The sequence below is a fragment of the Leisingera methylohalidivorans DSM 14336 genome, from assembly GCF_000511355.1.
Classification (GTDB): Bacteria; Pseudomonadota; Alphaproteobacteria; order Rhodobacterales; family Rhodobacteraceae; genus Leisingera; species Leisingera methylohalidivorans.
Genome location: NC_023135.1, coordinates 612164 through 726785, shown reverse-complemented (window position 1 = coordinate 726785; position 114622 = coordinate 612164). Strand labels below are relative to the sequence as shown.

Below are 114622 nucleotides of genomic sequence, written 5' to 3'. Positions count from 1 at the left end.
CCGAAATCGTCGGGGTCGAATACGAACCCTGGAGCGCGGCCTTCCCGCTGGGCACCGACAATCTGGGTCGGGACATGCTGTCGCGGATGATCTACGGCGCCCGCAACACCGTCGGGCTGGCGCTGCTGACCACGGGCATTGCCTTCACCACTGGCGCTGCCCTGGGCATGCTGGCCGCACTGAAGGGCGGCTGGATGGACCAGCTTCTGTCGCGCGTGATCGATGTGCTGATGGCAGTGCCGCCGCTGATCCTTGCGCTGATGCTGCTGGCGATCGTCGGTGCATCGATCCCTAACATGGTGGCGGTGATCGCGGTGATCTATATCGCGCCGGTGTTCCGCCTGTCGCGCGCCGCGGCAATGAATGTGGTTAGCCAGGACTTCATCCAGGCCGCCCAGCTGCGCGGCGAGGGCACGCTGTGGCTGCTCCGCCGTGAGGTGCTGCCGAACATCTCCTCGACCCTGATTGCAGAGTTTGGCTTGCGCTTCTGCTTCGTGTTCCTCTTCATTGCCGCGCTCAGCTTTCTCGGCATCGGCATTCAGCCGCCCACCGCTGACTGGGGCTCGATGGTGAAGGAAAACGCGACGCTGATCACCTTTGGCGACATTACCCCGCTAATCCCGGCGGCGGCCATTGCGCTGCTGACCATTGCCATCAATTTCATTGTCGACTGGATGCTGCACCGCGCCAGCGGCCTGAAGAGCTGAGGACTAGCCAATGAGCAAGCTACTGGATATTCGCGGCCTGCGGCTTGAGGCCGGGCCGAAGAGCAACCGCACCACCATCCTGCATGGGCTGGACCTGACGCTGAACAAGGGTGAGGTCTTGGGGCTGGTGGGCGAAAGCGGAGCGGGCAAGAGCTCAGCCGGGCTGGCGGCGATGGGGTATACCCGCGACGGAGTAGAAATCGTCGGCGGCGAGATCTTATTCGACGGCATCGACTTGGCCCAGGCCGGGACCGCGACGCTGCAGGACCTGCACGGCCGCCGCATCGCCTATGTGGCGCAGTCGGCGGCGGCCAGCTTCAACCCGGCGCATCAGCTGATCGACCAGTTCTGCGAAGCGCCGCTGCTGCATGGTACCGCCGCGCGGGCGGAGGCCGAGGCCGACGCCATCGCACTCTACCGGCAGATGCAGCTGCCGAACCCGGAACAGATCGGTTTTCGCTATCCGCATCAGGTGTCCGGCGGCCAGCTGCAGCGGGCGATGACGGCAATGGCGATGGCCTGTCGGCCCGATCTGATCATCTTTGACGAGCCGACGACGGCGCTGGATGTGACCACCCAGATCGAGGTTCTGGGCGCGATCCGCGATATCGTGGACCGGTATGACACCGCGGCGATCTACATCACCCACGACCTGGCGGTGGTCAGCCAGATGGCCGACCGCATTACGGTGATGAAACACGGCCGCGAGGTGGAGACCGCTGACACCCGGCAGATGCTGGCGGCGCCTCGGGAGGACTATACCAAGTCGCTTTGGGCGGTGCGCGCACTGAAACGGCCGGTGCGGGGCGCCGCTGAAGCCAGGCCGCTGCTGTCACTGCGTGGTATCGAGGCAAGCTATGCCTCTGCCAAGGTGCTGCAGGGCGTCAGCCTCGACCTGCCCAAGGGCCAGACCACAGCGGTTGTCGGCGAAAGCGGCTCGGGCAAATCGACTCTGGCCAAGGTGATTGCCGGCGTGCTGCCGCCCAGCGAGGGCGAGGTCCTGTGGCAGGGCCGCCCGCTGCCGGGCCGCTATCAGAAGCGGGACCGCGCCACCCTCCGCCATATCCAGATGGTCTATCAGATGGCGGATACCGCACTGAACCCGCGCCACACCGTGCGGGAGACGCTGGAGCGGCCGGTGCGCCATTTCATGGGGCTGCGCGGCGCGGCGCTGCGGGAGCGGGTGAATGAGCTAATGGAGCTAATCGAGCTGGAACCGGCGATCTTCCTGGACCGCCGCATTCCCGAGCTGTCGGGCGGCCAGAAACAGCGCATCGGCATTGCCCGCGCGCTGGGGGCAGAGCCGGAGTTCATCATCTGCGACGAAGTCACTAGCGCGTTGGACCAGCTGGTGGCCGAAGGTATCCTGCGGCTCCTGCTGCGGCTGCAGGCGGAGCTGGGGCTGACCTACATGGTCATCACCCATGACCTGGCCACGGTTGAGGCGATCGCCGATCAGGTTGTCATCATGCAGCAGGGCGAGATCGTGGAGATCGGCGAACAGGCGCGGATATTCTCGGCGCCGCAGTCAGATTACACGAAGCGGTTGCTGGCCTCGGTGCCGCAGATGGATACAGGCTGGCTGAGCGGCGTGCGGCAGAAGCTGGCAAGCTGAGCCGGGCGGGCGGTTCCCGTCGCGCGAAAACGACACGGCCCGGTGGTGCTTTCGCCACCGGGCCGTGCTTTTGTCAGAGAGGATGGTCAAACGGCTCAGGCAATTCGGGCGGCGACGCTTTTGGTTTTGCAGTAGGCCTTTAGCCCCTCCAGCCTAACAACGGCGGTACGATTTCCGGCCATAAGGCGGCATAATAACCGGCCATTTCAGGTTTGACTGGCGCCTTAGTTCGACGTGCCGTCGTTTGCACCGCATGAACAGACTTTTGCGCCGCAAGCGGCGCAACCTGGCTGCGTGCCCAAACTGTGAATTCGATTTTCTCGCTGCGCGCGCTCTCAGCACAAATCTTGCTGCCAAGTCGAAAAATGTTGCGCTGCCCAGCAGAGTGAACATTGGTCATTCATGCAACACGCCGAAGTTCCGACACCTTGAATCACAATTGATAAGAGAACCCCCGACTAATCGCCTCTAAGTTTGGCTGACTCGGGTAGCCAGCAAGCCCATTCTTTTCAACAGTTGAGCTCTTTGGCTTGCAGCATGGCCCGCATTCCTTTGTTTGACATGGCCAAAGCCTTTGATCGTTTCAGGAAGCCGTGCCAGCGTGATCGCGTCTGCGATCGTCTCGACCGACAGGGCGCGCATGACCTGTTCGATATCTTGCTCGAATTCACGGATCTGGCCGCGTTCGTGGCGGCGCTCAGCGGTGTAACCAAAGATGTCAAACAGGGTGCCGCGCAGCCGCTTCATTGGCGTGAGCATCCTGAAGACGTGACGGACCCAAGGACCGAATTCCGACTTGACCGGATACTCGCCCAGCCCCTGAAACTCTATTTCGGATTAACTGGTCAAGCCTTGCTGAATCGCTCGACCGGATTGCTGGAGCAAGTCCGACTTGGGGCGCATTATCTGGACCGGCTTCCCAGCCAACTCTCAGGCGGTGAAAAGCAGCGCGTCGCCGTCGCCCGTGCCTTCGCGGCGCAACCTGAGCTGGTTCTGTGCGACGAAATCACTTCAGCGCTTGACGTGTCGGTTCAGGCTGCGGTGCTGGAACTGTTGGACGATCTTCGGCGCGATAATGATACTAGCTACATTTTCGTCAGCCACGACCTTGCCGTGGTCAAGGCATTGTCGGACCGCGTGGCAGTGCTTTATCAAGGGCGCCTGTGCGAACTTGGCCCGACCAAAGATGTCTACGGGCCAATCTTGCACCCTTATACAGAGGTTCTCTTGGGCGCGGTTCTGGAACCAGACCCGGATTTTACGCCGACACTGGAAGCAAGCGATGTTGTCGAGCTCAGCCCTCCGGAACGCGGCTGCCCGTTTCAACGCCGATGTCCCAAACGCATGGGTTCGGTCTGTGAAGAGATTGCACCGCCATGCAGGGAATTTTCAGACGGACATGTCATCTGGTGCCATCGAGAAGATCTCGGTGGCTAGTGTGTGGTGCCTGCACTTAGCGTGCAATTGAAATGATTTTCCGATAATCGCTGTGCAGAACCATGCTTTGTGCCGAATTTTGTGGCTGCAAGGTATTGCTTCTTTACGATTCCGCCGGTGCGCCAAGATTGATGACGTTTGCGAATGGCTGCTTAGACGACCCAGGCTAGGTCACATCAAAGGACGTGCTTCAGGTGCGAAGGGCTTCTGCGTCAGCAAACACTGCATGAGCAAAAGGCGGCTTTGTCCGCACAGCAAACCTTGGTTTGTCACTTAGCGAAAGTCAGCAACCCGTCCTTTTCGGACCGTTTTCTATCCCACCAAGCGAGATCCGCTTCAGCCGCGCATCGTCTTCCGGCTCCCATTCCTGACGCAGGCCGCGAACATAATCCGCGTCATTTTTCAGCTTTTGCCGCTCTTTGGCGAGGACACGCTTAACGGTCCGCGCCACCATTTGCGCAATGCGAGTGACCATCCGCAGTGCAGGGCGGATTTCCCTCAGCTTTTCATCCTGTGCGTCTTTGGTCTTCGGAGCAGCCGCCCCCCAGATCAGCCGCGGCGGCAGATCTGCTGATGCCTCCTGCCAAGCAAGCGCACCATCAGCTACAAGCTCCAGACTGGTTTCTATAGCATCCGAGATTACTTCTGCCTCAGCCACCTTCACCCTGACCTTTTCTTCCGCCTCCTTCAGCCTCGCTTCCTCGGCCTCCCGGGCGGCCTTCTGCTCCCGGTACTTTTCCGCAGCCGCTTCCGCCCTCTCCTCATACCCCTTCACCATCGGCTCCATGGCTACGACCGCGGCTTCAATGGCTTCTTTCCTAGAATTTGCGGCGGCAGCCGCCTCTTCAAACTGCCGCGCCTTGGCCTCTGCCGCGTCGCGGCTGCGTTCGGCCGCAGCAGTTTCCCGCCCGGCCCGCCGCTTGCGGGCCTGCGCCTCCTTGATCGCGCGTTTGCGCGATTTCCTGACCGTGGCCTTGCCCAGGTCCTGGGCGCCCTCGGCGACCGCCCTCGCCTCCATCCGGGCATCGCCCAGGATGCGATTCTTCTCTGCTTGCGCCGCTCGGCGCTCTTCGGCACGCCACTGTGAAGGCGGTACATGATGTCGCGTTTCAGGCTGGAGCGCGCCATCCGCCCGTGCCTTCCGCCGGGCTTCGGCACGGCGCTTCCCCCTAGTAATTCCGATTTTTGCGAACGTCTCTCCAGCAAGGTCCTGGGCATGCTCGTAGTTCTTCAGCAGCGGGTTCGCTGACGGCTGCAGCACGACCTGCCGCCCGCTGTTGGCAGAAATTTTCTCGGACCAGACCGCAACGACAAAGTGAATGTGATAAGCCTCTTCATCGACATGGGCGGAGGCATAGCGCAGCTGGTCATCTGGAAAGTGCTGTCTCAGGAAATTCTTCGCGACCTCCCGAAATTCCGCGACGCGCTCGGGATCCCACTCCAGGATGCCGGGCCCGCCAAACCATTTCTTGTTCACGGTCAGAATACCTTCACGCAAAGGTCCGTTGGCGCTTTCCTTCCAGGGATCTGAAGGCCCCTTGGCGGTTTCTCTCTCGGCTTGGCTGATGCGTGATTTCGCCCGCAATGCGCGAAGGCGCTCTTCAAAATTGTGCTCACGCATCTCTGCAACTTCAGTGCAAATCCGCTCCTTCCACCCCGTTTCTCCGGCAAGCACTTCGTTCAACCCGGACACATCTAGGTCGACATGCGCCAAGTCGCCGCCAGCGCGCTTGTCATGCAGCCGGAATTTCCAGAGCTGATACGGGAACAGGCCGGTGAACCGGAGGACGACAGGAGCCTTGTCAAGTTTGTTGGACTGGTCTTGGCGGAACTTGGCATGTATGGTCATCTGCAACCTCAGATCTGCTTGACTGATCCGAGTGTCTGCGAAGACGACGAAAATCCCGAGAGACTTGTTTGATTTTGTGAGGCTTGTACTCACTAGGCAAGTTGCAATCCCGGGCTGGACCCCGAGATTGCAACTTGCCGTTCGCGAGGGGGATACCCCCTTCGATCCCCTCCTCGTCAGCACATCTGGGCTCCGCCCAGACAAGCTTCCTGCGGCCAGCAGCCTGCTGGACCCGCCCGCCGGGGGCCGTGGTTGCCTTATTGTTTTTCGATGATCTGGTTGAATGTAGCGTTTGTTTCTACCGAAGCAGACTATTCTTCGACGTCTATTCCGCGATCATGACACCACTGTTTGAGCATCCTTCGGATCATGGCTGGCCGTGTCGGAAGGTCTTCTTCACTCCGCCGTTGAGCATCAACAACTTCGATCATCTCGCGCGGCAATCGCAGATTCACAGCTTCCGTATCGACTGCCGGTCGTCCTCTGGTTTTTTTTGCCATGCCAGCGAATCTCGTATTGATTTTTGGTTTTTTGGTACCATATAATGGCGGACGTAGGCAAGGGCTCCACCCCTTGCTTACGCCCTAACCACACTGATCTCGGTTGAGGAGACCAACATGACTGCTGCATCTGTTATCACGCGCTTAAGCGCGGCAAAAGACCTGCGCCCTGCATTGCCCTGCCCGATTTCCGATGAGGGACCAACGCCTATTTACCGGACCTTCACCGGGCTAATCGAAGCTGTAGATGCGGCTATCGGGATGGAGCGCGACCTGTCGCATTCCATGAGCTGGGATCCTGCCACCAGCGGCTTTTTCGAGGCCGCCGAGAACCAGTGGCAGGACTGCCTGCGTCTGGCGTCTGATATTTTCTCCGCCCCAACCGCTTCCGCCGAAGATCAACCGTTGCAGCGTATGGCCATGCTGCTGCACTTCCTCATCGAGGCCACCAGCGCGGATGAGACCCTGCGTTTCCAGCAGCTGATGCATGAACATCGTGATCTCTTCAGCACGGAAGTTCCCGATGTCCGCCAGGCGCTGAACCGCGCGGCGCGGCAAGTCCATACCGTTGTTGAGATGGCCACGGCAGCCCAGGACTTCGCACCGGTCTGATCCCGCCCCTATTCCCTGACAATACCTGACCTGGCCATGCAGCGGGGTTCTCCGCCTGCGCCCGGCCGCGTCCTATCCGTTTCCAGAATTTCTCCGGCAGGCGCACCCCGCGCCCGTCGTCCGTTCCCCTATGCCCGAATGGAGTTTTCAATGACCCAGTCCGCAACTCAGACGTTTCCGCTCACAATCCACGCGCATTGGCGCGACACCGCTGCAAACAAAGGCTTCGACATTTTGAAGCGCATCCGCGACCGCTACCACCTGCTGCTGCGCTGCCGGACCTGCGGGGCAACGCATATGGGTAAAATTTTCGTGGTGATGAACAACCAGCCGCTCTGCCCGCATTGCATCGAGCACCGCTGGCAAGCTGACGCCAAAGCTGCTGGACTGAAGTGGGCAGGCCGCGACCCGCAAAGCCGTCATCATGGCTTCTACATCGCAGACTGCGGCCATCGCCTGCGGCGGCAGCTTGAGCTGGTCAAACGCGCGGCCGCGCGGATCTGCGACGTGCGATGCGAGGCCTGTCACAGCCGGAAAGAGCAAACCGAGGCCGAGGCCCAGGGCTGGACGCTGACCGGGCCCGACCCCGAAAGCGATCCGAACTATCGTCTGTACCGGCATCCATCCTGCGGCCATGTCCAGCGCATTGCCCGGGTCAACATGCAAACCGGAAGGTTTGGCTGCGGCAACTGCGGTGACGACTGGCCCGCCGCGCCAAGCCACCTCTACGCCATGCAATTCAAGCTCCCAAATGGCGCGCTGCTGGTGAAGCTGGGCTTTTCCCGGAACCCGGACTCCCGCCTTCGCCACCAGCTGCTGAAGCACCACGGCCTCGATGCCCAGATCCTGAAGACCGTTCCCATGCCGACCGGGCAGCTGGCCTTGCAGACCGAGAAGCGATTGCATGCCAGGGTGAAGTCCACCTTCCCGGACAGCATCGCGCCGCCCGATCTTTATGCCGGATCCATCAATGTCCGCAGCGAGATCTATTTCGCGGAGGTGACCCGGGAGATCCTTCGGCTGCTCGATGAGATCGATACCGACAGCGCCGCCTGACGCCCCTTCATCCGCCCCTACAGCACCGCCCCATCCAACCCGGAGTCCGGGAGGGCGGCGCCCTTTTGTCTGCATCTTATCCGGAGACGAACTATGCCACAGTTCCCACTTCACTCCCCCAACCCCGCCTGGATCTCCTTTGCCAAACATGTCCTGCGGCGGATGATCTCAGATCAAATCAACGCAGCTGACAAACGCACCGGTGCCACCCCGGACCACCCCAAATCCAAACTCCTAAACGCGCTCAAAGACCTGCCCGGATCGCAGCACCGGGCCAGTGAGGAGCTAGACCAACTCCGGGAAAGCGGCATCGACGGCTGGGCGCTGGACGACCAGGGGCGCAGCCGCCCAGCATCCGTTCTGCCCGCGAGCCGGAGCCTGATCGCGCTTCGGCTCGCGGTCACCTTCATCTCATCCCGGAATGTTCTGGAAACTCTTCTGGCTCCGGGCGCCGTCACCGTACTTTCCGGGTTCCGCACCGCAGACGCAGATCAAATCCTGGCGGCCTGCCGCTACGGTTTTTTGCCCGAAGCCTGGAAGGTCACGACTCTGGGCGACGAACGGCACCACGAGCAGACACTCCGAGTACTTCAAGTTACAACGTCAACCGGCACGTCTCGGACCGGCGATCTCTACCGCCTCGAGCGCAACCTGTGCGAAGCGCTGCAGCTGCCCTGCCCGCTGCTTGTTTTGCTTCCGGACGGTGAAAGCCTCCCGGACAATCTCAGTACGGTCCTGCCCGACCCCGTGAAGTTGGAGCCGCTGAGCCGCGATATCCTCATCACGCAGCTGGAACACAGTCACAGCGCAACCGGCAAAATCGACAGAGAGACCGTGGGACCGGTCCTCCCTGACGACAGTGCGCTGGCCGGTTTGGGCGATCCGGATGTGCTGCTGGCGCTCCGGGCCCCGGATGCCCGCAGCGCAGCAGAGCGCCTCGCTGCGGCGGTTTCCCGGCCCCGGCGGCACGCTGGCGGGGTCCACGGGCTGTCCCTGGAGGACATTAACGGCACCTCTCCCGCGCACAGTGCGGCGGCAGATCTGGTCGCGGACCTCCACAGCTGGCAGCGCGGTGAGATCGAGTGGAGCGCCATGTCGCGCTCGCTGCTGGTCTACGGCGAACCCGGAACCGGCAAAACCGTGCTTGCCAAGGCTATCGCTGCCTCTGCCGGGGTTCCCCTGATCCAGGGCTCTTTCGGCGCCTGGCAGGCCCGGGGTCACTTGGGGGATATGTTGGCGGCAATGCTGGCGTGTTTCCAGAACGCCAAGTCCCGCAAACCTTGCGTGCTGTTCATCGATGAGATCGACAGCTCCGGATGCCGCACTGACACCGGCGACCGCAACCAGGCTTATCGCCAACAGGTGATCAACGAGTTCCTGCGCCAGATCGACCTGTTGCACCAAGAAGAAGGCGTTCTGCTGATCGGCGCCACGAACTTTCCCGGAAAGATCGACCCGGCTATCCTGCGTCCGGGCCGTTTCGACTTGCATCACGAGATGCCGCTTCCAACCCGGCAGCAAATCCAGACCATGCTTGAACTGGCCTTCCCGGACTCCGGGTCAGATCTGCGCCCGCTGTCCCGGAAACTGGCCGGACAAACACCGGCCGTCATCGACGCCCGCATCCGCGAGGCCCGGGCGCGAGCGCGGCGCCAGGGGCGCTGCTTTGAGCCCGGATTTCTTGCGCAGGTCCTCGGCCAGGAACAAGGATACCGGAGGCAGCTGGACCTGCGCATCGCCGTGCATGAATGCGGGCACGTCATCTCCGCCTGGCTGTACGGGGAGGAGATCAAACGTGTCTGCCTCTCTCCCACCGGAGGGTTGACCGAACGCACCGCGCCCCCTTGTGCCGGGCTGGAGGCGGATTTCGACAGGCAGATGTATATCCATCTCGCTGGCCGCGCAGCGGAGCGACTCGTATTCGGCAGCGTGTCCGCCGGAGCAGGCGGCAGCGCGGCATCCGATCTGGCGCAAGCTGCACAACTTGCTTTGTCGATGGACTATGAATTGGGACTGGGCATTCACGGCAATGCCTGGTTCGGACCGCCGGACTTTGCCCGTTTGACGTCAGAAGAACGCAAGCGCCTGCAGGAGCGGCTCGACCATGCCGAAGACTGCGCTCGCGCTCTGCTGTACCCGCACCGGCACCTGCTCCGGGAAATGGCTTCGGTTCTGACGCGTGAACGAGAATTCGACAGCGAGGCCATCAAGTCCTGGCTGCAGGCCTTGCCCCGCAGGAATGGAACGAATGATGGTCCGGATCGCATCGGGGAGGACACTGCAAACTCAGCAACTGCATTCGGCGCAACTTCCGGATAACTCCCTCCCGGAAATAGTTTGCTCCCGGTGACCTTGGGGGAAGCAAACCTCCCGACGCCGCCGCGCGGCGCTAGACAAGACCCTCGCCAGCGGGGTTATCCACATAAACCCGGCCCGGGGCGGCATCGTTCCCGCTTTCACCAGGCCCGTCGCCCTCCCGCTCCCGTTATGATGAAGTCAACAGCCGCCGGGGCAATTCCCGGCCAGATCAGCAGCATCAAGAAAAACGCCCCGGGCACCGGCCTGGGAGCGGCGGGAGACCTCGGCCTATGGCACGGGACCAAAAGAGCTATGTCAATTGTCGGCGGGCACCCGATGCGCTCGCTGACAAAACCACCGTCCGCCCGGCCGATGCACCCGGCACTCAGGCGCAGTTGCACGCGTTGATGCGCGCCCTGGCCCGGGAAGCCGCTCGCGCCGACCACCGGGTTGAGAACAAGCCAGATTAGAAGCAATCCTCGGAGGCACCGATGTCCCAGCCCAGGCTCAGAGCAGCCATCTACGCCCGCTACTCGACAGACCTGCAACGCGACGCCTCTGTCGAGGACCAGATCCGCGACTGCACCGATTACGCCAAGGCCCAGGGGCTGGAGGTCGCGGCCACCTATTCCGACCGCGCCATCTCCGGCGCCAGCCTGATGCGCAGCGGCATGCAGGCCCTGCTGCGCGATGCGCGCGGCGGCACCTTCGATGTGGTTATCTCGGAAGCCCTCGACCGGCTGAGCCGCAACCAGGCCGACATCGCCCATATCTACCAGGAATTCTGTTTCAACCGCATCGCGGTCGAGACCCTCTCGGAAGGGCTGATTTCAGAGATCCATATCGGGCTGAAAGGGACGATGAATGCGCTGCAGCTCAAGGACATCGCGATGAAGACCCATCGCGGTCTCAAAGGACGCGCACTGTTGGGAAAATCCGCTGGCGGCAAAGCTTACGGCTACCGCATGAAGCCGCAACTCACGAGCAATGGCGGCGTGATCCGCGGCGAGCGTGAGATCCACCCGGAAGAGGCAGATGTCGTGCGCCGGATCTGCGCGGACTACGCCAGTGGCCTGTCGCCGAAGAAGATCGCCGAAGCGCTCAACCAAGAAGGTATTCCCGCCCCGTCCGGCCGCTATTGGGGCGCTTCTACCATTCACGGCAACCGCCAACGCGGCACTGGCATCTTGAATAATGAACTCTATATCGGCCGGCAGGTCTGGAACCGGCTGTGCTACGTGAAGGATCCGCAGACCGGCAAGCGCATCTCGCGCCTTAACCCAGAAAGCGAGTGGACAATCACAGAAGTCCCCCATCTGCGGATCGTCGATCAGGAGCTCTGGGACACGGTCCGCGTACGCCAGGGCGCACTGAAGACCGCGGGCACAAATGTTCCGGTCTGGGACCGCCGACGCCCGAAGACCCTGTTTTCCGGGCTGATGGTCTGCGGCTGCTGCGGCGGCGGCTTTGCCAAGATCTCCAAGGACAGCTTCGGCTGCTCCCCGGCGAGGAACAAGGGCGCCGCGGTCTGCAGCAACAAGCGCACCATCAAACAGGCAGACCTGGAGGCCCGGGTGCTGGATGCGCTGGCCAACCACCTGATGGATCCGGACGCGGTGCAGATCTTCTGCGAGGAATATACCGCCGAGCGCAACCGGCTGAAGGCGGCAGCCGCCGGGAACCGCAAGGAAAAGGAACAGGCGCTCGCCCGTGCCAAGCGGGATCATCAGAAGCTGGTGGATGCGATCATCGCGGGCGTGCCCGCGGAGCAGGTCAAGGACCGGATGATCGAGCTCGACACCCGGCGACAGCAGCTGGAACGGGAGCTGGAGCAGACCCCTGCCCCGGACACGGTGGTGTTTCACCCGTCGATGGCGGAGGCCTACCGGGAGCGGGTGTCGCGGCTGATCCGGACCCTTGGCTCCGCCGAAGGCATGGAAGAGGCCAAGGAGGCGCTGCGGTCTCTGGTGGAGCGGATCGTGTTGACGCCCGCGGCGGAAGGCAGCGGCCTGGATCTGACCCTGGAGGGCGATCTGGCGGGGCTGCTGCGTCTTGCGGCGGGTGCGCGGGCCCCGAACACGAAGAAGGCCCCGGACGGTCTATCCGAAGCCTTTGATATGTCAGAGGAAATTGTGTTGGTTGCGGGAGCAGGATTTGAACCTGCGACCTTCAGGTTATGAGCCTGACGAGCTACCTGGCTGCTCCATCCCGCGTCAGGTGTTTTTTTTTGATATCGTTATGAGAGGTTTGGATTTTACTAGGTTTGGCGGTGACCTACTCTCCCAGGGCTTGAGCCCAAGTACCATCGGCGCGACAGTGCTTAACTTCCGGGTTCGGGAAGGGACCGGGTGTTTCACTTGTGCTGTAGCCACCAAACCGAGGAAAATCCAAAAGCCTCCGGCTTTTGGATTTGGCGGCAGGCAGCGTGTTTGCAAAGCAAACATGCGTTGCCGCTGGTCTGTTACGTCACGGGGACGTTTCCAAAAGCGGAAGGCGTTACAATCAAGGTTGTCCAAGTCAGTTTGGGATGTGTTTGCTTTGGTTCGAGTAACACTGTCTGTTACTGGATCAAATCAAGCCTATCGGGCGATTAGTACCGGTCAACTGAATGCATTGCTGCACTTACATCTCCGGCCTATCGGCGTGGTGGTCTTCCACGGCCCTCAGGGATACCTTGTTTTGAGGGGGGCTTCCCGCTTAGATGCCTTCAGCGGTTATCCTGTCCGAACATAGCTACCCTGCACTGCTGCTGGCGCAACAACAGGTCCACCAGTGGTTCGTTCACCCCGGTCCTCTCGTACTAGGGGCAACTCCTCTCAAGTATCCTACACCCACGGCAGATAGGGACCGAACTGTCTCACGACGTTCTAAACCCAGCTCACGTACCTCTTTAAACGGCGAACAGCCGTACCCTTGGGACCTGCTCCAGCCCCAGGATGAGATGAGCCGACATCGAGGTGCCAAACACTGCCGTCGATATGGACTCTTGGGCAGTATCAGCCTGTTATCCCCGGCGTACCTTTTATCCGTTGAGCGATGGCCCTTCCACTCGGGACCACCGGATCACTATGGCCGACTTTCGTCTCTGCTCGACTTGTCAGTCTCGCAGTCAGGCTGGCTTCTGCCATTGCACTCAACGAGCGATTTCCGACCGCTCTGAGCCAACCTTCGCGCGCCTCCGTTACTCTTTAGGAGGCGACCGCCCCAGTCAAACTACCCGCCACGCAGGGTCCCGGATCCGGATAACGGACCGCGGTTAGATATCAAGAGTGCGAAGGGTGGTATCTCAAGGGAGGCTCCACCGCGACTAGCGTCACGGTTTCGATGCCTACCACCTATCCTGCACATCACAATCCTGATACCAGTGCGAAGCTGTAGTAAAGGTGCACGGGGTCTTTCCGTCTAACCGCGGGAAGCCTGCATCTTGACAGGCAATTCAATTTCGCTGAGTCGATGTTGGAGACAGCGGGGAAGTCGTTACGCCATTCGTGCAGGTCGGAACTTACCCGACAAGGAATTTCGCTACCTTAGGACCGTTATAGTTACGGCCGCCGTTTACCTGGGCTTCAATTCGGAGCTCTCACCCCTCCTTTTAACCTTCAGGCACCGGGCAGGCGTCAGACCCTATACGTCGCCTTACGGCTTCGCAGAGCCCTGTGTTTTTAATAAACAGTCGCCACCCCCTGGTTTGTGCCCCCGGATTCCACTTGCGTAGGACCCGGGCCTCCTTCTCGCGAACTTACGGAGGTATTTTGCCGAGTTCCTTCAACATCGTTCTCTCAAGCGCCTTGGTATTCTCTACCAGTCCACCTGTGTCGGTTTAGGGTACGGTCTGACGGAGGGCTATTTCCAGGGACTGATCAGCAGCCCATTCAATCCGATAAGGATGAACTACCTTCACAATCCGTCACATCCTCCTGGCCCACGAATATTAACGTGGTTCCCATCGCCTACGCCTTTCGGCCTCGGCTTAGGGGCCGGCTTACCCTGCTCAGATTAGCTTTAAGCAGGAACCCTTGGACTTTCGGCGAGAGTGTCTCTCACACTCTTTGTCGCTACTCATGTCATCATTCTCACTAGTGATCTCTCCACGGGATCGCTCACGCGCCCGCTTCATCGAAAGCTCCTTGCGTCCAATCTTTCCCGGAGGAAAGTAAGGACGCATGGAACTATGTCACACTACGCTCTGCTACCATGCACTATGTGCATCCTCGGCTTCGGCTCATGGCTTGAGCCCCGTTACATCTTCGCCGCAAGACATCTTGATTAGACCAGTGAGCTGTTACGCTATCTTTAAAGGATGGCTGCTTCTAAGCCAACCTCCTGGTTGTTTTGGACGTCTCACCTGCTTTCCCACTTAGCCATGAATTGGGGGCCTTAGCCGGAGGTCAGGGTTGTTTCCCTCTCCACGACGGACGTTAGCATCCGCCGTGTGTCTGCCATCCAGTACTCCCGGGTATTCGGAGTTTGGTTAGGATCAGTAAGCCTGTGGGGCCCCATTACCCATCCAGTGCTCTACCCCCCGGGGTATTCGGATGACGCTCTACCTAAATAGATTTCGCAGAGAACCAGCTATCTCCGAGTTTGATTGGCCTTTCACCCCTAGGCACAGCTCATCCCGATCCTTTTCAACGGATGTGGGTTCGGTCCTCCAGTGCGTGTTACCGCACCTTCAACCTGGCCATGCCTAGATCACTCGGTTTCGGGTCTGATCCCACGAACTCATGCGCCCTATTAAGACTCGCTTTCGCTGCGCCTACACCTAACGGTTTAAGCTTGCTCGTGAGACCAAGTCGATGACCCATTATACAAAAGGTACGCTGTCAGCCCTCAAGGGGCCTCCAACTGATTGTAGGCGTTCGGTTTCAGGTACTGTTTCACTCCCCTCGCCGGGGTGCTTTTCACCTTTCCCTCACGGTACTGGTTCGCTATCGGTCAGTAAGGAGTACTTAGCCTTCGGAGGTGGTCCTCCGATCTTCGAACAGGATTTCACGTGTCCCGCCCTACTTAATACGTCCCTCAGAGCTTAGAATACGGGGCTGTCACCCGCTATGGCCATGCTTCCCAGCATGTTCTTCTCACTCATCAGGCTCGGCTGGTCCGCGTTCGCTCGCCGCTACTAACGGAGTCTCTATTGATGTCCTTTCCTCCGGGTACTTAGATGTTTCAGTTCCCCGGGTTTGCTCTTATAAACCTATGTATTCAGTCTATAAGTACCTGGTTAAGCCCATTATAAGCAGCCATCCGGAATAAACCGGCGGCTATTATAACAAACTTTCAGGTGGGTTCCCCCATTCAGAGATCTTGGGATCAAAGCCTATTCCCGGCTCCCCCAAGCTTATCGCAGGGTATCACGTCTTTCATCGCCTCTTACTGCCAAGGCATCCACCAAACGCCCTTCTCGCGCTTGATTTGATCCAGAAAAAGAAAGTGTTACCTTCCGCGGCTCCGGAAGCTGGTAAGAAACCGGCGCCTTTATTCTGAACCAAAAAGCAAACTATCCCGCTCCCGGCCACATCTGCGACCAGGAACTTGTTGCATGATCCTCAGATCATGCGGGTTAGTGTACTTGACTTGGACAACACTGTCTTTTCAATCAGGCAGACTTCAGGACGTCTGAGGAAACATGACGTATTCTGAAGCTCGCATCCCGTCCCGAAGGACAGTCAGCACCTGACTGAGACCGGTCCCACACTCGGGCGGCCAACAGTCTTGTTGATTGTATCTCTCTTAACGATGTCAATTTTCGTCTGAAGAACAGACGTTCAAACAGTCAGAAACTGCTTGAAGATATGTTCTTCCTTACGGCGTCCCCGCGGGGGATGGTGGAGCCTAGGAGGATCGAACTCCTGACCTCCTGAATGCAAATCAGGCGCTCTCCCAGCTGAGCTAAGGCCCCAAATATATCCCGAGGGATTATGGTGGGTCGAGGAGGACTTGAACCTCCGACCTCACGCTTATCAGGCGTGCGCTCTAACCACCTGAGCTACCGACCCAGGTTTTCGTTCTGCTCTGCAAAACAAAACCGGTGTGCGACAGGGTATTGCAAGGCAATGCCCGAGAGCAGCACTCAGTGGTTATGTCACCGACAGCTGCCAGTAACGGCTGCTGCCGCGTGTTTTCCTGAAGAGATATGAGGACGGTCCGGTCCAGAGGGCATCTTGCGATGCCCCGATGCGGACAGCTTTGTTTGCTGTCCATGCTAAGTGATGCACGATCAGGAGCAGGCTCCATGATGCTAGCATCATCCTTAGAAAGGAGGTGATCCAGCCGCAGGTTCCCCTACGGCTACCTTGTTACGACTTCACCCCAGTCGCTGAGCTCACCGTGGTCCGCTGCCCCCACCGAAGTGGTTGGCGCACGGCCTTCGGGTAAACCCAACTCCCATGGTGTGACGGGCGGTGTGTACAAGGCCCGGGAACGTATTCACCGCGTCATGCTGTTACGCGATTACTAGCGATTCCGACTTCATGCCGCCGAGTTGCAGACGACAATCCGAACTGAGACAGTTTTTTGGGATTAACCCATTGTCACTGCCATTGTAGCACGTGTGTAGCCCAACCCGTAAGGGCCATGAGGACTTGACGTCATCCACACCTTCCTCCCGCTTATCACGGGCAGTTTCCCTAGAGTGCCCAGCCGAACTGCTGGCAACTAAGGATGTGGGTTGCGCTCGTTGCCGGACTTAACCGAACATCTCACGACACGAGCTGACGACAGCCATGCAGCACCTGTCACTCGGTCACCGAAGTGAAAACCAGATCTCTCTGGCGGTCCGAGGATGTCAAGGGTTGGTAAGGTTCTGCGCGTTGCTTCGAATTAAACCACATGCTCCACCGCTTGTGCGGGCCCCCGTCAATTCCTTTGAGTTTTAATCTTGCGACCGTACTCCCCAGGCGGAATGCTTAATCCGTTAGGTGTGTCACCGAATAGCATGCTACCCGACGACTGGCATTCATCGTTTACGGTGTGGACTACCAGGGTATCTAATCCTGTTTGCTCCCCACACTTTCGCACCTCAGCGTCAGTATCGAGCCAGTGAGCCGCCTTCGCCACTGGTGTTCCTCCGAATATCTACGAATTTCACCTCTACACTCGGAATTCCACTCACCTCTCTCGAACTCAAGACCAGGAGTTTAAGAGGCAGTTCCAGGGTTGAGCCCTGGGATTTCACCCCTTACTTTCTGGTCCGCCTACGCGCGCTTTACGCCCAGTAATTCCGAACAACGCTAACCCCCTCCGTATTACCGCGGCTGCTGGCACGGAGTTAGCCGGGGTTTCTTTACCAGATACTGTCATTATCATCTCTGGCGAAAGAGCTTTACGACCCTAAGGCCTTCATCACTCACGCGGCATGGCTGGATCAGGCTTGCGCCCATTGTCCAAGATTCCCCACTGCTGCCTCCCGTAGGAGTCTGGGCCGTGTCTCAGTCCCAGTGTTGCTGATCATCCTCTAAAACCAGCTATAGATCGTAGACTTGGTAGGCCGTTACCCCACCAACTATCTAATCTAACGCGGGCCGATCCTTCTCCGATAAATCTTTCCCCCGAAGGGCGTATAAGGTATTACTCACCGTTTCCAGTGGCTATTCCTTAGAGAAGGGCACGTTCCCACGCGTTACTAACCCGTCCGCCGCTCCCTCCCGAAGGAGAGCGCTCGACTTGCATGTGTTAGGCCTGCCGCCAGCGTTCGTTCTGAGCCAGGATCAAACTCTCAAGTTGAAACGCCGTTGCCAGCGTATCCTTGACGTTCGAACCTCTGCACATCACTGGTTGCTTTAACAAAACACTCAAACACGGGGGTCTGAAATGCCTTGCGATCCGACCCGGCTAGGAACCGGAACTGCAACCAATTATTCTCTGTCTGTTGTGCTTGGTTTCAAAAGAAACCGAAGCCGAACAAGACAGTGAAGCTGACACTCAATCATCGGAAGCGAACTTCCTAAGAGCGTTGATATACAGACGTTGATCCATCGAAACGAACCAAACCGCCCACATATCTCTTCAGTTATCCATCAATGTCAAAGAGCAAACATCCCGAGGTCAAAAACAGGACCGATGCGCCAGTTCTCCCAGCGCGCCCGCCTGCCAAATCCATCAAAATGCCCCGGTCTCTCCCGGGCGTCCTGCCGTCTCTCCGGCCCGTCCCGGCGTCTCTCCGCCGTGTCTCCCGTCCGTTCCTGCGTCGCCGCCGCCCCGTCCGGTGTGCCCCGCTGCGCCTCAGCGCCGCCGGTGAGGGGGCTTTTACGGTTACCCCCCAGAACCCGCAAGCCCAAAATCGCAAAAAACAAAACTTTCTGCCCGGAAAAACCGCAATGCCAACAAAATCAACGGCTTACGCNGNANTAAACTCNNGCCCCCTGCCCCGCCCGCCNCCCTCAGCAACCGCCGCCGCAACCGCCGGACTCCGCCCCGGACCCCGCCGCCCCGGGATCCGCCGGACTTACCCACAGACCGGCCCGCCTTATCCACAGAACCGTCCCCGGAATCGCTCCAAACAGCCCCAAACAGGAATCCCCCCGCTTCCGTCCGGACAAAAATACCCCCGCCAAGGCCGCCAAAAACAGGATGCGGCCAAAGCCCCGAACAAAAGACGGAAAGAACACCCGCCGGCCAGGCTGCAAAACTGAAAGCTCAGCTCTCAGCCCTGCTCTTCCAGAATCTTGCGGGCGGCGCGGAAGCATTCCAGGGCCTGGGGCACACCGCAGTAAATCCCGATCACATGGATGATCGCGCGGATCTCCTCTTGGGTGACGCCATTATTGATGGCGCCGCGGCAGTGCAGCTCCCACTCATGCATCTTGCCCAGCGCGCCGATCATTGACAGATTCATCATCGAACGGGTCTTGGCATCTATGACATCATCGCCCCAGCCGAAGCCCCAGCACCAGGCGGTCATCGCCTCCTGAAAGGGCCGGGTGAAATCATCCGCCGCGGCCAGGTTCTTCTCGACGTATGCCGCGCCAAGGGTTGCCTTGCGCTGCTCCAGGCCTTTCAGGAACAGGTCTTCATCAAATGCGCTCATCTCAGCCTCTCAATTTCATGGCGATATTCTTGGTCTGCACATAGTTCCACAGCGCCTCGCGGCCCTTTTCGCGGCCGTATCCGGATTTGCCGTAGCCGCCAAAGGGGGTTTCGACCCCGCCTGCGTACCATTCGTTCACAAAGACCTGGCCTGCGCGGAGCTGGCGGGCGCAGCGGGTGGCGCGGTCCAGGTCGCGTGTAAAGACGCCGCCGACCAGCCCGTATTCGGTGCTGTTGGCGATCCCGATCGCCTCGGCATCGGACCGGAATTTAAGCACCGAGAGCACGGGGCCGAAGATTTCCTCGCGAGCGATGCTGTCGTTCGGGCTGATGCCGCAGACCACGGTGGGCGCCAGAAAAGCCCCTGCGTTGCCAACCGGCGTGCCGCCGGTGGCGATCGCGGCACCATCGGACTGCGCCTGCTGAACGATGCCCAAGGCGCGGTCGCGCTGAGGCATCGAGACCATCGCCCCCATGTTGGCGCCGAATTCATTGCGGTCGATGCCGGGGCCGGTGCTGAGGCTGTTGGCGACGTTCACCGCCCGCTCGACCAGTTCGTCGTGGCGGCTTTCATGAACGATGACCCGGCTCATGGCGCTGCAGACCTGGCCTGCGTTGAAATAGATGCCCCAGCGGATGTCATTTTCAAACGCGTCGAGGTCGGCGTCCTCATGCACGATGGCGGCGGATTTGCCGCCAAGCTCCAGCACGCAGGGCACCACGTTCTGCGCCGCCGCGGTGGCGATGCGGATGCCGGTGGGCACCGAGCCGGTGAAAACGATCTGGTTGACCTGCGGGTTCGCCGACAGGGCGGCGCCGGCCTCGTGCCCGTAGCCGCACAGGATGTTGACCGCCCCGCGCGGGAAACCGGCAGCCACGGCTGCGCGGGCGAGCCAGGCGTTGGTCAGCGGGGTGAGTTCCGGCGTCTTGATCACGCAGGCGTTGCCGGTGGCCAGTGCCGCCGCCAGCGAGCGCGCGGTCATTTCCACCGGGTAGTTCCACGGGATGATCTGGGCGGAGACGCCCATCGGCTCATTCTCGGTCCAGTCGAAATAGCCGCCGCCCAGCGGGATCGAACGGCCCTCCACCGTGCTGGCCTGATTGCCGTAGTATTCGAAATAGAGCGCGGCGCCCTCGATCTCAATCCGGGATTCCCAGAGCGGCTTGCCCTGCTCCAGGGTCAGGACGCCGGCGATTTCGCCGATATGGTCGAGCAGGTAGCGGCCCATCTCCTGCACCATGCGCCCGCGCGCAATCGGGCGCAGCGCGGACAGTTCCCCTGACAGGTGCAGCCGGCGGGCGGCCTGCACGGCGCGGTCCACGTCGGCGGCATCGGCCAGCGCCTGGCGGGCCAGAAGTTCGCCGTTGGCAGGGTTGGTGACATCGATCCACCCTGCCCCGCCAGACATCCATTCACCGTCGATATAGTTCAGCCATTCGGCATCAAGCTGTATCATAGCCGTTCAAGTCCCTGCTGCTGCGAGGTCGCGGTCTGCCGCTTCGCGCATCCATTTCTGAAGATGCAGGATGGAGTGTTCCGAGTTCACTCCGCAAGAGGGATCAACCACCAAAGGCCCGGGAACATAGCCGCGGCTTTTGAGACCCCGCTGCACCGATTCCACCAAGTGGATGTCTTCCTCCACCGTGGTTGCGCGGTCCTGTACTGCCAGCCGGCGGACGGTTTCATTGTCCTCGCCCCGGACTGAATACCAGCCGCGCCAGACCACCACATGGCCGGCATCCACCGCCCGCCAATGATAGGTATTGAGGATGTTGCCCGGATAGACCTGAAAAGAGAACATCGGCCACAGGAACCAGCTGGAATATTTGCCGTTGTTTTCGAACCCCGAGTTGATGTCATAGGTCATCTGGTCCAGCGCGTTGCACTCGGTGGTGTGGCGCAGGCAATAGCCCTGGGGCTGGATGTCGTAGGTTTCCGGCTTGATCACCCCGGTGGCGAAGGTCGGGTGGTTGAGGCTGCAGTGGTAGCATTCGGAATAGTTCTCGACCGAGACCTTCCAATTGCAGTTTTCCGGGATCTCCACCCACTCCAGCGGCTTCAGGTCTGCCCAGTTGGGGACGAAGCTTTCCAGCTCGCTGCGGGCACCCGGGAACCAGTCGTCCATCGGCCGGGCTTCGGCATCAAGGTTCACGAAGATGAAGCCGAGGAACACCTCGGTGCGGATCTCGGTCAGGCAGACCTTGGATTTGTCGAAGCCCTGCACCGAGTTGAGGTTCGGCCCGGCGCGCAGCTGGCCGGTCAGCTCATAGGTCCAGGCGTGGTAGGGGCAGACCACGACCCGCGTGGTGCCCTCGCCCGTGACCAGCTGGTGGGCGCGGTGCTGGCAGACATTATAGAAGGTGCGGATCTCGCCGTCGCGCCCTTTGATGCTGAACAGGTTTTCACCCGCCATCTCAAACGCAAAGTAGTCGCCGGGGTTTTCCAGCTGGCTGGCATGGCCTGCAAATTGCCAGCTGCGGGCCAGCAGGCCGTTGCGTTCGGCCTCGAAGACGGCCGGATCGGTGTAATACCGTGCTGCGAGGGAATGGGTCAGAGGGGTGTTCATTCAGGATCCTCCGCATAAAGGCCCAGCTGGTGCCTGCGTTTGTGAAAATGCTCCACCCGCTCGACGATTTCCTCGCTGGAGACGGCAATCACAAAGGAGAGCAGCGTTTCCAGCAGGGCGATGGTCGAGACGGAGGACGGGAAGAATTGCGGCGTGTCCGCCGCGACGACAAACCCGTGATCCGCATTCAGGACCACGGGGCTGGCGGGACTGTCGGAAATGCCGACAATCGTGACCCCTTGCTCCCGCGCAATGCGGATCGCCTCGATCACCTCGGTGCGGTAGGGCTTGCAGGTCATAGCGATCAGCACATCATCGCCGTCTGCCCAGGCCAGATCATCGACGGCGGTGGAGCCGGGCCGCGGGATGGCGTGGAACTGTTTCATGCCGGTGGAGGCGAGATAGGTGAAGTTGCGGGCATTGGCGTTGTTGACGCCGACGCCCAGGGTAAAGACCTGGCGGGACTCCCAGATCGCCTTGGCCGCCGTCTCCAGGCTGGCAGCGTCAATGCCCGCAAAGGTTTCCTCGATATTGCGGATCGCAGCCCCCGCCATGTCAGCATAAAGCCCGCCCAGCCCGCCCGACTTGCCGATGTCCTGCAGCCAGCGCGCGCGGTCCGGAAAGGACACCCCGCCCTTGCGGATAGCCTCGCGGAACGGGGCGCGGAAATCCTCGTAGCCTTCAAAACCCACCTGCCGCGCCATGCGGACAAAGGTATTGGGCTTCACATTTGCCGCCTCGGCAATCTCGCGCACGGTGGAAACCCCCACATCCGCGGGGTTCTCCAGCACATAGCGGGCCGCCTTCTGCGCCTCGGGTGTCAGCGCATCCCATTCTTCGGTGAGGCGCTCCAAAACAGTCGTTGATACATTTGTGTCATTCATGATTGACGATGGTACAAATGTGGAACTAGCCTGTCGAGCAGAAAAGCGACTCTGCAATCAGGAACGGTGAAATGGCAGACAAGGAATTCCCCGCGCAGGCCCGTGTGGTCATCGTGGGCGGCGGCGTGATGGGGGTGGGCCTCGCCTATCACCTGGCGCATGAGGGCTGGGGGTCTGAGGTGGTGCTGCTGGAGAAATCCGAACTCACCTCGGGCTCAACCTGGCACGCGGCGGGGCAGATCACCCATTCCACCAGCTCGTCCGGCCTTGGCAAATGCGTCGATTACAACATCGGCCTCTATTCCGGGAAGCTGGAGGAAGAGACCGGCCATGCGGTGACCTGGCACGGCTGCGGCTCGTTCCGGCTGGCCTATACCGAGGATGAGCTGGACTGGCTGCGCCACACCCTGTCCGTCGGCCGCAGCCTGGGCTTCAACATCGAACTGGTTGGCCGTGAGAAGGTTGCGGAGCTGCACCCCTTCTATAACCTCGAAGGGGTGCAGGGCGCGCTGTACACCCCTGACGACGGTCATGCGGACCCTTCAGGTGTGACCATGGCGATGGCAGCGGGCGCGCGCCAGCTGGGCGCGCGGATCATCCGCCACTGCCGCGCGACCAACATCACGCAAGCCCCGAACAGCGAATGGATCGTCGAAACTGAAAAGGGCACTATAACCTGCGAGCATGTGGTCAACGCCGGCGGCACCTATGCCCGCCAGATGGGCGAATGGTCCGGGCTGCAGCTGCCGATGACCTCGATGACCCACCATTACTTCGTGACCGAGCCGGTGCCGGAGTTTGCAAACCTGGATAAAGAACTGCCGGTGATCCGCGATGACAAAAAGGTCTCCGGCTACATCCGCATGGAGCAGAAGCGCGGGTTGATCGGGATCTACGAGAAGGAAGGCAGCAACTCGGTCTGGCATGACCACTGCCCCTGGGACTACGAGAACTGGCTGTTCGATGCCGATTACGACCGGGTGATGCCGTGGCTGGAGGAAAGCCTGAACCGGATGCCGGTCTTTGCGAACTTGGGCATCCAGCGCGAAGTGCATGGCGCGATCTCGCATCCGCCGGACGGCAACCCGCTGATCGGCCCGGCGCCGGGCGTCAGGAATTACTGGTGCTGCTGCGGCACCCAGATCGGCATCGGCTGGGGGCCCGGCCTTACCCGGGAGCTGGCGCGCTGGATGGTGCATGGCGCCGCCGATATCTCGATGCGCGAGTATGACCCGCGCCGCTTCGGCGCCTATGCCACCAAGGACTGGCAGGTGACCAAGGCGCATGAGGACTACAAGCTGCGCCACGAAATCCCTTTTCCGCATTTCAACCGCCTGGCGGGCCGCCCGGTCAAGCCCTCGCCGCTTTATGACCGGCTGAAGGAAAAGGGCGCGGTCTATGAAGAGGTCTATGGCCACGAGCGTCCGCGCTGGTTTGCCAGGAACGGTGTGGCTCAGTGCGACCACTATTCGTTCAAGCGCAATGCGGTGCACGGCATGGTCGGTCTGGAGGTGAAAGCCGTGCGCGAGGGCGTGGGCATCATGGACATCTCGGCTTTCACCAAGGTTCAGGTCTCCGGCCCCGGCGCCGCTGCGCTCCTCGACCGGCTATCCGCCAACCGCCTGCCGCGGAAGGCGGGCGGCATTACCCTCACCCACATGCTGAACCGCCGCGGCCGGATCGAGCTGGAAACCACCGTGGTGAAGCTGGCGGAAGACAGCTACTATCTGGTCTGTGCCGCCTTCTTTGAACAGCGGCTGCTGGACCACCTGAACCAGAACCGCGCGGATGAAGTGGTGGAGATCACAACCCTCTCCACCGACTGGGCCGCCCTTGCGCTCAACGGCCCGAAAGCCCGCGAGGTGCTCGGTGTCTGCACCAACGCGGACCTGAGCAATACCGGTTTCAAATGGCTGACGGCGCAGCAGATCGACGTGGCGGGCCACAGCCTTTGGGCCTTCCGCATGTCTTACGCGGGCGAGCTGGGCTGGGAGCTGCACATCCCGCGTGCCAGCGCCCTGGCTGTCTATGACGCGCTGTGGGCCGCCGGCGAAGCGCATAGGATTGCCGACTACGGCTCCTTCGCGATGAACGCCATGCGGATGGAGAAAGGCTTCAAGGGTGCTGTCGAGCTCACCAACGAGGTGACCCTGGCGGAGGCGGATATGCTGCGTTTTTCCCGCACGGACAAAGTGTATCTGGGCAAGGACAAGACGCTGAATTCAGACGCCCTGCCCTGGGTTTGCGCCTACTTGGAGATCGAACCGGACGGCGTCACGGATGGCCATGGCGGCGAAGCGGTCCTGCTGGACGGCCAGGTCGTGGGTTCCACCGCCTCGGTCGCCTATGGACACACCGCCGGCAAGATCCTGGCCTTTGCCTATGTGAAACCGCACGCCAATGTGCCGGGCACCGGGATCGAAGTGGTGATCGCAGGCAAGCCCCGGCAAGGCCGGATTCTTGGCGCGCCTGCCTATGACCCCGAAAGCCTGCTGCCCCGCACCGACGCGGCGCGCACCCCTGCGGAATAAGGAAATCCCGCCCCCCCCTTTCATCATTTCAAAAATACTCCGGGGGGGGAGCCGAAGGCGGGGGGCAGCGCGCCCTTCCCCATAGCCAATAGGAAAACACAGGAAATGACCCTGCCCGACACCATGAAAGCGATGGTCCTGACCGGCCACGGCGGTCTGGACAAATACGAATGGCACCAGGACTGGCCGGTGCCGCAGCCCGGCCCGATGGAGGTGCTGATCAAGGTCGGCGCCTGCGGGCTGAACAACACCGATGTGAACACCCGTTCCGGCTGGTATTCCAAATCGGTCAACCAAGCCACCACCGGCGGTGCCTTTGACGAGGCCGGCGCCGAAGACCCGACCTGGGGCGGACGCCCCCTTACCTTCCCGCGCATCCAGGGCGCCGATGCAGTTGGCGCAGTGGTGGCGGCCGGCGAAGGCGCCGATCCCGCCCTCATCGGCAAGCGGGTGATGGCCGGCGGCTGGGTGCGGGACTGGGACGACCCTGAGAACAAGGACAAGGCGGGCTATTTCGGCTCCGAATGCGACGGCGGCTTTGCCGAATACACCAAGGCGGATGTGCGCGGCGTTGCAGTGGTCGACAGCAGCTTCAGTGATGCGGAGCTGGCAACCTTTTCCTGTTCCTATGTCACCGCTGAAGGCATGCTGAGCCGCGCCAATGCTGGTGCCGGCGACACGGTGCTGATCCCCGGCGCCTCGGGCGGGGTTGGCGGCGCGCTGGTCCAGCTGGCCAAACGCCGCGGCGCCCGGGTGATCGCGATGGCCTCCGAGGCCAAACACGCCGAGGTGGCGGCGCTCGGCCCCGACCTGATCCTGCCGCGCGCGCCGGAAAATCTGCGCGCAGCCCTTGGCGAGGAGAAAGTCACCGTGGTTGCCGATGTGGTCGGCGGGGCCCAGTGGCCCAAGCTGATCGAGGTGCTGGAGCGCGGCGGGCGCTATACCTGCTCGGGCGCGATTGCCGGTCCGGTGGTGGAGCTGGATCTCCGCACCTTCTACCTGCGCGATCTGACCTTCACCGGCTCCACCGTAACCCCGCATCATATCTTCACCGATGTGGTCTCCTATATCGAAAATGGTGAGATCAGACCGTCGCTGGCGGCAGCCTATCCGCTGTCGGACCTGAAAGAGGCCCAGGCCGCCTTCATCGCCAAGAAGCACACCGGCAAAATTGTGGTGATCCCATGAGCCGGGCGCTGTTCGAACAAGCACTGGAGGCCGCAAAGGCATTTCACGCGGCCCTGCCCGCAGTGGCGGCGTTCCAGCCTTGGCCCGACGACATCACCTGGGCGGATCGCGAAGCTCATCAAATTCCCGCGGCACCGCTGGTGCAATCGGATCCCGGTTTTGCCGCCGAAAGCATCCCGGCAGAGGCCCAAGTGCGCGCCCTTCAGCAGGCGGTCATGGCGCTGGCGCCGCATGCGGAATGGCGCCTCACCTATACCGAGGAGGAGGTCGGCAGGGATTTCCTGCAGCGTTTCGGCTGGTTTGAGCTGGTTGGCCCCACCGGCCATTTCCACTCAGCCCAATCGCGGATGACCATCGGCTACTGGGGGCCGGGGCTGGACTATCCCTGGCATCAGCACGGGCCGGAGGAACTATATACCATCCTCTCCGGCAGCGCCGATTTCATGGCCAGGGGCGAAGAGGTGCGCCGCCTGGTGCCGGGCGATACCAAGATGCACGGGGCCGACCAGCCGCATGCGATGATCACCAACGAACATCCGATCCTCTGCTTCGTCTTCTGGCGCGGCGATGGGCTGGCGGATGATCCGGCAATGTCCCCCGGCTGAACAACAGGAGCGCCGCCATGAAGATCACCCGCATCACTGTCTGCCAGCTCGATATGCCGCTCACGGAACCCTACTTTCTTTCAGGCGGGCGGCTGAAGTTCGAGAAACTCGACAGCACCTTTGTGCGCATAGATACCGACGAGGGGGTCTCGGGCTGGGGCGAGGGCTGCCCCTGGGGGCATACCTATCTGCCTGCGCACGGGCCGGGAATCCGGGCCGGGATCGAAACGCTGGCGCCTGCCCTCCTTGGCCTCGACCCGCGCAGCCCGGACCATGTGAACCGGGTGATGGATGTGCAGCTGCCGGGGCATCCATATGTGAAGTCTGCGATCGACATCGCCTGCTGGGATATTCTCGGCAAGGCCACGGGCATGCCGTTGTGGCAGCTCATGGGCGGGGCCGAGACGGCGCCGGTGCTGGTCAACTCATCAATCTCCACAGGCAGCCCGGAGCAGATGCTGGCGCTGATCGCCCGCGCTGCGCAAAAGGGCTACACCGTGCATTCGGCCAAGGTGGGCGGCACCGACACCGGCCTCGACATTGACCGGATCGAGGCAATTTCCGAAGGCCTGCCCAAGGGGCACAAGGTAACCTTCGATGTGAACCGCGCCTGGCAGCCGGGCGTGGCGGTTGAGGTTCTGAATTCGGTCAAGGCGCGCGACTGGGTGGAGCAGCCCTGCGAGACGCTGGACCAATGCGCCCATGTGGCGTCCCGCGTCTGCAACCCGATCATGCTGGATGAATGCCTGCACACGTTCGGCGACCACCTGAACGCCTGGCAGCGCGGCGCCTGCGAGGGGGTGAAAGTGAAACCAAACCGTGTTGGCGGCCTGACCAAGGCGCGGCAGATCCGCGACTTCGGAGTCTCGGTCGGCTGGCAGATGCATATCGAAGATGTTGGCGGTTCGGCGCTGGCCGATACGGCAGCAATCCATCTGGCGGCCTCGACGCCCGCGGCAAACCGGCTGGCGAGCTGGCTGTGCCATTATCATCTGGACGTGGACCCGGTGCCCGGCCAGGGCGCGCGCAACGCCGGCGGCGCCGCCGTTCCTCCCTCCTTGCCGGGCCTGGGGGTGGCCCCGGAAGAGGGCGCGCTGGGGGACCCGGTGGCGGTTTATCAACGATAGCGCTGGCAGCAGGAGACGCGCATGAACATCACCCGGATTTCCCTGTGGCATGTGCCGCTGACCAGCCACACCGCCTATTACATGGCCGAGGGCAAGACCTGCGATACGGTCGAAAGCGTGGTGCTGGCGCTGGACACCGACACCGGCCTTACCGGCTGGGGCGAGGTCTGCCCGATCCCGCACTACCTGCCTGCCTATGCCCGCGGCGTGGTCCCCGCAGTCGAGGTGATGGCGCCGGTGCTGCTGGGCGCCGATCCCGTCGGCCCGGAGGCAGTGATGGCCAAGCTGGACCATTGGCTGCAGGGGCACGCATACGCCAAATCCGCCATCGACATCGCCCTATGGGATTTGACCGCACAGGCCGCCGGGTTGCCGCTGCATGCGCTCTTGGGCGGGCAGCGGCAGGTGGATATGCCGCTGTATCACTCGATCACATGCATCGCGCCCTGGGAAATGGCGCGGATCGCCCGCGAAGCACAGGAAACCGGCATCACCCAGTTTCAAGTCAAGCTGGGCGCGGACCGTGACTGGCAGGCGGATGTGGCCCGCTTGCGGATGGTGCGCGAGGCGGTGGGCAATGGCCCGATGGTCTATGGCGACTGGAACTGCGGCGCCACATCGCTGGATGCATTGCGCGTGGGCCGGGCGGTGGCGGATCTCGACATCATGCTGGAGCAGCCCTGCGCCACAATTGAGGATTGCGCCCGGGTGCGCGCGGCCTGCGGGCTGCCGATGAAGCTGGACGAGAACGCTTTTGACACGGCCTCGCTGCTGGCGGGCCACGCCGCGGGGGTGATGGATGCGGTGGCCATCAAGCTGTCGAAATTCGGCGGCCTGTCGGCGTCGCGCCGGGCCCGCGATCTGTGCCTGCACCTCGGGGCCAGGATGTGCATAGAAGACACCTGGGGCTCCGACATCACCACCGCCGCCCTGCTGCATCTGGGTGCGGCCACCGATCCGCTGCGGCTGATGAATGTCTGCGATCTGGCCTCTTACGTCAGCCCGCGGCTGGACCCGTCAGGACCGGCGCGGCGCAATGGCCGCATCGCGCCGCCGGAAGGCTCCGGGCTGGGTGTAAGCCCCGACCGCGAGGGCCTGGGTGCCCCCGCAGCTGTGATCGAATAATTTTGCCTCATCGGTCAAAAAATACCTAACAATGGGCAACCCGCCCGAACAGGAAGAGTGAAATGGAAAAGATCCTCACCCAGGCTGAATGGACCGAACGCGCCCGCGCGGTGCTGCCCGCGGGCGGTTTTGGCAATTTTGATCCTGGTATCGTCATCCGCGAGGGCAACGGCGCGCGGGTGCGGGACGAAGACGGCAAGGAGTACATCGACTATCTGATCGGCTCCGGTCCGATGATGCTGGGCCATGGCCATCCGGAGGTGATGGAGGCTGTGCTGCAGCAGCTGCCCAAGGGCATGACCTTCTTTGCCAGCAACGCCCGCGGCATCGAGCTGGCCGAGGAGATCTGCCGCGCGGTGCCCTGCGCCGAACAGCTGCGCTATGTCTCCACCGGCGGCGAAGCGGACATGTATGCGATCCGGCTGGCCCGCGCCTCTACCGGGCGCACCAAGATCGTGAAGTTCGAGGGCGGCTATCACGGCATGTCGGCAGAGGCGCAGATGAGCCTGGCGCCTTCGGTGCGGGTGAACTTCCCGCAGGCGGTGCCGGACAGCGCGGGCATCCCGCCGTCGGTCGCCGCCGAGGTGCTGGTCGCACCGTTCAATGATTTTGAGTACATCAAGCAGCTGATGGCGGCGCACGGGCACGAGATCGCCGCGATTATCGCCGAGCCGCTGCAGCGCATTGTGCCGCCGCTGCCGGGGTTCCTGGAACTGCTGCGCGAGGAGACGCAGAAACACGGCAGCCTGCTGATCTTTGACGAGGTGGTGACCGGCTTCCGCTCCACCTATGGCGGCGGGCAGGAGCTGTATGGGGTGACCCCGGATCTGGCAACGCTGGGCAAGGTGATCGGCGGCGGCTTCCCCCTGGCAGCGATTGCGGGCCGGGCGGATATCATGCGGCATTTCGACAAGGCGCAGGTCGGCGCCGAGGGCTGGCTGATGCAGCTGGGCACATTGTCGGGCAATCCGGTGGCCGCGGCGGCGGGCCTCAAGACCCTGGAAGTGCTGCGCCGCGAGGGCGCCTATGACCGGCTGAACGGCCACGGCAAGCGGCTGATGCAGGCAACCAGTGCTGCACTGGAAGAAGCCGGGGTGCCGTTCCGGATCGTGGGCGAGCCTGCGCTGTTCGAAGTTGTGTTCACCGATTCCAAGGTCAGGGACTACCGCGATACCCAGGCCGGCAACTTAAAACGCTCCAGACGGTACAATGCGGTGCTGCGCGCGGAGGGCATCTTCAAGTCGCCCGGTAAGACCTACCCAAGCCTGGCACTGACCGGGGAGGACTTGGAACAGACCGAAGCAGCCATCCGCAAAGCGGCAATGGCGCTGGACTGAAAGCAGGCGCTGTTGCACGTGAACCGGGTCCGGTGCCGGGCATTGTCCTGAGGTCCCGAGCCTGTGCTGCGGCGGCACCCGGCAAAGAGAAGGCGGGCCGGTGGCCCGCCAGTTTGCTCCCTCCGCCAGGATCAGGCCTTGGCAGCGGTGACGATCAGCTCGACCAGAAGATCCTCGCGGGCCAGCTTCGCCTCGCCGCAGGCGCGTGCCGGGGCGTGGCCCTCGGGGACCCAGGCGTCCCAAACTGCGTTCATCTCGGCAAAATCCTTCATGTCGGCAAGCCAGATCACTGTCTGGAGGATGCGGGTCTTGCTGCTTCCGGCCTCGGCCAGCAGCGCGTCGATCTTGTCCAGGCAATCCTGGGTCTGCTGCGCAACGCTGGCTCCGGCAGTGCCGACCTGGCCTGCCAGATAGATGGTATCCCCGTGGGTCACGATCTGGCTCATCCGCTGGCCGGTGTGTTTGCGTGTGATGTCAGGCATATCTTCATCTTCCTTGCGCTGATTGAAACGGGTTGTGCTTTTATGGCGGGTTACTGGGGCAACAGCCAGTCAGCCCCTGACGGGCAGAACTTGCGCCGGGCCTGCTAGGGGTCCTGGCTGTCCTTCAGGAAGGCCCGATGCTGCAAGAGCAGGCAAGGGCCCTCCATGCCGGCCATCCGGACCTCGCCATCTGCGCCGCTGTCCGGGTTGGTCCGTTCGGCCCGCCGGCCGGTGCCGCCCTGCACCCCGGCCAGCAGGGGCTGTTCGGCCTTTCGCATGATGTTAGCGTCCTGCGGCGCCAGCCCGGATTTGGCCAGGATGCGGCTGAGCGGGTTGGCCGCGGCGGCTGCGGCGGCAACTGCGGCCTGCGCCTGAATTGCGATTAGCCGCATGTGAATACTCCTGCCTGAAAGAAACCGGCTTGATGCTCAGTAAGGCGCAAGCTGAGGTCAATGTCCATGCAGCAGCCTGCCTTCTGATCAGGAGAACTTGCGGAACAAGCGGGTCATATCAAACAGCTCGTCCAGGCGGTCGTAGCGGTCCTTGGTCTTGTCCCAGCTTTCTTCCTGGGTGGCGGCAATCATCGCTTCCAGCAGCATCATGGTGGAGATGTTGGAGTCCCAGGCCGAGGGGATCTCGACCCAGCAGTTGAAGGTGTGTTCGGCAACCGACGCAATCGGGCTGGCCCATTGGTCCGTGATCAGAACAATCTTCACTCCGCGTTCGGAGGCCAGTTCGGCCAAACGCTGCAGGTTGGTTTCATAGCGGCGCACGTCGAACAACAGCAGGGTATCGCCCTCCACCATGTCCAGCACGTAGTGCGGCCAGGTGGCGGAGGAGGACGTCATATGGGTCACCCGCTGCCGGATCGCCTGGAAATGGGTAAAGGCGTAATCCGCCAGCGCCCGGGTGATGCGGCCGCCAACGACATAAAGACGCCCCTCGGTATTTGAGAGCTGAAGCACGGCCGCATCGAACTGCACGGTGTCGATGTTCGAGAATGTCTGCTGCAGGTTGTCGGTCACCGCCTGTGCAAATCTGTTCAGCAGGTGGCCCTCGGGCGCCTCGGTCGCCCAATTGTCGCGCCGCTTGGTCGGGCCGGAGACCTTGGCCTCCAGCTCCTTCAGCAGCGCCTGGTGGAATTGCGGATAGCCTTTGAAACCCAGTTTCTGCACCATCCGCGCCACCGTCGGCGTCGAAACATCAGCATTGCTGGCCACGATGGTGATCGAAGCCAGCCCCGCCGCAGGATAGTTTTCCAGCAGCAGATTTGCGAACTTGCGTTCGGATTGGGTGAGCGAGGAATAGGTCTCGCGGATCAACTCGCGAACGGTGGCTGGCGGTTTCGTCAACGGGGCAATCCTGCTTTTGAACAGACACTTTCCTATCCGGATCCGGCCTGAAAAGAAAGTTTCAGGAATCCCTGTGCGAAACCGAACATGAAAAGATATTGACACAATTATCTCTTCATGGAAACATTTTTCCAAATCGCAGGGAGGCGGCATATGCGAGAGAGTGATTCTCACGCTCAGGGGGATGCAGTGGAGGTGGTGAACCGTGAGGGCACCAGCCCGGTTCTGCTGTTGTGCGAGCACGCGTCCAACACTATCCCCGCGCGCTATGACGGGCTGGGGCTGCGGGACGAGGACCGGCTCAGCCATGCTGCCTGGGACCCGGGTGCGCGGGCGGTGGCCCTGCATATGTCCCAGGTGCTGGATGCCCCGCTGGTGGCCAGCACCGTGTCGCGGCTGGTTTACGACTGCAACCGCCCGCCCGAGGCGGCCTCGGCAATGCCGGAGAAATCCGAACTGGTGGAGGTGCCCGGCAACAAGGGCCTGACCGCAGCACAGCGGCAGGAGCGTACGGACTCGGTCTATGCCCCGTTCTGCGGCGCTGTCACCAAGGTCATCAAGGCCCGCAAGGATGCCGGGCTGCAAACCGTTCTGGTCACCATGCACAGCTTCACGCCGGTCTATTACGGTGAACGCCGCGCAGTGGAGATCGGCATCCTGCACGACGCCGACAGCCGGCTGGCAGACGCAATGCTGGCCGCAGCCCCTGCCCTGCCGCACCGCAGGGTGGAGCGGAATGAGCCCTATGGCCCGGCGGATGGCGTCACTCATTCACTGAAGATCCACGGGCTGGCGCATGGGCTGGCCAATGTGATGATCGAAATCCGCAATGATCTGGTGACCACGCCGCAAGAAGAAGAGGCCATGGCAGAAGAGATGCTGACATTGCTGCGCCCGGCCCTGACCGCGCTGACGGCAGAGGGAGGGCCAGATGCCTAGAATAATCCGGGCCTATGTCCGCGGCATTGACGCAATGAACCGCTTCATCGGCCGCTTTGCCATGTATCTGATCTTTGCCCTGATCGGGGTTCTGCTGTGGTCGTCGGTGTCCAAGACCTTTTTCGACCCGTCGCACTGGACGCTGGAGACGGCGCAGTTTGTGATGGTGGCCTATTACATTCTGGGCGGGCCTTATTCGATCCAGATGGGATCGAACGTGCGGATGGATCTGTTTTACGGCGCCTGGTCGACGAAAACCAAGGCGATGGTCGATGCGTTCACCGTGCTGTTCCTGATCACCTATCTGGTGATCCTGATGTACGGGGCGCTGAGTTCCACCGCCTATTCCCTGGGCTATTTCGGCGTGGAGCCGGTGCAGTTCTTCTGGGATTTGCTGAAAACGCTCGTGACCCAAGGCCCGGCGGCCGCGGGCGAAGAGATCGGCTATCTGGAGCGTAGCTCCACCGCCTGGCGGCCGTTCCTGTGGCCAGTCAAAACCATCCTCTGCTTCGGCGTCTTTCTGATGCTGCTGCAATGCCTTGCCGAATTGTTCCGGGATATCGGACGCCTGCGCGGAGTTGAAATCTGATGTCCTACGAATGGATTGCCATTGTCATGTTTGCCGGCATGATGCTGATGCTGATGACCGGCCAGCGGGTGTTCGGCGCCATCGGCTTTGTCGGTGCGGTCGCAGGCATGCTCCTGTGGGGCACCGGCGGGGTGGAGATCCCCTTCTCAGCGGCGATGAAACTGATGAAGTGGTATCCGCTGCTGACGCTGCCGATGTTCATCTTCATGGGCTACGTGCTGTCAGAGTCCAAAATCGCCGACGACCTCTACCGGATGTTCCACGTCTGGATGGGGCCGGTGAAAGGCGGTCTGGCGATCGGCACCATCGGTCTGATGGTTCTGATTTCGGCAATGAACGGGTTGTCGGTGGCCGGCATGGCAATCGGTGCCACCATTGCGCTGCCGGAACTGCTGCGGCGCGGCTATGACAAGATTCTTGTGACCGGCACCATTCAGGCAGGGTCCTCGCTTGGGATCCTGGTGCCGCCGTCGGTGGTGCTGGTCCTGTATGCGATGATCGCACGTCAGCCGGTGGGCCAGCTGTGGCTGGCGGGTGTGATCCCCGGCTTGCTGATGGCCACCATGTTCATCATCTACATCTATGTCCGCTCCCGCATGCAGCCGGACCTGGGTCCCGCGATGCACCCCGAGGATCTGGCCGAGTATGAACAGATCACCGACCACCCGCTGCGTCTGAACTATATCGTGCTGGGTGCGCTGGTGCTGGTGCCGCTGCTGATTAAGACCGGCGCGCTGGAGACCGAACCCGCGCTTGGCCTGGCGCTGGCCATGGGTGCTTTGTCCTTCCTGACCCGCAGGAACACCCTGTTCTACAAAGACGTGTTCATGAAGGAGAAATACCGGCTGCTGTTCTCCGGCGTGCTGCCGCTGGCGATCTTTGCCGCGATGATGGTGCCCTTCGTGAACGGCTGGACATCGCTGGTGGAAAGCTCGGCGATCGGCGCCATGACTGCCTTCCTTGCTGCGGTTCTGAAGGGGCGGATGACCAAAGACGTGTTTGAGACCTCGGTGCGCTCGACCCTTGGCATCTCCTGCATGTTCATGTGGATCATCCTGGCCGCCCTTGCCTTTGGGGCGATCTTTGACGGCCTTGGCGCGGTCAAGGCCATCGAAGACCTGTTCACCACCAAGCTGGGCCTTTCCCCCTGGATGATCCTGATCCTGATGCAGCTGAGCTTCATCATCATGGGCACTTTCCTGGATGACACCGCGATGCTGGTGATCGTGGCGCCGCTCTATGTGCCGCTGGTGGGGGCGCTTGGCTTCGATCTGATCTGGTACGGGGTGCTTTACACCATCACCACCCAGATCGCCTATATGACACCGCCCTTCGGCTATAACCTGTTCCTGATGCGGGCCATGGCGCCGCCGGAAATCGGGCTGAAGGACATCTATGTCTCGATCATCCCCTTTGCTGCGGTGATGGTGCTGGCACTGGCCCTGATCATGGTCTTCCCGCAAATCGCCCTGTGGCTGCCGGAATTTGTCTACGGAAAATAACCAAGAAAGAGTCCTGCCAAGGGGCCGGATGTTTCAACAAGGAGTGAGAATTATGACAACAAGACGCAAGTTTCTTAAGACCGCCGGCGTTGGCGCCATGGCGGCACCGCTGGCCACCCCGGCGCTGGCCCAGTCCACCATCAAATGGCGGATGCAGACCTATGCCGGCGCCGCGCTGGGTGAACATGTGATCAAACCCGCCATCGATATGTTCAACAAGATCGCCGGCGACCGGATGCAGATCGAGCTGTACTACGCCGATCAGCTGGTCCCCACCGGCGAGCTGTTCCGCGCCATGCAGCGCGGCACCATCGATGCGGTGCAGTCGGACGACGACTCGATGGCGTCCCCCACCGAAGTCACCGTGTTCGGCGGCTACTTCCCCTTTGCCTCGCGCTATTCGCTGGACGTGCCGGTGCTGTTCAACCAGTACGGCCTGAACGAGATCTGGGACGCTGAGTATTCCAAGGTCGGCGTCAAGCACATCTCGGCCGGCGCCTGGGATCCCTGCCACTTTGCCACCAAGGATCCGATCAATTCGCTGGCCGATCTGAAGGGCAAGCGGGTGTTTACCTTCCCGACCGCGGGCCGCTTCCTGACGCAGTTCGGCGTGGTGCCGGTCACCCTGCCCTGGGAAGACATCGAGGTCGCGGTGCAGACCGGCGAACTGGACGGCATCGCCTGGTCCGGCATCACCGAGGATTACACCGTCGGCTGGTCCAAGGTCACCGACTACTTCCTGACCAACAACATCTCCGGCGCCTGGGCCGGGTCGTTCTTTGCCAACCAGGGCCGCTGGAATGAACTGCCCGAAGACCTGCAGACCCTGTTCCGTGTCTGCTGCGACCAGTCGCATTACTACCGCCAATGGTGGTATTGGGGCGGAGAGGCCAACCTGCGCGTCAACGGCAGCGACATGAAGCTGACCACCATCCCCGACGACGAATGGGCACAGGTCGAAGACGCCGCAGTGAAATTCTGGGACGAGATCGCCGCAGAATCCGAAACCAAGGCAAAGGTTGTCGAGATCTTCAAGAAGTACAACGCCGACATGCAGAAGGCAGGCCGCCCCTACCGCTACAGCTAAGGGACCGGTTGAGCCACGGAATTTGGCCTGCCGCGCAGCGGGCCAAATTCCTTACCCAAGAAATTTGTCAAAACTTTTGAGGAAAAGTTTTGGCCCAAGCACGCAAAGGGCTGCTCATGCTCTCCTTCGATGATTTGAAATCCCAGGTCTCTTCGGGTCTGGTCGACACGGTTCTGGTGTGTCTTGTGGACATGCAGGGGCGGCTGATGGGCAAACGCTTCCACGCCAAGCATTTTGTCGCCGGCGCCTGGGAAGAGACCCATTGCTGCAACTACCTGCTGGCGACGGATCTGGAGATGGCAACGCCGGATGGCTATGCCTCGACCAGCTGGGAAAACGGCTATGGCGATTACGTGATGAAGCCGGATCTGGCGACCCTGCGCCCGGTGCCGTGGCTGGAGGGCACCGTGATGGTGCTGTGCGACGTGCTGGACCACCATACCCAAGAGGAGGTTCCGCACTCCCCCCGTGCGATCCTGAAACGCCAGGTGAACCGGCTCAAAGAAATGGGCTATGATGCCATGTGCGCCACCGAGCTGGAGTTTTTCCTGTTCGAGAAAAGCTTTGATGAAATCCGCCGCGCAGGCTTCCGCGATCTGGCGCCGATCTCGGGCTACAACGAGGATTACAGTATCCTGCAGACCTCCCGCGAGGAGCATGTGATGCGCCCGATCCGCAATCATCTGTGGGACGCGGGCCTGCCGATCGAGAACTCCAAGGGCGAGGCGGAGACCGGCCAGGAAGAACTGAACATCAAATACGCCATGGCGATGGACACCGCTGAGTACCACACCATCGCGAAACACGCGGTGAAGGAAATCGCCCACCAGCAGGGCCATGCGGTGACTTTCCTGCCGAAATGGAGCCACGACAAGGTCGGCTCTTCCTCCCATGTGCATCAGTCGCTGTGGCAGGACGGCAAGCCCGCGTTCCATGACCCGTCGGATGAGCTGGGCATGTCGCCGCTGATGAAGGCCTATATGGCCGGCCTGCTGAAATACGCGCCCGACTACACCGCCTTCATGGCGCCCTATATCAACAGCTACAAGCGGTTCATGAAGGGCACCTTTGCGCCGACGCGGATCATTTGGTCGGTGGACAACCGCACCGCCGGCTACCGCCTGTGCGGTGACGGAACCAAGGCGATCCGGGTGGAGTGCCGGATTCCGGGCTCTGACATGAACCCCTATCTGGCGATGGCGGGCATGCTGGCGGCGGGCATTGCCGGGATCGAAGAAGGGCTGGAGCTGCAGCCGCCGGCCAAAGGGGATGTCTACCAGGGCGACAGCGGCCTGATCCCCGGCACGCTGCGCGATGCAGCGGCGGCGCTGAAGGGGTCGGGAATGCTGCGCTCTGCCCTTGGCGACGAAGTGGTCGACCACTATGTCCGCGCGGCAGAGGTGGAGATCGAGGAGTTCGAACGCGTGGTTACCGACTACGAGATCGCGCGCGGCTTCGAGCGGGCCTGATCCGGACCCGGCGGACCGGGGGGCAGCCCCCGGCCCACCGGAGTATTTATTGACCAGAAAGAAGCAGGGGCGCCAGTGCCCCTTGGAATGGAGTTGATGGCATGGGCCAGACACTGAAGTGCATCTCGCCGATCGACGGATCGGTTTTTGCCGAACGCGAAACCCTGTCGCGCGAGGCGGCTTTTGACGCTGTGGCGCGCGCCCGCAGCGCCCAGACCGGCTGGGCCGCACGCCCCCTGCAGGAACGGATCGGCCTGGTGATGGCAGGCGTCGCTGCCGTTGGCGCGATGAATGACGAAATCGTGCCTGAGCTTGCGCATATGATGGGCCGCCCGGTCCGCTATGGCGGTGAATTCGGCGGTTTCAACGAGCGTGCCTCGCATATGGCGAAGATCGCAGTGGAGTCGCTGGCCGATATCGAGGTTGGCGAGGACGCCGGCTTCAAACGCTACATCAAACGTGTCCCGCATGGGGTCGTGCTGGTCGTGGCGCCCTGGAACTACCCCTATATGACCGCGATCAACACTGTGGCCCCTGCCCTGATCGCAGGCAATGCGGTGGTGCTGAAGCACGCCACCCAGACGCTGCTCGCAGGCGAGCGCATGGCGCAGGCCTTTGCATCTGCCGGGGTTCCCGCAGATGTGTTCCAGAATGTCTTTTTGGACCATGACACCACCTCGGCGCTGATTGCAGGGAAGGCGTTCAACTTCGTGAACTTCACCGGCTCGGTCGGCGGCGGCAAGGCGATGGAACGTGCGGCAGCCGGCACTTTCACCGGTGTCGGCACCGAGCTGGGCGGCAAGGATCCGGGCTATGTCATGGAAGACGCCGATCTCGATGCGGCGGTCGACACGCTGATCGACGGGGCGATGTTCAACTCCGGTCAGTGCTGCTGCGGCATTGAGCGGATCTATGTGCATGAGAGCCTCTATGACGCTTTCCTGGAGAAGGCGATTGCCATCGTCAAAGGCTACAAGCTGGGCAGTCCGCTGGATGCGGAAACCACCATCGGGCCAATGGCCAATGTGCGCTTTGCCGGTGAGGTGCGCAGCCAGATCGCCGAAGCGGTCGAGGCCGGTGCCGTGGCCCACATCGAAACCATGGACGGGGATGACGGCGGCGCCTATCTCACGCCCCAAATTCTGACGGATGTGACCCACGACATGCGGTTGATGCGCGAGGAAAGCTTTGGTCCTGTGGTGGGCATCATGAAGGTCTCCTCCGACGCCGAAGCCATTGAACTGATGAACGACAGTGACTTCGGCCTGACCGCGTCGCTCTGGACCCGCGACCTGGAGCGGGCACAGGCCGTCGGTGACCGGATCGAAACCGGCACCGTGTTCATGAACCGCGCCGACTACCTGGATCCGGGCCTGTGCTGGACCGGCTGCAAGGACACCGGCCGCGGCGGCGGCCTGTCCGTCATCGGCTATCACAATCTGACCCGTCCGAAGTCCTACCACCTGAAAAAAGTGGCAGGCTGAGGACACCCTGCCCGCTCCGAAGTCTCCTCCCGGAGCGGGCTGTTTGCATCAAAGGAAAACGACATGAGCCTCGTTGGAAACTGGTCCTACCCGACCGCAATCAAATTCGGCGCCGGCCGGATCAAGGAACTGGCCGATGCCTGCGCCGCAACCGGCATCAAGAAGCCCTTGCTGGTCACCGACAAGGGGCTGGCGGATCTGCCGGTCACCCAGTCTACCCTGGACATCATGGAGGCCGCCGCCCTGGGCCGGGGCATATTCTCGGACGTCGACCCCAACCCGAATGAGAAAAACCTGGAAGCCGGTGTCGAGGCCTATAAGGCGGGCGGCCATGACGGGGTGATCGCCTTTGGCGGCGGTTCCGGGCTGGATCTGGGCAAGATGGTGGCCTTCATGGCCGGCCAGACCCGCCCCGTGTGGGATTTCGAGGATATCGGCGACTGGTGGACCCGCGCCGACGCCGATGCCATCGCACCTATCATCGCGGTGCCGACCACCGCAGGCACGGGATCCGAAGTAGGCCGCGCGTCCGTAATCACCGACAGTGTCAGCCACCAGAAAAAGATCATCTTCCACCCCAAGGTGCTGCCCGCGGTGGTGATCTGCGATCCCGAGCTGACGGTGGGCATGCCCAAGTTCATCACCGCCGGCACCGGTCTGGATGCCTTTGCCCATTGCGTCGAGGCGTTCTCCTCGCCGCATTACCACCCGATGTCGCAGGGCATCGCGCTGGAAGGCATGCGGCTGGTCAAGGACTTCCTGCCGCGCGCCTATGCCGATGGCACCGATATCGAGGCCCGTGCGCAGATGATGAGTGCGGCCGCAATGGGGGCCACCGCCTTCATGAAGGGCCTCGGCGCCATCCATGCGATGAGCCACCCGATCGGGGCGCATTTCAACACCCATCACGGCACCACTAATGCCGTTTGCATGCCGGCCGTGCTGGAGTTCAACGCGCCGGTGATTGCTGACCGTTTCAACATGGCGGCGGCCTATCTGGGAATCGAGGGCGGCTTTGACGGCTTCCGCGCCTTCGTGCAGGAGCTGAACGATTCCCTGGCCATCCCGCGCAGGCTGGCGGATCTGGGCGTCACCGAGGCTGCGATCCCCGATCTGGTCAAAGGCGCGATCATCGATCCCAGCTGCGGCGGCAACCCGGTTGAACTGACTGAGACAAACCTGACCCAGCTGTTCAAGGCCGCGATCTAGCAACGGCTTTTATCCGTCAGAACTCAGCGCTCCCCGTCCGGCGGGGGGCGCTTTTGGGGGCTGAACGCCCCGTTAGCCGCTGAGATAGACCTTGTCTTTGGGGTGGTAGAAGATTTTCTGATTGTGCAGCCGGCCGAGAAGTTCGTGAATACGGCGCAACGTAATCTCGTCGCCATTGCCCGAAGCGGGCTTGGCTTCGGACAGCGCGTCCCTGGTGCGCTGCAAGGCTGTCTCGATCAGATCCATATCCTCGACGGACAGCGCAAACATCTCGTTGTACTGGGGCATCGGCATTCCTCCACCGGGTTGTGCTGAACTGGAACCAGGGTTTCAGGGTGCACCGGAGCGCGCCGCAAAGCTACAAAAATCCGCTGCCCGCCCCATTGCCGCCGGACTGCAGCTGCCGCTCTTTCAAGCTCATGGTGAGGACTACAGTGTGTCGCCAAGACTGATCGCCGGGCACAGCCGGTCGAATACCAGACTGTCCATGCCGCCGGCCTCGCGCGATTGCAGAATGACCCGTGCTGCCCGCTCGCCAATCTCACGGCGGCAGGCGTCCGTCGTGGCCAGCTGCTGCGGCATGCCCTGCAGGATCTGCAGATTGTTGAAGCCGGCAAGTGCAATGTCGCCCGGCACCGACAAGCCTGCGGCCAGGCAATGCATCAAGCCGCCAACGCTCATCACGTCACTGGAATAGTAGATGCAATCAAGATCCGGGGTGCGCGCCAGCATCTGCGCAGTCAGCTGGCGGCCGGTCCGGATCGCGCTTTCGCCGGCATAATGCTCAATATCGCAGAGGGCTACACCCTGGGCAGCCAGACCGTCGGTGAAGCCGTCAAACCGTTTGCGGGCGCGGAAGTCCTGCGGCATCTTGGTGCCGATGAAGCCGATCTTGCGGTAGCCGCAGGCCAGAATTTGCTCTGCCATGTCGCGGCCTGCCTGCAGATGCGAAATGCCGACGCAATGGCGGACCGGATCGCCGTCCACATCCATCACCTCAACCACCGGGCAGTCGGCCTGCTGCAGCATGCGCCGCGTCGTTCCGGTATGTTCCAGCCCTGCGACGATCAACCCGGAGGGGCGCCAGCTGAGCATTTCGCGGATAACGCCTTCCTCTTCCTCAAGATCATACCCCGACACCCCGACCACCGGCTTCAGCTGGCTGTCCTTCAGTACAGCGGAAATGCCCGAAAGCACCTCGGGGAAGACAAAGCTGTTCAGCGACGGCACCACCACCGCCACCAGATTAACCGATTGCGAGGACAGCGAGCCGGCAATCCGATTGGGCACATAGCCGTGGCTGCGGGCGATTTCCTCGACCTTGGCCTTGGTTTTGGCGGATACGTCCGGGGCACCGCGCAGGGCACGCGAAGCGGTCATCTCGCTGACGCCGGCCAGATGGGCCACGTCTTTCAGCAGCAGTTTCTTGGTCATGCCCCATGCTCCTGCACTTTGCTGGCAGCCGCAAGGGCCGCTCTGCCGCCTCAGGGGTTGATTTTTGTTTTCGTTAGCGATATCGGTATCGCAACCGTTATCGTTACCGGAATCGCCCGGTCCAGCAGCCAGAGGTGAGGCATGACACTGAGAATCGCAATCAACGGATTTGGACGGATTGGCCGCGGGGTGCTGCGGGCGCTTTTGGAAGGCGGCGGAAATGACATCGAAGTCGTTGCCATCAACGACCTGTCGCCGCCCGAGACCCTGGTGCATCTGCTGAAATACGACAGCGTGCATGGCCGCCTGAAGACGCCGGTGCTGCTGGCCGATAACCTGATCCGGGTGGGGCGCCACAGCATCCGGCTGAGCGCGATCCGCAACCCGGAAGAGCTGCCTTGGCAGGATGTGGATATCGCCTATGAATGCACCGGGCTATTCACAGCCCGCGATGATGCAGCACGGCATCTTAAGAACGGCTCCAAACGGGTGCTGATCTCCGCCCCCGGCAAGGATGCCGACCGCACCGTGGTATACGGCGTCAACCATATGGACCTGACGGCGGACGACGTGATTGTCTCCAACGCCTCCTGCACCACCAACTGCCTGGCGCCGCTGGCGCAAGTGCTGGACAGCGCTTTTGGCATCAAGACCGGCTACATGACCACGATCCACGCCTATACCGGCGACCAGCCGACCCATGACACCAGCCACAAGGATCTGTACCGCGCCCGCGCAGCTTCGCTGTCGATGATCCCCACCTCCACCGGGGCCGCACGGGCGATCTCCGAGGTGCTGCCGCATCTGAAGGGGCGGCTGGAAGGTTCGGCAATCCGGGTGCCCACCGCGAATGTGTCCGTGGTGGACCTCAGCTTTATGCCGGAACGCACCGCCACCGTGGAGACAGTGAATGCCGCGGTGAAAGCAGCGGCCGAGAGCGGGCTGGCAGGCATTCTGTCCTACGAAGAAGACCCGCTGGTCTCGGTCGATTTCAACCACGACCCCCATTCCAGCTGCTTTGCTGCAGCGCAGACTGCTGTCACCGCCGAAGGTCTGGTGCGGGTGGTCAGCTGGTATGACAACGAATGGGGGTTTTCCAACCGCATGGTGGACACCGGACGCCGCATCGGCGAGGTGATGAACTCCGTTCAGGTCGCCTTGGCAAGCTGACGGGGGCCTCCCGCCCGTCGTCCGGCACCCATGGGTGCCCTCCTCCCGTTGGGCCCGGCGCCGCGCTGACGCGCGGCGCTGCTGCGTTCTGCTGCCGCCCCGGTGCACCGGCAGCCGGACAAGGCCAGTCTGCACAGAAGCTGACTCCAGGATGCGCCGAAACAAACTCCGGGCCGCGAACCGCTGGCATACCGTGGTGAATTGCGCCAGAACAGACGCAAGACATCACCAGCTACAGGAGCCAGACCGGCGTGACCATCTCCCGTGAAACCGTCCTTGAGGCGCTCAAATCCATCGCCGACCCCGTCAGCGGCAATGATATCGTCAGCGCGGGCATCGCGCGCGCAGTGACAGTCGAAGGCAGCACCGTCCGTTTTGTGCTGGAGATCGATCCCGGCAAATCCGAGGCCTATGGCCCGGTCCGCGACAGGGCTGACGCTGCGGTGGCGGCGCTGCCGGGGGTGGAAAAGGTCTCGGCCATGCTGACCGCTCATTCGCAGAAGGCGCCGCCGGATCTGAAGCCCAAGCAGCCCGCCCAGGCGCAACAGCAGGCAGCACCGCAGAAGGTTCCGGGCGTGGCGCGGATCCTCGCGGTGGCCTCCGGCAAGGGCGGGGTCGGAAAGTCCACCGTCTCGGCCAATATTGCCTGCGCGCTGGCGATGCAGGGGCGCAAAGTGGGGCTGCTGGATGCTGACGTTTACGGTCCCTCGCAGCCGAAAATGCTGGGGGTGAGCGGGCGGCCGGCCAGCCCGGATGGCAAGACCATCCTGCCCCTGCGCAACCATGGTGTCACGATGATGTCGATGGGTCTGATGACCGGCGAGGACCAGGCGGTGATCTGGCGCGGCCCGATGCTGATGGGCGCGCTGCAGCAAATGCTGCTGCAGGTGCAATGGGGTGAGCTGGACGTGCTGATCGTCGACCTGCCGCCCGGCACCGGCGATGTGCAGATGACCCTGGCGCAGAAAACCCATGTGGACGGCTCCATCGTGGTCTCCACTCCCCAGGATGTGGCCCTGATCGATGCCCGCAAAGGCATCGACATGTTCCGCAAGATGAACGTGCCAGTGCTGGGCATGATCGAGAATATGTCGACCCACATCTGCTCGAACTGCGGCCACGAGGAGCATGTCTTCGGCCATGGCGGCGTGGCGCAGGAGGCGAAGAAACTGAATGTCCCGCTGCTGGGAGAGGTGCCGCTGCATCTGGATGTGCGCCTGGCCGGGGACAACGGCACGCCGATTGTGGCAGCACAGCCCGACAGCGCCCAGGCCAAGGTTTTCCTGGATATCGCCACGCAGCTGGTGGACGCAGGCGCTGCATAATCCTGCGCCCCCCGGTCAAGGGCCGCAAAGCGGCGGCGCGCAGCGCCGTTCACCCTTGAGGCGGAGATGGCTGGTTATACAACCGGCAAGGCGCTTGAAGGGCAGAATTGCCCATCAAGCGCTTCCTCAGCAGCCCTTCCTGCGCCGCGCAGCGGCGCCACGCCCAACTGTAACGTGCATTCTGCGGATGCGCCGAAACAGGCGGGAGCCTTCCGCTGTCTGCCGGACTGCCGGGTCTGCCATATTATTCCAGGATCGCTGCCACCGTCAGCGCCCGGGAAACCGGCAATGCTGCCTGCAAACGGGCCATGGCCTTTTCTCTGAAACGTCCGGGATCAGGGGAGCGGCAGGGCTCCGTCCTCCTGCGCCTTGGCCGTCTTGCGTTCGGCCGGCCCGCTGCCGCCTGTGATCACCTGCCGCCTGTGATCAGCTTCCGCCGCAGCCAGCCCGAGAACCAGTCCATCAGCATCACCATCAGAATGATCAGGGTGATGTAATATGCCACCTCCTCCCAGTCCTTTCGGGTGATGATCGCCTGGGTCAGCAGCAAGCCGATGCCGCCGCCGGTGATTGCACCGATGATGGTGGCCGAGCGGGTGTTGGATTCCAGAAAATACAGCAGCTGGCTCAGCAGCACCGGGGTGATCTGCGGGAGCACTCCGAACCGGTAGCGCTGCAGCGGTTTCGCACCGGTGGAGGCAACGCCCTCGATCTGCTTACGATCAATGTTTTCCAGCGCTTCCGAGAAGATCTTGCCGAACGTGCCGGTATCCGTCACCAGGATCGCCAGCGCACCGGTCAACGGACCGGGGCCAAAAGCGCGGGCCAGAACCACGGTCCAGATCAGCGAGTCCACCCCGCGGAAAAAATCGAACAGACGGCGCATGGCAAAACGCAAGGCACGCAAGGGCATGAAATTGCGGGTGGCGGCAAAGGCCAGCGGCAGCGCGATGACAGCTGCGCCAATGGTGCCCAGAAACGCCATCAGCAGAGTTTCGGCAATCGCCCAGGCCACGTCCTGGTGGCGCCACATCTTGTTGCTCCAGAACTCCTGAAAGATCGCCCCGGCCTCGCCTGTGGCCGCGCGCTGCAGCAGCTCCCCTGCCGCCATGCCGGAATAGGGGCTGTCGAGGGTGAAAAAGAACAGCTCCCATCCTGCGAAATAGCGGAACACTTCAGCCCGGTTCCGGGTGACAGTCAGGCGCCCGGCCCCGGTTTCGACCGCCAGCCGGTTTTTGGAAACGCTGATCCACTCCGGCACATCGCCCGCCGGCAATTCAGCCTGAACGCCTGCGCCGCGGATCGGGGTGGCGCGGACGGTGCCGTATCCGGGGATCGCATATTCGATGGTTTCCGGGCCAAAGGTGACGGTATGGCCATCCTCCAAGTCAATCACAGTGGTCTCACCCAGGGCAACCCAATCCGGCGCTGTGCCATCGGGGTAGGTGCCCTTGCGTTCCCCTTCAATCGAAACAGAAACCGCGCCGTTGCGGTTGTCGCGGGTCACATGCGTCTTGTAGCTGTAACTGTCGCTGACCAGGGTTCTGGCGTTCTCCAGGTTCGCTTTCTCCCACAGCCCGGGGACGTCAAAGGCCAGAAAAACATAGGTCAGATAGGCCAGCACCGCGGCGGGCAGTGCAAAACCCAGCAACCGCTTCTTCAAAAACAGCCTTGAGATATCCAGCTTCAGCTCGGCCGGGGTGAGAGTGGTATCGAAAGTGGTCATGCTGCTGCTCCATGGGTCAGACGGTCGCGCAGCAGGCCGGACAGCTGGTCGACGGCCACAATGGCGGCAAAAAGAAGGAGGAAAATTGCGGCGGCCTCATCGTAGCTCCCCTGCCCCCAGGACATGGCGTTCTTCAGCTCGTAACCGATGCCGCCCGCGCCGACAAAACCAAGGATGGCCGAAGCACGGATATTGATCTCAAACCGCAGCAGCGCATAGCTCACATAGTTCGGTCCGACCTGCGGGATCACCCCCAGCGTCATCCGCTGCACCCAGCCGGCGCCGACTGATGACAGGCCTTCCACAGGTTTCAGCGAGGCATTTTCATTCACCTCGGAAAACAGCTTGCCCAACGCGCCGGCGGTGTGGATGGCAATGGCGATCATCGCAGGCACCGGGCCGCCGCCCAGAACAAAAATCAACACCAGCGCAATGACAATCTCCGGAACCGCCCGGCAGATGTCGCTGATGCGCCGGAACAGCGGGATCAGCACAGGCCAGGGCGCCATGCCGCGGGTTGCCAGGAGTGACAGCAGGGTTCCGAACACCGCGCCCGCAAGGGTCGAGGCCGCGGCGATGTTCAGCGTTTCCACCAATGCTGGAAAGAAATGCACCAGATGGCCGGGCAGCTGGGCTGCCTTGTCGGCAGCTTCTGCCAGCACCTCGGCGGGGTAATCGAAGATCCGGGTGAACCCATCTGCGAAAGAGCCCGCATTGCGCGCATCGGCGGTGCGGAAACCCGCAGCCATCAGCGCGACAAAGAGGGCCAGAAGAATTCCGCCGTACAGCCGCTTGCGCTGGGTATGGGCGGTGTATTGCTGCCGGATGTCATCGATGCCCGGCCGGGCGGCTGTCAGATCTGCCATCTATGGGTCCTGGTCTTGAAGTGATGGCCGGTGCGGCGGCCATCAGGGAAATTGCGGGGCTTGGGGCAAGCCCGAAACCCCGCCAGGCACAGTACAGAAATTACTGGGATTTCAATTTGCGGGCTTCGATGATCAGCTCATAGGCATCATGGGTGATCGGCATCAGCCCGTTCGAGTCGCCGCCCAGCACATTGTACATGCAATCCGGGTCGATTGAGTTCATCGAGGCCAGCAGGCCGGTCACCTTGACCTTCACATCGGCCGGCAGTCCGCTGCGCAGTACAAACGGGCCTTCCGGGATCGGCGCCGATTTCCAGATCTCGACCATGTCGTTCATGTCGACAAGACCAGCGTCAACCGCACGGCGCAGCGCGCCCGACTGATAGCCGTCTTCCCATTCGCCCAGACCATCAGCCCAGGTCACGCCGCCATCGACGTCGCCATTGGCAACCGCGACGATGGTCTGTTCGTGGCCGCCGGTGAATTTGACCTCGCCGAAGTAGTCACCGGATTTCATGGTGGCGCCGATCTTGGCCGGAATCTCGATCGAGGGGATCAGGTAGCCGGAGGTGGAATTCGGATCACCGAAGCCGAAGGTCTTGCCCTTCATTTCTTCCAGCGAGCCGATGCCGCTGTCCTTGCGGGCAAAGCCGACCGAGTAGTAGCCATAGCCGCCATCGGTGTTCACCTTGACCAGAACCGGCTCAACCGCATCCGGGTCGGACAGGTAGGTCTTGGCATAACCCGATGCGCCCAGCCAGGCCATGTCGATGGTCCCGCCCAAAAGGCCTTGTATCACACCGTTATAATCGGCCGGGGCGAACAGCTTGGTTTCGACACCCAGCAGCGCTTCAGTTTGCTCACGCAGGCATTCCTGCATGCTGAGACGGTCCTGAGCATTCTCGCCGCCTACGATGCCGATGCGGAACTCTTTGATGCCCTCTGCCGCAACGGGGGCGGTCAGCGCCGTGGTTGCCAGAACGGCAGCGATCAGTTTCTTCATCTCATGTCTCTCCGGTTGCTCAGTCCCCGGGGAGCATTCCCCGGGAAGATGAAAAAAGTCAGGGGTTATTCGGCCGGAATGGCAGCGCGCCGCGCATCCGTCTTTGCCAGCGTTTCGATCTCGGTTGAGGTGGCCGCCTCGGAGAAGTCCTCCCCGGCGCCGTAAATCTCGCGGGCAACGCCGGTGGTCAGCTGTTCGGGCAGCCCGTCAAAGACGATGCGCCCGTCGCGCATGCCGACAACCCGGTCGCAATAGCGCCGCGCGGTGTCCAGGGTGTGCAGGTTGGCAATCACCGTGCGGCCGTCTTCCTCATGGATGCGGCGCAGCGCCTCCATCACGGTCTGGGCGTTCATCGGGTCAAGCGAGGCAATCGGCTCATCCGCCAGGATGAGCTTCGGGTCCTGCATCAGCGCCCGGGCAATCGCCACCCGCTGCTGCTGGCCGCCCGACAGCGCCTCGGCCCGTTTGGCGGCATGTTCGGCAATGCCGAGGCGCTCAAGGATGCTGATTGCCTTGTGTATGTCCGCCATCGGATACAGGTTGAACATCGTCGCCATCGCCGACCGCCGGTTCAGCGTGCCGTGCAGCACGTTGGAAACCACATCCATCCGCGGCACCAGGTTGAACTGCTGGAAGATCATCGCGCAGTCGGACTGCCAGGCGCGTTTTTCCCGGCCCTTCAGCCCGGTGATTTCGCGGCCTTCAAACAAGATACGGCCGCCGCTGGCGTCCTCCAGCCGGTTCAGCATCCGGAGCAGGGTGGATTTGCCTGCTCCGGAGCGGCCGATGATGCCGATCATGCAGGGTTTGTCGATGTCCAGCGTCGCGGTATCCACCGCAATCTTTCCGCTGAACCGTTTCGTCAGTTTGTCAATGCGCAACACCGGGGCGCTCCCTCTTCGTTCGGGGCCTGCCTAGCCCGCCCGGTCAAACTTGATGTGTCACTGCCGTGAAAGTTTTGTAACGCCGCCCCGCGCAGCCTGCGGGCGTGCGGCACAGGGTAACGGGCCTGCTGCGCATTCTGCCCCTGTCCACAGGGGCCGGGACGGTCTATACGGCCTTCGACTCCTCATTTCCCTCTGCAAAAGGAAGCTGCCAGATGTCCTTTGACCGCAAGATCAAGATCGCGCCCTCCATCCTCTCCGCCGATTTCGCCAACTTCGGCCAGGAGATCCGGGCCATCGAAGCCCAGGGCGCCGACTGGGTGCATGTGGATGTGATGGACGGGCATTTCGTGCCCAATCTCACCTTCGGCCCGCAGGCGGTGAAGGCGTTCCGCCCGCATGTGAAGACGGTGATGGACGTGCATCTGATGATCGCCCCGGTCGACCCCTATATCGACGCCTATGCCGATGCCGGCGCCGACGTGCTGACCGCCCATATCGAGGCCGGCCCGCACATCCACCGCACCCTGCAGGCGATCCGCGCGGCCGGCATGAAGGCAGGCGTGGCGCTGAACCCCGGCACCCCTGCGGAAGCGGTGGCGCACCTGCTGGACCTGACCGATCTGGTCTGCGTGATGACTGTGAATCCTGGCTTCGGCGGCCAGAAGTTCATCGACATGACCGCCAAGATCCGCAGCCTGCGTTCGATGATCGGCGACCGCCCGGTGCATATCGAGATCGACGGCGGCGTTGATCCCGCCACCGCGCCGCTGGTGGCCGAGGCCGGCGCCGACGTGCTGGTTGCCGGGTCAGCCGTGTTCAAAGGCGGCTCGGTCAACGCCCCCGAAGTCTACGGCGAGAATATCCGCAAGATCCGTGCAGCCACCGAAGGCACCTGGGCCTAAACCGCGGGGAACTCCCGTCAATCGCCAGGCGCATGCAAGAATGCGCCGCTCTTGTTGGGCCAGGCGCCGCGCGTTCCGCGCGGCGCTTGTGCGTGATACGGCCAGCGTTTGCGTGATACGGCCAGCGTTTGCGCGTCCAGCCCGGCACAGCCGGGCCGGAAGGGCGCCCGCCCCGGCTCAGCCGTCTTTATTCAGATCATCGAAGGGTTTTCCCTCCGCCACCAGCTGTTCAAGCAACGGTGCCGGCTGCCAGAAAAAATCATCTTCTGCCGCATAGGCCCGGATATCGGCCAGGATCCCGTCCAGACCCTGCAGATCGGCCCATTTCAAAGGTCCGCCCCAGAAGCGCGGAAAACCGTAGCCGAACAGCATCACCATATCCACATCCAGCGGCCGCCGCGCGATGCCTTCGCCCACCACCTTGGCGGCCTCATTGACCATGGCGCACATGTAACGGCGCAGGACTTCTGCGTCACTGAACTCACGCGGGGTGACGCCCTGCTGCTCCTGATCTTCCGCAATCAGCCCGGCCACCTGCGGGTTCGGCACGCCGCCGCGCCGGCCTTCCTCGTAGATATAGAATCCCTTGCCGGTCTTCTGGCCGAAATCGCCGCTCTCGCACAGCATCTCGTAGAAGCGCGGCACCCGCTCGCGCGGGTCGCGGGTGGGCGCGCGGCGCTTGCGGGCGGCCCAGTTGATATCCAGCCCCGCCAGATCGCCCATCGCAAACGGCCCCATCGGGAAGCCGAAACCGGTCACCGCCTGGTCCACCTGGTAGGGCGAGGCGCCGTCCAGCACCACATATTCCGCCGCCTTGCGGTAGGCATTCATGATCCGGTTGCCGATGAACCCGTCACAGATGCCGGAGCGCACCGCGACCTTTTTCAGCCGCTTGCCCAGGGCAAAGCCGGTGGCCAGCACCTCCGGAGCAGTCTTTTCGGCGACAACAACTTCCAACAGTTTCATCACATGCGCGGGGGAGAAGAAATGCAGTCCGATCACATCCTGAGGACGTGAGGTGGAGGCAGCAATCTCGTCGACATCCAGATAAGAGGTATTGGTCGCCAGCACCGCGCCCGGCTTGCAATGGGCATCCAGCTTGCCGAAGACGTCGCGCTTAACGCCCATGTCCTCGAACACCGCTTCAACCACCAGATCCGCTTGCGACAGCGCAGCATAATCGGTCGCCACAGTCAGCGCCCCGCCGGTCAGCCGGTCATATTGCGCCTCAGTGATCTTACCGCGCTTCAAGGCCCCTTTCAGGTTGCCTTCAATCCGGCCGCGGGCCGCAGCCGCGGCGTCATCGGTCATTTCAATCAGCACCACCGGCAAATCCGCCAGCAATGCGGCGGTGGCGATCCCCGCCCCCATGGTGCCGCCGCCGATCACCCCCATCGAGACAACCTCGCGCGGTTCAACACCCTCCAGCTCCGGCAGCTTGCTGACGGCGCGCTCCGAGAAGAAGGCATGGATCAGCCCCTGCCGCTGGTCAGAGCCCATCAGCTCCATGAACAGCGCGCGCTCACGTTGGAGCCCTGCCTCGAAACTCTCGGCCTCGACCGCTGCCTGCACCGCCCGCACGGCCGTGGCCGGCGACAGCTGGCCGCGCCCCTTTTTCAGCGTGGCCGCATAGGCCGCATCAAAATCCACCGCGTCCGGCGCCGGCATTTCGCCCACCGCCCGGCGCGGGGCGCCCTGCTCCAGCAGTTCCTGCACATAAGCCAGGCCGATCCCGCGCGGATCCCCCTCTTCGATCTTGTCGATAATGCCCTTTTCCAGCGCTTCCGCGGCGCCGAAGTGACGGCCGCTGGTAATCATCTCCAATGCCGCTTCGGTTCCGGCCAAACGCGGCAGCCGCTGGGTGCCCCCTGCACCGGGCAGAATGCCGAGGTTGACCTCGGGCAGCCCCATCTTGGCGGAGGGCACCGCAATCCGGTAGTGCGAGGACAAGGCCACCTCCAACCCGCCGCCCAACGCCGTGCCATGCATCGCCGAGACCACGATCAGCGGCGACGCCTCGATCCGGCTGCACAGGGCGGGCAGTTGCGGGTCCTTCGGCGGCCTGCCGAATTCGCGGATATCGGCGCCGGCAAAATAGGTCCGGCCCTCGCCGTAGATCAGCACCGCTTTGGCGCCATCCTGTTCCGCGCGTTCGATCCCCGCCAGCAACCCTTTGCGCACTTCAGCCCCCAGTGCGTTCACAGGCGGGTTCTGCGCCTTCAGAACAGCAACGTCACCCGCGCGCTCATATGCTATGGCTTCACTCATCCGGTCATCCTCTTGTTCCCAGGGCGGCGGCAGCTGCGCCCGGCTCTCCTCCGATTTGGCACGGCAGCCGAACCGGCGCCAAGCCCCAAAGGCAGCCAAAGGCCTGCAAAGCCCGCGCCAGAGACGCCCGGGCGCTGCAAATGCCGGCCATTCCAGCCATTACGTAACAGAAATATAGAAGCATTGGAACTTCTTGAAACGCATTATCAAGAGGCACAACCAATAGAAAAGGGGATTGGCTGTTCAGCCGGTCTTCACCACACCGCTGGCAATCCAGCTGTCCAGAATTTCCAGAGCCTTATCGGCAAAGGCTGCATCATTGATATGGCAGTCCAGATCATGCAGCACCGCATTCTCCGGGCAGAAGGCACGCATTTCATCGCAAAAGGCCGCCAGCCCTTCGCCATCATGCAACGGGGCACCGGGACGGTCCCATTCGTTGCACCCCCCGGCGGGCAGCAGCACGGCCACCGGCGCCTTGGCAGCGGCCAGTTTGCCGCAAACCGCCTGTGCCACCTGCCGCCGCTCGTCAGCATTCAGCAGGGCAGAAGTAAGCAGACGGTTGTGGGCATGGGTTTCCCGCCCTTTCAATTCAGCGGGCGTGTCCTGCCAGCCGGTGAAATCCACCAGATCGTAACAGCCCGGCGCCACCAGCTGCGGTATGCCCGCGCGGCCGGCATTGGTCATCCGGTCCGCCCCGGCCGATAATCCGCCGAACAGGTGGTTCGACACTTCCTGCGGGGCAAAATCCATCACCGCAGCAAAGGCGCCCTGCGCGGCCAGGCTTTCAAACGCCCGCCCGCCCATGCCGGTGGCATGAAAGACAGCCACCTCGAACCCGCGCGCCTCCAGCGCCGGTTTCAGCGCCACCATGTAACGCAGCACAGTCTTGCCGAATGACGTCATGCCGATCAGCGGCCGGTCGCGTTCGGGCGGCTCCACCGCCCGGGCCGCGCCCAGCACCGCGCCAGCAGCCTGGCTGAGCGATGCCTTGCAAATCGTGTTCAGCCCGTAAAGCCCCCCGGCCCAGAGGATCATCTGCACATCCGCCGGGATCCGCTCCGGCGGCATCAGCGGCGAAAACGCCACGGTAGAGACGATGTATTTGGGCACTCCCACCGGTAATGCCGCACATAGATCCAGCGCCAGATCGGTGCCCATGGTGCCGCCCAATACGATCACCCCGTCAATGCGCCCCTGCCGGTACAGCTCCTGCGCCACGGCCGCAGCGCCTGCGCCCATGATCTGCATGGCGGTGTTTTCATCGCCCGAGTCTATCGCCGCCCGGATCGAGCTGCCACCCGCCTCTGCCACCGCATGCTTGCTGACATCCGCGGGCTGGCTGGGATCCCCCAGCACGCTGACGTCCATCGTCAGGACACAACCGCCCTGCCCGCGGATCACCTCCGCCAGATAGCCCAGCTCCTCGTCTTTGGTGTCATAGGTTCCGGCAACCAGTATGGTCTTGTCTGCCACAGGCTTAATCTCCCGTCTGATCAGCTTCGCAAGGGCGGCTGTCGTCGCGCCCGGCGCTCTTCATCTTTGCCCGAATACTCCCGCCGGAGGCAGTTGGTTTTGCTCCGGCAGGACCTGCTTCACAGCTGGATCCAAGCTGTTTTCAGGTCGGTGTATTTGTCCAGCGCATGCAGCGACTTGTCATGGCCGTTGCCGGACTGGCCGACACCGCCCAGAGGCACCGTGTTATCAGAACCGCCATAAGTGTTCACATGCACCACGCCGGCGCGGATGCCCGCCACCATCCTGTGCGCGCGGGACAGGTTCGCGGTCCAAACACCTGCCGCCAGGCCAAAGTCGGTGGCATTGGCAAGGTTCAGCGCCTCCGCCTCGGTCTCGAACCTGGTAACCGCCAGCACCGGCCCGAAGACCTCGCGCTGGAACAATGCGTGATCCTGCGCCACATGGGTGACAATTGCGGGCGACATATAGGTGCCGCCGGTGTCTTCCAGAATGCGATGGCCGCCGGTGATGACCTGCCCGCCCTCGGCCCGCGCCATATCCATGAAGGAGAGGTTGCGGCGCAGCTGCTCCTCGGAATTCACCGCGCCGACATGCGTCTTCAGGTCCAGCGGATCGCCCACTCGCAGCGCCTCGGCCTCGGCCTGCAGCAGTTCAGCAAACTCATCATGAACCGACGCCTCGACCAGCAGGCGGGAACCGGCAATACAGACCTGCCCGGAATTGCGGAAGATGCCCGCGGCAGAGACCTTGGCCGCCTTGGCCAGATCCGGCGCGTCGGCAAAGACGATGTTGGGCGACTTGCCGCCCAGCTCCAGATAGCAGCGCTTGAGGTTGGACCGCGCCGAGGCCTCCAGCAGCTTGCGCCCCGTCGCGCCGGAGCCGGTGAACGCCAGCACATCCACGCCGTTGGACGCCGCCAGCGCGGCACCCGCCTCGGCGCCGGAGCCGGTCACCACATTCAGCACCCCGTCCGGCAGGCCGCACTCGGAACAGATCTCCGCAAGCCGGAGCAGCGTCAGCGAGGCGGTTTCCGCCGGTTTCAGCACCACCGAATTGCCCATCGCCAGCGCCGGCGCCAGCTTCCAGGCGCCGATCATCAGCGGGAAGTTCCACGGCACGATGGCGCCCACCACCCCCACCGGCATCCGCTGCACCAGCCCCAGCACATCCGGCGCGGTCGGCGCGACCTCCCCGGCAACCTTGTCCAACGCCTCGGCGTAGTAGCGGAATGTGCCCGCTGCCGATCCCGGCTCTGCCTTCAGCGCCATGCTGAACTCGGTGCCGTTGTCGCGCACGCCCAGCACCGCCAGTTCAATTGCCTCCGCTGCGATCCGGTCCGCAATCCTGTGCAGCACCTGTTTGCGTGCGGCGGGGCTCTGTCCCGCCCAGCGGCGGTCCTCAAACGCCCGCCGCGCCGAAGCGACAGCGTTGTCGACGTCCCTGGCAGAGGCGCCCTGCAGCGTGGTCAGAACAGATCCGTCAACCGGCGAAGCAACTTCGAGTGTCTGGCCCGAACCCGCTTGCCATGATCCTTCAAGAAAGAGTTTCTGCGGCGCCACATCAAGCTGCCGAAGCTTGTCGATGAGGATTTGGTCTGCCATTCGGCCTCCTTCAGTTCCTTCTGGTCCTTCAGCACCCGCAGGATATGGACCGCCAGAACGATGATGATGAGTAGAAACAGGATGAACGCCACCGGGCGGTCAATGAAGTCAAAGGGTTCCTTCACCCTTGCCATGGCCGCGCGCAGCTTCACCTCCATGATGCCGCCCAGAACCATGCCCAGGATGATCGGCACCGCGGGCAGCGACAGGCGTTTCAGCACATAGCCAAGGATACCAAACGCCGCCGCCATCACACAATCGGTGGCGGAATTGCGCAAACTGTAGACGCCGACAAAGCTGAGCGTCAGGATGCAGACCCCCAGGAACCGGTTGGGGATGCGCACCACCTGGATCAGCGACCGGGTGGCGAACAGCAGGAACAGCAGCACCAGCACGTTCAGGATCAGCAGCGCGAGGTACAGCGCCACCACAAAGTCCATGTCGTTCTGGAACAGCCCCGGCCCCGGCACCACGTTGTGCACGTAAAAGACCGACAGCATCATGGCCGTCAGCGCCTCGCCCGGGATGCCCAGCGCCAAGAGCGGCACCATGGCGGCGGCAGGCACAGCGTTGTTCGCGGTCTCCGCCGCGATCAGCCCTTCCGAGGAGCCATGGCCGAAATCCTGCGGCCGTTTCGAGGTTTTTTGCGCATAGGTGTAGGACATGAATTGCGCAGTGAATTCCCCCACACCGGGCACCATGCCCATCAGCACGCCAAAGGTAGCAGAGACTCCAGCCACCCGCGGATGGCGTGCCAGCTCGCGCAGGCCCTGGAACATGCCGCCGCGCAGGCGGGTCATGCGGACCTTCTCGTCCTCATCCGTCAGCAGCACAAAAGCCTGGGAAATGGCAAACAGCCCCAGCACCACCACAATGAGGTTGATGCCGCTGCCCAGAAAATCCTGCCCGAAAGTGTAGCGCTGGGTGTATTTCACCGGCTCCAGCCCGATGGTCTGCAGGAATATCCCGAAACAGGCCAGCGCCCCCGCAATCAGCGCCTGGCCGCGGTGGGCGACCACCACCAGGATCAGGCCCAAAAGTGCGGCCATGAAAATCTCGCGCGAGCCGAACATCGGCGCGATCTTTGCCAGCACCGGCGCAAACAGGATCAAACAGATGACCGAAAAGATGCCGCCGAAAAAGCTGGCGGAATAGGCCAGGCTCAACGCCCTTCGCGGCTCCCCCCGCGCGGTCATCGGGTAGCCGTCATAGGTGGTGAGCGCATTGACCGCGGTGCCGGGCGTATTGATCAGGATCGCCGGAATGGCGCCGCCGTACATAGAGGAGCCGTAGATCCCCAGCAGCACCGTCAGGCCCACAATCGGGTCCATCGAAAACGTCGCGGGCAGCAGGATGGCAATCGCCACCGCCGGACCGACTCCGGGGATCGCGCCGATCAGCACGCCGCCGACCGAGCCCGCCAGCAGCGCCAGCGCCACGTCCCAGCGCATCAGGATATCTATGGCAGACAGGATAAGGTCCATGGCGGGCACTCAGAGATAAAGAATGAAGAAACTGCGCAGCGGCCCCGGCAGATACTCGTACAGCATCGCGCCCGGGATCTTGACCGACAGGACGGCTTTGAACAGCACCACCACTGCCACCGCGAAGGCTAGGCTGATGCCCAGCATGAAGCGGCTGCGGTAGCCCATCCGCCAGCTGAGCAGCGGCATGAAGGCCAGTGTCACGGGCAGATAGCCAATGATCGGCACCAAGAGGACATAACCCATGAACCAGCCGGCAAATTCGAAAACCTGCGCCCAGCGCCTGACTTCCTGCAGGTCGTAACGGCTGACCCGCCGCCACGGCAGCCTGTACAGATGCAGCCCCCCCAGCAGCACCATGCCGCCAATGGCGACAGCGGGCCAGAACCGGGGCTGGGCAAAAAGCTTGGCCTTCTCGACCCAGGCGGTCTGCTCTGTGATCAGAACCAGCAGCAGCAGCGCCGCGCCCACCAGGAAGAGGGCAAAAACCAGCTGTCCGCGCCGCGGTCCGGCAAAACGGTGTTCACGTTCCGAAGGCATGTGTGACGTTCTTTGTCCGCGCGAGTTAAACGGCACCGGGTCCAATCAGACCCCGGTGCCGCGGGGGGGATTACTCCGACAGCAGGCCGCTGATACGGGCCATGGTGCCGATATCATTGGCAACCCGGGCGGCGCTGTCCCCGGCGTTTTGCCAGTAGACCAGCGCGCCGGTTTCCTTGGCAACGTTCTGCGCGCGTTCGCTCATCACCGTCTTTTCGGCCACGGCGATGATCTTGTCGCGCACATCCTGCGGGGTGTCCTTGGTCACGAACAGCCCGTTCCACAGGGCGATGTCCAGGCTCTTGTCCAGCTCGCCGATGGTCGGCGCATCGGGCGCCAGCGGGATACGCTCGTCGGTGATCGAGACCAGCACCTTGATGTCATCAAGACAAGGCAGCACCAGCTGCAATGTGGTGTTGATCACATCCGCATCTCCCGAGGCCAGCGTGTTGCAATCCAAGGCATCAAAGGCCGCGTCCGAGCCCCATTCGAAACCGGCGTTCTTGGCATAGGCCTTGGTCACCTGGGTCGGGGTCAGCACATCGCCGAAATGGCCCAGCGCCACGTCGTTTTCCTTGGCATAGGCCGCCAGCTCTTCCATCGAGCTGTAGGGCGCATCACCCGAGGTCGCGATTACAAAGGGATAGGTCAGGAAGATCCCCAGAGGGTCGAATTTCTCAGGCGTCAGCGGCGGGATGTCGATCTGGTGGCCCATCACCGGCACGCCGATCACAAAAGAGCCGACGGTGTAGCCATCGCTCGGCGCGTTGGCGACTTCAATGGCGCCGGGGAACGGCCCGCCGCCGCCGCCCGGCTTGTTCACGACAGCTGCCGCAACACCGTATTCGTTCTGGAAATCCTCGGCGATCATCCGCGTCAGCACGTCCTCCAGATCACCCGGCGGCCACGGCACGATGAAATTCACCGGCTTTTCCGGATAGTCGGCCTGCGCCGCAACCGCGCTCAGCCCCAGTGCCGCCGCAGCGGCGGCCCCTTTCATGAGGATTTTGAGTTTCATGACTTTCCTCCCAGTTTTCATTCCGGCTTTTGCCGATGGTTCATTATTCGAACCCATGGTTTGAATTTAGATTGACAGCCCACTCCGTTATCTGTCAAGAAAATTGCATCCAAGGTGCGTCGTTTTCCGAAGGCGCCACCTGCCAAGATCAAACAGGGAGAATGGACAGGCGCATGGGAACGGTATCCAAAGCCTTGTCATTACTGACATATTTCAACCACGGCCGGACCGGGATCGGGCTCAGCGACCTCACCCGCCTGTCCGGCATGAACAAGGCCACGGTCTACCGGATGATGAGCGAGCTGCAGGACTCAGGCTTTGTCGAACAGACAGACGGCGATCGCATGTACAGGCTCGGACCGCAGGTTCTGCGTCTGGCCGCCCTGCGCGAGGCGGCGGTTCCGATTCTCTCCGTTTCCCGCCGGGTGCTGCGCGATCTGAGCGACGAGACCGGTGAAACAACCCACCTCTCGCTCCTGCAAGGCAGCCAGCTGAACTCCCTGTCGCACGCCTATTCGCCGCGCCATGCCACCAAGGTGATGATGGAGGACGCCGAGGTTCTGACCTTTCACGGCACCAGTTCCGGCATGGCGGTGCTGGCCTATGCCGACCCCGGCTTTGTTGACGCGGCGCTGGCGCAGCCATTGCAGGCCCACACACCTGCAACGCTTACCGACCCGCAGGAAATCCGCGCCCAGCTGGCAGATGTCCGCCGCGCCGGCATGGCGCAATCCATCGGCGGCTTCGAGGCGGATGTGCATTCCCACGCAGTGCCGGTCTTCGGCCCCGACCGCCAGGTGATCGGGGCGCTCGCCGTGGCCGCGCCGGTTTCCCGCATGACCCCGGAACAAACACAAGGGATCCCCGCGGCCCTGCGCCGCGCGGGCGCCACCCTCACCCATCGCATCGGCGGCTCGGCGCCTGCGGACTATCCGCAGGACAGCGCCGCCTGACTTCCCCATCTCAGGTCCCGCCCGGGGCCGCATCCAGGAGCTGACCTCATGAAAGACTCCAACTTCCTGAAAGAACACAACGCCAAGTCGCTCTGGCACCCGATGGCGCATCCCGGCGACAGCCTCGCCAACCCGCCCGCCATCATCACCTCGGCCCAGGGGGTGAAGATCACAGATGTCGACGGGCATGAGGTAGTGGATGCGGTCGGCGGTCTGTGGAACGTGAACCTCGGCTTTTCCTGCCAGCCGGTAAAGGACGCGATTGCCGCGCAGCTGGATGTGCTGCCCTACTACTCCACCTTCCGCGGCACCACCAACGACCAGGTGATCCAGCTGGCCGAGGAGCTGCGCAAATTCTTTGCACCCGACGGGCTCACCCGCGCGTTTTTCACCTCCGGCGGCTCGGATTCGGTGGAAACCGCCCTGCGGCTGGCCCGCCAGTACCACAAGATCCGCGGCGAGGCCGGCCGCACCAAATTCCTGAGCCTGAAAAAGGGCTATCACGGCACCCACATGGGCGGCGCCTCAGTCAACGGCAATGCCAATTTCCGCACCCAGTACGAACCGCTGCTGCCCGGCTGCCATCACATCCCGGCGCCCTATGCCTACCGCAACCCGTTCAACGAGACAGACCCCGCACGCCTCGCCCAGTTCTGCCTGCAGGCACTGGAAGATGAAATTGCCTTCCAGGGCGCAGGCACCATCGCCGCCTTCATTATGGAGCCGGTCCTCGGCGCCGGCGGGGTGATCCCGCCGCATTCCAGCTTCATGCCCGGCGTGCGCGAGATCTGCACGAAACATGGCATCCTGCTGATCGCCGATGAGGTGATCACCGCCTTCGGGCGCACCGGCTCCTGGACCGGTTCGCGCCACTGGGGCGTGCAGCCGGACATGATGTGCACCGCGAAAGCGATCACCAACGGCTACTTCCCCTTCGGCGCGGTGATGATCGCGGATCGCATGACCGAAGTCTTCGAGAAGGATACCACCGGCAAGGCCGCCATCGGCCATGGCTACACCTACTCCGGCCATCCGGTCGGGGCGGCTGCCGCCCTGGCTTGCCTGGAAGAGACCCTGCGCCTGAACGTGCCCGAAAATGCCGCCGCCCGCGGCACCCAGATCCATGAGGGTCTGCTGGCGCTGCAGCAGAAATACGAGCTGATCGGCGATGTCCGCGGCGGCCACGGCCTGATGAGCGCAGTGGAACTGGTGTCCGACCGCACCACCAAGGCAGCGGCGGACAAGGCGTCCACCGGCAGGCTGCAGGAAGCGGCCTATAAGGCCGGCGCGATGGTGCGGGTCTCCGGCCCCAATATCATCCTGTCACCGCCGCTGGTGCTGAGCGAGGCCGAAGCCGCGACCATCCTTTCCGCCCTGGACGCAGGCCTGGCAGCGGCGGGCTGACACCCGCACCAGACGCCGCCCGCGCCCGGGCCGCAAGGTCCGGGCGCCGCGAGGTGCCATGGCGGGCCCGAAGCAAATGCTTCGGGCCCGCGCCTTCGTCGGCGCCGCTGGCGCGGCGCGGTTGCGGCATACGGCAACGGGCGCCGCTGCCGCATCTGCGCCCGTTGCCAATCCCCGTTGCCAATCCCGTTGCCAATCCCCTTGCCGGGAACCGCCTGCGGATACTCAGATAAAATTCACGTAGAAATCGCGCATCCCGTCGCCTTCCAGATCCCGGGTCTTGCGCACTTCCTTGCGCTTCATGAAGACGTGGCTGGCAACCAGCTCCGGCCCAACGGCCTCTGCCAGCACAGTATCCCGCTCCAGATCGCCAACCGCGCCCTTCAGATCCACCGCCGTGCCCTCGCCTGCGTCAGTCCGGTCAAAGCCATCACCGGTTTCCATCGGCGGCAGCTGGTGGCCGTTCTCCACCCCCAGCCGCGCCGCCTGCAGCACCGCCGCCACTGCCGTGTAGGGATTGGCCGACGCATCCGCCATCCGGTGCTCCAGCCGCGCCTTGGCGCCGCCCTCGGAACTGATCCGCGTGGTCACATTGCGATGATCGCCGCCCCAGTTCTGCCAATACCCCGACAGCGACCCCGGCTGCAGCCGCAGGTAACTGTTGGCGGTGGGTGCAATCAGCCCCGCCAGCCCCTTGTGGTGATGCAGCAAGCCCGCCAGGCAGCCGCGCGCCAGATCGTTCATATGCTCCGGCCCGCCCCGCGGCCCCGCGGACAGCGCATTGCCGCCCGCCTCATCCGCAAAGGAGAAGTTGATATGCATGCCGGAACCGCCTGCCTCGGCCACCGGTTTCGGCATGAAGGTCAGGACAATGCCGTATTCCAGCGCCACCTCGCGCGCCATCAGGCGGAACAGCACGATGTCATCCACCGCCTTGACCGCGTCGTCAAAGGTCAGCGTGTATTCAAACTGCGGGCTGTCGAATTCCGCCGTGATCATGTCGAGCGAAAACCCCATGTCATCCGCCATCGCCCAGATCCGGTCATTGAAGCGCAACGGATCGGCAAAGGGCCCGGTGCCGTAAACCACCCCGCCCGGCGCGTCATAGGGCATCAGCCGCCCGCGATCATCCGCCTGCAGCGCAAAGGCCTCCAGTTCAATCCCGACTTTCGGCGTCAGCCCGTGTTTCCGCCAGTCCGCCACCGCCCGCTTCAGCGTGCCGCGCGGGCACAGCGCCAGCGGCTGGCCTGCATCGTCATACAAATCCCCCAGCACCACCTTGGTCGAAGCATGCCAGCTGTCGCGGATATCGTCATGCAGCCACTTCAGCTCCATATCCGGCAGGCCCTGCTTGACCATCGCACCCGGCGCATCCAGCAGGTCCCTGTCGTAGTGGGTGCCAAAGACCGAGCGGCAGAACCGGGTCGAGTCATCGCCGATCTTAGAATTGGGCAGGTACTTCCCCCGCATGATGCTGAGGTGATCGCAAAACATCGCGCGCAGGCGGGTCTTCATGACACAAGGTCCTTCCCTGTTGGACTGTCTTCGGCATCGTTTCCCGTGCCTTGTTTCATAACATATATTGCGGTTTTTGCAGAATCTTTCCCTAGGAAGGGTCTGGGTTTCACGCGGCTTCCACCCGCACCGGCAGCGCCTTGATGCCGCCCACGAAATTCGACCGCAGAAACTTGTGCGGCCCGGCGGATTCGATATGCCGGATGCGCTTAGCCAGTTCCTGAAACAGCACCGTCACCTCCAGCCGCGCCAGCCACATGCCCAGGCAGACATGCGGGCCGAACTGGCCGAACGACAGATGCCGGTTCGGGCTGCGGTGCAGATTCACGTGAAATGGATCTTCAAAATACCCGTCATCCCTGTTGGCCGAGGCAAACCAGTACAGCACCTTGTCGCCTGCCCCGATGGTCTTGCCATGCATCTCCACATCCCGCGTCGCAGTGCGGCGGAAATAGAGCGCAGGCGTCGCCCAGCGGATGATCTCATCCGCGGCGGTGTCCCAGACCGCGCCGCCCGCCTGCATCTGCGCCAGCAGTTCCGGCTGGCGGCACATCGCCTGAATGCCCGCCGCAATCGAATAACGCGTGGTGTCATTGCCCGCCGCCACCAGCAGGCAGAAGAAGTTGCGGAACTCGGTCTCGGTGATGACAGACCCATCCTTGGCTGGCGCCAGGATCAGGTTCAGCACCCCCGCAGTGTCGCCCGTCTTCGCCTTCGCCTCCATCAGTTCTTTGGCATAGACATAAAGCTCCGCACCGGCAGGCGAATTGAACGGCATCATCCGGAACTCATCCGTCTGCATCCTGTCCAGCACATGGGAGGTGAAATCCGGGTCGGTATTGGCAATCAGCGCATCGCCCTTCTCCACCAGCCAAGGCAGGTCCGCCTCCGGCAGGCCCACCACCCGGCCCAGCATCCGCATCGGCAGCTGCCGGGCGATCTCCCTGGTGGCGTCAAACTCCCCCTTGGCCAGCGCCTGATCCAGAATATCCGCGCACAAATCCCGGATATCCTGCTCATACTGCGCCATTGTGGTTTTTGAGAACGCTTTCAGCAGCTTCATCCGCACCTTGGAATGTTCCGGCGGGTCGGTTTCCTGAAAGGTCCGCCGCGCCAGGTATTCCTCGTAAGACTGATCCTCCATCCGGATCCCCCGGGCCGAAGAAAACACCTCGGTATTTTTGTTCATCACCGTGATGTCTTCATAGCGGGTGACCGACCAGAAGTTTTCACCGCCTGCATATTCGGTCCAATGCAGCGGATCCTCGCGGCGCAGCCGGGCAAAGGTGTTGTGCGGCGGGCCATGGACAAAGGCATCATGGCTGCTCAGATCCGCATGGCCGTCATCCGCGGGGGTCCAGACTGTCATTGCGGGCTTCCCTGACTTGCTTGCTCAATGTATATTAATAAACACTATAAATATGTAAATGAAAACCTTGCGAGTATCCTGATGCATCTGGCCATCCTGATGACCAACACCGACGAAAGCGAGTTTGCCCGGGCCCGCCCGAAGGACGGAGAGAAATTCACCGGCCTCATACAGATGGCGCGGCCGGATTGGCGCACCTCTGTGTTTTCCGTGAAGGACGGCGCGTTCCCGCAGGACCTGTTTGCCTTTGACGGCGCAATGATCACCGGCAGCCCGGCCTCGGTCCGCTCCGGCGCGCCCTGGGTCACGCAGCTGCTGGAGCTGATCCGCACGGCCCGCACCCGCCGCTTTCCGCTGTTCGGCGCCTGTTTCGGCCATCAGGCCATCGCGCTGGCGCTTGGCGGCACGCTCGATCACAACCCGGACGGCTGGGTGCACGGGCTGACCCGCAACCAGCTGGTGAACCGCCCCGGCTGGGCCGGCGGCCTGCCGGATGAGGTAAATCTCTACGGCGCGCACTGTGAATGCGTCGCCACCCTGCCCGAGGGGGCCGCCCCCTTCAGCACCTCTTGCGGAATCAATAGCGGCTTCACCCTTGGGCGCCATATCTTCACCACCCAGCACCACCCGGAGATGAGCCACGATTTCATCACTGCCCTGACCGAAGAGCTGCGCGAAACCCTTGGTTCCAAAGTCTACGCCCGTGCGCTGAACAGCCTTGCCGGACGCGCCGACCAGAAAACCTTTGCCGAATGCCTCGCCCGCTTCTTCGAACAGGCCCGGCAGAGCTGATCCACCGCTTGTTTCTGGTTAAAAACACTCCTGCCGGAGGCACGGGGGCCGCAACGGCCCCGTTTTACCAAAGGCTCAGCCCAGCGCTGCCAGCAGATCCATCACCGTCACCTGATCGAACTGAACATGGGAGATCATCGCCGTCTCCGCCCCCTCACGGTCATGGGCAAAGATCAGCGCGGCAATCTCCCGGTGCTCCTTGGCCGACTGCGCAATGGCGCCGGGATAGCGGTATCGCGCCCGGTAATAGGCCATCAGCTTGCGGGCGTTGGTTTTGATCATCTCGACCAGAAACGGATTGCCCGACCCTTCGGCTACACAGGCATGAAACCGCAGGTTCAGCTGGTAATAGCCCGCCGGATCACCATCGCCCTGCTCCGCTGCATGCCGCTCGCAAGCGGCAACCGCTGCGTCCAGCTCGCTGGCCTGTGCCGGAGACAGCCGCCGTGCCGCCAGTGCCGCGGCCTGCCCTTCCAGCTGGGCATGCACTTCCAGAATCGCCAGGAATTCCTCCAGCGTCGGCTTGAACAGCACCGCGCCTTTGCGCGGCAGCCGCTTGATCAGCCCGATGGCCTCCAGCTGGATGAAGGCCTCGCGCACCGGCGTGCGGGAGACACCGTGGCGGTCCACCAGCTCGCCCTCCTCCAGCGGCGCGCCGGGCACCAGCCGGCCGGACTCGATGTCCTGAAGAATTGCGTTCAGAACCTGTTCCGTCTGCCCTGCCATATCGCACCCTTGCTGCGTTTGCGCCAATTTAGGCCGGCTATGATCGGCTGGCAACGCGGATCGGGGCGCTGCCCCCGCCCTGCGGATTGGGGCCCTGCCCCGTTCAGCCCTGAAACCGTCCCCCGGACGGCTTCCAAGACGGGCTTCACCCCCGGTGCATTTGTGCAAAGGTGAATATGCAGAGCCGTTACTGCGGCACCGGCCTGCGGTATTTCTCTGTCAGCTCAGGGGCCAGCTCATCGGCCTCATAGACCCCCAGCAGGATACCCTTGCGGCCGGATGTGCCGCGCCGCGCCTTGATCTGCGCATCCGACAAAGTGATCCGCTGCGACATCCTGAGGCCCCATTCCAGCAGCCGGTCATACATCAGGTCGATGACCTCCTGATGGGCTTCTCCCTTGGCCAGATCCACCAGTTCATCCGGGTCGTTTTCCATATCGAACAGCATCGGCCGCAGCCCGCCCTCGGCATGCATGAACTTCCAGCGTTTGTCCGTCACCATGAACAGCCGCGCATCCTTGGGCTCCAGTTCCAACTTCCCGCACAGCGGCATGGTGGAATAGTCGAACTCGGCCACCGCATACTCCCGCCAGTCCGGGCTTTCCCCGCGCAAGAACGGCATCAGCGAGCGCCCCTCCAAAATATGCGGCGCCGGATCGCCGCCCGCCGCTTCCAGGAACGTCGGCAACAGGTCGATCGCCTCGACCAGTTCATCACAGGTTGTTCCACGTGCAGCATCCGCATCCGCGCGCGGATCGTAAATGATCAGCGGCACCTTGATCGAGGGGTCATGGAACAGGTTCTTCTCCCCCAGCCAGTGATCGCCCAGATAATCGCCATGGTCCGAAGTCACCACGATCATCGTGTCCTGCATCCGGCCGGTGTCCTCCAGCCAGCCGAACAGGCGGCCCATCTGGTCGTCCGCCTGTTTGATCAGCCCCATATAGGCGGGGATCACCTTCTCGCGCACCTCGTCCCGGCTGAAGGTTTTGCCGATCTGGTTGTTCATCATGCCTTGAAACACCGGATGCGCGTCCTCGCGCTCAGCGTCTGAGCGCACCACCGGCAGCACATGCTCCGGCCCGTACATGCCGTGATAGGGCGCGGGAACGATATAGGGCCAATGCGGTTTGATGTAGCTCAGATGCGCGCACCAAGGGGCTTCGGCCTGATCGATAAACTCCATCGCCCGGGTGGTCAGCCAGGGCGTTTCGCTGTCTTCCTCGGCGATATTGGCGGGCTTGTCCGCATTGACCATGAACCAGCCAGAGGCCACATCGCCGCCCTCGACGCCTGCATTGGCAAAGTCGTTCCAGGGGTTGCCGCCCGGATACCCCTTTTCTTTCAGGTACTCGTTATAGGGGCTGCGCTTTGCGTCATAGAACCCATCCGGCCCTTCCGCCCACAGCCCGTCATCGCGCACATAGGGGTCAAAGCCGCATTCCGACTGCCGCACGCCGATCACGCTGTCCGGCGCCAGCCCCAGCCGCTGCATCCCGTCGGCATCCGCCACCATATGGGTCTTGCCGATCAGGTGGCAGCCCATCCCCGCCTTGCGCAGGTGGTCGCCCATGGTCCACTCCCCCACCCGCAAAGGGTAGCCGTTGAACTGCACCCCATGGCTGGACGGGTAACGCCCCGTATAGCTCGACATCCGCGACGAGCCGCAGGTAGGCGACTGCACATAAGCGCGGGTGAACCGCACACCCCTGGCCGCCAGCGCGTCGATATGCGGCGTCTGCAGATGCGGATGGCCCGCACAACTGAGGTAATCGAACCGCAGTTGGTCGAACATGATGTAGAGAATGTTCATCGGCGCCTCCCGGTAAGTGCCGGGATTATTGAACAGGTGAAGCAAAATGGCGAGAATGAATTTCCTTAACAGCCATGCATTTCCCCCGGCGCACGCCCCGCCCGCAAGTCCTCCAAAGGCAAAGCATATTATGAGCGATATACCCAACCCCGGATCAATCCGCGCAGCCAGACCCGAAGACGCCTCCTGTCTTGCGGTCCTCTCCATCGAAGTGTGGATCGGCACATATTTGCGCCAAGGCATCAGCAGTATCTTTGCGGATTACGCGCTTGGCCAGTTTACCCGCGGCCACTTCCTCGACCTCCTGAACCGCTCTGCAGAAACGCTGCTGGTTTCAGAAAACCGCGAGGGAATTGACGGCTACATCCGGGTATCACACGGCAACCCGTGCCCGGGCCGCAGCAGTTCTGCAACTGAAATCTCGACGCTTTACGTTCAGCCCCGGCACCAGGGTCGGGGCCTGGGACAAGCCCTGCTCGCTGCGGGGATTGAGGCCTGCCGCAGCAACGGCTGGAACGCCCCGTGGCTTGCCACCAATTCCGAAAACAAGGGGGCCATCGCCTTCTATCTCAGCCATGGTTTTGAAAGGGCAGGCCAAACCCATTTTCAGGTTCAAGACAGACTCTACCCCAATGACGTCCTGCGCTGCATTGATTTTTAGAACCGGAGCACGGCGCAGAAACCGGCGGAGGCTTGAAACCCGCAGGACTCGTTACATTATTTTAGAGGTCAGTCATTTCTCGTTACATTTAACTTGCCGCGAATCATCTTCCGGCGTATCACCGACCCAACGGTCGGCTTATCCCTGCCGCCGCCACAGGAGACGCGAACACCCATGGATGCTTTCATCTGCGATGCCACCCGCACCCCGATCGGCCGCTACGGCGGCGCGCTAAGCCAGCTGCGCACCGATGACCTGGCCGCCTTGCCGATTGCGGCCTTGGCCGCGCGCAACCCGGATGCAGATTGGGGTTCGCTGGATGACGTGATCCTGGGGGACGCCAATCAGGCCGGTGAAAGCAACCGCAACGTCGCCCGCATGGCGGCGCTGCTGGCGGGCCTGCCCGCCACCGTTCCCGGCACCACCATCAACCGGCTTTGCGCGTCCGGCATGGATGCGGTCGGCATGGCGTCGCGCGGCATCAAGGCAGGCGATTATGACATGGCCATCGCCGGCGGGGTTGAGAGCATGAGCCGCGCGCCCTTTGTGATGCCCAAGGCAACTGCCGCCTTCACCCGCGCCAATGCGGTTTATGACACCACCATCGGCTGGCGCTTCGTGAACCCGCAGATGGAGAAGATGTACGGCACCGATTCCATGCCGCAGACCGCCGACAACGTCGCTGCGGATTACGGCATCTCCCGCGAGGATCAGGACGCCTTTGCCGCCCGCAGCCAGGCCCGCTGGGCCGCAGCGCACGGGGCGGGTATTTTCAAGGACGAGATCACCCCTGTGACGATCCCCCAGCGCAAGGGCGATCCGCTGGTGGTAGACACCGACGAACACCCCCGCCCCGGCACTTCGGCTGAAAAGCTGGCGGGCCTCAAGGGAGTCAATGGCCCGGACAAGACGGTGACCGCGGGCAATGCCTCCGGCGTCAATGACGGCGCCGCCGCGATCCTGATGGCGAGTGAGGCTGCTGCCGCAAAGAACGGCCTGAAACCTATGGCCCGCATCGTCGGCATGGCTGCCGCAGGTGTGGAGCCGCGCATCATGGGCATCGGCCCGGTGCCCGCCACCCGCAAGGTGCTGGCGCGCACCGGCCTGACCATCGAGCAGATGGACGTGATCGAACTGAACGAGGCTTTTGCCAGCCAGGGCCTTGCCACGCTGCGCGAACTTGGCATCGCGGATGACGCGCCCCATGTTAACCCCAATGGCGGTGCGATTGCGATCGGCCACCCGCTGGGCATGTCCGGCGCGCGGCTGGTGCTGACCGCCGCCTATCAGTTGCAGCGCAGCGGTGGCCGTTATGCGCTGTGTACCATGTGCGTTGGTGTCGGACAGGGGACAGCCCTGATCCTGGAACGCGTGTAACCTAACCCGCAGGAGGTCCCAGACATGTATGCTCAGATGGTCAAATCCGAGGCGACCCAGGACGATCCCGAACAGCTGGCGGCCTTTCAGGCGCGCATCGACGCGGGTGAGAAGATCGAGCCCAAGGACTGGATGCCCGAAGGCTACCGCAAGACGCTGATCCGCCAGATCGGTCAGCACGCCCATTCCGAAATCGTCGGTCAGCTGCCCGAGGGCAACTGGATCACCCGCGCGCCGACGCTGGAGCGCAAGGCGATCCTGCTCGCCAAGGTGCAGGATGAGGCCGGTCACGGCCTGTACCTGTACTGTGCGGCGGAAACGCTGGGCGTGTCCCGTGACGAGATGACGGAAATGCTGCTGGACGGGCGCATGAAGTATTCGTCGATCTTCAACTACCCGACGCTGAACTGGGCCGATATCGGCGCAGTCGGCTGGCTGGTCGACGGGGCCGCGATCATGAACCAGGTGCCGCTGCAGCGGACTTCCTTCGGCCCCTACTCCCGCGCGATGATCCGGGTCTGCAAAGAGGAAAGCTTTCACCAGCGCCAGGGCTATGACGCCATCCGCAAGATGGCCGAGGGCACGCCCGAGCAAAAAAAGATGGCCCAGGATGCGCTGAACCGCCTTTGGTATCCGTCGCTGATGATGTTCGGCCCCTCCGACAAGGATTCGGTCCATTCGGCGCAGTCGATGGCCTGGAAGATCAAGATGAACACCAATGACGAGCTGCGCCAGAAGTTCGTCGACCAGACCGTGCCGCAGGCTGAGTTCCTTGGCCTGACTGTCCCCGACCCGGACCTGAAATGGAACGAGGAACGCGGCCATTACGATTACACCGACCCGGACTGGGATGAGTTCTTTGAGGTGATCCAGGGCAACGGCCCGTGCAACACCGACCGGCTCGCCGCCCGCAACAAGGCCTGGGACCACGGCGCCTGGGTGCGCGACGGGATGCTGGCCTATGCCAGAAAGAAAGCCGCCCGCAAGCACGCCGCCGAATAACCCCAAGCATTCCGGCGCTCCGGCCAGCCGCGCAGCGCCCCCTCAGCCAGGAGGATTTGAGACATGAAAAACGAATGGCCCCTCTGGGAAGTCTTCATCCGCGGCCAGCACGGGATGAGCCACCGCCACGTCGGTTCCCTGCATGCGCCGGACGCCGAAATGGCGATCAAGAACGCCCGCGACGTCTATACCCGCCGCAACGAAGGCGTGTCGATCTGGGTGGTCGAGGCCAACCGCATCGCCGCCTCATCGCCCAGCGACAAAGGCCCGCTCTATGAACCGGCCGAGTCCAAGGTCTACCGCCATCCGACCTTCTTCGACATTCCCGAAGACGTGGGGGCAATGTGATGAGCACCCCTGTTTCCAAGGATGAGGCCTTTCTGCAGTTCCTGCTGCGGATGGGCGACAACACCCTGATCCTGGGCCATCGGGTCAGCGAATGGTGCGGCCACGCGCCGGCGCTGGAGGAAGACATCGCGCTGGCCAACACCGCGCTGGACATGATCGGCCAGACCCAGATGTGGCTTGGCCTCGCGGCCGAGGTGCAGGGTGAGGGCAAATCCGCCGACGACCTCGCCTTTCTGCGCGACGCCTGGGATTTCCGCAATGTGCTGCTGGTAGAGGTGCCGAACCACGATTTCGGCCGCACCCTGATGCGCCAGTTCCTGTTTGACGCCTGGCATTCGATCCAGCTGGGGCGGCTGATGAAATCCTCCGACGAACGGGTCGCGGCGATTGCCGGAAAAGCCAGCAAAGAGGCGGCCTATCACCTGGAACGCTCCGCCGATACCGTGGTGAGCCTGGGCGACGGCACCGAGGAAAGCCACCGCCGGATGCAGGAGGCGCTGGACTATCTCTGGCCCTACGCGGGTGAGATGTTCCAGTCTGATGACGTCGACGCCGCAATGGTCATGGCGGGTATCGCCCCCGATCCGGCGGCCTTGCGCGAGGAATACGACGCGCTGGTCACCCGCATCCTGACCGACGCGACGCTGACCATCCCGGAGAGCCGCTTCGCCCATAAGGGCGGCCGGAACGGTGCGATGCACACCGAGCATTTGGGTCATCTGCTGACCCAGATGCAATGGCTGCAGCGCGCCTATCCCGGCGCCAAGTGGTAACGGGATTGATGACGGAATGAGGGCAGCGCCTGTCCCGGGGACGGGCGTTGAACGCCTGCCTCCCCTGGGGGCCGGACGGGCGTTGCCCGGCGTTCCGCCGGGCGGAACAGCCAAAAGGGGTAACCGCATGAGCCAAGTGACAACTCAGCCAAGCACCACCCGGATCTGGGAGTGGCTCGACGCCGTGCCGGACCCGGAAATCCCGGTGATCTCGCTGGTGGATCTGGGCATCATCCGCGATGTGGCCTGGGAAGGCGAAACTCTGGTTGTCAGCGTCACCCCGACCTATTCCGGCTGCCCGGCAACTGCGGTGATCGCCTTGGATATCGAAACCGCGCTCCGCGACCGCGGCATTACGGATCTGAAACTGAAAACCCGGATTTCCCCGGCCTGGACCACCGACTGGCTGTCAGAGAAAGGCCGCGCCATGCTGGAGGCTTACGGTATCGCCCCGCCCCAGGCCGCCGGCGGCCCCGAGAAATGCCCGAACTGCGGCAGCACACATGTCACCAAGGTCAGCCAGTTCGGCTCGACCCCCTGCAAGGCCCACTGGCGCTGCCAGGACTGCCTCGAACCCTTTGATTATTTCAAGTGCATCTGAGGAGACCCTGATGGCGCGCTTTCACGACCTTGAAGTCACCGACGTCCGCAAGACCATCCGCGATGCGGTGGTTGTCACCCTGAAGCCCGCGGGCGGCGCAGCTGAAGAGTTCAATTTCACCCAAGGCCAGTATCTGACCTTCCGCCGCGACTTTGACGGCGAGGAGCTGCGCCGCAGCTATTCGATCTGTGCAGGCCGCGATGAGGGCATCCTGCAAGTCGGCATCAAACGTGTCGACGGCGGCGCCTTTTCGACCTGGGCCAACACCGAACTGAAGGCCGGCGACACCATCCAGGCAATGCCGCCGATGGGCAGCTTCTTCACGCCCCTCGATACCGGCGCCGAGAAGCATTACCTGGGTTTTGCAGGCGGTTCCGGCGTCACCCCGGTGCTGTCGATCCTCAAGACCACACTGGCGGCCGAGCCGAAAGCCTCCTTCACGCTGGTCTACGCCAACAAGGGCGTCAACACGATCATGTTCCGCGAGGAGCTGGAGGATCTGAAGAACATCTACATGGGCCGCTTCAACGTGATCCATGTGCTGGAAACGGATGCGCAGGAAATCGACCTGTTCACCGGCCTGGTGACCGAAGACAAATGCGCCCAGCTGTTCGAGCATTGGATCGACATCAAATCGGTCGACACCGCCTTCATCTGCGGTCCGGAACCGATGATGCTGGGCATCGCCGCGGCGCTGCGCACCGCAGGATTGGACGACAGCCAGATCAAGTTCGAGCTGTTCGCCTCTGCCCAGCCGGGCCGCGCCAAACGCAAGGTTCAGTCAGCGGATGCAGGGACCGGCGCCAATCAGACCAAGGCCGCCATTACCCTGGACGGTGCCACCCAGACCGTTGAAATGGGCAAAGACATGACCCTGCTCGATGCCGCGCTGGAAAACGCCATGGACGCGCCATACGCCTGCAAGGCCGGCGTCTGCTCCACCTGCCGCTGCAAGGTGCTGGAAGGCGAAGTCGAAATGGTCGCCAATCACGCGCTGGAGGATTACGAGGTCGAAAAGGGCTATGTGCTGTCCTGCCAGGCCTATCCGGTGACGGACAATGTCGTGGTCGACTACGACCAGTAACGGCAACAGCGAGGGAGCAAGACCATGACAGAAGAAATGAGCATCGAAAGCTATCTGGCGCAGGGCGGCGTGCTGAGCAATCCGTCCAACGTGCCGCCGCGCTACCGCGCCGAGCTGCTGAAGATGATGGCGACCTTTGTCGACAGCGAGCTGGCGGGCGCCGCCGGCTTTGCCGATATCATCAACGAAGGTCCGGGCATCAAGGCGCGCATCGCCGCTGCCAGGATCGTGCTGGAGAAAAGCGACAGCGCCGAAAAAGTGCTGCGCATCATGGGGGAGTTCGGCGCGGATATTGAACGCTATGCCGACCACCACCCCTGGACCGCAAGGCTGGAGCGCGATGCCGATATCGGCCAGAGCCGGACCAAGCACGACATGCGGCTGGCGGTGTTCAACTACCCGCTGGAAGGCTGGGCGGATGCGGTGATGATGAACCTCTTGATGGGCCGCGCTGTGACGCTGCAGCTGGAGGAGCTGTCGCATGTCTCCTACCAGCCGCTGGCCGAGGCGTTCCGCGCCATTCTGCCGGTCGAGGCGCACCATGCGGAACTGGCCGAAGAAGGCTTGATGCAGCTGGTTGAGGGGCAAGGCGCGCCGGCGCTGCAAGAGCTGGCGGATTACTGGTGGCCGCGGGTGGCGGCAAGCTTCGGCCAGGAAGCCTCGGAGAAGTTTGAAGGGCTGAAGGCCATCGGCCTGCGCCGCACCCCGAATGCCGAGTTGAAAGCTCAATGGGAGCAGGACGCCGGGGCCGTTCTGGGCAAAAGCGGGCTGAAACCGGCTGCGTAAGAAACCGGGACCGGGCACTCCCGCCCGGGCCTGCGCGCATCAGGATGCACGGGCCCGGTTGGGCCGGGCGCGCCGGACCCTGCCGCCAGAACACGCATAAGCTGATTGGGCAGCAATGCTGACCTATAAGACGCCGCGTCACTTCCTGCCCTTCACGGCAACTAAGTCGCTGAAAACATATAAGATAATAGCATCTAGGCAGCTATTCCATCGGTCTGTCAAACAAGCATGTCTGGACGGCCGTGCCGACTCTGCCTAGTTTCCGCCTCGTAAAGCGAGGGCAGTGCAATGGCAGCGGGCAGCAGCATCCGGACCTATTTCGACGGCAAATGGCATGACGGCAACCTGGCGGTGATGCGGGCCGCGGATCATGCTATGTGGCTGGGATCCTCGGTGTTCGACGGCGCCCGGTTCTTTGACGGGGTGATCCCGGATCTGGACCGGCACTGCGCCCGCACCAATGCCTCGGCCGAGGCGCTGATGATGACGCCTGCGCTTTCGGCAGAACAGATGGCGGAGGTGGTCCGCGAGGGGCTGGAGGGGTTTGCACCCGGCGCCGCGGTCTATATCCGCCCCATGTACTGGGCCGCCGACGGCGATGAGACCCTGATTGTCCCCAAGGCTGACAGCACGTGCTTTGCGGTCAGCCTGGAGGAAATCCCGATGGCGCCGGAAACCGCCGCTGCAACGCTCACCCGCACCCGCTTCCGCCGGCCGGTGCTGGAAAACACGGTGGTGAACGCCAAGGCCGGCTGCCTGTACCCAAACAATGCCCGGATGCTGCGGGAGGCCCGCGGCAAGGGGTTCTCCAATGCGCTGGTGCTGGATGCGATGGGCAATGTGGCGGAGACTGCGACTTCCAATGTCTTCATGGTGCGCGGCGGCGAGGTGTTCACTCCGATCCCCAACGGCACCTTCCTGGCCGGCATCACCCGCGCCCGCCACATCGCCAACCTGCGGGCCGATGGCATCACCGTGAATGAATGCGTGCTGGGCTATCAGGACTTTGAAGAGGCCGACGAGATCTTCCTGTCCGGCAATATGAGCAAGGTGACCCCGGTCACCGCCTTTGACGATTGCAAATATCAGGCGGGTCCTGTCGCCAAGCGGGTGCGCGAGATGTACTGGGATTGGGCCTCCGGCCAGCAGTGACGCTCTGCGCGCATCTGCGCGGTGCCGCGCCGCGATGATGCGCGGCGCCCTGCGGCAGCGGGAGCATTCGCTTGCCGCGGACCGCCCCTGGTCTAGAGCCAGTTTAACGCAACGGCTTGGCAGCTTTGGCTCTATTGCCTGATGCGCCCGCTTGCGCCATGATCCGCGGTGGAACAACGAGAGAGCGAAGATGCGCAAATTCCTAGTGGTCCTGGATGACAGCCGCGAATGCCTGAACGCGATGCGCTTTGCCGCGATGCGGGCGGCGCACACCGGTGCGGGCGTGACAATTCTGTCGGTCATCCCGCCGGATGAGTTCAACCACTGGATCGGTGTCGGCGAAGTGATGCGGGAGGAAGCGCGCGAACGGATCCACGCCCATTTCGAAGTCTTCGCCAAATGGATGCGCGACCGCCAGAACGTCGACCCGGAACTGGTGATCCGCGAAGGCGAACCGGTGCCGGAAATCCTGCAATACATCGAGGACGACGCGGAAATCGGCGTGCTGGTGCTGGGTGCCGGCATCGGGCGCAAAGGGCCGGGACCGCTGGTCACCCAGCTGACCAAGAATTCGGGCACCCTGCCGGTGCCGATCACCATCGTGCCGGGCGACCTGTCGAAGGAAAAGCTGGAAGCCATTACCTGACCGGCAGGAGGCAGAGGCAATCAGGAGGCCGAGGCTATGGAGCGCAGTGTCACCTTCTGGTTCGAGTTTGCCTCCACCTACTCCTATCTCAGCGTGATGCGGATCAGCAGCGCCGCCCAGGCGCGCGGCGTCGATGTTGCCTGGAAGCCGTTTTTGCTGGGTCCCATCTTTGCCGCCCAGAGCTGGGACACCTCCCTCTTCAACATCTATCCGGCCAAGGGCCGTTATATGTGGCGCGACATGCAGCGGATCTGCGCGGCGCGCGGGTTGCCGTTCCGCCGCCCCGATCGGTTTCCGCAAAACGGGCTGGCGGCCGCACGGCTGGCGCTGGCCGCAGCGGAGCAGGACCGGATTGAAGCCTTTGCACAGGCCGTGTTTCAGGCCCAGTTCGGCGACGGAGCCGATATCTCCGCTGAACCCGTTCTGCTGGATTGCCTGCACAAGGCCGGGCTTGATGCAGCCCTGATCGACCGCGCGCAATCGCCCGGCATCAAATCGGCACTGCGTGGGCAGACGGATGCGGCCCGCGCCGCAGGCATTTTCGGCGCGCCCAGCTTTACGATCGGGACAGAGTTGTTCTGGGGCGACGACCGGCTGGAGCAGGCCTTGGACCACGCCGCAGCCCGCACAATTTAGAATAGTTCCAAATCTTGACTTAAAGCCGCGCAGAGCGCATATCGGGGGCACGCTTAACGGAGACCCGACATGTTCATTCAGACTGAATCCACGCCCAACCCGGCGACGCTGAAATTCCTGCCGGGCCAGACCGTTCTGGAAGCAGGCACCGCCGACTTCCCCAGCGCCGAGGCCGCGGGCAATTCGCCGCTGGCCTCCCGCATCTTTGCGGTTGAGGGCGTGAGCGGCGTGTTCTTCGGCAATGACTTTGTGACCGTCACCAAGGCGGACAGCGTTGAGTGGGACCACATCAAGCCCGCCATTCTGGGCGCGGTGATGGAGCATTACCAGTCCGGCCAGCCGGTGATGGCGGACGGGTCTGCCGATCCGGCCTCTGGCCATGCCGAACATTCCGGCGAGGACGCCGAGATCGTCAACCAGATCAAGGAACTGCTGGACAGCCGGGTGCGCCCGGCGGTGGCGCAGGACGGCGGCGACATCACCTTCCACGGCTTTGACCGCGGTGTGGTCTATCTGCATATGCAGGGCGCCTGCGCGGGCTGCCCGTCCTCGACCCTGACACTGAAAATGGGCATCGAAAACCTGCTGCGCCATTACATCCCGGAAGTCACCGAGGTGCGCCCGGTTGCCGTCTGAGCGGCTTCGAAAGGACATCTGATGACTGCTGAACCGCTGGTTCTGGGTTTTGACACATCGGCCGCGCATTGCGCGGCCGCTTTGCTGCGCGGAGACCGGCTGCTGGCCTCCCGGCTGGAGGAAATGACCCGCGGCCAGGCCGAGCGGCTGATGGTTCTGCTGGAGGAGGTGCTGTCCGAGGGCGGTGCCGCCTGGCAGGATCTGGATGCGATTGGTGTTGGCATCGGCCCCGGTAATTTCACCGGCATCCGCATCGCCGTCTCCGCCGCCCGCGGGCTGGCGCTGGGGCTGGAGGTTCCGGCTGTGGGTGTTGACGGTTTTGAGGCCCGCGCCGCCGAAGGCACCCTGCCCGCAGTGCCGGCGCCGCGCGATCAGGTCTATGCTGCCTTGCCCGGCGAAGCACCGCGTCTGATGCCGCGCCAGGAGGCTGAAGACGCCGCTCGCGGTGCCGGGCTGGCCTTTACGCCCGAGGCAAGCCCGGCAGGGATGGCCGAGGCCATTGCGCGGCTTGCCGCGTCCCGGTTCCGCAGCGCGGCCGAGCCGCCTGCGCCGATGTATCTGCGCGCTGCTGATGCGGCGCCTTCCAGTGACGTTCCGCCCGCTCTGATTGATGAGTGATCCGCTGACACCGGAAAAGATGGCCGCGACCCATGCCGCGGCCTTTACCCGATCCCGCCCCTGGACCGCCGCGGAGTTTGCCTCGCTGCTGGACAGCCCGCTGGTTTTAGCCGCCGGTGATGCACGCTGCTTTGCCCTGGGGCGGGTGATCGCGGATGAGGCGGAACTGCTGACCATTGCCACCCATCCCGCGCATCAGCGCCAGGGATTGGCACAGGGCTGCATGGCGGGCTGGGAAACAGCCGTCCGGAAACGCGGGGCGGCAGAGGTCTTCCTGGAAGTGGCCGCGGACAACGCCCCGGCGAAGGCCTTGTACGACGCCTGCGGATTCGCGGAATGCGGGCGCCGGGCCGGCTATTACCGCCGGGATGGCGCAGAAGCCGCAGATGCGCTGCTGATGAGAAAAGCCTTACGCTAGGCCAGTTGCGCGGATTTCGCACCAAATGGTCAAAAAGCAGTTGACCCCCAGCCTGCCGTGCAGGCTAAATTGCCGCACCCTTTAAGGCCTGAACGGGGCCGGGCAGCGGAAAATCCCGCTGCACCCAACAATAATGACAGTGGGAGTTAACCTGATGACCCTGATGAAATCGCTGATGGGCGCGGCCGCGTCGCTGGCCCTGACCGCAGGCGCCGCGCTGGCCGAACCCGCGCTGATCTTCGACCTGGGCGGCAAATTCGACAAGAGCTTCAACGAGGCGGCGCATGGCGGCGCCCAGCGCTGGGCCGAAGAAACCGGCGAAAGCTACCGCGAGATCGAGCTGCAATCCGAAGCCCAGCGCGAGCAGGCGCTGCGGCGCTTTGCCGAGGCCGGCGCCAACCCGATTGTGATGGTCGGCTTTGCCTTTGCCGATGCCCTGGGCCAGGTGGCTGCCGATTACCCGGACACCAAATTCACCATCATCGACATGGTGGTTGAAGGCGACAACGTGCGCTCGGTTGTCTTCAACGAGCACGAAGGCTCCTATCTGGTTGGCATGATGGCGGCGATGGCGTCGAAATCGAACACTGTCGGCTTCATCGGCGGCATGGACATCCCGCTGATCCGCAAGTTTGCCTGCGGCTATGCCGAGGGCGTGAAGGCCGCCAACCCGGACGCCAAGGTGATTTCCAACATGACCGGCACCACCCCGGCGGCCTGGAACGACCCGGTGAAGGGATCTGAGCTGACCAAGGCGCAGATCAGCCAGGGCGCTGACGTGGTTTACGCCGCGGCCGGCGGCACCGGCGTCGGCGTGCTGCAGACCGCCGCCGACGAAGGCATTCTGTCGATCGGTGTCGACAGCAACCAGAACCACCTGCATCCCGGCAAGGTACTGACCTCGATGACCAAAAAGGTCGGCAACGCGGTATTCGAAGCGTTCTCCGATGGCGCTGACATGGAAACCGGCTTTTCGGTCATGGGCTTGGCCAATGGCGGTGTCGGCTATGCCATGGACGAGCACAACGCGCCGCTGGTGTCCGCTGAGATGCAGGCCGCGGTGGATGATGCCGCGGCCAAGATCGCCTCGGGCGAGATCAAGGTGCATGACTACATGTCGGATGACAGCTGCCCGGCGCTGAGCTTCTGAAGAGAAAGCCCCAGGCCATGACGGATTCCATTCACACTCTGTTTGCGGCCTGGGGCGACCCATCGCCCGAAACCCGCGCCGCAAAAACGGACGCGGCCATCGGGCCTCGTTTCTACTACTCCGATCCCAACTGCCCTGCCCCGATCGAAAGCCGCGGCGCCTATCTTGAGTATGTCGCGCAGTTCAGCGCGATGATGCCCGGAGCTGCAGCCACGGTGGTTGCCGTCTCGGCGCACCATGGCCATGCCCGTGCCACGGTGGATTTCGAAAAAGACGGCAAGCGGATGGTGCGCGGCCAGTATTTTGCCGATCTTGAAGACGGCAAGGTGGTGCGGCTGATCGGCTTTACAGGCATGGGAGAGCCCGATTGACCGCCCCCGCCATTGAACTCAAAGGCATTTCCAAGGCTTTTGGCCCGGTCCAGGCAAACAAGGACATTTCCATCAGCGTCGCCCCCGGCACCATTCACGGGATCATCGGGGAAAACGGTGCCGGCAAGTCGACGCTGATGTCGATCCTCTACGGCTTTTACAAAGCCGACAAGGGCGAGGTCTGGATCAAGGGCAAGCGGACCGCGATCCCCGACAGCCAGGCGGCGATCGCCGCGGGCATCGGCATGGTGTTCCAGCATTTCAAACTGGTGGAAAACTTCACCGTGCTGGAAAACATCGTGCTGGGCGCCGAGGACAGCGGCATGCTGATGCCCTCGCTGCGCCGTGCCCGCAAGGAGCTGAAGGCGCTGGAAGCGGAATACGAGCTGTTCGTCGACCCCGACAAGCGCATCGACGAGATCGGCGTCGGCGCGCAGCAGCGGGTTGAGATCCTGAAGGCGCTCTACCGCAAGGCCGAGATCCTGATCCTGGACGAGCCGACCGGCGTGCTGACGCCGTCCGAGGCCGACCAGCTGTTCCGCATCCTCGACCGGTTGCGGGCCGAGGGAAAGACCATCATTCTGATCACCCACAAGCTGCGGGAGATCATGGAATACACCGATACGGTTTCCGTGATGCGGCGCGGGGAGATGACCGCCACCGTCAAGACTGCGGAAACCAGCCCCGAACACCTGGCCGAGCTGATGGTGGGCCGCAAAGTGCTGTTGCGGGTGGACAAGCTGCCGGCCCGGCCTGGCGCGCCGATCCTGGAGATTGAAAACCTGCGGGTGGTGGATGAGGCCGGCGTTGAACGCCTTAAAGGCATCGACCTGACGGTGCGCGCGGGCGAGATTGTCGGCATCGCGGGCGTGGCCGGCAATGGCCAGTCTGAACTGCTGGAAGTTCTGGGCGGCATGCGCGCAGGCAGCGGCAGCATCAATCTGCATGGCACCCCTTTGCCGCTTAAGGGCCCGGGCGCGGACGCCAGCGCGCGGCGGCATGCCCATATCGGCCATGTGCCGGAGGACCGCCAGCGCGAGGGCCTTATCATGGACTTCCACGCCTGGGAGAATGTGGCCTTCGGCTACCACCGCGATCCGGCTTATCAGAGCGGCCTCCTGATGAACAATGCCGCCCTGCAGGCCGATACCGCAGCCAAGATGGAGAAGTTCGACGTGCGCCCGCCGGATCCCTGGCTGGCCGCAAAAAGCTTTTCCGGCGGCAACCAGCAGAAGATCGTCGTGGCGCGTGAGATTGAGCGCAACCCGGAGCTTTTGCTGATCGGCCAGCCGACCCGCGGTGTCGATATCGGCGCCATTGAGTTCATTCACAAACAGATCGTGGCCTTGCGCGATCAGGGCAAGGCGATCCTGCTGGTCTCGGTCGAGCTGGAGGAAATCCTGTCTCTGGCGGACCGTGTTGCGGTGATGTTCGACGGCATGATCATGGGAGAACGCCCTGCCGGTCAGACCGACGAGAAAGAGCTTGGCCTGCTGATGGCCGGTGTCGCGGGGGAGGCCGCGTAATGGAAAAGATGCCAAAATGGGCCGATGTGGTCCTGATCCCGCTGATCAGCCTGCTGCTGGCCGCGCTCCTGTCGGCCCTGGTGATCCTCGGGATCGGTGAAGATCCGGTGGCCGCGGTCAAACTGATGGTCGATGGCGCCCTGGGTTCGACCTATGGCTGGGGCTACACGCTCTATTACGCCACCAACTTCATGTTCACCGGCCTTGCGGTGGCCGTTGCTGCCCATGCGGGCCTGTTCAACATAGGCGGCGAAGGCCAGGCGATGCTGGGGGGGCTTGGCGTGGCGCTGGTCTGCCTGCTGATCCCTTGGCCGCACTGGTCGCTGGCGCTGGTCTTTGCCGCGCTCGGCGCCGGTATTTTCGGCGCTGCCTGGGCCGCGATCCCTGCCTATCTGCAGGCCAGGCGCGGCAGCCATATCGTGATCACCACCATCATGTTCAATTTCATCGCCGCGGCGGTGCTGAACTATGTGCTGGTCAACGTGCTGCGCCCCGAAGGCTCGATGGATCCGGCCACCGCGCGCTTCCCCGGGGCGGTGCACCTGCCATCCCTGCACGAACTGCTGGCCCCGATCGGCATCAGCTTTTCCAAGTCCGCCCCGGCCAATGTCAGCCTGCTGGTTGCCGTCGGCGCCTGCCTGTTTGTCTGGCTGGTGATCTGGCGCACGCCGCTGGGCTATGAAATCCGCAGCTTGGGGAAATCGGAACCGGGCGCACGCTATGCCGGGATTTCCCCGGTCCGGACCGTCATGATCGCGATGCTGATTTCCGGCGCGCTGGCAGGCATGATGGCGGTCAACAACGTCATGGGTGAGGCCGAGCGGCTGGTGCTGAACGCCACCGAAGGCGCCGGTTTCATCGGCATTGCGGTGGCGTTGATGGGCCGCAATCATCCGTTCGGCGTGTTTCTGGCGGCGATCCTGTTCGGCTTCCTCTATCAGGGCGGCGCCGAACTGGCGCTCTGGACCTCGATCCCGCGCGAGCTGATCGTGGTGATCCAGGCCTTGGTGATCCTGTTCACCGGCGCGCTGGACAACATGGTGCGGATGCCGCTTGAAAAGATCTTCCTCGCGGTGCGGAAGGGGCCGAACTGATGGATTTCCTGACGATCATCCAGCTTTTGGATTCCACTGTCCGCCTGGCGACACCCCTGCTGCTGGCCTGCCTCGCAGGCCTCTACTCCGAGCGCGCGGGCATCTTTGACATCGGCCTGGAAGGCAAGATGCTGATGGCCGCCTTCTTCTCGGCTGCTGTCGCGGCCGTTACCGGCAATGTCTGGCTGGGTCTTCTGGCGGGTATCGGCTCTTCGCTGGTGCTGGCCGGCCTGCACGGGGTGGCGTCGATCACCTTCCGGGGCAATCAGCTGATTTCCGGCGTGGCCATCAACTTTCTGGCTGCAGGCATGACCGTGCTGATCGCCCAGGACTGGTTCCAGCAGGGCGGCCGCACCCCGTCGCTGTTCAGCGGCGGGCGGTTCGGGCCGATCACCCTGCCCTTTGCCGACAGCCTGGCCGGAGTGCCGGTACTGGGTCCGATCTATGCCGAGCTGCTGTCAGGCCATTCGATCCTGGTCTACATCGCCTTCCTGGCGGTGCCTGCCACCTGGTGGATCCTGTCCCGCACCCGGTTCGGCCTGCGCCTGCGCGCAGTGGGCGAAAACCCGGCGGCGGTGGATACGGCCGGCGTTTCGGTTGTCGGCCTGCGCTACGCGGCGGTGATGATCTGCGGCCTGCTGTGCGGCATCGCCGGCGCCTATCTGGCCACCGCGCTGCAGGCAGGCTTTGTCAAGGACATGACCGCAGGCCGCGGCTTCATCGCCCTGGCAGCGCTGATCTTTGCCAAGTGGCGGCCCTGGCACGCGATGGGCGCCTGCCTGTTGTTCGGCCTGCTGCAGGCCGTCGCGCTGCGGTTCCAGAACATCGAGCTGGGCGGCATCACCATTCCGGTGCAGGCCATGGATGCGCTGCCCTATGTGCTGACGGTGGTGATTCTGGCCGGGTTCGTCGGCAAAGCGATCCCGCCGCGGGCCGGCGGGCAGCCTTACGTCAAGGAGCGCTGATACTGCTTCCAGCTGCCAGAAACGCCCGGCTCCGCACCGGGCGTTCCCGTTTCCGCCGCCTGTCTCGGCTGGGACCCGCCATCTTCTGCGGCCGCGCGTCGGTCCTGTCGGCCGCAGAGCCGCATGCAAGGTTGACCCCGCGGGCCGCGCTTGCAGTATAGCCGACATGCATGTCTTCCTTCCCATTGCCGAAGTCTCGGTCAACTTTCTGGTGCTGCTGGGCATCGGCGGCGCCGTCGGGGTGCTGTCCGGCATGTTCGGCGTCGGCGGCGGTTTCCTGATCACGCCGCTGCTGTTCCTGATCGGCATTCCGCCTTCGGTGGCAGTTGCCACCTCCGCCAATCAGGTGGTCGCCTCTTCCGTTTCCGGCCTCATGGCGCATCTGCGGCGGCGCACCGTTGATCTGAAGATGGGATACGTGCTGCTCGGCGGCGGGCTGATCGGCGCCGCGATCGGCATGGTGATCTTCAACTTCCTCAAGCAGCTTGGCCAGGTCGATCTGGCCGTGCAGCTTTGCTACGTGCTGTTCCTGGGAGTGATCGGCGGGCTGATGCTGGTCGAAAGCGTGAACGCGATCCGCAAGGCACGCCTGGCCGGCCCGGCGCCCGCCTACAAGCGCCGCCAGCGCTCGTGGGTGCAGACCATGCCCTACAAGATGCGGTTCCGCGCGTCCGGTCTTTATATCTCGGCCATCCCGCCGGTGCTGGTCGGCTTCGGGGTCGGCATGCTGTCGGCCATCATGGGGGTTGGCGGCGGCTTCATCATGGTGCCCGCGATGATCTACATCCTGGGGATGCCGACCAAGGTGGTGATCGGAACATCGCTGTTTCAGATCATCTTTGTCGCCGGTTTCACCACGCTCATGCATGCCACCACAAATTACACCGTCGATGTGATGCTGGCGCTGCTGCTGCTGGCGGGCGGAGTCGCCGGGGCCCAGGTCGGCACCCGCATCGGCGCCCGTCTGAAGGCAGAGCAGCTGCGGGTGCTGCTTGCCCTGCTGGTGCTGTCTGTCTCGGTCAAGATCGCGTTCGAGCTGCTGCTGGAACCCGCCGACCTGTTTTCGCTGACAGAGCTGAGCGGCGGCTGAACAGCGCAAACGGCGGCGGCACATGCTGCACCGTGATGATAAGTCCAGTTTGCCGCGTCAAGTCAGTCCTGCACGCTGCAGAGCGGCATAGATCATTGATTTTTGAACGAACTGCGGTTTAACAAGGACCATGCAGATATACCTTCCCATAGCTGAGGTCTCGGTCAATGCCTTCCTTCTCCTGGGCCTCGGGGGAATGGTCGGGGTTCTCTCGGGCATGTTCGGAGTCGGCGGCGGCTTCCTGATGACGCCGCTATTGTTTTTCATCGGCATCCCGCCCGCCGTGGCTGTGGCCACGGAAGCAAACCAGATTGTCGCCTCATCCTTTTCCGGCGTGCTGGCGCATTTCCGAAGGCGCACGGTCGACATCAAGATGGGACTAGTACTGCAGGCCGGCGGCCTGATGGGGGCCGCGCTGGGGGTGGTGGTGTTCAACTACCTCAAGGCGCTTGGCCAGGTCGATCTGCTGGTCAAGCTCTGCTATGTCATTTTCCTTGGCGTGGTTGGCGCGCTGATGTTCATCGAAAGCCTGAACGCCATCCGCAAATCCAAGAAAGCAGGCGGCACGGCCCCGGCGCCGCGGCGCCAGCGCAGCTGGGTGCATGCGCTGCCGTTCAAGATGCGGTTCCGGACCTCGGGCCTTTATATCTCGGTGATCCCGCCGGTCCTGGTCGGCATCTGCGTCGGCATTCTGGCCGCCATCATGGGGGTCGGCGGCGGTTTTATCATGGTTCCGGCGATGATTTACATCCTCGGCATGCCGACCAAAGTGGTTGTCGGCACCTCGCTGTTCCAGATCATCCTGGTCACCGCCTTCACCACCATGCTGCATGCCACCACCAACTATACCGTAGACATCGTTCTGGCAGTGCTGCTGCTGGTCGGCGGCGTGATCGGCGCCCAGATCGGCACCCGCATCGGTGTCTACCTGAAGGCCGAACAGCTGCGGATCCTGCTGGCGCTGATGGTGATCATCGTCTGCGTCAAACTGGGGCTTGAGCTGCTGCTGCAACCGGCTGAGCTGTACTCGCTCGGCGCCGCGGGAGGCCACTGATTATGCGCAAACTGCTTATGCCCGCCCTTACCGCTGCCGCGCTGGCGCTGCTGCCGCATTCCGCGGCCCAGGCAGCCGAGGAAGAGGTCGTTCTGGGCCTCAGCCAGGACCGGGTGGCAATCACCGCCACCTTCGACGGTTCGGAGATCCTGGTTTTCGGCGCGGTGAAACGCGAAACCCCGATTCCGTCAGACAACCCGCTGGAGGTGATTGTCACCGTCTCCGGCCCGGCGCCGGCGGTGACGGTCCGCCGCAAGGAAAAGAAACTGGGCATCTGGGTCAATGTGGACAGTGTCCTGGTGGACTCGGCTCCGGCATTTTACGCCGTGGCCACCAGTGCACCGTTCCGCCAGGTGCTGACAGATACCGAGGACCTTCGGTTCCGGGTCTCCATCGAACGGGCCATCCGTTCGGTCGGCGCGGCAATGCATATCCGCGGCGCCCAGTCCTTTGCCGACGCGGTGGTGCGCATCCGGGAAGGCAACGGGCTTTATTCGCTGCGGGAGAATACAGTTGCCGTGGATGAACAGACCCTGTTCCGCACTGCCATCAAAATGCCGGCCGATCTGACCGAAGGCGAGTATCAGACCCGCATTTTCCTGACCCGCGGCGGCGAGGTTGTCTCCAACTACGAGACCACGATCCACGTGCGCAAAGTGGGGCTGGAACGGTTTCTGTATTCAATGTCCCGCGAGCAGCCGTTTTTGTATGGTTTGATGGCGCTGGCGATTGCTATTGCCTCCGGCTGGGGCGCCTCTGCCGCCTTCAGCCTGCTCAGGAACCGGTAGAGAGGGGCGCTGCCCCTTTTGGCCGCGCGGCCAATGCACCCCGGAGCATTCGGGAAAGATGCCCCCCCCGTTTCTGCTTGGTGAAAATACTGCCGGAGGCGCGCTGCGTGCCAGCGCAGCGCCAGGCCCAACGGGAGCGGCGCATCCTTAAGGCGCCGGCGACGGGCGGGAGAGGTCAGCCGCGGCCGATATAGGGCATCTTGGTGGCCATCACTGTCATGAACTGCACATTTGCTTCCAGCGGCAGATTGGCCATGTGCAGCACTGATTTGGCAGCGTCTTCCACCGCAAATGTATGCATCGGCTCGGCACCGGGGCTGGCGTCGGCGTGACGCTGGCTCAAGTCTTCGACCATCGGCGTGCGGGTGTTGCCGATGTCGATCTGGCCGCAGGCGATATCAAAGGGCCGTCCGTCCAGCGACAGGCTTTTGGTGAGACCGGTGATGGCCGCCTTGGTCGCCGCGTAAGGCGCCGACTGCGGACGCGGCACATGGGCAGCGATGGAGCCGTTGTTGATGATCCGCCCGCCCTGCGGCGTCTGCTGGCGCATCTGCCGGAAGGCGGCGCGGGCGGACAGATACATGCCGGTGAGGTTCACGTTGACGGATGCAAACCAGTCTTCCAGCGGGATTTCATCAATGGTGCCGGGCGGTGTGAAGATGCCAGCGTTGTTGAACAGCACGTCCAGCCGCCCCGCGGCCATGGCAAAACGGTTCACCGCGTGATCCACCGCTGCCGGGTCGGTCACATCCGCGGGCAGCACATGCGCATTGGCGTGGCCCTGCGCCGTCTCGGTCAGCCTGTCCGCGCGGCGGGCCAGCAGCCCCACCTGCCAGCCTTCGGCCAGGAATACCTGCGCCGCAGCGCGGCCGATGCCGGAGCTGGCGCCGGTGATCAGAATGGATTTGCTCATGCCGGGGTCTCCTCTTGCACTTCCAGTGTCAGTGCCGCGGCTGGCACAGCCTTCAGGTCATCGACCTGCAGCGGGCCTGAGGGCTTGGCCAGGCGGTTGCGCACCACCCAGATCAGCCGCTCCTGCGCCCGGGTGATCGCCACATAGGCCAGCCGCTTCCACAGCGGCTGGCCCGCCTCGACCCGGCCCATGCGGGCGGCGGCGTAAATATCCGGGGCAAACACCTGGGTGGTGTCCCATTGCGAGCCTTGCGCCTTGTGTATGGTCACCGCCGCACCGTGCAGGAAGGTGGCGCCCATGCGGGCGGCGTAGGGGATGAAGGGCTCCTCCTCATCCGGCTTTTCGATTTTGACGATGGAAGCGGCAGAGACCTGCGGGTCTTCCGCCCCCATCACATGCAGACGGGAGAATCCGGGTTTGCGGCCGGAGCCGAGAAAAATCACCTGGGCGCCCTTGATCAGCCCGCGGGCCTCGAGATCCAGGCGTTTCTTGCGGTGTTTCATCGGCAGTTCGATCCCGTCGCAGATCAGCGGCTCGCCGGCGATCAGCTCATCCTCCGGCGCGCCATGCACGGCGCGGAAGGCGTTGATCAGCCGGATCCGTGTATTGTTGCGCCAGACAAGCACCGGCGAGCGTGCCATCAGATCGACCTCCACCCGCTGGCCCCAGACAACGCGGTCGTCGCGCCGTGCGGTGTCTTCGACCATCCGTTCGAAATCCTCAAACCCCAGCTGCGGATCGGCCAGAGCGTGGGCGAGATCCAGGATCGGATTGCCGGCCTCCTGCCGGTGAATGCGGTTCAGGATCAGGCGCTGCGGCTCCGGCAGGGTGTCGAACACCATTGACCCCGACTGGTTGACCGGGGCCAGCTGCGCCGGGTCGCCAAACAGCACCAGATTTGGAAAGATCTCTTTCAGGTCTTCGAACTGGCGGTCGTCCAGCATCGAGGCTTCGTCGACAAAACCGATATCAAGCGGCTCCTCCCGCCGCTTCCAGCCGGTGATGAAGTCAGAGCCGCGCAGGCCTGCCGCAGCCAGGGCGCCGGGAATCGACTTGTTTTTCTCGTAGAACGCAGCCGCGCGGGCCAGGGCTTCTTCGGTCAGCCCTTCGATTGCGGGCTTGTCGCCCTGCCCTGCCAGCCATTCGGCGATCCGTTCATATTCCGGGTCATAGACCGGCGTGTAAAGAATGCGGTGGATGGTTGTCGCAGGGACGCCGCGCAGGCGCAGGACGCTGGCCGCCTTGTTGGTCGGTGCCAGGATCGCCAGGGTGCGGCGGTCGTCGCCTTTCTTGCGGCTTTCATAATCGCCCGAGACGACCTCAACCCCGGCCTGCTCCAGCGCCTTGTAAAGCTCGGCCAGCAGCAGCGTCTTGCCTGATCCGGCCTTGCCGATCACGGCCATCACCCCGGCGTCGCCGCGGGGCGGCTGCAACAGCCCGTCATCAAGATCCACCCCCGCCTTGCGCAGGAGTTCGGTCACGCTGTCAAAAGCGGTGGCCTGGTCGTCGGAAAACTGTACGGGCAGAGCTGTCATTGCGCGACCCTACAGCCGCGGGACCGGGTCCGCCAGAGGATCCGGCCCCGGATTCCGCTTCAATCAGCCGGTAAGAGCCATGGGCGCTGCCGCACCCGCGGCCCCGAAGGAACGGTCGAACCAGAGCTGCGACAATTCGGGGGCGATCCCGGCCTTGGACGCTACAGCCTGATAAACTTCGGGCGTGTATTCCCACAGGCCAAGGCAGACCCGTTCACGGCCTTCGCCCTGGGTGCCGATGATCTCCGGGCTGAAGCCGAGGCTGCGGTAGATCCGCACCATGCGCCGGTCGAAGACACCGGCGAAATGGGCGATGGAAAAATTGCGCATGATCTCGACCCCGCCCAGGGTCAGCGCCCCCGCCGCATTGCCGTCCGCGTTGCGTGACAGGCAGAAGCGGGTGCATTCCCAGATCAGCGGGCTGCAGATCGGCACCCCGCCGGCCAGGTCAAGAAAGACGTCATTGACCATCACCGGGCCAGTGGTCGGAAGAAACCGCATGGAGCCGCCATGGCTGCCATCCGGCATTTCCCAGATCACATAGAGCGGATCCAGCTGATCATACTGGTCGCGCTCCTCCCCCTTGCGGTCCACTTGCACCTCCCAGCCCAGCCGGGTCCGGAATTGATCCGCCCGGTCGCGGAACATCGAGTGCGCAAGGCAGGCGTGGTTGTGAAGATCATGGCCGTAGATATAACGAAGCATTGAATAGTCCCCTTTTGGTTAAAAGTGGGGACAGGTTACGCTTGAGTTATTCAATTCTAGAGTGTACTTTCCACGACCTTCACACTCTGCCGTTAAACTACAATAAAACCGAGTGTCACGGCCCGGGTTATGGCGTGGGTCGTATTGATCGCCCCAAGCTTGAACCGGGCGCTTTCAATATAGACACGCAGCGTATGCTCGGAGATTGCCAGGGTCTTGGCCACCTGCGCACGGCTGTAGCCGATGGCCAGCAGTGTCAGCGCGTCCACTTCACGCGGCGACAGCGGCTGGGCCTGCTCAGGGCTGCGGCTGGGTTCAAATTCAAGCGCCTTGCGGTTGAAATAATGCGCCATCAGGATCATATCGCGGCTGTAGCGCTCCGTGAGTTTCTCCCAGGCCTCGTCGTCGCAATTATGGCTGACGGTAAACACCGCAAATTGCCCGTTCGGCCCGCGGATCGGAATGGAATAGCCCTGATTGCCGACCCCATGCTCCAGCGCGTCTTTCAGGAACTCGCGCGCCGGTTTCGGCGACCAGTCCAGCCGCTTCCAGTCAACCGGGTGGAAACGCTGATAACAGCCGGCCACCACCGGATCGACCCGCACATAGGCCATCTCCTGGTAGCGCTCGATCCAGGCCGGCGGATAGGTGCCGAAATAGTAGTGGTCGCCGGCGCTGTCGACCCAATGATACATGGCATGATCGACCCCGAACACGCCGCAAACCTGATCAATGATCGATTGCAGCCCATCTAGGGTTCCGGTGGCGTCGAGCGCCTCCAGAATCCGGTTCAATTCCGCCTTATGTCCCATTGCCGTATACCCGTTCAGTCCAGAGCCTGCCCGATCCGGCGTTTCACAACCAGCAAGATTGCCTCAGGCTTCATTACAAATAATTTCTGGTCTTTTGCAGTGCAGCACTCTGCGCGGTCAATGGCAACCTCCGGGATAAAGGCAATTTCCTGCTGCCCGGCACCCGGTTGCGCGGGTGTTGCGCCGGAAGCGGAGCGGCAACAGCCTGATTGCGCTGCCTCCACACCGCGCCTCCCCGGACATAACGAGTGATCAACGGGTAACCTGCTGAAATAATGAAATATAGTAAAAAAACCCGCGAACCACCTAGGTGATTCGCGGGAAGCCTTAAGTCCGGTTTGGATCAGACAGAGGATCAGCTTTTGGCCTCGAGCACATCCTGAAGGGTGCGCAGGCCGGTCTTCGGCGCCTGCACCAGCACCGACATATTGCCGGGAAGGTGCTCGTTGCGCAGCATCTTCATGTGCGCCTCGGGCAGGTCGTTCCAGGTAAAGACCTCGGACATGCAGGGGTCCAGGCGGCGCTCGACCATCAGCTTGTTCGCCGCGGCGGCCTGTTTCAGATGCGCAAAATGCGAACCCTGCAGACGTTTCTGGTGCATCCACATGTAACGGACGTCAAAGGTCAGGTTATAACCGGTGGTGCCTGCGCAGATCACCACCATGCCGCCCTTTTTCACCACGAAGGTGGAGACCGGGAAGGTTGCCTCGCCGGGGTGTTCGAACACCATGTCGACATTCACGCCTTTGCCGGTGATGTCCCAGATCGCCTTGCCGAACTTGCGGGCTTCCTTGAACCAATTGGCATATTCGGGCGTGTTCACCTTGGGCAGCTGGCCCCAGCAGTTGAAGTCCTTGCGGTTCAGCACGCCCTTAGCACCCAGGCCCATGACGAAATCGCGTTTGCTTTCATCCGAGATCACGCCGATGGCGTTGGCGCCGGCGGTGTTGATCAGCTGGATCGCATAAGACCCCAGGCCGCCCGAAGCGCCCCAGACCAGCACGTTCTGACCCGGCTTCAGATCATGCGGCTCGTGGCCGAACAGCATCCGGTAGGCGGTGGCCAGCGTCAGCGTGTAGCAGGCGCTTTCTTCCCAGGTCAGATGCTTGGGGCGCGGCATCAGCTGCTGGGCCTGCACGTTGGTGAACTGGGCGAATGAACCGTCCGGTGTCTCATAGCCCCAGATCCGCTGGCTGGGCGAGTACATCGGATCGCCGCCGTTGCACTCCTCGTCGTCGCCGTCGTCCTGATTGCAGTGGATCACCACCTCGTCGCCGACCTTCCAGCGCGTCACCTTCGACCCCACCGCCCAGACGATGCCCGAAGCGTCGGAACCGGCGATGTGATAAGGCGCCTTGTGGCCGTCAAAGGGCGAGATCGGCGTTCCGAGGGAGGCCCAGACGCCATTGTAGTTGACGCCCGCTGCCATCACCAGAACCAGCACCTCATTGCTGTCCAGCTCCGGCACGTCGACCACTTCCTGCTCCATCGCAGTGTTCGGTTCGCCGTGGCGCTCTTTGCGGATCGCCCATGCGTACATCTTTTTGGGCACATAACCCATCGGGGGCATTTCGCCCATCTCATAAAGATCTTTTTCGGGCGCCTCGTACGACATGACGTCAGTCTGGGTATCCAATGCCATGATGGCCTCCTTTGCATCCTATCAATTGCCGCGGTGCAGAATCGCAGCGGTTACTTGAGGGATAGGATCGACAAGATAATAATGCAACCCCTTTTGGCCTGTATGGGTAATTTTATGACCCTGCAGGTGCAGCATTACTCTTGGCAGGTGCAGAAAAACCATCCCCGCGGTCCGGATGCGCACCGTTCCGGGGCAACAGGTGGCGGATGGAATTGGCATAGAAGGCCAGCAGGTCGCGCCGCGCCGCAACCGGGCTGAACCGGCCGTTATCCTCGGCGATAAGTCCGCGCCGCGCCAGCTGCCGCAGCCCTGCTTCCGCAGAATAGCCCAGGTTTTCCCGCGGCATGTGGACATGGGCCAGCGGCATCGCCGCAATCAGTTCCGCCAGCCGATGCTCCACGGCGGCGCGGCTGAGGGGGCCGTGCTGCTGCAGGATGGCGGCGATCAGCGGCACCGGCAGCACCGGAACAATGGCGCTGATCCGCGCCATCAGTTCCCGTCCCAGCGGCCTGGTCAAATCGCCGTCCCGCCCGGCTTTGAACGCGGCCAGGCTGAGGGGCCGGCCAAAGTTCACCCCGGCATAGCCCGAACGGCGGTAACGCCCGGTCATCCACAGCCACAGCAGCCGCAGCAGCCGCAGCGCGACCAGGCCGATGCGGGCGCGGAATCTCCGTTCTTTATCCTTGGCGGCAGATGTCAGAATCCTGTCTTCCAGCACCCGGTCGTAATTCAGCGCCACCGGCACAAAGACCACATCACGCCCTTCCGGGTCACAGCCTTCGACGATGTATTTCAACAGGCCCAGCCTGGGGGCAGCGATGGCGCCATCCAGGCTGAGGCCCCCTTCGGGGAACATCGCCTGGGTGGAACCGCCCCGCGTGGCCAGCCGCACGTAGGCCGCCAGCACTTTGCGGTAGAGATCATTGCGCGAACGGCGGCGGATGAAATAGGCCCCCATCGCCCGGATCAAGCGGCTGAGCGGCCAGACCCGCGCCCATTCCCCCACCGCATAAGACAGCGCCGAGCGTTCCGCCGCCAGGTAGGTGACCAGCACATAGTCCATATTGGAGCGGTGATTCATCACAAAGACCACCGTCGCATCGGGGTCGATGGCCCGCAGCGCCGCCTCGTCCTGATGGCCCAGCCGCACCCTGTAGACCGCGTTGGACAGCCGCCGCGCCGCGCGGATGGCGAGGCCGAAATAGGCAAAGGCGGAAAATCCGGGGACAATTTCGCGGGCATAACGGCGCACCTGCTCGAACGCCACGTTTTCCGGGATGCCTTCTGCCGCCGCATGATCCACCGCCGCCTTGGCCACCTGCGGATCATGGATCAATCGTTGAATCATGTCATAGCGGCGGGTCAGCTTGAACGGCTCAATCGGGCGCTCCAGCCGCTGATTCAGCCGCGCCACCGCGCGTTCCAGCCGCCGCCGGAAAAACCAGCGCACCGAGGGGAACAGAAAATGCGAGGCAAGGGTCACCGCGGCAAAGCCCACGATCAGCACAAAGAGCCAGAGCGGAAGTTCCACGGTCTGCGTCATAAAGAGACAGTTGCGCAGGCCCACGCCCTTTACAAGCGCCATGCCGCCAGGGCGCCGCGCCCTGGCAGCGGAATTGCCGCAACGCAGCGAATTGACATGGGTTGAAAATTGCAGTTTACATCTGCATGACGAAATAAAATTACCGACACACTGACTCGCGAGGCCCGACATGCCGCAGATGCAAAAAGACCGCCCCTGGCTGATCCGCACCTATGCCGGCCATTCCACGGCATCGGCGTCCAATGCGCTGTACCGCTCCAATCTGGCCAAAGGGCAGACCGGCCTGTCGGTCGCCTTCGACCTGCCGACCCAGACCGGGTACGACAGCGACCACGTGCTGGCGCGCGGCGAAGTGGGCAAGGTTGGTGTGCCGATCGGCCATCTTGGCGACATGCGGACGCTGTTCGACGAGATCCCGCTGGAACAGATGAACACCTCGATGACCATCAATGCGACGGCGCCCTGGCTGCTGTCTCTCTATATCGCGGTAGCCGAAGAACAGGGCGCGGATATCTCGAAGCTGCAGGGCACGGTTCAGAACGATCTGATCAAGGAATACCTCAGCCGCGGCACCTATGTCTGCCCGCCCAAACCCAGCCTCAAGATGATCGCCGATGTGGCCGAGTACTGCTATACAAACGTGCCCAAGTGGAACCCGATGAACGTGTGTTCCTACCACCTGCAGGAGGCTGGAGCCACGCCGGAGCAGGAGCTGGCCTTTGCGCTGGCCACCGCGCAGGCGGTGCTGGACGAGCTGAAGCCGCGCATCGCGCCAGAAGACTTCCCGGCGATGGTCGGGCGGATCTCCTTCTTTGTGAATGCGGGCATCCGCTTTGTCACCGAGATGTGCAAGATGCGTGCCTTTGTCGACCTGTGGGACGAGATCTGCGAGAAGCGCTACGGCGTGGGCGACCCCAAGTTCCGCCGCTTCCGCTATGGCGTGCAGGTGAACTCGCTGGGGCTGACCGAGCAGCAGCCGGAAAACAACGTCTACCGCATCCTGATCGAAATGCTGGCGGTGACCCTGTCGAAAAAGGCGCGCGCCCGTGCGGTGCAGCTGCCCGCCTGGAACGAGGCCCTTGGCCTGCCCCGCCCCTGGGACCAGCAGTGGTCGATGCGGATGCAGCAGATCCTGGCCTATGAGACCGACCTCTTGGAATACGGCGACCTGTTCGACGGCAACCCGGCAGTGGACGCCAAGGTGGAAGAGCTGAAGGACGGTGCCCGGGCCGAGCTGGCCAACCTGGAATCGATGGGCGGCGCTGTGGCCTCGATCGAATACATGAAAGGCCGTCTGGTCGATTCCAATGCCGAGCGCCTGAACCGGATCGAGAAGAACGAAACCGTCGTGGTCGGCGTCAACAAATGGACCGAAGGCGAACCGTCGCCGCTGCAGACCGAGGATGGCGGCATCATGGTGGTCGACCCGGCGGTGGAGCAGGAGCAGATCAGCCGCCTGAACGCCTGGCGCAGCGAGCGGGACAATGCGGCGGTGGAAACGGCACTCGCCGCCCTGCGCGCCGCGGCGCAAAGCGGCGCCAATATCATGGAGCCCTCGATTGCCGCCGCCAAGGCCGGCGTCACCACCGGCGAATGGGCCGAGGAGATGCGCAAGGTTTACGGCACCTACCGCGGCCCGACCGGCGTGTCGGCCTCCGTCTCGAACAAGACCGAGGGGCTGGACGACCTGCGCGATGCGGTTAATGCAGTCAGCGACGTGCTGGGCCGCCGGATAAAATTCGTGGTCGGCAAGCCGGGCCTCGACGGCCATTCCAATGGCGCCGAGCAGATCGCCTTCCGCGCCCGCGACTGCGGCATGGACATCACCTATGACGGCATCCGCATGACCCCGGCAGAGCTGGTGGAGGCGGCGCAAAAGGACGACGCCCATGTGGTCGGCCTGTCGATCCTGTCCGGCAGCCACCTGCCCTTGGTCGAGGAGATGATGGGCCGCATGCAGGAGGCCGGCCTTGGCCATATCCCGGTGATCGTCGGCGGGATCATCCCGGATGACGACGCGGAAAGGCTGAAATCCATGGGCGTGGCGCGCGTTTACACCCCCAAAGACTTCGAGCTCAATTCAATTATGAGCGACATTGTGAACTTGGCAAGGCCACCGGAAATTGCAGTGAATTGACCTTTCTTCGGCATTTTTCCGCGAATTAGGAAAAAGATGCTGAAACGCGTCTGGCATTTGCGCCATAAAGAATGACATACCGGAACCTCCGGTATGTCATTTAATGTGGAGTACAGAATGACCCTCGATCTTTCGGCAATGACCAGAAAAGAACTTCTTCAGCTGCAAGGCGATGTGGAAGAAGCGCTGCGCGCAGCGGAAGTGCGCGAACGCCAGGAAGCTTTGAAAGCGGCTGAAGAAGCAGCTGCAAAATACGGCTTTTCCCTGGAAGAAATCGCCAATGCGTCGCGCCAGGGCACAAAGAAAAACAAAGCGGCCCCGAAATACCGCAATCCCCACAACCACGAAGAAACCTGGACCGGCCGCGGCCGCAAACCGCATTGGGTGCATGCTGCGCTGACGGCGGGCATGGATATTTCCGACCTGGAAATCTGATCCTGACGGCGGAGCAACGCGATGACCATTCATATTGGTGCCGCAAAAGACGACATTGCGGAAACCGTTTTGATGCCTGGCGACCCCTACCGGGCGAAATGGGCCGCAGAGACATTTTTGAAAGACGCCAAACTGGTCAACGAGGTGCGCGGGATGCTGGGCTACACCGGCAGCTGGAACGGGCATCCGGTGACAATTCAAGGCAGCGGCATGGGGATGCCTTCGCTGTCGATCTACGCCAATGAGCTGATCCGCGATTTCGGCGCCAAAACGCTGATCCGCATCGGCTCCTGCGGCGGCATGCAGGACAGGGTCAAGGTCCGCGACGTGATCCTGGCGATGACTGCCAGCACTCTGAACAGCCCCTCCAGCGGCATCTTCCGGGAGCTGAACTTTGCCCCCTGCGCCGACTGGGGCCTGCTGCAGGCAGCGGCGCAAGCCGCAGCAAAACGCAATGCTGCAACACATATCGGCGGCATCTACTCTTCGGATGTGTTCTATGACGAGCGGCCCGATCTGAATGAACAGATGGTGCGCCATGGCATTCTCGGCGTGGAGATGGAAGCCGCAGAGCTTTACACGCTTGCAGCCCGGCACGGCTGCCGGGCCCTGGCGGTGCTGACGGTTTCCGACCATTTGGGCACCGGCGAAGCCTTGCCGTCCGATCAGCGCGAGCGCAGCTTCGGAGACATGGTGGAAATTGCGCTGGAAGCCGCATTTTCCTGACACAGTGCCAATTTTATAAAAAGTAAGGGCAGCGGTTTCCCCTGCCCTTTTTTCTTGCCAGCCTGAGGTATGATCAATGCGGTCATAAGGCGCTTTGATTTCATTTTCTGGCCGCACTGATTCAATGCATCCTAAAGGCTGGGCCAGTTTAGCGCCGATTCATTCCTTCGTATCCCTGGCCTTTCAGATATCGCGCCAAAATTGGCGGCCACGCTGTAATTAATGCCTTTCTCTTACGTTCACGGCTGGCCATGGCTGCCGTCATAGCCATTGCGCTGCGGGCTTTGCCAGCCCTTCAGCGCGCCTGCAGCGGGCGCAAAAATCTCGATCAGCAGAGGATGGCAGGCGGCGGTATCGCTGGAATGCTCAGCCGAGCAATCGCCGCCGGGACAGGCACTGAGAGCGCCCAGGATATCAATCTCGGCGAAGAACTCCAGATAATCACCGGGCCGCACCGGACTGGCCTTCATGAAATACTGGCCGGTGTCACGGGTAAATCCAGTGCACATGAAGACGTTGAGCACGTCATGCACATGCGGCTCCGCCTCCGCCCGGGACATGCCCAGGTGCTCCGCCAGTGCGCGCGTCAGGTTTGAATGGCAGCAGTGGTGGTACTGGCTGCCGGCCAGCAGGTTTCCGGTGTAGGGATCGCAGCGGGTGCCGATCACGTCATGCACCGAGCCGCCGAAATCGTCGATCCCGTACCAGCCCAATGTATCCGCGGTAATCGTCGCCATGGGGCGCAGATGCGGGAAACTGCTCCACATCCGCTCGCCCGTGGTGATGTGGGTGCCATGCAAGGCGCGGGTCTTGCCGGAATAGAACCGCTCGCTGAGGTCTTTCCTGTTCCACAGGTTGAGGTCGCCGACCTGCGGCCCCTCGACTGAACTGATCCGGAAGAAATGCCCGGCCGGCACCTCGAAACAGGCGGCTTCACGGGGCTGCGCCAGCACCTCGCCGGTTTTCACCGCGCCCAGCCGGGCCTGCTGAAACAGCGTCAGATCAGGCGCAGGCAGGGTCTCGTTGGGATAGCAGACCACTGGCCGGACGGCGCGGCGGGCCTCCGCATCGGCGGGGGCTTCGAAAATGTCGGTCATGGGGCAAACCTTCCTGTCTTGTTTGCCCCATCAAGACCGCATCGCCGCGGGCTTGCAAGCCCCGCAGCAGCGGCTGGACTGTGCTGTCAGATCACAATCACGTCCAGCGGCGGGAAGCCGTTGAAGCCGACCGACGCATAGGTCGAGGTATAAGCGCCGCAGGAATGGATCACCACGCGGTCGCCGCCCTTCAGCCCCAGCGGCAGCTGGTAGGGCTTGCGCTCGTACAGCACATCCGCGCTGTCGCAGGAGGGCCCCGCCAGAATGCAGGGGCCGGTGGTCTCATGGTCGCGGTCCGTGGTGATCCGGTAGCGGATCGCCTCGCCCATGGTTTCGGCCAGGCCCGAGAACATGCCGATATCGAGGTAGGCCCAGCGGTGCAGATCATCGTCGTGCTTGCGCGAAACCAGCAGAACCTCGGCGGCAATGGCGCCTGCCTCGGCCACCAGGCCGCGGCCCGGTTCGGCCATGATCTCCGCCACATCGCCAAAATGCGCGCCGACCTGCGTCATCACCGCGCGGGCGTAATCTTCGGCCGGCATCATGTCCGAGCCATAAGAGGCCGGGAAACCGCCGCCAATGTTCAGCAGGTTCAGCTTATGGCCTGCCTCATGCGCCTGGCGCCAGACCTGCGCCACCTGCTGCAGCGTGCTCTGCCACATCTGCGGCTCGCGGGTTTGCGAGCCGACATGGAAAGACAGCCCCTCGACCAGCAAACCGCGGGCGGCGGCATAATCCATCAGCTTCAGCGCTTTTTCCGGGGTGCAGCCGAATTTACGGCTGAGCGGCCAATCGGCTTCGCTGGCCTCGACGATCAGCCGCAGACAGATCCTGGCTCCCGGCGCATGCGCGGCCAGCTTGTCCAGCTCCTCACGTGCATCGGCGGCGAAATGGGTGATGCCGATGCTGTGGGCAAAGGCAATGTCCGAGGGGCGTTTGATGGTATTGCCAAAAGTGATCCGGCTGGCCGCGGCCCCTGCCGCCAGGCACAATTCGATCTCCGTCCGGCTGGCAGCGTCGAAATTGGATCCCTCCTGCACCAGCCGCTCAAGAATAGCCGCTGCCGGATTGGCCTTGACCGCATAGTGAATGCGGGCCCGGCCCAGCCCGCGGGCCAGCGCCTGGTATTTGGCGGCAACAGCTTCGGCGTCCACCACCAGCGTCGGCCGCTCAAACCGGTTGGCGGCAATGAAGCTCAGAGTGCGGGATACGGTTTCGCAATTACGGGCAGTCAGCCCGGCCACGTTTGCGTTCATGGTCATCTCCAAAAGACCCGGCCATATATGACCGCTCAGTTCTGTCAGAGACGTTACCGTCGCTACGTAACCGTAGGGGCGTAACCCCTTTCGCCAGAGGCGCGTGCGTTGGCGTCTTGGGCGCCCGTATCGGGCATGTGCCTGAGTCGTTCAAGTGTTTTTTTGCCATGCCTGCAGCATACCGGCAGGCTGGTGCGCTCCCGCCTGCTTCAGGGGCTTTGCAAAGCCCCGCCGCAGTTGGGCCCGGCACCGCGCAAAGCGCGGTGCCGGGCCCAAGGCCGCACGGAAGGCGCTCCGGCGGAGCCGGTGCGCCTGCGGGCGCGGGAGCGTTCCGTCAGGGCTTGCGTTGCGGATTGCGGCAGATGCGCGGCGCCTTACCGCCCGGCGCAACCGCGCCGCAATGGCTGCAGTGCCATTGCCCCTTGGTGCGCTGCTGGCGCCAGCGGCAATTGCGAGTCAGGCCGGTGGCACTGCGGCGCCACAGGAAATAGCCGAACACAGCGGCAAGGAGAAGCAGCAGTAACAGGGGCATGGCCCCTGTCTACGCTGCAGCAGCCGCAGCCTCAACCGCCAGGGTTCTCAGGACGCCTGGTAGTATTCGATCAGCCATGCGCCGGGATCAGCCTGCTTGCCCGCCGGCAGCGGTTCCGGGGCGGAATAGGCAAAGGCTTGCTCCAATGCGTCCAGCGCGTCTTGTGCAGCCTGTCTCTTTTTCGGTTTCACGGGGTCCATCGGGTTGCCTCCATAGTCTGGCACGAGCCTCCCTTGCGCAGAAAGATAAGCGCTGGCCAAGTCCGCTGCAGCAGTTGATTGTGCAAGGGCGTCATGCAGGAACTGCATTGCAAACCCCGCCGGCCAGCCTCAGCCGGTCAGAAGGTCCCCGGCCAGCCCCAGCGCAAAACCCGCAACCGCACCCAGCGCCGGCACGCTGCTGCGGCTGGAATGGGCCTTGGGCGCAATATCCTGAAACAGCAGATAGAGAATCCCGCCGGCGGCAAAAATCATGATCGCCCCCAGTGCTGCGCGGGCGTCGGCCAGCCAGACGAGCCCTGCCAGCGCGCAGACCGGCCCCAGTGCGGCCAGTCCCAGAAAGGCCAGCAGCACATGCCAGGCCGGGCTGCTGCCGCGCCAGATCTCGCGGAAGGCGGCAAAGCCCTCGGGCAGGTTTTGCAGAAAGATCATCAGTGCCAGCAGCCTGGCAGTGGCAGCATCCGCCACCAGCATCGCCCCCAGCGCCATCGCCTCGGGCAGGAAATCCAGCAGCATCGCCAGCAGCAGCGCCCCGCTGCCGCCGTGCTTTTGCAACATGGCATCTGCCGCGTAGAACACCCCCCCGCCCGCTGCAAACAACACAACGGCAAGCACCGGCGGCAGGGCCTCCGCCGCTTCCGGCACCAGCACCAGCGCCACCGCAGAGGCCAGCGCCCCGCCGCCAAAGGCCCCGACGGTGTGCAGCACCTGGTCCCGGAGCATCGGGTTGCGGATATGCTCGCACCAGGCAAGGAACCCGCCCAGCGGCATAGCGAGACCGGCAAACCCGGCTAAAAGAATGGCAAAAACATGAGGTTGCATCACGGCAGCCTATAGCGGCTGCCACCGCAACTCAACCGGTTTACGTCAGGTGTTGATGCAGGAGGTTGCCTGCGCGGCCTGCCCGTCTGTCACGTTTGGCCCGGCCTGCACGGTCCGCAAGACTGTCGCCCCGGCGCCATGGCCGAGGAATTCAGTCCGCACCCGGTACTGACCGGTGATGCCAGCCGCTTCGATACAACCGGGGATGCGGGCATCGATGGCAGCAAGCTGTGCCCCCAAGCGGTCATTGTCCGCCGCCGACAGGCAGCCTGAAAGAAGGCTTAGGGCCGCAATGGCCGGAAAGATGGTTTTCATAACTGTGCCCGCCGCCTGCTTGGGGAAAAACAATGCCCCCGGTTTCGCAGGAAACCGGGGGCGGTGCAATTTTCATCGCTGCCGGGCAGCGGATCCTTGCGGATCAGGCTTGCTTCGCATCAAACGCTGCGCTCGACCATCATTTGCTTGATATGTGAAATCGCCTTGGCCGGGTTCAAACCCTTGGGGCAGGTCTTGGCGCAGTTCATGATGGTGTGGCAGCGGTAGAGCTTGAACGGATCTTCCAGCTGATCCAGCCGTTCCGGCGTGGCCTCGTCGCGGCTGTCGATGATCCAGCGGTAGGCGTGCAGCAATGCGGCGGGGCCAAGGTAGCGGTCGCCGTTCCACCAGTAGCTGGGACAGGAGGTCGAGCAGCTGGCGCACATCACGCATTCATATAGCCCGTCCAGTTTCTTGCGGTCCTCGATCGACTGCTTCCACTCTTTCGCGGGGCGGTTGGTCTTGGTTTCCAGCCAGGGCATGATCGACGCATGCTGAGCATAGAAATGCGTCAGATCCGGGATCAGGTCCTTGATCACCGGCATATGCGGCAGCGGGTAGATCGCCACATCGCCCTTGATCTCGTCCATGCCATAGATACAGGCCAGCGTGTTGATGCCGTCGATGTTCATTGCGCAGGACCCGCAGATGCCTTCGCGGCAGGAGCGGCGGAAGGTCAGGGTCGGATCAATCTCGTTCTTGATCTTGATCAGCGCGTCCAGCACCATCGGCCCGCAGGTGTCCATATCCAGGAAATATGTATCGACACGCGGGTTCTCGCCGTCGTCCGGGTTCCAGCGGTAGATCTTGAACTTGCGCACATTGGCGGCGCCCTCCGGCTTGGGCCAGGTTTTGCCGGTGGTCATGCGCGAGTTCTTGGGGAGGCTGAATTGTACCATAATCTGTCTCCTTAGAACGTCCGCGCCTTGGGCGCGATTTTCTTGAGGCTGATGCCGCCTTCGTCTTCGGTCGACAGCGGGTCGGTGATCACCGGGCGGTAACTGAGCTGCACCTCGTTACCCTCGACACGGGACACGGTGTGCACGCGCCAGTTCTCGTCGTCTCGGGTTGCGTAATCCTCATGCGCATGGGCGCCGCGGCTTTCCTTGCGGGCCTCTGCGCCCACGATGGTGGCCAGCGCGTTGGGCATCAGATTGGTCAGCTCCAGTGTCTCCATCAGGTCGGAGTTCCACACCAGCGACCGATCGGTCACCGCCAGGTCGTCCAGCTTGGCCGCGATGGCGGTCATCTTCCCGAGACCCTCTTTCAGGGTCTTGTCGGTGCGGAACACCGCCGCATCCGCCTGCATGGTGCGCTGCATCTCCAGCCGCAGATCCGCGGTCGGGATGCCGCCCTTGGCATTGCGCAGGCTGTCAAAGCGGTCAAACGCCTTGTCCACGGATGCCGTGTTCAGCACCGGGTTGGCCGCCTCTGGATCCACAACCTTGCCTGCGCGGATGGCCGAGGCGCGGCCGAAGACCACCAGGTCGATCAGCGAGTTGGAACCCAGACGGTTGGCGCCATGCACCGAGGCGCAGCCCGCCTCGCCCACCGCCATCAGACCCGGCACAACACCGGTCGGATCCTCATCCGTCGGGTTCAGCACCTCGCCCCAATAGTTGGTCGGGATGCCGCCCATGTTGTAGTGCACGGTGGGCAGAACCGGGATCGGCTCCTTGGTGACATCCACACCGGCAAAGATCTTGGCCGACTCGGAAATGCCCGGCAGCCGTTCCGCCAGCGCCTCGGCCGGCAGGTGGTTGAGGTTCAGGTGGATGTGGTCGCCCTCGGCCCCCACACCGCGGCCTTCGCGGATTTCCATGGTCATCGAGCGGCTGACATAGTCGCGCGGCGCCAGGTCTTTGTACTGGGGCGCGTAGCGCTCCATGAAGCGTTCGCCTTCGGAGTTGGTGAGGTAGCCGCCCTCACCCCGCGCGCCTTCGGTGATCAGGCAGCCGGAACCGTAGATGCCGGTCGGGTGGAATTGCACGAACTCCATGTCCTGCAGCGCCAGGCCTGCGCGCGCCACCATGCCGCCGCCGTCGCCGGTGCAGGTATGCGCCGAGGTCGCCGAGAAATAGGCGCGGCCGTAACCGCCGGTCGCCAGCACCACCATCTTGGCGTTGAAGACATGCATGGTGCCGTCATCCAGCTTCCAGCAGACCACGCCCTGGCACTGCCCGTCCTCGGACATGATCAGGTCGATGGCGAAATACTCGATGTAGAATTCCGCGTTGTTCTTGAGGCTCTGGCCATACAGCGTGTGCAGGATCGCGTGGCCGGTGCGGTCGGCGGCGGCGCAGGTGCGCTGCACCGGCGGGCCTTCGCCGAACTCGGTGGTGTGGCCGCCGAACGGGCGCTGGTAGATCTTGCCCTCTTCGGTCCGGCTGAACGGCACACCGTAATGCTCCAGCTCATAGACCGCTTTGGGGGCTTCGCGCGCCAGGTATTCCATCGCGTCGGTGTCGCCCAGCCAGTCCGAGCCCTTGACAGTGTCATACATATGCCACTGCCAGCTGTCCGGCCCCATGTTGCCCAAGCTGGCGGCAATACCGCCCTGCGCCGCCACGGTGTGGGAACGGGTCGGGAACACTTTGGTCACGCAGGCAGTGCGCAGGCCCTGCTCGGCCATGCCCAGCGTCGCGCGGAGGCCAGCCCCGCCGGCGCCAACCACGACCACGTCATATTCATGTGTTTCGTATTCGTAAGCAGCCATTGATGGAAACCTCGGGGAGTTACAGGGCCAGGCGGATCAGCGCATAGGCGCTGGTCGCGGCGACAGCATAGGACAGGCAGTTGACCAGGATAATCGTCAGGCGGCCTTTGACGCCGTGAACGTAATCCTCGATCATGATCTGGGCGCCGGATTTAAAGTGCATCATGCCGACCCAGATCGTCAGCGCCGCCACAAGTGCCGGGAAGGGACGCGCATAATAGGCGGTGATCTCTTCATAGGATCCGCCCAGCGCCGGGCCGAAGGTGAAGACAAACAGCGGCACCAGGATCAGGAGAGCAATCGAGCTCACCTGCATCGACCAGTGGTGGCTGGTTCCGGATTTTGCAGCGCCCATGCCTACGGCGCGCTTGCGGTCAGTCAGATATCGCATCGCGTTATGTCCCCAGCTTAGACGATGATAATGGTCAGAACGGTCAGAACTGCCGAACCCGTGATCACAAACCAGCCCAGCTTCTCGGCCTGATCCAGTTCCAGCATGTAGCCATTGTCCCAGATCAGGTGCCGGATGCCCGCCAGCGTGTGATACCACAGCCCCAGTGCCGACAGGGTCATCACCAGGTCGCCGAACCAGCTGGTCAGCACGCCGTTGGCGGTGGCAAAATATTCAGGCGAGGTAGCAGCGGCCAGGAACCACCAGGCAATCAGCAGCGCCGAGACGATCAGCGCGTTGCCGGTGATCCGCGTCAGGATCGACGTCACAGAGGTCAGCTGCGGCCGGTAGACCTGCAAATGCGGCGAAAGCGGGCGGTTGCCCCGATTGACATCGGCCATGATGGCTCCTTTTCAGGTTGGCTGACGACGTTTTAGCCGATTTTTACGGCGTGTCACCCGGAGGAAGTGTTAAAAACCACGTGAAATTGCTCTGTTGGCGCTAAAAGGCCACGACTTGTGATCACAGCAAATAATTAGTGATCACAAATCCGCGGATTGGAAATTTTTTGCAGAATCACAAGGCAATCTGCAAATCACTGCAAAGGCTGCACCCTCCCGTCTGCCTCGGGCGGCAGCGCTGCTGTCTGCCTTGCGACCTCCCGCACCAGCTTTTTGCGGATCCGTGCGGGGTAGTCGTCAAAGCTGGCAGCTGTGACCACAAAGGCCCCGTCGCCGCGGATCACATTTTCATAGAAATAGGCCGTCAGGTCCGGTTCGCTCTGTTCGATGGCGATGGCATTCACGGTCACCCCTAGGGCTGCCAGCGCCCCATGCGCCGCGCGCGGCTCGACGCCTTCGTTGGAAAACCCGTCGCCGGAGATGTCGATCACCCTGCGCCTGCAGTCCGGAACCGCGGCGAACTGGTCCAGCGCCAGCAACAGCGCCTCGCCCACTGCGGTGGAATAATTGCGCCAGGGCCGCGGCGCCTGTTCGATTTGCCGGGCAAGTGCTTCCACATCGGCGAAACGGCGGACAGGCGCCCAAGGCAGAGTCACCTCCTGCCGGGACGCACCCGACCATTGCACCAAAAGCACGTGCGCCCGCGCCTTGACCAGCGCCTCGGACACAACCCCGTCGCGCAGCCCCGCCGCCAGCCCGTCCATCTGCACCCGGTACTCATCGGCATCCACCGAGCCGGACACATCCACCGCCAGCACCAATGCCAGATCGCAGGCCGCCGTCCGCAGCGGCCAGAGGAAAAGCGTGGAGAGAACCAGAAGCTGCAAAACCCGCATGCCGCCAGCTTATGCAGCAATACCGCGGCGGGTCATCACATTTCTGCCAGCCGCGATACTGGCGCTGCGTCCTTCTGGTCAGAAATACACCGGGGGTGAGCAGGCAGCGCCTGCGAGGGGGCAGCGCCCCCTTCCCCGTTACTTTGGCATCAAGGCCCAGTAATCGAGATCCAGCAGCACATCCGGCAGATACTTGCCATCCTCGCCCTTCAGCTCAAACGGCGCACCGCCCTTGGTCGCCACCAGCCGCAGCCGGATCGCACCGACACCGGGGGCGTCCGTGTCAGCCTTGTCCAGCACTTCGGACCAGGCCCGCACGGTCAGGCCGGACAGGCAGGGGTTGGCATGGGCACCGCCATTCAGGCCCACGATCATCTGCGCATTGGCAAGCCCGTTGAACGACAGCGTCCGCGCCATCGAGATCACATGGCCGCCATAGATCAGCCGTGTGCCATCGGGGCGCGCGGTGTTGTCGAAATGCACCTTGGCGGTGTTCTGCCACAGGCGGGTCGCCAGCATGTGCTCGGCTTCCTCGATGGTGACGCCATCCACATGGTCGATGGTCTCACCCACCGCGTAATCGCCCCAGCGGTGCGGCTCGCCGGCCAGGGTGAAATCATAATTGCTGAAATGCAGCCCCGCCGGGATCACCAGCTGCTCTGCCGGGATCACCTTGTTCAGCTCCGGGATCACCGTCTCGGGCGCGGGCGCGTCAAGATCGCGCTTGCGCACCATCACCCAGCGCACGTATTCCATCACGCATTCATCGCGCTGGTTCAGCCCGCGGGTGCGCACATAGACCACGCCCGACTTGCCGTTGGAGTTCTGCTTCAACCCGATCACCTCGGATTCGGAGCGCAGCGTGTCGCCGGGATAGACCGGCAGCAGCCAGCGGCCTTCGGCATAGCCGAGATTCGCCAGCGCATTCAGCGAGATGTCCGGCACTGTCTTGCCGAACACCACATGGAACGCCGCCAGATCATCCAGCGGCGCCGAGGGCAGACCAGCGGCCCGGGCAAATTCATCCGAAGAATAGAGCGCATGGCGCGCTGGATAGAGCGCATGGTACAGCGCCCGTTCGCCGCCCGACACCGTGCGCGGCACCGCGTGGCGGATTACCTCGCCGACGGTGTAGTCTTCGAAAAACCGGCCCGGATTGGTCTTGGCCATCAGTGTTCTCCCAGTTTGGTCTCAGGGGTGTAGGTTCCGTCCGCCTCCTTCACCACGGCCTGGCCGCAGCGCATGATCCCCTTCACAGGGTCAAAAGTCTGGGTCGGGCTGCCGTGCAGCTCCCAGCCCTTGTTCAGCGCATCGGTCACCTTGTGGCAAAAGGCGGAGGTGTCGTCCTCGGACAAAAATCGGTAGAGTTTCATGGTATCCTATCCTGGAAAGGGCGACGGCCCGATCATCCCGTGGACGTAGCCGATCACCCCCATCAGAACAATTGAGGCGGCAAAGAACATCGCATCCTTGGCGATGGAGCCTTTGGGCCGCGGCTGCCATGCCGGTTCCGTGCGGTTGATCACGATGACTTCCGCAACAGCCCAGGCCAGCAGCCCGCCGAACAGGATGATCGAGGCGAGGTCGCCGTTGACCAGAAGATGCGCCGCAGCCCACAGCTTGAAGCCCGCCAGCATCGGATGGCGCATCCCATTCAGCAGCGCGCCTTTCTTCGGCGCCGGGCTCATCATGTAAATCGCGACCAGCACCATCAGGTTGTTGATATGCACCATGAAGGACGGCGGCGCCCAGACATGGATGAACCCTGTGCTGCGGTAGCCCAGCACCATCAGCACCACGCCCGCTACCAGCACCAGCGCCACCGCGCCGCGGCCGCCATTGCCCATCGCGGCGCGCGCCTCCGGCGCCAGCCGTTTGAACAGGTGGCCGCCCCACCACAGCAGAAGTCCCAGAATCAAAAGCGCCATTTCAGCCCCTCTCAGATGTTAAGCTGATTAACACCTATGCGGAAAGCGCGGCGATTGCATCCGCTTTTGCCAGGATTTCGCGCGCCGTCGCCGCATGCAGGTTCTCGACTATCCTGCCATCGACCACGGCAACACCCTGTCCTGCGGCCTGTGCCTCTTCAAATGCGGCGATCTGGCGGCGGGCGGTCTCGATCTCGCGTTCCGTCGGGGCAAAGGCGGCATTGGCCACCTCCACCTGCGCCGGGTGGATCAGGGTCTTGCCGTCAAATCCCATGTCGCGGCCCTGCGCGCATTCCGCTGCCAGGCCCTCGACATCTTTGAAGGCGTTATAGACACCATCGACGATCACCAGCCCTTCGGCCTTGGCGGCCAGCAGGCACAGGCCCAGACCGGCCATCATCGGCAGCCGGTCGGGGCGGAAACGGGTCTGCAGCTCCTTGGCCAGGTCATTGGTGCCCATCACCATGCCCTGCAGCTTGGGGTGCGCAGCGATGGCGGCGGCATTCAGCATGCCCCGCGGGGTTTCCATCATCGCCCACAGCGGGATATCGCCGGTGATTTCCGCCAGCGCGTCCAGATCCGCAGGCGCATTCACCTTGGGCAGCAGAATAGCGTCGCAATTCATCCGGGCCGCCGCGATCGCGTCGTCACGGCCCCAGACCGTATCCAGCCCGTTGATCCGTACGATCTTCATCCGGGCACCAAAGCCGCCCGCCTCCAGCGCCTGCGCCAAGGTTGCGCGGGCATTGGGTTTTTCATCCACCGACACCGCGTCTTCCAGGTCAAAAATCACCGCGTCCACCGGCAGGGTCTTGGCCTTCTCCAGCGCACGCGGCTTGGAGCCGGGGATATACAAAACCGATCGGTACGGGCGCGTGCGCGGGTCCATCGAGGCTCTCCAAAAGTTATTTTGTTGCGTAAATCGGTACAGTTTCGATTGTATACTTTCAAGTGCAATTCCGCCGCAGCGCAGCGTAACTTTCCCCGCATGTGCAGCAAGATACTGATATAATTTGTGATTTTTCAGCGTCCGCAGGGTTAACCACTTTTCAGCATCTGGTTGCCAAACTTGTGGGCACCAAGGCACAGGATCCCCGCCGCCGCCCCAGGCCGCACCTGATGCCCGCAGGCATGGGGCCTGCATTTCGAATTGCGTTACACACCGGCCCGCACGGGGATACCGGGGGCTGCCATCTGGCACCCGGTTCAGTCCGGCCGTTCCGGAAAGGGTAAAACGAGATGAAAAACTCACTCTTCGCACTTCCGGCAGCCCTCGCCGCCCTGGCCCTGGCTGCTGCACCTGCCACCGCGCAAAGCCGCAACTGCGCTCCGCGCGACATGGTGATCAAACGTCTGGCGGAAAAATACGGTGAAAGCCGTCAAAGCATCGGCGTGGGCCAGAAAGGCATGGTGATGGAAACCTTTGCCTCCGGCGAGACCGGCAGCTGGACCATTACCATCACCACGCCCAACGGCATGACCTGCCTGGTGGCGTCGGGCCAGTCTTATGAAGTGCTGGCAGAAGCACTGCCGGACACCGGCAGCGACGCTTGAGCAGAAGTTATTGAGGCAGGTTTCCAGGCGGCGGCTTTCGGGCCGGGCTGCGGCGCAGGGTCATCGCGTGCTTGTCGTCACCGGAATAGCCAAGCCGCTCGTAGAAGCCGCGCGCAGCAGCCGCACTGCCGGTCAGAAGCATGATCTTATAGGCATCTTGCGCCCAGGCTGCGTCCCGGGCAAAGGTCATCACCGCCCGGCCCAGCCCCCGGCCCTGAAAGGCGCGCAATGTCACCACGTTTTCGATCAGCGCGTAAGGCCGCCCTCCATGGGTGAGATTGGGCAGGACGTGCAGCGTAGCAGTTGACACCACCTGCCCCTCCGCCTCGGCCACCGCGATACTGGTGCCCGGGTGCTGCAGGATACGGCGCAGCATGGCAGCCCCTTCCACGCCGGCCAGAACCGGCAGATCGCCCATCAACTCCCGGTACAGGCGCAGCAAACCGCCATAGTCCCGTTCGGCAGCGCGGCGCAGGCGGCACTCAGACGCAATGTTCATGTCAGCCCGTCCCAAATCAGCTTGCTGCCGGTGACGGTCAAAAGCAGATAGGTCAGCGCAAAAAACACGCGCTCGGGGATCCTGTGATGCAGCTTCACCCCCAGCCAGGCACCAAGGAGGGCAAAGGGCGCCAGCATCAGATCCAGCATCAGTGTTTCACGTGTGAACAGCCCCAGCCCGGCATATGGCACCGCCTTGGCGAGATTGATAACCCAGAAAATCAGCACGGTGCTGGCCTGATACTCGGTCTTCCGCAACTTCAGGCTGAGGAGGTAAACCGCAGCCGGCGGCCCGCCCGCATGGCTGACAAAACTGGTGAACCCCACCGCCAGCCCGGCCAGCGCCCCCGCCCCGGAAGACAGCGGGGCTCCGGCCGACACGCTTACTCCGAAACGGCCGCGCATCCGCCACAGCACAAAGCCGACCGACACAGCGCCGATCAGCACCCGCATCGCATCGTCATTCACCGCCGCATACAGCCAGGCCCCCAGCGCCACTCCGGGCAAGCCGCCGCCAATCAGCAGCAGCGAAGCCCGCAAGTTCCAGCGCCCCCAATAGGGTTTCAGCGAAGCCAGATCGATCAGCATCAACAGCGGCAGCATCAGCGCCAATGCAGCGCCCGGGTCAATCACCAGCGCCAGAATCGCCGCCGAGGCAAAGGCGGCGCCGGATCCGAAACCGCCCTTGGACACGCCCGCAAAAACGACCGCCGGAATGGCAAAAACGAAAAACATCGCATCAAATGCCGCCATTGCCCGTCCTCGAAAGCCCTGAATTACACGCCCTTTAGCGATAGCAGCGCGGCATGCGCAAGTATACCGAACCCTTTGCCGCAGCGCGGAACCCTTGCACGGCGGAGCGTTACGCCGTAGGCATCAGGAAATTTCAACCGGACCGGAGACATTCCCAATGGCACGACCCAAAATCGCCCTCATCGGCGCAGGTCAGATCGGCGGCACCCTCGCACATCTCGCAGCCCTCAAGGAACTCGGCGACGTCGTGCTCTTTGACATCGCCGAAGGCACCCCCGAAGGCAAGGCGCTGGACATCGCACAATCCGGTCCCTCCGAAGGCTTCGACGCCAGCCTCAAAGGCACCCAGTCTTACGAGGACATCGCAGGCGCCGATGTCTGCATCGTCACCGCAGGTGTGCCGCGCAAGCCGGGCATGAGCCGCGATGACCTGCTGGGCATCAACCTCAAGGTGATGAAATCCGTCGGCGAAGGCATCCGCGACCACGCGCCGGACGCTTTCGTGATCTGCATCACCAACCCGCTGGACGCGATGGTCTGGGCGCTGCAGCAATTCTCGGGCCTGCCTGCGAACAAGGTCTGCGGCATGGCCGGGGTGCTGGACTCCGCCCGTTTCCGCCACTTCCTGGCCGAGGAATTCAACGTCTCGATGAAGGACGTCACCGCATTTGTGCTGGGCGGCCATGGCGACACCATGGTGCCCTCCGTGCGCTATTCCACCGTGGCCGGCATCCCGCTGCCCGATCTGGTCAAAATGGGCTGGACCACCCAGGAACGCCTGGACGCCATCCTGCAGCGCACCCGTGACGGCGGCGCCGAAATCGTCGGCCTGCTGAAAACCGGTTCTGCCTTCTATGCGCCGGCAACCAGCGCCATCGAAATGGCCGAAGCCTATCTGAAAGACCAGAAGCGCGTGCTGCCCTGCGCAGCCTATTGCGACGGCGAGCTGGGCGTGAAGGGCATGTATGTGGGCGTGCCCACCGTCATCGGCGCCGGCGGCATCGAGAAGGTCGTGAACATCCAGCTGAACGAGGAAGAGCAGGTCATGTTCGACAACTCGGTCAATGCCGTGAAGGGCCTGGTCGAGGCTTGCAAAGGCATCGACGGCACGCTGGCCTGAGCCATCCAGCCTTGCACAGATCAGGGGGTCCGCTTCGGCGGACCCTTTTCTTTTGCCGCGGCGTACCGGCCCCGGCACTTGACGCTTTTGGTTCATGATACGGCGGTGGCGGTCCAATGCTGCCAGCTTCGAATCACCACCGTTAAGCTTCTGAAAATTTGTGATCACACCCCCAAAATCCGTGATCACAAAACCTGAAAATCTTCGTCATTTCCCCGCACCCTGTCAAATAAGCCTTTAACACTTGGCTTTAAGACGGCCTATTAACGACAGACAATTGCAGCCAGACGGGACAGTTTCAGATGAACATCCACGAATATCAGGCAAAAGCCCTTCTTCGCAGCTACGGTGCTCCGGTGTCCGACGGACGCGTGGTGCTGAAAGCCGAAGATGCCAAAACCGCCGCCGGTGAACTCGACGGCCCGCTGTGGGTGGTCAAGGCACAGATCCACGCAGGCGGCCGCGGCAAGGGCTCCTTCAAGGAAGCGGATGCCGGCGAAAAGGGCGGCGTGCGCCTGACCAAATCGGTCGAGGAAGCCGCCGAGGAAGCCAAGAAGATGCTGGGCCGCACCCTGGTCACCCATCAGACCGGCCCGGCCGGCAAGCAGGTGAACCGCATCTACATCGAGGCCGGCTCCGGCATCGAGACCGAACTGTACCTGGCGCTGCTGGTCGACCGCCAGACCTCGCGCATTTCCTTTGTCTGCTCGACCGAAGGCGGCATGGACATCGAGGAAGTGGCTGCGGCCACCCCGGAGAAGATCCTGTCGTTCAGCGTTGATCCGGCCACCGGCTACCAGGCTTACCACGGCCGCCGCATCGCCTTCTCGCTGGGCCTGAAAGGCGCCCAGGTGAAACAATGCGTCAAACTGATGGGCCAGCTGTATCAAGCCTTTGTCGACAAGGACATGGAGATGCTGGAGATCAACCCGCTGATCGTGGCGGACGACGGCAGCCTCAAGGTGCTGGACGCCAAGGTCGGCTTTGACGGCAACGCGGTCTACCGCCACGCCGATGTGGCCGAGCTGCGCGACACCACCGAGGAAGACCCGAAAGAGCTGGAAGCCTCGAAATACGACCTGAACTACATCGCGCTGGACGGTGAGATCGGCTGCATGGTGAACGGCGCAGGCCTGGCGATGGCCACCATGGACATCATCAAGCTGTACGGGGCCGAGCCTGCCAACTTCCTCGACGTGGGCGGCGGCGCCACCAAGGAAAAGGTGACCGAGGCGTTCAAGATCATCACCTCCGACCCGCAGGTCAAAGGCATCCTGGTGAACATCTTCGGCGGCATCATGCGCTGCGACGTCATCGCCGAGGGCGTGGTTGCGGCCGTGAAGGAAGTCGGCCTGAAGGTGCCGCTGGTGGTCCGCCTTGAAGGCACCAATGTCGAGAAGGGCAAGGAGATCATCAACACCTCCGGCCTCGACGTGATCGCCGCCGACAACCTGAAAGACGGCGCCGAGAAAATCGTAAAAGCGGTAAAGGGCTAAGGGACAGAACCGGTGAAGGCGGCTGTCTACCTCATAGGCTTGCAGCAGGCCACGGGCCGGGCGGAGCTGATGCAGCGGGAGCTGGATCAGGCCGGGCTTTCGGCTGTGCGCATCGATGCGGTGGACAGCACCCGGGTCAGCCGCGAGGAAATGCTGCAGCAATGCAAATCCGAGGGCAACTGGGGCTATTTCCAGACCAAGGACATGGCCTGCACCCTCAGCCATGCCAAGGCCTGGGAGGCGTTTCTGGAATCAGACGCCGATGTGGCGCTGATCCTGGAGGATGACGTTTTCCTGTCACCCGACACCGGCGCCTGGCTGAACGACCTGGCCTGGTGGCCCGCGGATGCCGGCATCGTCAAGTTTGAACGCTGGCGGGCGACGCGGCTGCAGGTCGCGCTTGGCAAGGATGGCGTCACCCATATGGGCCGCGAGGTGCGCCAGATGCTGTCCCGCCACGCAGGCGGCGCAGCTTATGCGATCTCGCGCCGGGCGGCGCAGCACCTTCTGGACAGCCGGCCGTTTGACATCACCCTGGACAACCTCCTGTTCAACTTTGATGCCTCACAGCCGGCGCGCGCCATCAAGGTCTATCAGGTCCAGCCGGCGCTTGCCGAACAGGGCAACGAGGCGCCGGACGAACACGCCATCGGCCCGGCGCGCCACCGCCCCAAGGGCTGGCCGCTGATCCGTCAGAAACTCCGGCGCGGGATCTATGAATTCCGCGGCGGCTTCAGAGTCTTTCCCAGTGTGGTCCTGGGGCGGGCCACCCTCGAAAAAATCCGCTTCGACGGCCGTTCATTGGCCACCCCGCAGAACCAACAGACACATACCGCTTGAAGGAACCGACATCATGGCAGTCCTTATCGACGAAAACACCAAAGTTATCTGTCAGGGCTTCACCGGCTCGCAGGGCACTTTCCACTCTGAACAGGCCATCGCCTATGGCACCAAAATGGTCGGCGGTGTCACCCCCGGCAAAGGCGGCATGGAGCATCTGGGCCTGCCGGTGTTCAACTCCGTGCATGAAGCCAAGCATGTGACCGAGGCCAATGCCTCTGTCATCTACGTGCCGCCGCCCTTTGCCGCGGATTCCATCCTCGAGGCGATCGACGCCGAAATGGAAGTGATCGTCTGCATCACCGAAGGCATCCCGGTGCTGGACATGATGCGGGTCAAGCGGGCGCTGGAAACCTCCAAGTCGCGCCTGATCGGCCCCAACTGCCCCGGCGTCATCACGCCTGACGCCTGCAAGATCGGCATCATGCCCGGCCATATCCACCGCCGCGGCTCCGTCGGTGTTGTGTCCCGCTCCGGCACCCTGACCTATGAGGCGGTGAAGCAGACCACCGACGTCGGCCTCGGCCAGTCGACCTGCGTCGGCATCGGCGGCGACCCGATCAAGGGTACCGAGCATATCGACGTGCTGGAATGGTTCCTGGGTGATGACGAGACCGAGAGCATCATCATGATCGGCGAAATCGGCGGCTCCGCCGAGGAAGAAGCCGCCCAGTTCCTGGCCGACGAGGCCAAGAAGGGCCGCAAGAAGCCGGTTGCAGGTTTCATCGCCGGCCGCACCGCCCCTCCGGGCCGCCGCATGGGCCACGCGGGCGCGATTGTGGCCGGCGGCAAGGGCGGTGCCGAGGACAAGATCGAAGCGATGAAATCCGCAGGCATCGTGGTCGCCGAAAGCCCGGCCGGCCTGGGCGAAGCGGTTCTGAAAGCGATCGGCAAGTAGGATGACTGTGAGCCGGGTGAATGTGCGGCTTGCAAAGCCTGCCCCTTGCAGGGGCAGGTGTTCTGCCATGTCTCGGCCAAGTTCACCCTAATTCCATGAGCGTCCTAAGCACCATAACTCTGGAGCTAGCCGACGGATTAAACTTCCGAGGGCGCACTACCCGCTCAAGATTTTGGGCCTTCGCACCTTTCGGGCTTATGCTTCCAGTTGTGACATTCCCGCTTTCGCAGAAGTATTTGAACGTGGACTATCCTTCTATTGGCGTACTGATGCTGACGTTTGTGGCCTTCCTCCCGTTGCTCGCGTCCGGCGCACGGCGTCTGCAGGACACAGGCGAAGCCGGACAAGGCGTTTTCCTGCCGTTTACGCCTATCGCATACTTCTTTGCTTCAATGATGATTTGGGAACTTGGCTTTGACGCCCTACTGGGAGGTATTCCCGTTCTGATTGCCTACCTCTTGGTTGCTCTCTACTGGCTAAGCTTTCCTTTTGTTCTTCTGGCGTCGGTCTTTTGGATCGGCCCGCTCGCAGGGCAGCTGATACTGCCCTCGGAACCCGGCACCAACAAATACGGTCCCAACCCGCACGAGGCACCAAAATGACCGAACAAAGCCCCAACGACCTCTTCCACGCCTCCTCCTTCATGCAGGGGCACAATGCGGAGTATCTGGAGCAGCTTTATGCCCAGTACGCCAATGACCCGAATGCGGTGGATGCCGCCTGGGCCGAGTTCTTCCGCCAGATGGGCGACGCCGAACTGGATGTGAAGGCTGAGGCTCAGGGCCCCTCCTGGGCGCGCGATGACTGGCCGCCCGCG

At 62.8% G+C, this 114622-nt stretch carries 107 protein-coding genes, 3 tRNA genes and 3 rRNA genes (2 of these 113 cut by a window edge); 58 read left to right on the top strand and 55 right to left on the bottom strand.

From position 1 onward, the window contains the following. Both METH_RS03710 and METH_RS03705 read left to right on the top strand, forming a co-directional pair. Positions 1-707, top strand: partial view of an ABC transporter permease gene (locus tag METH_RS03710; RefSeq protein WP_052348659.1) — the 3' portion only. The gene continues 67 nt to the left of window position 1, outside the view; only the last 707 of its 774 coding nucleotides appear in the window; its start codon lies off the left edge, out of view; it ends in the stop codon at positions 705-707. A 10-nt stretch (positions 708-717) separates the two neighbouring features. Then, positions 718-2322, top strand: a complete 1605-nt coding sequence (locus METH_RS03705; RefSeq protein WP_044008326.1) for an ABC transporter ATP-binding protein — start codon at positions 718-720, stop codon at positions 2320-2322. Between the two features lie 139 nt (positions 2323-2461). Here the strand turns inward: METH_RS03705 and METH_RS23745 are convergent, their stop codons facing one another. Together METH_RS23745 and METH_RS25340 are read right to left on the bottom strand one after the other, a co-directional pair. Beyond that, positions 2462-2722, bottom strand: a complete 261-nt coding sequence (locus METH_RS23745; RefSeq protein ID WP_156927435.1) for a hypothetical protein — start codon at positions 2720-2722, stop codon at positions 2462-2464. A 68-nt stretch (positions 2723-2790) separates the two neighbouring features. Then, positions 2791-3069, bottom strand: coding sequence for a DUF6537 domain-containing protein (locus METH_RS25340; protein WP_024089069.1), 279 nt, complete (start codon positions 3067-3069; stop codon positions 2791-2793). Here METH_RS25340 and METH_RS22955 point away from each other — a divergent pair. Next, the gene (locus tag METH_RS22955; RefSeq protein ID WP_425412321.1) at positions 3010-3759 is read left to right on the top strand and encodes an oligopeptide/dipeptide ABC transporter ATP-binding protein; all 750 of its coding nucleotides are present in this window, start codon (positions 3010-3012) and stop codon (positions 3757-3759) included. The genes METH_RS25340 and METH_RS22955 overlap by 60 nt on opposite strands. Before the next feature lie 283 nt (positions 3760-4042). Here the strand turns inward: METH_RS22955 and METH_RS03690 are convergent, their stop codons facing one another. Then, on the bottom strand, positions 4043-5608 hold the full coding sequence (locus METH_RS03690) for a plasmid recombination protein (protein ID WP_024089067.1): 1566 nt from the start codon (positions 5606-5608) through the stop codon (positions 4043-4045). 617 nt (positions 5609-6225) lie between these two features. Here METH_RS03690 and METH_RS03685 point away from each other — a divergent pair. From METH_RS03685 to METH_RS22945, 4 genes are all read left to right on the top strand, one after another. After that, positions 6226-6720 (top strand): hypothetical protein, encoded by a 495-nt coding sequence (locus tag METH_RS03685; RefSeq protein WP_024089066.1) that lies wholly within the window; start codon positions 6226-6228, stop codon positions 6718-6720. A 150-nt stretch (positions 6721-6870) separates the two neighbouring features. Continuing rightward, on the top strand, positions 6871-7776 hold the full coding sequence (locus tag METH_RS03680; RefSeq protein WP_024089065.1) for a hypothetical protein: 906 nt from the start codon (positions 6871-6873) through the stop codon (positions 7774-7776). 93 nt (positions 7777-7869) lie between these two features. Then, positions 7870-10095 (top strand): AAA family ATPase, encoded by a 2226-nt coding sequence (locus METH_RS22515; RefSeq protein ID WP_024089064.1) that lies wholly within the window; start codon positions 7870-7872, stop codon positions 10093-10095. Positions 10096-10565: 470 nt separating this feature from the next. Beyond that, positions 10566-12254 carry a recombinase family protein gene (locus METH_RS22945; protein WP_084013846.1) on the top strand — a complete coding sequence of 563 codons (1689 nt, stop codon included), beginning with the start codon at positions 10566-10568 and terminating at the stop codon, positions 12252-12254. On the opposite strand, the gene METH_RS03660 is transcribed toward METH_RS22945, so the two are convergent. From METH_RS03660 to METH_RS03610, 10 genes are all read right to left on the bottom strand, one after another. Beyond that, positions 12211-12287, bottom strand: a tRNA-Met gene (locus METH_RS03660). The two genes, METH_RS22945 and METH_RS03660, sit on opposite strands and share 44 nt — an antisense overlap. A 48-nt stretch (positions 12288-12335) precedes the next feature. Further along, positions 12336-12450, bottom strand: a 5S ribosomal RNA gene (rrf, locus tag METH_RS03655). 193 nt (positions 12451-12643) lie between these two features. Beyond that, positions 12644-15487: ribosomal RNA gene (locus METH_RS03650) — 23S ribosomal RNA — on the bottom strand. 410 nt (positions 15488-15897) lie between these two features. Beyond that, positions 15898-15973: transfer RNA gene (locus tag METH_RS03645), tRNA-Ala, on the bottom strand. Between the two features lie 20 nt (positions 15974-15993). Then, positions 15994-16070, bottom strand: a tRNA-Ile gene (locus tag METH_RS03640). A gap of 258 nt (positions 16071-16328) precedes the next feature. Beyond that, positions 16329-17796 (bottom strand): 16S ribosomal RNA (locus METH_RS03635). The 16S, 23S and 5S rRNA genes sit together here with 3 tRNA genes alongside, the layout of an rRNA operon. Before the next feature lie 919 nt (positions 17797-18715). Continuing rightward, a complete protein-coding gene (locus tag METH_RS03625) occupies positions 18716-19099 on the bottom strand; it encodes a carboxymuconolactone decarboxylase family protein (protein WP_024089062.1) in 384 nt (127 codons plus the stop codon). Position 19100: 1 nt separating this feature from the next. Then, positions 19101-20555: an aldehyde dehydrogenase family protein gene (locus METH_RS03620; protein ID WP_024089061.1), complete on the bottom strand. Its 1455-nt coding sequence runs from the start codon at positions 20553-20555 to the stop codon at positions 19101-19103. Positions 20556-20561: 6 nt separating this feature from the next. Continuing rightward, positions 20562-21665 (bottom strand): aromatic ring-hydroxylating oxygenase subunit alpha, encoded by a 1104-nt coding sequence (locus METH_RS03615; protein WP_024089060.1) that lies wholly within the window; start codon positions 21663-21665, stop codon positions 20562-20564. Next, on the bottom strand, positions 21662-22549 hold the full coding sequence (locus tag METH_RS03610; RefSeq protein ID WP_024089059.1) for a MurR/RpiR family transcriptional regulator: 888 nt from the start codon (positions 22547-22549) through the stop codon (positions 21662-21664). The genes METH_RS03615 and METH_RS03610 overlap by 4 nt, the downstream gene beginning before the upstream one ends. A gap of 71 nt (positions 22550-22620) precedes the next feature. Here METH_RS03610 and METH_RS03605 point away from each other — a divergent pair, with 71 nt between their 5' ends. The 6 genes from METH_RS03605 to METH_RS03580 all read left to right on the top strand — a co-directional run bounded on the left by METH_RS03605 (position 22621) and on the right by METH_RS03580 (position 30462). Further along, positions 22621-25080: an FAD-dependent oxidoreductase gene (locus METH_RS03605; protein WP_024089058.1), complete on the top strand. Its 2460-nt coding sequence runs from the start codon at positions 22621-22623 to the stop codon at positions 25078-25080. A gap of 105 nt (positions 25081-25185) precedes the next feature. Then, positions 25186-26268, top strand: coding sequence for an alcohol dehydrogenase family protein (locus tag METH_RS03600; RefSeq protein WP_044008322.1), 1083 nt, complete (start codon positions 25186-25188; stop codon positions 26266-26268). Beyond that, positions 26265-26873: a dimethylsulfonioproprionate lyase family protein gene (locus METH_RS03595; protein WP_044008321.1), complete on the top strand. Its 609-nt coding sequence runs from the start codon at positions 26265-26267 to the stop codon at positions 26871-26873. Before METH_RS03600 ends, METH_RS03595 begins: the two co-directional genes overlap by 4 nt. 17 nt (positions 26874-26890) lie before the next feature. Next, entirely contained in the window at positions 26891-28000 is a 1110-nt protein-coding gene (locus tag METH_RS03590) for a mandelate racemase/muconate lactonizing enzyme family protein (RefSeq protein ID WP_024089055.1), read from the top strand. Between the two features lie 21 nt (positions 28001-28021). Then, the gene (locus METH_RS03585; RefSeq protein ID WP_024089054.1) at positions 28022-29125 is read left to right on the top strand and encodes a mandelate racemase/muconate lactonizing enzyme family protein; all 1104 of its coding nucleotides are present in this window, start codon (positions 28022-28024) and stop codon (positions 29123-29125) included. A gap of 62 nt (positions 29126-29187) precedes the next feature. Continuing rightward, positions 29188-30462: an aspartate aminotransferase family protein gene (locus tag METH_RS03580; protein ID WP_024089053.1), complete on the top strand. Its 1275-nt coding sequence runs from the start codon at positions 29188-29190 to the stop codon at positions 30460-30462. Positions 30463-30593: 131 nt separating this feature from the next. On the opposite strand, the gene METH_RS03575 is transcribed toward METH_RS03580, so the two are convergent. The 3 genes from METH_RS03575 to METH_RS03565 all read right to left on the bottom strand — a co-directional run bounded on the left by METH_RS03575 (position 30594) and on the right by METH_RS03565 (position 32296). After that, positions 30594-30944 (bottom strand): RidA family protein, encoded by a 351-nt coding sequence (locus tag METH_RS03575; protein WP_024089052.1) that lies wholly within the window; start codon positions 30942-30944, stop codon positions 30594-30596. Positions 30945-31048: 104 nt separating this feature from the next. Further along, complete coding sequence (locus METH_RS03570) at positions 31049-31336, bottom strand: hypothetical protein (protein WP_024089051.1); 288 nt, start codon at positions 31334-31336, stop codon at positions 31049-31051. An 87-nt stretch (positions 31337-31423) separates the two neighbouring features. Continuing rightward, positions 31424-32296, bottom strand: coding sequence for a MurR/RpiR family transcriptional regulator (locus METH_RS03565; RefSeq protein ID WP_024089050.1), 873 nt, complete (start codon positions 32294-32296; stop codon positions 31424-31426). Between the two features lie 153 nt (positions 32297-32449). Between METH_RS03565 and METH_RS03560 the strand changes: the two genes are divergently transcribed. The 7 genes from METH_RS03560 to METH_RS03530 all read left to right on the top strand — a co-directional run bounded on the left by METH_RS03560 (position 32450) and on the right by METH_RS03530 (position 40575). Then, complete coding sequence (locus tag METH_RS03560) at positions 32450-33235, top strand: N-formylglutamate amidohydrolase (RefSeq protein WP_024089049.1); 786 nt, start codon at positions 32450-32452, stop codon at positions 33233-33235. Further along, entirely contained in the window at positions 33228-33824 is a 597-nt protein-coding gene (locus tag METH_RS03555) for a TRAP transporter small permease subunit (RefSeq protein WP_024089048.1), read from the top strand. The genes METH_RS03560 and METH_RS03555 overlap by 8 nt, the downstream gene beginning before the upstream one ends. After that, a complete protein-coding gene (locus tag METH_RS03550) occupies positions 33824-35326 on the top strand; it encodes a TRAP transporter large permease (RefSeq protein ID WP_024089047.1) in 1503 nt (500 codons plus the stop codon). The genes METH_RS03555 and METH_RS03550 overlap by 1 nt, the downstream gene beginning before the upstream one ends. Positions 35327-35378: 52 nt before the next feature. Next, positions 35379-36413, top strand: a complete 1035-nt coding sequence (locus METH_RS03545) for a TRAP transporter substrate-binding protein (RefSeq protein WP_024089046.1) — start codon at positions 35379-35381, stop codon at positions 36411-36413. A 116-nt stretch (positions 36414-36529) separates the two neighbouring features. Then, positions 36530-37882 carry a glutamine synthetase family protein gene (locus tag METH_RS03540; protein WP_024089045.1) on the top strand — a complete coding sequence of 451 codons (1353 nt, stop codon included), beginning with the start codon at positions 36530-36532 and terminating at the stop codon, positions 37880-37882. A 101-nt stretch (positions 37883-37983) separates the two neighbouring features. Continuing rightward, positions 37984-39366 carry an aldehyde dehydrogenase family protein gene (locus tag METH_RS03535; protein ID WP_024089044.1) on the top strand — a complete coding sequence of 461 codons (1383 nt, stop codon included), beginning with the start codon at positions 37984-37986 and terminating at the stop codon, positions 39364-39366. A gap of 63 nt (positions 39367-39429) precedes the next feature. Beyond that, entirely contained in the window at positions 39430-40575 is a 1146-nt protein-coding gene (locus tag METH_RS03530; protein ID WP_024089043.1) for an iron-containing alcohol dehydrogenase, read from the top strand. A gap of 72 nt (positions 40576-40647) precedes the next feature. On the opposite strand, the gene METH_RS03525 is transcribed toward METH_RS03530, so the two are convergent. After that, positions 40648-40863 (bottom strand): hypothetical protein, encoded by a 216-nt coding sequence (locus METH_RS03525; protein WP_024089042.1) that lies wholly within the window; start codon positions 40861-40863, stop codon positions 40648-40650. 141 nt (positions 40864-41004) lie between these two features. Next, positions 41005-42009 (bottom strand): LacI family DNA-binding transcriptional regulator, encoded by a 1005-nt coding sequence (locus tag METH_RS03520; protein ID WP_024089041.1) that lies wholly within the window; start codon positions 42007-42009, stop codon positions 41005-41007. A 141-nt stretch (positions 42010-42150) separates the two neighbouring features. Between METH_RS03520 and gap the strand changes: the two genes are divergently transcribed. Next, positions 42151-43179, top strand: coding sequence for a type I glyceraldehyde-3-phosphate dehydrogenase (gap, locus tag METH_RS03515; RefSeq protein WP_024089040.1), 1029 nt, complete (start codon positions 42151-42153; stop codon positions 43177-43179). Positions 43180-43430: 251 nt separating this feature from the next. Further along, positions 43431-44504 carry an Mrp/NBP35 family ATP-binding protein gene (locus tag METH_RS03510; protein ID WP_024089039.1) on the top strand — a complete coding sequence of 358 codons (1074 nt, stop codon included), beginning with the start codon at positions 43431-43433 and terminating at the stop codon, positions 44502-44504. 409 nt (positions 44505-44913) lie between these two features. Here METH_RS03510 and phnE (METH_RS03505) read toward each other — a convergent pair whose 3' ends face one another. The 4 genes from phnE (METH_RS03505) to phnC form a co-directional block, all read right to left on the bottom strand. Continuing rightward, the gene (gene phnE, locus METH_RS03505; RefSeq protein WP_024089038.1) at positions 44914-46230 is read right to left on the bottom strand and encodes a phosphonate ABC transporter, permease protein PhnE; all 1317 of its coding nucleotides are present in this window, start codon (positions 46228-46230) and stop codon (positions 44914-44916) included. Next, the gene (gene phnE, locus METH_RS03500; RefSeq protein ID WP_024089037.1) at positions 46227-47096 is read right to left on the bottom strand and encodes a phosphonate ABC transporter, permease protein PhnE; all 870 of its coding nucleotides are present in this window, start codon (positions 47094-47096) and stop codon (positions 46227-46229) included. The genes phnE (METH_RS03505) and phnE (METH_RS03500) overlap by 4 nt, the downstream gene beginning before the upstream one ends. 100 nt (positions 47097-47196) lie before the next feature. Then, positions 47197-48099 (bottom strand): phosphonate ABC transporter substrate-binding protein, encoded by a 903-nt coding sequence (gene phnD / locus METH_RS03495; RefSeq protein ID WP_024089036.1) that lies wholly within the window; start codon positions 48097-48099, stop codon positions 47197-47199. 65 nt (positions 48100-48164) lie between these two features. After that, a complete protein-coding gene (gene phnC / locus METH_RS03490; protein WP_024089035.1) occupies positions 48165-48983 on the bottom strand; it encodes a phosphonate ABC transporter ATP-binding protein in 819 nt (272 codons plus the stop codon). 215 nt (positions 48984-49198) lie between these two features. On the opposite strand from phnC, the gene rpe reads away from it, so the two are divergent. Then, positions 49199-49888, top strand: coding sequence for a ribulose-phosphate 3-epimerase (gene rpe, locus METH_RS03485; protein WP_024089034.1), 690 nt, complete (start codon positions 49199-49201; stop codon positions 49886-49888). Between the two features lie 177 nt (positions 49889-50065). Here rpe and METH_RS03480 read toward each other — a convergent pair whose 3' ends face one another. The 6 genes from METH_RS03480 to METH_RS03455 all read right to left on the bottom strand — a co-directional run bounded on the left by METH_RS03480 (position 50066) and on the right by METH_RS03455 (position 58278). Then, on the bottom strand, positions 50066-52156 hold the full coding sequence (locus tag METH_RS03480; protein WP_024089033.1) for a 3-hydroxyacyl-CoA dehydrogenase NAD-binding domain-containing protein: 2091 nt from the start codon (positions 52154-52156) through the stop codon (positions 50066-50068). Between the two features lie 243 nt (positions 52157-52399). After that, positions 52400-53632, bottom strand: coding sequence for a Tm-1-like ATP-binding domain-containing protein (locus METH_RS03475; protein WP_024089032.1), 1233 nt, complete (start codon positions 53630-53632; stop codon positions 52400-52402). Positions 53633-53751: 119 nt separating this feature from the next. Further along, positions 53752-55194, bottom strand: a complete 1443-nt coding sequence (locus tag METH_RS22940) for an aldehyde dehydrogenase family protein (protein ID WP_084013754.1) — start codon at positions 55192-55194, stop codon at positions 53752-53754. Then, positions 55101-56720, bottom strand: coding sequence for a tripartite tricarboxylate transporter permease (locus METH_RS03465; RefSeq protein WP_024089030.1), 1620 nt, complete (start codon positions 56718-56720; stop codon positions 55101-55103). The genes METH_RS22940 and METH_RS03465 overlap by 94 nt, the downstream gene beginning before the upstream one ends. Positions 56721-56729: 9 nt before the next feature. Next, complete coding sequence (locus METH_RS03460; protein ID WP_024089029.1) at positions 56730-57260, bottom strand: tripartite tricarboxylate transporter TctB family protein; 531 nt, start codon at positions 57258-57260, stop codon at positions 56730-56732. Between the two features lie 70 nt (positions 57261-57330). Further along, positions 57331-58278, bottom strand: a complete 948-nt coding sequence (locus METH_RS03455; RefSeq protein ID WP_024089028.1) for a tripartite tricarboxylate transporter substrate-binding protein — start codon at positions 58276-58278, stop codon at positions 57331-57333. Between the two features lie 173 nt (positions 58279-58451). Here METH_RS03455 and METH_RS03450 point away from each other — a divergent pair, with 173 nt between their 5' ends. Both METH_RS03450 and METH_RS03445 read left to right on the top strand, forming a co-directional pair. Further along, positions 58452-59231: an IclR family transcriptional regulator gene (locus METH_RS03450; protein ID WP_024089027.1), complete on the top strand. Its 780-nt coding sequence runs from the start codon at positions 58452-58454 to the stop codon at positions 59229-59231. A 48-nt stretch (positions 59232-59279) separates the two neighbouring features. Continuing rightward, a complete protein-coding gene (locus tag METH_RS03445; protein ID WP_024089026.1) occupies positions 59280-60635 on the top strand; it encodes an aspartate aminotransferase family protein in 1356 nt (451 codons plus the stop codon). Between the two features lie 225 nt (positions 60636-60860). Here METH_RS03445 and METH_RS03440 read toward each other — a convergent pair whose 3' ends face one another. Together METH_RS03440 and METH_RS03435 are read right to left on the bottom strand one after the other, a co-directional pair. Next, positions 60861-62150, bottom strand: a complete 1290-nt coding sequence (locus METH_RS03440; RefSeq protein WP_024089025.1) for a type I glutamate--ammonia ligase — start codon at positions 62148-62150, stop codon at positions 60861-60863. 109 nt (positions 62151-62259) lie between these two features. Continuing rightward, complete coding sequence (locus tag METH_RS03435; RefSeq protein WP_024089024.1) at positions 62260-63519, bottom strand: cytochrome P450; 1260 nt, start codon at positions 63517-63519, stop codon at positions 62260-62262. Positions 63520-63600: 81 nt separating this feature from the next. Between METH_RS03435 and METH_RS03430 the strand changes: the two genes are divergently transcribed. Continuing rightward, a complete protein-coding gene (locus METH_RS03430) occupies positions 63601-64311 on the top strand; it encodes a type 1 glutamine amidotransferase (protein ID WP_024089023.1) in 711 nt (236 codons plus the stop codon). A 75-nt stretch (positions 64312-64386) separates the two neighbouring features. Here the strand turns inward: METH_RS03430 and METH_RS03425 are convergent, their stop codons facing one another. After that, entirely contained in the window at positions 64387-65037 is a 651-nt protein-coding gene (locus tag METH_RS03425) for a GntR family transcriptional regulator (RefSeq protein ID WP_024089022.1), read from the bottom strand. 187 nt (positions 65038-65224) lie between these two features. Next, the gene (locus METH_RS03420; RefSeq protein WP_024089021.1) at positions 65225-66850 is read right to left on the bottom strand and encodes a sulfatase-like hydrolase/transferase; all 1626 of its coding nucleotides are present in this window, start codon (positions 66848-66850) and stop codon (positions 65225-65227) included. 55 nt (positions 66851-66905) lie between these two features. Here METH_RS03420 and METH_RS03415 point away from each other — a divergent pair, with 55 nt between their 5' ends. From METH_RS03415 to METH_RS03310, 22 genes are all read left to right on the top strand, one after another. Then, positions 66906-67511 carry a GNAT family N-acetyltransferase gene (locus METH_RS03415; RefSeq protein WP_342667078.1) on the top strand — a complete coding sequence of 202 codons (606 nt, stop codon included), beginning with the start codon at positions 66906-66908 and terminating at the stop codon, positions 67509-67511. A 174-nt stretch (positions 67512-67685) separates the two neighbouring features. Further along, the gene (gene pcaF, locus METH_RS03410) at positions 67686-68888 is read left to right on the top strand and encodes a 3-oxoadipyl-CoA thiolase (RefSeq protein WP_024089019.1); all 1203 of its coding nucleotides are present in this window, start codon (positions 67686-67688) and stop codon (positions 68886-68888) included. A 24-nt stretch (positions 68889-68912) separates the two neighbouring features. Next, positions 68913-69890, top strand: a complete 978-nt coding sequence (paaA, locus tag METH_RS03405) for a 1,2-phenylacetyl-CoA epoxidase subunit PaaA (protein WP_024089018.1) — start codon at positions 68913-68915, stop codon at positions 69888-69890. 63 nt (positions 69891-69953) lie between these two features. Continuing rightward, positions 69954-70238, top strand: a complete 285-nt coding sequence (gene paaB, locus METH_RS03400; protein WP_024089017.1) for a 1,2-phenylacetyl-CoA epoxidase subunit PaaB — start codon at positions 69954-69956, stop codon at positions 70236-70238. Continuing rightward, positions 70238-71011, top strand: coding sequence for a 1,2-phenylacetyl-CoA epoxidase subunit PaaC (paaC, locus tag METH_RS03395; RefSeq protein ID WP_024089016.1), 774 nt, complete (start codon positions 70238-70240; stop codon positions 71009-71011). Before paaB ends, paaC begins: the two co-directional genes overlap by 1 nt. A gap of 127 nt (positions 71012-71138) precedes the next feature. Next, the gene (gene paaD / locus METH_RS03390) at positions 71139-71612 is read left to right on the top strand and encodes a 1,2-phenylacetyl-CoA epoxidase subunit PaaD (RefSeq protein WP_024089015.1); all 474 of its coding nucleotides are present in this window, start codon (positions 71139-71141) and stop codon (positions 71610-71612) included. A gap of 10 nt (positions 71613-71622) precedes the next feature. Then, a complete protein-coding gene (locus METH_RS03385) occupies positions 71623-72696 on the top strand; it encodes a 2Fe-2S iron-sulfur cluster-binding protein (protein WP_044008320.1) in 1074 nt (357 codons plus the stop codon). A gap of 24 nt (positions 72697-72720) precedes the next feature. After that, positions 72721-73482 (top strand): Phenylacetic acid catabolic protein, encoded by a 762-nt coding sequence (locus tag METH_RS03380; protein WP_024089013.1) that lies wholly within the window; start codon positions 72721-72723, stop codon positions 73480-73482. 288 nt (positions 73483-73770) lie between these two features. Further along, complete coding sequence (locus METH_RS03375) at positions 73771-74634, top strand: branched-chain amino acid aminotransferase (protein ID WP_024089012.1); 864 nt, start codon at positions 73771-73773, stop codon at positions 74632-74634. A 190-nt stretch (positions 74635-74824) separates the two neighbouring features. After that, on the top strand, positions 74825-75280 hold the full coding sequence (locus METH_RS03370) for a universal stress protein (RefSeq protein ID WP_024089011.1): 456 nt from the start codon (positions 74825-74827) through the stop codon (positions 75278-75280). Positions 75281-75316: 36 nt separating this feature from the next. Further along, on the top strand, positions 75317-75916 hold the full coding sequence (locus tag METH_RS03365; RefSeq protein ID WP_024089010.1) for a 2-hydroxychromene-2-carboxylate isomerase: 600 nt from the start codon (positions 75317-75319) through the stop codon (positions 75914-75916). A 69-nt stretch (positions 75917-75985) separates the two neighbouring features. Next, positions 75986-76552: a NifU family protein gene (locus METH_RS03360; RefSeq protein ID WP_024089009.1), complete on the top strand. Its 567-nt coding sequence runs from the start codon at positions 75986-75988 to the stop codon at positions 76550-76552. Positions 76553-76573: 21 nt separating this feature from the next. Further along, a complete protein-coding gene (gene tsaB, locus METH_RS03355) occupies positions 76574-77170 on the top strand; it encodes a tRNA (adenosine(37)-N6)-threonylcarbamoyltransferase complex dimerization subunit type 1 TsaB (RefSeq protein WP_024089008.1) in 597 nt (198 codons plus the stop codon). Continuing rightward, on the top strand, positions 77163-77588 hold the full coding sequence (locus METH_RS03350; protein WP_044008319.1) for a GNAT family N-acetyltransferase: 426 nt from the start codon (positions 77163-77165) through the stop codon (positions 77586-77588). The genes tsaB and METH_RS03350 overlap by 8 nt, the downstream gene beginning before the upstream one ends. 154 nt (positions 77589-77742) lie before the next feature. After that, on the top strand, positions 77743-78738 hold the full coding sequence (locus METH_RS03345; protein WP_024089006.1) for a BMP family lipoprotein: 996 nt from the start codon (positions 77743-77745) through the stop codon (positions 78736-78738). 17 nt (positions 78739-78755) lie between these two features. After that, positions 78756-79109: a nuclear transport factor 2 family protein gene (locus METH_RS03340; protein ID WP_024089005.1), complete on the top strand. Its 354-nt coding sequence runs from the start codon at positions 78756-78758 to the stop codon at positions 79107-79109. After that, the gene (locus tag METH_RS03335; protein ID WP_024089004.1) at positions 79106-80635 is read left to right on the top strand and encodes an ABC transporter ATP-binding protein; all 1530 of its coding nucleotides are present in this window, start codon (positions 79106-79108) and stop codon (positions 80633-80635) included. The genes METH_RS03340 and METH_RS03335 overlap by 4 nt, the downstream gene beginning before the upstream one ends. Next, the gene (locus METH_RS03330; protein ID WP_024089003.1) at positions 80635-81729 is read left to right on the top strand and encodes an ABC transporter permease; all 1095 of its coding nucleotides are present in this window, start codon (positions 80635-80637) and stop codon (positions 81727-81729) included. Before METH_RS03335 ends, METH_RS03330 begins: the two co-directional genes overlap by 1 nt. Beyond that, a complete protein-coding gene (locus METH_RS03325; protein WP_024089002.1) occupies positions 81729-82694 on the top strand; it encodes an ABC transporter permease in 966 nt (321 codons plus the stop codon). Before METH_RS03330 ends, METH_RS03325 begins: the two co-directional genes overlap by 1 nt. 166 nt (positions 82695-82860) lie before the next feature. After that, entirely contained in the window at positions 82861-83784 is a 924-nt protein-coding gene (locus tag METH_RS03320) for a sulfite exporter TauE/SafE family protein (RefSeq protein WP_024089001.1), read from the top strand. Between the two features lie 130 nt (positions 83785-83914). Further along, positions 83915-84838, top strand: a complete 924-nt coding sequence (locus tag METH_RS03315; protein WP_024089000.1) for a sulfite exporter TauE/SafE family protein — start codon at positions 83915-83917, stop codon at positions 84836-84838. Between the two features lie 2 nt (positions 84839-84840). Next, positions 84841-85626: a TIGR02186 family protein gene (locus METH_RS03310; protein WP_024088999.1), complete on the top strand. Its 786-nt coding sequence runs from the start codon at positions 84841-84843 to the stop codon at positions 85624-85626. A gap of 175 nt (positions 85627-85801) precedes the next feature. Here METH_RS03310 and METH_RS03305 read toward each other — a convergent pair whose 3' ends face one another. From METH_RS03305 to METH_RS03275, 6 genes are all read right to left on the bottom strand, one after another. Then, complete coding sequence (locus METH_RS03305; protein WP_024088998.1) at positions 85802-86539, bottom strand: SDR family oxidoreductase; 738 nt, start codon at positions 86537-86539, stop codon at positions 85802-85804. After that, a complete protein-coding gene (locus METH_RS03300; RefSeq protein WP_024088997.1) occupies positions 86536-88074 on the bottom strand; it encodes an ATP-dependent DNA helicase in 1539 nt (512 codons plus the stop codon). The genes METH_RS03305 and METH_RS03300 overlap by 4 nt, the downstream gene beginning before the upstream one ends. 63 nt (positions 88075-88137) lie before the next feature. After that, positions 88138-88779 carry an acyl-homoserine-lactone synthase gene (locus tag METH_RS03295; RefSeq protein ID WP_024088996.1) on the bottom strand — a complete coding sequence of 214 codons (642 nt, stop codon included), beginning with the start codon at positions 88777-88779 and terminating at the stop codon, positions 88138-88140. Positions 88780-88871: 92 nt separating this feature from the next. Beyond that, positions 88872-89591 (bottom strand): helix-turn-helix transcriptional regulator, encoded by a 720-nt coding sequence (locus METH_RS03290; protein WP_024088995.1) that lies wholly within the window; start codon positions 89589-89591, stop codon positions 88872-88874. 355 nt (positions 89592-89946) lie between these two features. Then, positions 89947-91233, bottom strand: coding sequence for a crotonyl-CoA carboxylase/reductase (gene ccrA, locus METH_RS03280; RefSeq protein WP_024088993.1), 1287 nt, complete (start codon positions 91231-91233; stop codon positions 89947-89949). Positions 91234-91345: 112 nt separating this feature from the next. Further along, complete coding sequence (locus METH_RS03275) at positions 91346-92776, bottom strand: 1-acyl-sn-glycerol-3-phosphate acyltransferase (RefSeq protein ID WP_024088992.1); 1431 nt, start codon at positions 92774-92776, stop codon at positions 91346-91348. 169 nt (positions 92777-92945) lie between these two features. On the opposite strand from METH_RS03275, the gene METH_RS03270 reads away from it, so the two are divergent. From METH_RS03270 to deoD, 3 genes are all read left to right on the top strand, one after another. Next, complete coding sequence (locus METH_RS03270) at positions 92946-94913, top strand: protein meaA (RefSeq protein WP_024088991.1); 1968 nt, start codon at positions 92946-92948, stop codon at positions 94911-94913. A gap of 117 nt (positions 94914-95030) precedes the next feature. Beyond that, positions 95031-95348 carry an H-NS histone family protein gene (locus METH_RS03265; RefSeq protein ID WP_024088990.1) on the top strand — a complete coding sequence of 106 codons (318 nt, stop codon included), beginning with the start codon at positions 95031-95033 and terminating at the stop codon, positions 95346-95348. A gap of 21 nt (positions 95349-95369) precedes the next feature. After that, positions 95370-96074 carry a purine-nucleoside phosphorylase gene (gene deoD, locus METH_RS03260; protein WP_024088989.1) on the top strand — a complete coding sequence of 235 codons (705 nt, stop codon included), beginning with the start codon at positions 95370-95372 and terminating at the stop codon, positions 96072-96074. Between the two features lie 239 nt (positions 96075-96313). Here the strand turns inward: deoD and METH_RS03255 are convergent, their stop codons facing one another. The 15 genes from METH_RS03255 to METH_RS03190 form a co-directional block, all read right to left on the bottom strand. Further along, positions 96314-97171, bottom strand: coding sequence for an urea carboxylase-associated family protein (locus METH_RS03255; RefSeq protein WP_024088988.1), 858 nt, complete (start codon positions 97169-97171; stop codon positions 96314-96316). Positions 97172-97257: 86 nt separating this feature from the next. Next, the gene (locus METH_RS03250) at positions 97258-98427 is read right to left on the bottom strand and encodes a type III PLP-dependent enzyme (protein ID WP_024088987.1); all 1170 of its coding nucleotides are present in this window, start codon (positions 98425-98427) and stop codon (positions 97258-97260) included. A gap of 334 nt (positions 98428-98761) precedes the next feature. Further along, positions 98762-98959, bottom strand: a complete 198-nt coding sequence (locus METH_RS03245) for a hypothetical protein (RefSeq protein WP_024088986.1) — start codon at positions 98957-98959, stop codon at positions 98762-98764. Positions 98960-99006: 47 nt separating this feature from the next. Beyond that, on the bottom strand, positions 99007-99183 hold the full coding sequence (locus tag METH_RS23740) for a hypothetical protein (RefSeq protein ID WP_156927434.1): 177 nt from the start codon (positions 99181-99183) through the stop codon (positions 99007-99009). Between the two features lie 105 nt (positions 99184-99288). Beyond that, the gene (locus METH_RS03240; RefSeq protein WP_024088984.1) at positions 99289-99999 is read right to left on the bottom strand and encodes a ZIP family metal transporter; all 711 of its coding nucleotides are present in this window, start codon (positions 99997-99999) and stop codon (positions 99289-99291) included. A 45-nt stretch (positions 100000-100044) separates the two neighbouring features. Further along, positions 100045-100347, bottom strand: a complete 303-nt coding sequence (locus tag METH_RS03235) for a hypothetical protein (RefSeq protein ID WP_024088983.1) — start codon at positions 100345-100347, stop codon at positions 100045-100047. A gap of 86 nt (positions 100348-100433) precedes the next feature. After that, positions 100434-101213, bottom strand: coding sequence for a succinate dehydrogenase iron-sulfur subunit (locus tag METH_RS03230; RefSeq protein WP_024088982.1), 780 nt, complete (start codon positions 101211-101213; stop codon positions 100434-100436). Between the two features lie 11 nt (positions 101214-101224). Continuing rightward, positions 101225-103030 (bottom strand): succinate dehydrogenase flavoprotein subunit, encoded by a 1806-nt coding sequence (sdhA, locus tag METH_RS03225; protein WP_024088981.1) that lies wholly within the window; start codon positions 103028-103030, stop codon positions 101225-101227. 19 nt (positions 103031-103049) lie between these two features. Beyond that, positions 103050-103421 carry a succinate dehydrogenase, hydrophobic membrane anchor protein gene (gene sdhD / locus METH_RS03220; protein ID WP_024088980.1) on the bottom strand — a complete coding sequence of 124 codons (372 nt, stop codon included), beginning with the start codon at positions 103419-103421 and terminating at the stop codon, positions 103050-103052. A gap of 17 nt (positions 103422-103438) precedes the next feature. Continuing rightward, positions 103439-103822 carry a succinate dehydrogenase, cytochrome b556 subunit gene (sdhC, locus tag METH_RS03215; RefSeq protein ID WP_024088979.1) on the bottom strand — a complete coding sequence of 128 codons (384 nt, stop codon included), beginning with the start codon at positions 103820-103822 and terminating at the stop codon, positions 103439-103441. A gap of 194 nt (positions 103823-104016) precedes the next feature. After that, positions 104017-104718, bottom strand: coding sequence for a DUF1194 domain-containing protein (locus METH_RS03210; RefSeq protein ID WP_024088978.1), 702 nt, complete (start codon positions 104716-104718; stop codon positions 104017-104019). Between the two features lie 138 nt (positions 104719-104856). Continuing rightward, the gene (locus tag METH_RS03205; RefSeq protein WP_024088977.1) at positions 104857-105888 is read right to left on the bottom strand and encodes a MaoC family dehydratase; all 1032 of its coding nucleotides are present in this window, start codon (positions 105886-105888) and stop codon (positions 104857-104859) included. Beyond that, the gene (locus METH_RS03200; protein ID WP_024088976.1) at positions 105888-106091 is read right to left on the bottom strand and encodes a DUF1737 domain-containing protein; all 204 of its coding nucleotides are present in this window, start codon (positions 106089-106091) and stop codon (positions 105888-105890) included. The genes METH_RS03205 and METH_RS03200 overlap by 1 nt, the downstream gene beginning before the upstream one ends. A gap of 6 nt (positions 106092-106097) precedes the next feature. Beyond that, complete coding sequence (locus tag METH_RS03195) at positions 106098-106646, bottom strand: NnrU family protein (protein ID WP_024088975.1); 549 nt, start codon at positions 106644-106646, stop codon at positions 106098-106100. A 34-nt stretch (positions 106647-106680) separates the two neighbouring features. Beyond that, on the bottom strand, positions 106681-107535 hold the full coding sequence (locus METH_RS03190) for an HpcH/HpaI aldolase/citrate lyase family protein (protein ID WP_024088974.1): 855 nt from the start codon (positions 107533-107535) through the stop codon (positions 106681-106683). A 350-nt stretch (positions 107536-107885) separates the two neighbouring features. Here METH_RS03190 and METH_RS03185 point away from each other — a divergent pair, with 350 nt between their 5' ends. Next, on the top strand, positions 107886-108200 hold the full coding sequence (locus METH_RS03185; RefSeq protein ID WP_024088973.1) for a hypothetical protein: 315 nt from the start codon (positions 107886-107888) through the stop codon (positions 108198-108200). 7 nt (positions 108201-108207) lie between these two features. On the opposite strand, the gene METH_RS03180 is transcribed toward METH_RS03185, so the two are convergent. After that, positions 108208-108699, bottom strand: coding sequence for a GNAT family N-acetyltransferase (locus tag METH_RS03180; RefSeq protein WP_024088972.1), 492 nt, complete (start codon positions 108697-108699; stop codon positions 108208-108210). Continuing rightward, positions 108696-109451: a sulfite exporter TauE/SafE family protein gene (locus METH_RS03175; RefSeq protein ID WP_024088971.1), complete on the bottom strand. Its 756-nt coding sequence runs from the start codon at positions 109449-109451 to the stop codon at positions 108696-108698. The genes METH_RS03180 and METH_RS03175 overlap by 4 nt, the downstream gene beginning before the upstream one ends. A gap of 157 nt (positions 109452-109608) precedes the next feature. Between METH_RS03175 and mdh the strand changes: the two genes are divergently transcribed. The 6 genes from mdh to METH_RS03145 all read left to right on the top strand — a co-directional run. Further along, a complete protein-coding gene (mdh, locus tag METH_RS03170; protein WP_024088970.1) occupies positions 109609-110571 on the top strand; it encodes a malate dehydrogenase in 963 nt (320 codons plus the stop codon). A gap of 302 nt (positions 110572-110873) precedes the next feature. Then, entirely contained in the window at positions 110874-112067 is a 1194-nt protein-coding gene (gene sucC, locus METH_RS03165) for an ADP-forming succinate--CoA ligase subunit beta (protein ID WP_024088969.1), read from the top strand. A gap of 12 nt (positions 112068-112079) precedes the next feature. Continuing rightward, positions 112080-112907: a glycosyltransferase family 25 protein gene (locus METH_RS03160; protein ID WP_024088968.1), complete on the top strand. Its 828-nt coding sequence runs from the start codon at positions 112080-112082 to the stop codon at positions 112905-112907. A 13-nt stretch (positions 112908-112920) separates the two neighbouring features. Next, on the top strand, positions 112921-113805 hold the full coding sequence (gene sucD, locus METH_RS03155) for a succinate--CoA ligase subunit alpha (RefSeq protein WP_024088967.1): 885 nt from the start codon (positions 112921-112923) through the stop codon (positions 113803-113805). 20 nt (positions 113806-113825) lie between these two features. After that, positions 113826-114407, top strand: a complete 582-nt coding sequence (locus METH_RS03150) for a DUF805 domain-containing protein (protein WP_084013753.1) — start codon at positions 113826-113828, stop codon at positions 114405-114407. Next, positions 114404-114622, top strand: the 5' end (the start) of a protein-coding gene (locus tag METH_RS03145; protein WP_024088965.1) for a 2-oxoglutarate dehydrogenase E1 component. The gene runs 2733 nt beyond the window's last position; 219 of the gene's 2952 nt are visible here — the first part of the coding sequence; it begins with the start codon at positions 114404-114406; its stop codon lies beyond the right edge, outside the window. Before METH_RS03150 ends, METH_RS03145 begins: the two co-directional genes overlap by 4 nt.

What these genes read in the sequence shown, in the direction of transcription:
- METH_RS03705 (WP_044008326.1), top strand. Translation starts at nt 718, where the DNA reads ATGAGCAAGCTACTGGATATTCGCGGCCTGCGGCTTGAGGCCGGGCCG.
- METH_RS23745 (WP_156927435.1), bottom strand. Translation starts at nt 2,722, where the DNA reads ATGACCAATGTTCACTCTGCTGGGCAGCGCAACATTTTTCGACTTGGC.
- METH_RS25340 (WP_024089069.1), bottom strand. Translation starts at nt 3,069, where the DNA reads ATGAAGCGGCTGCGCGGCACCCTGTTTGACATCTTTGGTTACACCGCT.
- METH_RS03690 (WP_024089067.1), bottom strand. Translation starts at nt 5,608, where the DNA reads ATGACCATACATGCCAAGTTCCGCCAAGACCAGTCCAACAAACTTGAC.
- METH_RS03685 (WP_024089066.1), top strand. Translation starts at nt 6,226, where the DNA reads ATGACTGCTGCATCTGTTATCACGCGCTTAAGCGCGGCAAAAGACCTG.
- METH_RS03680 (WP_024089065.1), top strand. Translation starts at nt 6,871, where the DNA reads ATGACCCAGTCCGCAACTCAGACGTTTCCGCTCACAATCCACGCGCAT.
- METH_RS22515 (WP_024089064.1), top strand. Translation starts at nt 7,870, where the DNA reads ATGCCACAGTTCCCACTTCACTCCCCCAACCCCGCCTGGATCTCCTTT.
- METH_RS22945 (WP_084013846.1), top strand. Translation starts at nt 10,566, where the DNA reads ATGTCCCAGCCCAGGCTCAGAGCAGCCATCTACGCCCGCTACTCGACA.
- METH_RS03625 (WP_024089062.1), bottom strand. Translation starts at nt 19,099, where the DNA reads ATGAGCGCATTTGATGAAGACCTGTTCCTGAAAGGCCTGGAGCAGCGC.
- METH_RS03620 (WP_024089061.1), bottom strand. Translation starts at nt 20,555, where the DNA reads ATGATACAGCTTGATGCCGAATGGCTGAACTATATCGACGGTGAATGG.
- METH_RS03615 (WP_024089060.1), bottom strand. Translation starts at nt 21,665, where the DNA reads ATGAACACCCCTCTGACCCATTCCCTCGCAGCACGGTATTACACCGAT.
- METH_RS03610 (WP_024089059.1), bottom strand. Translation starts at nt 22,549, where the DNA reads ATGAATGACACAAATGTATCAACGACTGTTTTGGAGCGCCTCACCGAA.
- METH_RS03605 (WP_024089058.1), top strand. Translation starts at nt 22,621, where the DNA reads ATGGCAGACAAGGAATTCCCCGCGCAGGCCCGTGTGGTCATCGTGGGC.
- METH_RS03600 (WP_044008322.1), top strand. Translation starts at nt 25,186, where the DNA reads ATGACCCTGCCCGACACCATGAAAGCGATGGTCCTGACCGGCCACGGC.
- METH_RS03595 (WP_044008321.1), top strand. Translation starts at nt 26,265, where the DNA reads ATGAGCCGGGCGCTGTTCGAACAAGCACTGGAGGCCGCAAAGGCATTT.
- METH_RS03590 (WP_024089055.1), top strand. Translation starts at nt 26,891, where the DNA reads ATGAAGATCACCCGCATCACTGTCTGCCAGCTCGATATGCCGCTCACG.
- METH_RS03585 (WP_024089054.1), top strand. Translation starts at nt 28,022, where the DNA reads ATGAACATCACCCGGATTTCCCTGTGGCATGTGCCGCTGACCAGCCAC.
- METH_RS03580 (WP_024089053.1), top strand. Translation starts at nt 29,188, where the DNA reads ATGGAAAAGATCCTCACCCAGGCTGAATGGACCGAACGCGCCCGCGCG.
- METH_RS03575 (WP_024089052.1), bottom strand. Translation starts at nt 30,944, where the DNA reads ATGCCTGACATCACACGCAAACACACCGGCCAGCGGATGAGCCAGATC.
- METH_RS03570 (WP_024089051.1), bottom strand. Translation starts at nt 31,336, where the DNA reads ATGCGGCTAATCGCAATTCAGGCGCAGGCCGCAGTTGCCGCCGCAGCC.
- METH_RS03560 (WP_024089049.1), top strand. Translation starts at nt 32,450, where the DNA reads ATGCGAGAGAGTGATTCTCACGCTCAGGGGGATGCAGTGGAGGTGGTG.
- METH_RS03555 (WP_024089048.1), top strand. Translation starts at nt 33,228, where the DNA reads ATGCCTAGAATAATCCGGGCCTATGTCCGCGGCATTGACGCAATGAAC.
- METH_RS03550 (WP_024089047.1), top strand. Translation starts at nt 33,824, where the DNA reads ATGTCCTACGAATGGATTGCCATTGTCATGTTTGCCGGCATGATGCTG.
- METH_RS03545 (WP_024089046.1), top strand. Translation starts at nt 35,379, where the DNA reads ATGACAACAAGACGCAAGTTTCTTAAGACCGCCGGCGTTGGCGCCATG.
- METH_RS03540 (WP_024089045.1), top strand. Translation starts at nt 36,530, where the DNA reads ATGCTCTCCTTCGATGATTTGAAATCCCAGGTCTCTTCGGGTCTGGTC.
- METH_RS03535 (WP_024089044.1), top strand. Translation starts at nt 37,984, where the DNA reads ATGGGCCAGACACTGAAGTGCATCTCGCCGATCGACGGATCGGTTTTT.
- METH_RS03530 (WP_024089043.1), top strand. Translation starts at nt 39,430, where the DNA reads ATGAGCCTCGTTGGAAACTGGTCCTACCCGACCGCAATCAAATTCGGC.
- METH_RS03525 (WP_024089042.1), bottom strand. Translation starts at nt 40,863, where the DNA reads ATGCCCCAGTACAACGAGATGTTTGCGCTGTCCGTCGAGGATATGGAT.
- METH_RS03520 (WP_024089041.1), bottom strand. Translation starts at nt 42,009, where the DNA reads ATGACCAAGAAACTGCTGCTGAAAGACGTGGCCCATCTGGCCGGCGTC.
- gap (WP_024089040.1), top strand. Translation starts at nt 42,151, where the DNA reads ATGACACTGAGAATCGCAATCAACGGATTTGGACGGATTGGCCGCGGG.
- phnE (WP_024089038.1), bottom strand. Translation starts at nt 46,230, where the DNA reads ATGACCACTTTCGATACCACTCTCACCCCGGCCGAGCTGAAGCTGGAT.
- phnE (WP_024089037.1), bottom strand. Translation starts at nt 47,096, where the DNA reads ATGGCAGATCTGACAGCCGCCCGGCCGGGCATCGATGACATCCGGCAG.
- phnD (WP_024089036.1), bottom strand. Translation starts at nt 48,099, where the DNA reads ATGAAGAAACTGATCGCTGCCGTTCTGGCAACCACGGCGCTGACCGCC.
- rpe (WP_024089034.1), top strand. Translation starts at nt 49,199, where the DNA reads ATGTCCTTTGACCGCAAGATCAAGATCGCGCCCTCCATCCTCTCCGCC.
- METH_RS03480 (WP_024089033.1), bottom strand. Translation starts at nt 52,156, where the DNA reads ATGAGTGAAGCCATAGCATATGAGCGCGCGGGTGACGTTGCTGTTCTG.
- METH_RS03465 (WP_024089030.1), bottom strand. Translation starts at nt 56,720, where the DNA reads ATGGACCTTATCCTGTCTGCCATAGATATCCTGATGCGCTGGGACGTG.
- METH_RS03460 (WP_024089029.1), bottom strand. Translation starts at nt 57,260, where the DNA reads ATGCCTTCGGAACGTGAACACCGTTTTGCCGGACCGCGGCGCGGACAG.
- METH_RS03455 (WP_024089028.1), bottom strand. Translation starts at nt 58,278, where the DNA reads ATGAAACTCAAAATCCTCATGAAAGGGGCCGCCGCTGCGGCGGCACTG.
- METH_RS03450 (WP_024089027.1), top strand. Translation starts at nt 58,452, where the DNA reads ATGGGAACGGTATCCAAAGCCTTGTCATTACTGACATATTTCAACCAC.
- METH_RS03445 (WP_024089026.1), top strand. Translation starts at nt 59,280, where the DNA reads ATGAAAGACTCCAACTTCCTGAAAGAACACAACGCCAAGTCGCTCTGG.
- METH_RS03440 (WP_024089025.1), bottom strand. Translation starts at nt 62,150, where the DNA reads ATGAAGACCCGCCTGCGCGCGATGTTTTGCGATCACCTCAGCATCATG.
- METH_RS03435 (WP_024089024.1), bottom strand. Translation starts at nt 63,519, where the DNA reads ATGACAGTCTGGACCCCCGCGGATGACGGCCATGCGGATCTGAGCAGC.
- METH_RS03430 (WP_024089023.1), top strand. Translation starts at nt 63,601, where the DNA reads ATGCATCTGGCCATCCTGATGACCAACACCGACGAAAGCGAGTTTGCC.
- METH_RS03425 (WP_024089022.1), bottom strand. Translation starts at nt 65,037, where the DNA reads ATGGCAGGGCAGACGGAACAGGTTCTGAACGCAATTCTTCAGGACATC.
- METH_RS03420 (WP_024089021.1), bottom strand. Translation starts at nt 66,850, where the DNA reads ATGAACATTCTCTACATCATGTTCGACCAACTGCGGTTCGATTACCTC.
- METH_RS03415 (WP_342667078.1), top strand. Translation starts at nt 66,906, where the DNA reads ATGAATTTCCTTAACAGCCATGCATTTCCCCCGGCGCACGCCCCGCCC.
- pcaF (WP_024089019.1), top strand. Translation starts at nt 67,686, where the DNA reads ATGGATGCTTTCATCTGCGATGCCACCCGCACCCCGATCGGCCGCTAC.
- paaA (WP_024089018.1), top strand. Translation starts at nt 68,913, where the DNA reads ATGTATGCTCAGATGGTCAAATCCGAGGCGACCCAGGACGATCCCGAA.
- paaB (WP_024089017.1), top strand. Translation starts at nt 69,954, where the DNA reads ATGAAAAACGAATGGCCCCTCTGGGAAGTCTTCATCCGCGGCCAGCAC.
- paaC (WP_024089016.1), top strand. Translation starts at nt 70,238, where the DNA reads ATGAGCACCCCTGTTTCCAAGGATGAGGCCTTTCTGCAGTTCCTGCTG.
- paaD (WP_024089015.1), top strand. Translation starts at nt 71,139, where the DNA reads ATGAGCCAAGTGACAACTCAGCCAAGCACCACCCGGATCTGGGAGTGG.
- METH_RS03385 (WP_044008320.1), top strand. Translation starts at nt 71,623, where the DNA reads ATGGCGCGCTTTCACGACCTTGAAGTCACCGACGTCCGCAAGACCATC.
- METH_RS03380 (WP_024089013.1), top strand. Translation starts at nt 72,721, where the DNA reads ATGACAGAAGAAATGAGCATCGAAAGCTATCTGGCGCAGGGCGGCGTG.
- METH_RS03375 (WP_024089012.1), top strand. Translation starts at nt 73,771, where the DNA reads ATGGCAGCGGGCAGCAGCATCCGGACCTATTTCGACGGCAAATGGCAT.
- METH_RS03370 (WP_024089011.1), top strand. Translation starts at nt 74,825, where the DNA reads ATGCGCAAATTCCTAGTGGTCCTGGATGACAGCCGCGAATGCCTGAAC.
- METH_RS03365 (WP_024089010.1), top strand. Translation starts at nt 75,317, where the DNA reads ATGGAGCGCAGTGTCACCTTCTGGTTCGAGTTTGCCTCCACCTACTCC.
- METH_RS03360 (WP_024089009.1), top strand. Translation starts at nt 75,986, where the DNA reads ATGTTCATTCAGACTGAATCCACGCCCAACCCGGCGACGCTGAAATTC.
- tsaB (WP_024089008.1), top strand. Translation starts at nt 76,574, where the DNA reads ATGACTGCTGAACCGCTGGTTCTGGGTTTTGACACATCGGCCGCGCAT.
- METH_RS03350 (WP_044008319.1), top strand. Translation starts at nt 77,163, where the DNA reads ATGAGTGATCCGCTGACACCGGAAAAGATGGCCGCGACCCATGCCGCG.
- METH_RS03345 (WP_024089006.1), top strand. Translation starts at nt 77,743, where the DNA reads ATGACCCTGATGAAATCGCTGATGGGCGCGGCCGCGTCGCTGGCCCTG.
- METH_RS03340 (WP_024089005.1), top strand. Translation starts at nt 78,756, where the DNA reads ATGACGGATTCCATTCACACTCTGTTTGCGGCCTGGGGCGACCCATCG.
- METH_RS03330 (WP_024089003.1), top strand. Translation starts at nt 80,635, where the DNA reads ATGGAAAAGATGCCAAAATGGGCCGATGTGGTCCTGATCCCGCTGATC.
- METH_RS03325 (WP_024089002.1), top strand. Translation starts at nt 81,729, where the DNA reads ATGGATTTCCTGACGATCATCCAGCTTTTGGATTCCACTGTCCGCCTG.
- METH_RS03320 (WP_024089001.1), top strand. Translation starts at nt 82,861, where the DNA reads ATGCATGTCTTCCTTCCCATTGCCGAAGTCTCGGTCAACTTTCTGGTG.
- METH_RS03315 (WP_024089000.1), top strand. Translation starts at nt 83,915, where the DNA reads ATGCAGATATACCTTCCCATAGCTGAGGTCTCGGTCAATGCCTTCCTT.
- METH_RS03310 (WP_024088999.1), top strand. Translation starts at nt 84,841, where the DNA reads ATGCGCAAACTGCTTATGCCCGCCCTTACCGCTGCCGCGCTGGCGCTG.
- METH_RS03305 (WP_024088998.1), bottom strand. Translation starts at nt 86,539, where the DNA reads ATGAGCAAATCCATTCTGATCACCGGCGCCAGCTCCGGCATCGGCCGC.
- METH_RS03300 (WP_024088997.1), bottom strand. Translation starts at nt 88,074, where the DNA reads ATGACAGCTCTGCCCGTACAGTTTTCCGACGACCAGGCCACCGCTTTT.
- METH_RS03295 (WP_024088996.1), bottom strand. Translation starts at nt 88,779, where the DNA reads ATGCTTCGTTATATCTACGGCCATGATCTTCACAACCACGCCTGCCTT.
- METH_RS03290 (WP_024088995.1), bottom strand. Translation starts at nt 89,591, where the DNA reads ATGGGACATAAGGCGGAATTGAACCGGATTCTGGAGGCGCTCGACGCC.
- ccrA (WP_024088993.1), bottom strand. Translation starts at nt 91,233, where the DNA reads ATGGCATTGGATACCCAGACTGACGTCATGTCGTACGAGGCGCCCGAA.
- METH_RS03275 (WP_024088992.1), bottom strand. Translation starts at nt 92,776, where the DNA reads ATGACGCAGACCGTGGAACTTCCGCTCTGGCTCTTTGTGCTGATCGTG.
- METH_RS03270 (WP_024088991.1), top strand. Translation starts at nt 92,946, where the DNA reads ATGCCGCAGATGCAAAAAGACCGCCCCTGGCTGATCCGCACCTATGCC.
- METH_RS03265 (WP_024088990.1), top strand. Translation starts at nt 95,031, where the DNA reads ATGACCCTCGATCTTTCGGCAATGACCAGAAAAGAACTTCTTCAGCTG.
- deoD (WP_024088989.1), top strand. Translation starts at nt 95,370, where the DNA reads ATGACCATTCATATTGGTGCCGCAAAAGACGACATTGCGGAAACCGTT.
- METH_RS03255 (WP_024088988.1), bottom strand. Translation starts at nt 97,171, where the DNA reads ATGACCGACATTTTCGAAGCCCCCGCCGATGCGGAGGCCCGCCGCGCC.
- METH_RS03250 (WP_024088987.1), bottom strand. Translation starts at nt 98,427, where the DNA reads ATGAACGCAAACGTGGCCGGGCTGACTGCCCGTAATTGCGAAACCGTA.
- METH_RS03245 (WP_024088986.1), bottom strand. Translation starts at nt 98,959, where the DNA reads ATGCCCCTGTTACTGCTGCTTCTCCTTGCCGCTGTGTTCGGCTATTTC.
- METH_RS03240 (WP_024088984.1), bottom strand. Translation starts at nt 99,999, where the DNA reads ATGCAACCTCATGTTTTTGCCATTCTTTTAGCCGGGTTTGCCGGTCTC.
- METH_RS03230 (WP_024088982.1), bottom strand. Translation starts at nt 101,213, where the DNA reads ATGGTACAATTCAGCCTCCCCAAGAACTCGCGCATGACCACCGGCAAA.
- sdhA (WP_024088981.1), bottom strand. Translation starts at nt 103,030, where the DNA reads ATGGCTGCTTACGAATACGAAACACATGAATATGACGTGGTCGTGGTT.
- sdhD (WP_024088980.1), bottom strand. Translation starts at nt 103,421, where the DNA reads ATGCGATATCTGACTGACCGCAAGCGCGCCGTAGGCATGGGCGCTGCA.
- sdhC (WP_024088979.1), bottom strand. Translation starts at nt 103,822, where the DNA reads ATGGCCGATGTCAATCGGGGCAACCGCCCGCTTTCGCCGCATTTGCAG.
- METH_RS03210 (WP_024088978.1), bottom strand. Translation starts at nt 104,718, where the DNA reads ATGCGGGTTTTGCAGCTTCTGGTTCTCTCCACGCTTTTCCTCTGGCCG.
- METH_RS03205 (WP_024088977.1), bottom strand. Translation starts at nt 105,888, where the DNA reads ATGGCCAAGACCAATCCGGGCCGGTTTTTCGAAGACTACACCGTCGGC.
- METH_RS03200 (WP_024088976.1), bottom strand. Translation starts at nt 106,091, where the DNA reads ATGAAACTCTACCGATTTTTGTCCGAGGACGACACCTCCGCCTTTTGC.
- METH_RS03195 (WP_024088975.1), bottom strand. Translation starts at nt 106,646, where the DNA reads ATGGCGCTTTTGATTCTGGGACTTCTGCTGTGGTGGGGCGGCCACCTG.
- METH_RS03190 (WP_024088974.1), bottom strand. Translation starts at nt 107,535, where the DNA reads ATGGACCCGCGCACGCGCCCGTACCGATCGGTTTTGTATATCCCCGGC.
- METH_RS03185 (WP_024088973.1), top strand. Translation starts at nt 107,886, where the DNA reads ATGAAAAACTCACTCTTCGCACTTCCGGCAGCCCTCGCCGCCCTGGCC.
- METH_RS03180 (WP_024088972.1), bottom strand. Translation starts at nt 108,699, where the DNA reads ATGAACATTGCGTCTGAGTGCCGCCTGCGCCGCGCTGCCGAACGGGAC.
- METH_RS03175 (WP_024088971.1), bottom strand. Translation starts at nt 109,451, where the DNA reads ATGGCGGCATTTGATGCGATGTTTTTCGTTTTTGCCATTCCGGCGGTC.
- mdh (WP_024088970.1), top strand. Translation starts at nt 109,609, where the DNA reads ATGGCACGACCCAAAATCGCCCTCATCGGCGCAGGTCAGATCGGCGGC.
- sucC (WP_024088969.1), top strand. Translation starts at nt 110,874, where the DNA reads ATGAACATCCACGAATATCAGGCAAAAGCCCTTCTTCGCAGCTACGGT.
- sucD (WP_024088967.1), top strand. Translation starts at nt 112,921, where the DNA reads ATGGCAGTCCTTATCGACGAAAACACCAAAGTTATCTGTCAGGGCTTC.
- METH_RS03150 (WP_084013753.1), top strand. Translation starts at nt 113,826, where the DNA reads ATGTGCGGCTTGCAAAGCCTGCCCCTTGCAGGGGCAGGTGTTCTGCCA.